The following is a 104247-nucleotide window of genomic DNA, read 5'->3' on the forward strand; positions in this document are numbered from 1 at the left end:
CTGGGTTATCTTTGGGCCAAATGAGCAGACAAAGGAGGAGCGGGATGCGCTGGATAAGAGCTTTGCGGATCTGATTGAATGGCTTTTGTTTGGCATGATTGACTTTGACTATATTGCGGAGAGCCTGCTTCCGGAATTGTGGGAAGAAAATCGTGTAGGCGAGATGGAATATGATACCATAGTGGTTCCAAACTGTAAGATATTGAGGAAGACAACGCTGGACTTCCTGAAGGCTATGGAGAAAAAGGGCAAGAAAATTATTTTTACAGGAGAGATTCCCACATTGATCGATGCCCCAAAAGACGATTCCGTAAAGCAGTTCGCAGCTGAATGCACCTACGTAGACTTCTCCAAAGATACCCTCTTACGCGCTTTGGATGAGGACCGCATTCTGGATATCCATTTTGAGGGGAATAAATTCCTGAAAAAACCCTGGCATAAGAAAAACTGGGACGGTGAGAGGACCGAAAAATATATTTACCAGTGCAGAAAGACGGGAAAGGCGGAGTATTTCTTTATCGCCAACGGCAGGGCTATGGACAATCCGGATTCTGCCAAAGAGGATAAGATCCGGGTTACGCTTAAGGGCCTAAGAGACATTACTCTGCTGAATCCTCTGGACGGAACAAAGGAAACATTACCTTGCTGGCATGAAAATGGAAACACAAATTTTATCTATACACTGTATGAGCAGGACAGCCTGCTCTTAGAGACAGAACCCGCTAAGGAGGTCAATACGGACCGGCCCGGGAAAGAGGATGCGAAGTGTGCGGCCCGCAGATTGGATCTTTTTGAGGAAGTTGTGAACCTTGTAAGGGAAGAGAAAAATGTTATGGTGCTGGATATAGCACAAGTATCTATCGATGGGGAAGAGTATATGCCAAAAGAAGAAATCCTCAGGATTGATGAAAAGCTCAGAGAGCGATTCGGGTATCCGCTGCGCACCGCGTCCGTGCCACAGCCATGGGTATTGCGGGAAAAGGCAGGGGACCACTGGCATGAGATTAAATTAAAATATGAGGTGAACGCCTGTGATGATATGACGGACTTAAAGTTTGCGGGTGAAGATTTGAATCAGAGCAGGATATGGTTTGATGGAGAGTTGTTAGGTGCAGTGGAAAAAGGATATTTTGTGGATGAGGACATTACTGCCGTCCGGTTCCCGGATGTGAAGGCAGGAAAGCATGAGCTGGTAGTGGAATTACCCTTTGACAAGAATACGAATCTGGAGTCGTACTACATTCTGGGAGACTTTGATGTGGAGGTCACGGGCGCTGAGGGCAGATTACAGACCAAACGCACAGAATACGGCTGGGGTGATATTGTAAACCAGGGTATGCCCTTTTATGGCGGAAATGTGGTTTATGAATTTGAAAAGTTTCTTGACAAAGGCGTCTATGAAATTCAGGTCTCCAAATACCGTGCAGCACTGCTCGATATTGAGATTGATGGAAAGGCCGTTGGCTCTGTCTTCTACTCTCCGTATCGGCAGAAATTTGAGATTGAAACCAGCGGGATTCACAAGATTGGTATCAAGGCCTACGGAAACCGGATAAATACATTCGGCAGTCTGCATGACTGCGACGAAAATGAGATTTTCTTTTATCCCAATTCCTGGAGGACCAGAGACGAAGACTGGTCCTATGAATACCAGTTCCGCAGATGCGGAGTTTTGAAAGCACCTGTATTATATAAATATTGAAAAAAGAAGGTGGAAGAATGAAGGCATTAGTCAAATATGAAGAAGGCCCGGGCAACATGGAAATCAGGGAGGTCCCGGAGCCTGAGGCCGCCAAGGGTATGGTGAAAATCAAGGTGGTAGAGGCAGGGATATGCGGGTCGGATCTGCATATATACCACAGCGACATCGCCATTCCGGTCAGACCTCCTGTTACTACGGGACATGAATTTTCCGGGATTGTCGCGGAAGTGGGCGAAGGGGTTACGGCTTTTAAGCCCGGCGACAGAGTGGTGTCGGAAACGGCATTCTATTACTGTGGGAAATGTGATTACTGCAGGGAAGGGTTTTACAACCTGTGTGTTGAGAGAAAGACATTGGGGTACTGGTTCAACGGCATTTTTGGCAGCTACACCGTTGTGCCTGAGGACCGCGTTCACAAAATTGCGGACCACGTAGACTTTACATCCGCGGCCATGACGGAGCCTCTGGCGTGTGTATGCCATGCGGTTTATGACCAGTGCAGGATAGAGGGGGGCGATGTGGTGCTGGTGATTGGCTGCGGAGCCATCGGCATCATGTCTGCGCAGGTTGCAAAGGCCAATGGGGCAAAAGTCATTTTGTCCGGCATGAGCGCTGACAGGGAGAGACTTAAGCTGGCAGAGGAAATAGGTGCCTGCGATTATACAGTCGATGTACAGAGAGAGGATATGAAGAAACTGGTCAATGACCTGACTGGCGGGTATGGTGTGGATGTGGTACTGGAGTGCTCCGGTTCACAGTCAGGCACATGCTCAGGGCTGGATCTGATTAAAAAGAGGGGGTATTTCTGCCAGATTGGGCTTGGAGGGAAAGAGATCCAGTTCCCCATTGAGACCATCTGTTATAAAGAACTGCATTTTTCCGGCTCCATGGGGTCCCGAAGACATAGCTGGACAACGGCCATTAAGCTCATTGAGGACCAAAAGGTGAACTTAAAGCCCCTGGTTACAAAGAAACTGCCACTTACACAGTGGAAAAAAGCGTTTGACATGTTTGAAAACAAGGAAGGCTGCAAGCTGTTCCTGATACCAGAGTAAGCCGTGTATCATAAGAAATAAGACAAGGGAGAAGGTAAAATGAGAGACAGTATACATAAATATTTTAAAGTTGGAACCATTCAGTGGATGAGCTACCCAAATAGCGATCCCATGGATTCTTTAAAAGAGATTTGCAGAGATGATTATTTTGACGCCATTGAGGTCAAAGGATACGGTGAAAAGAATGAGGAGGCCAAAAGACTGCTAAAGCAGAGCCACTTGGCCGTATGCTACGGCGCCCAGCCCAGGCTTCTGGGGCCGAAACTCAACCCCAATGCGATAGAGGAGGAAGAGCGCAAAAAGGCAGAGGAGACTTTACTTCAGGCTGTGGATGAGGCAGAATACCTTGGGGCAAAAGGCATTGCCTTCCTGGCGGGGAAGTGGGAGGAAGCTACAAAGGCAAAGGCCTATGAACAGCTGCTCAAGACTACGAGGAACGTCTGCGACTACGCGGCGGAAAAAGGAATGAACGTGGAGCTGGAGATTTTTGACTTTGATGTAGATAAGGGGGCGCTTATCGGCCCTGCACCGTATGCGGCACAATTTGCTGCGGATATGCGGACTACAAACAGCAATTTCGGGCTGCTGGTGGATCTCTCCCATTTCCCCATCACGTTTGAGGACAGCCGTTTCGTAATCCGTACCTGCCGTCCTTATATCACACATTTCCATTTTGGAAATGCGGTGGCCGAGAAGGGATGTGATGGCTATGGCGACCTTCATCCCCGAATGGGTTATCCCAACAGTGTGAATGACACAGATGAGCTTGTAGACTATCTGAATGTTCTGAAGGAGGAGGGCTTCTTTCAGGCATCCCGGCCATATGTCCTCTCAATGGAGGTAACCCTGCGGCCCGGAGAGGATGAACGCATTGTCCTGGCAAATACCAAGAGAGTGCTGAACCGGGCATGGGCGCTGGTTGAGGATTAATGGTCAAATATAATTAAAAATCAGGAGAGGGGTCTTAGTGTATGAAAATAGTAGTATTAGATGGTTATACAGAAAATCCGGGGGATTTGAGCTGGGAAGGCTTTAAGGAATTTGGTGAGTTTCAGCTTTATGACAGGACACCGGTTACAGATATTCCGGAGATTATCAAAAGAATCGGCGATGCGGAGGCAGTCTATACAAACAAGACGCCAATCACAAGGGAGGTCATGGATGCCTGCCCGAATCTGAAGTTTATCAGCCTCCTGGCAACCGGCTACAATGTTGTGGACTACGAGTATGCCAGAGAAAAAGGGATACCGGTCACCAATGTACCCACCTATGGAACGGCGTCCGTAGGGCAGTTTGCAATCGCTCTGCTGCTTGAGATCTGCCATCACGTAGCGCACCATGACCAGGCGGTCCGCAGCGGACGGTGGGAAAACAATGCGGATTGGTGTTTTTGGGATTACCCTCTTATGGAGCTGGAGGGAAAGACCATGGGCATTCTCGGCTTTGGGCGGATTGGACAGAGAACGGGAAGTATTGCCAGGGCATTGGGGATGAAGGTCCTGGCCAATGATAAATATGAGAGCGACAGCGGAAGAGAGATTGCCACATACGTGGACAGGGATGTTCTCTTTGCCCAATCGGATGTCATTGCCCTTCACTGCCCTTTATTCCCTGACACAGAGGGCATTATCAATAAAGATACCATTGCGAAGATGAAGGATGGAGTTATTATCCTGAATAACAGCCGGGGGCCGCTGATCGTCGAGCAGGATCTGGCGGATGCGCTGAATGCGGGGAAGGTATATGCTGCCGGCCTGGATGTGGTTTCAACAGAACCCATCAGGGGTGACAACCCGCTTTTACAGGCAAAGAATTGTATTATCACGCCACATATCTCTTGGGCACCGAAGGAAAGCCGTCAGAGGATTATGGAGTGCGCGCTGGAGAATCTGAGAGCATATGCACAGGGCAGTCCAATAAATGTAGTGAATTAGAAAGAAGGGGGGATACAGGGTGGATATTGCGGAAGTAAAACAACTGAATGATTTGTGCAGAAAATTTAGGATGGATGTGATTCAAACATTGTACAGCAGGCAGACAGGGCATCCAGGAGGTTCCTTGTCAGTGTGTGAAATCCTGACAACGCTGTACTTTAAACAGATGAATATTGATCCGGGGAATCCGGATGATTACCAACGGGATCGTCTGATTCTCTCAAAGGGCCATGCGGCTCCCATGCTCTACCGGGTACTGGCGGAGAAGGGTTTTTTCCCGGTTGAGGAGATGAAAACACTGCGCACATTAAATACAAGACTGCAAGGGCATCCGTGTGCCTTAGAACTTCCCGGGGTGGATGCCTCAACGGGCCCTCTGGGCTTTGGCCTTTCCTGCGGAACCGGAATGGCATTGGGACTCAAGAAAAACGGTTCCAAAGCCAGAGTGTACGTTGTGCTGGGAGACGGTGAGATCAATGAGGGGACAATCTGGGAAGGATGTATGTCAGCCAGCAAGTTTAAAACCGATAATTTATGTGCAATTCTGGATTGGAATAAAGTACAGTTGGATGGGACAACGGAGGAGATAATGCCTCAGGGCGATATCAAAGCAAAATTTGAGGCATTTGGCTGGGAGACCATTGAATGTGACGGTCACGACGTACTTGAGTTGAATGAAGCTTTTGACAGGGCAAAGACAATCAAAGGAAAGCCAACGATGATCCTGGCTCATACCATAAAGGGCAAGGGGGTGTCCTTTATGGAAGGCGAGAATAAATGGCATGGCAAAGCGATTGACCAGGAAAGCTATAGACAGGCCATGAGGGAACTGGGAGGTGCTGTATAATGGGGAAAGCATTGCGGGAAGCGTATGGAGAAGCACTGGTAAAATACGGGGAGAAGGATGAAAAGGTTGTGGTACTGGATGCAGATGTAAGCGGGTCCACCATGTCTGCAAGGTTCGGGCAGGCAGTTCCGGAACGTTTTTTTAATGTAGGGATCGCGGAAGCAAATATGACGGCAATGGCAGCGGGGTTTGCCGCAACAGGTTATGTACCTTTTGCAAACACATTTGCCGTTTTCCTCTCCTCTATGGGGTTGGCGCCGGCGCGTCTGTTCGGATCATACTCCCATCTGTCCATCAAATTGGCGGGAGCCTACGGAGGGCTGTCCGATTCCTATGACGGACCCAGCCACCACGCTCTGGAGGATATCGCAACCATGAGGGCACTGCCTAATTTCCGGGTATTTGTTCCCTGCGACGCACATCAGGTGGACTGCCTGATTAAACACGAGAAGGATACTCCGGGCCCGGCTTACATAAGGCTCTCAAGGGATGCGTTTCCTGATATCTACAGTGAACAAGAGGAATTCGAATGGGGCAGGGGAAAACAGGTATTGGATGGATCGGATGTGACGGTAATTGCCTGTGGCTTAATGGTAGGCAATGCCATAGATGCAGCGAAAATGCTGAAGGAAGAAGGCATATCGGTCCGGGTCGTGGATATGTTCTGCATTAAACCAATAGACAGGGATCTGATTGTGAAGTGCGCACAGGAGACAGGAGCGATTGTCAGTGCGGAAGAACATAACATTATTGGCGGACTGGGGAGTGCAGTCGCGGAGGTTTTGAGTACCTCCGGAATGGATGTGCCTATGGAGTTTGTCGGAATCAGGGACTGTCATGCGGAGTGCGGTTCCTATGGGGAACTGCAGGAGAAATACCAGATTGACGCACAGGGGATTGCGGGGAAGATCAGGGAGGTATTGGAGAAGAAGTAAAGGGCTGGGTGAGCATAAACTATATATTCAAGAAACAAAGGGGCAGTCGGGATAAAGATCATTCCGACTGCCCCTTACTGACGTATCCGTGTGAGTGTCCATTGAATGAGGCATAAGTCAATGGCTAAGGAACCTGCTCTCCAGTCAAAATATTAAAAAATTACCCGGAATTCAAATATATTACTCTTGTACATTTTATTAAAGAAATGTAAAGTGGTTTTGTAAAGAATAATTTTTTATAAGCGCGTATCAAAAATGTATTAGTAAAAATACTCTAAAATTTAGGGGGTGAAAATAAATAAACTGGTTAAAGTGACAATGCAAGGTTTTGAGAGGGAATACAGTGCGGAGAATTTCATTCTAAATAATTTGGCAGAAGGAGAGAAAGATGAAAAAGAAGTTATGGAATAAACGGGGGTTGGCATTGCTGACGGCAGCGGCATTGGCGCTGTCATCTTTTCAGCCTGTACTGGCAGCGGGAAATGCAGTGAATGTGGAAGCGCGGGCAGAATCAACGGTCATTACCGATTTGAAGACCAATGATCTGAGAAATCCGGTGGGGATTGATACCGTAAACCCATCCTTTAGCTGGAAGATGGAGTCCAACGTTCTCGGCCAGTATCAGAAAGCATACCAGATTGAAGTGGCCAGGGATTCTGAATTTACAGATATGGTATGGGATTCCGGAAAAAAGGAAGATGGAAACTCTGTAGGGATTACATATGCAGGTGAAGAGGCGCTGGAGCCGTCATCGGCATATTTTTGGCGTGTCAAAGTAACGGATAAAGAGGGAAAGGCCATTGTTTCTGAGACCGCACGTTTTGAGTTGGGCCTGAACGGAAATGAAGGGTGGAATCAGTCCCAGTGGATTCAGGTGGGAACTTCAACAAAGCCCCCTGCTCCTGTGGGAAAAGAGATCCATTATGTGATAGAGGCTGACATTGAGATCGTGAACAACAGTGTAAGCCCGCTGATCGAGGCGAAGGATAAGCAGAATTATCTGCTGTGGCAGTTTAATAACAACAGGGCTTCGAAACGCTGGGTATTTAAGCCCCACAGGGTAACGAATGGTCCAAACTATACAACGCTTCGGGAAATTGATGTAAATGACTGGGTCAGAACAGATACCGCTGTGCAGCATATGAAGGTAGAGGTGACGGGTTCTGAGATTACCACCTATTTAAACGATCATGAAATTGTTGCAATTCCGGTTTCTGAGGTGGGAGGAGTCGGAGCAAACGGAGAAATTGGTCTTTTGGGTTTCCGCTCACATGAGATAGACCAGGAAAAGGGATTTATGGATAATATCACCATTACCGATTATTCTTCAGATCCCAATGGCGTGATCGTGAAAAACTACACCTTTGAGGATGGAGAAAATCCATTTGACCTTGGAACCGTTGAGAATGGACGCCTTAACACCAGTTTCATTTCAGGCGAGACGATTGCCCTGGAAAAAACGGCTGAGGATAATCTGACACCGGTACACTATCAGGTCACGGCAGAGGTTACCTGCGAGACCGAGGCCATCAGTCTGCTCTTCAACGGTGTGGATACGTCCAATTTCTATATGTTCCAGCTGAATACAAAGGACACTCCTGGAAAAGTGCTTTTTAAGCCTCATACCTGGAACGATGGCAATATTTCAACGTATACGGAACACACGAAAGATGTTACAGGGGCAGTGGGTTCTGTAGAAGAGTTAAAAACAACCCCCGTATCGGTGCTGATTGATGTGACAGAGAAGGAAATCAAGACTTACCTGAATGAGCAGCTGATAGATACCTTCCCGATTTCAGATTCCAGAGGGATTGCCCCGATAGCGGGAAGTTTAGGGCTCAGAGCAGAGGCAAATGAGAACGGTACGGTAGATAATTTTAAATTGACGGATTATACGGACGATGCAGAGAATGGCAAGGTCATTTATAATTATGACTTTGAAGGTGAAAATCCGTTTACAAAAGGTACGATAAAAGATGGGAAGTTTGTCGCCAGCCAGCTTGGTATCCTGTTTCCGCCTCAGGCATCGGGAGTTCCCACCTTCCGCAAATCGGTAACTCCGAAGGCCGAATTGGTATCTGCGAAGCTCTACACCGCAGGGCTGGGAGTTTATGATGCATTTATTAACGGTGAGCGCGTGGGAACCAGACTGGATGACGGCTCTATGAAATATGACGAGTTGAAGCCAGGCTACACGCATTTCCAAAAACGAACCATTTATCATACGTATGATGTTACACAGATGCTGGAGGCGGGGAAAGAAAATATTCTCTCTGCCCACGTGACCTCAGGCTGGTGGACAGGACGTGTGGCTGGGCCCGGCGGAAAGAAAGAGGCGTTTCGCGCACAGCTTTTGCTCAATTATGCCGACGGAACCAGTGAAGTGATCGGGACGGATAACAGCTGGAAAACTTCTCTGCAGGGCCCCCTGTTAATGGCTGATATCTATGACGGGGAGACCTATGATGCAACCGCGGATGTATCCTTCCGCAAGACAGGCTATGATGATTCTGAGTGGACCTATGCGGAGCAAAACACAGAATTTAGCGGCGAGATCTGTTCTCAGGTGGGACCGTCCATACAGGTAAGAGAGGATCTGGAATTAACCGCCAAGTCTGCTGTGGTATATGACGGTGCAGAGGGTGCGGATGACACGAAGTATGGAAAGATTCATGAAACAGGCCGGTATGCTTCGGGCGAAAGTTTTGTATTAAAGGCCGGTGAAACAGCCGTATTTGATATGGGGCAGAACTTTGCCGGATGGGATGAAATTACAGTGGAAGGCCAGAAGGGTACAAAGCTGACCATGCGTCACGGGGAAATGCTGAATGACAGAGAAGGTCTGAAATCACGGGGAAATGATGGCCCGGAGGGAAGCATTTACACAGAGAACCTGCGCAGCGCACAGGCCACCGGGCGCTATATCATGAGCGGCGAGGGAAGAGAGACTTACCATGCAACGGCTACCTTCTATGGATTCCAGTATGTGGAAGTCACAACAACAGAAGATGTTACCATCCATGGCATGAAGGGAATCGTTGTGACGTCTGTAGCGGAAGATACAGGAAGCGTTTCCACCTCTGATGAGGATGTAAACCAGTTGATCAGCAATATCTTCTGGGGACAGTACAGCAACTACCTGTCTACCGCAACTGACTGCCCGCAGCGCGACGAGAGGAGGGGCTGGACAGCCGATGCTCAGGTATTCTCTACCGCTGCATGCTACAACGCAGATTCCAAAGGATTCCTGAGAAAATACATGGCGGACATGAGAGATTCTCAGATTGACGACCCAAATGACAGATATTACGGTGCATATCCGGATACTGCTCCGTACAATATATACAAGCCCTACGGTGAAATCGGCCAGTTGGGGTGGGGGGATGCAGGTATTATCATCCCTTACAATCTTTACAAAATGTATGGGGACAGTGCAGTCATTGAAGAAAACTATGACTGTATGCAGAAATTTATGGACTACTTCATGGAATCAACCGACAAGTGGGGCGGTGAGCATAATCACGGTGACCACCTGGCTTATGAGGACAATGGAGATGATGTAAAGAATGCATTTGGTATCGCATACTACGCATGGGATGCCCAGATGATGGCTGAGATGGCAGCTGTGCTAGGCAAAACGGAGGATGTGGAAAAGTACCAGAAAGTCTACGAAGAAGAGAAGGCCTTTTTCCAAGAAAACTTTGTACAGAAGGATGGAAGTCTGAGGCGTACAGAGCAGACGGTTTGTCTGATGGCGCTTAAAATGGATTTACTTCCGGACGAAAATTCCAGACAGCTTGCAAAGCAGGCCTTACTGGATAATATTAAACGCAATGGAAATAAGCTCCAGACAGGGTTCCTGGGAACAGCGATCATCATGCAGACTCTGTCGGATATCGGGGCTGCTGACGTGGCCTACCAATTACTGCTGCAGCATGGAAATCCGTCCTGGCTTTACTCTGTAGACCAGGGAGCAACCACTATCTGGGAGCGTTGGAATTCCTACACCCTTGAGGGCGGTTTCGGGCCGGTCAGCATGAACTCCTTTAACCACTATGCCTACGGCGCGGTAGCAGAGTGGATGTATGGCTATATGGCAGGAATTATGTATGATACGGAAAATCCTGGATTCAGGCGGATTGTCCTGCAGCCGTCTCCGGATCAGTCTCTGGAAAAAGTGGACTGCTCCTACGAGTCTGCATACGGTACGATTGAAAGTAACTGGAAATATGAGAAGGGCATGTTCTGCTACAATGCAACCGTTCCGGCAAATACGACGGCTGCCATTTACGTTCCGGTGGAAGAAAACAGATCACTGACAGTCAATGGAAAAGCACCGGATAAAGTGACCAAAGAGACAGACGGCATAACGTATGTAAAGACAGAAAACGGAAAAGCGGTCTTTGAAGCGGGTTCCGGTTCCTATGAGTTCAGCACAGCGGTATCCAAATATTACAGTTTGAAACTGGAAAAATCAGACGATGCCGTTTCGGGCGATGTAAGCATTAACGGAGGTTCTGCTCAAAGCCTTCCGTGTGAGATCCGCATTAAAGAAGGTGACACCGTTGCCATTCAGGCATTGCCGCCGAAAAATGATGTGGATTATACCTTTGCAGGATGGAGCGGAGACGCCATCAGCGATGATTTTGAAGTGAAAGTCACAGCTGAGAAGGACATTGCGCTGACCGCAAACTATAAGAAGAGTACAAGAAAAAATCTGGCCCTGAATAAACCGGTAAGCAGCAACAACGGAATGGAGATTGAGAACTGGCGCTTGGTCAACTTGGTAGACGGCATCCTGACCAGTGCGCCTGGCAGCCTTGGATTTACCACAAATCCGTATAAGTCGCCTGATATATCAGAACCATGCTGGATTGAAATTGATCTGGGCGAAGACATGGCCTTTGACAGAGTGCAGCTATACCCCAGATCAGATACTCAGAGTTCCAGCCAGATGGCAGCTAACTTCCCAAGAGATTTTACGCTGGAAGTACGCGGTTCCGGGGAAGCAGACTACCGCATCATAGGAACTTATAAGGATCAGAACGTAACTGCTGAGAAACCGGCAGTCTATGAGTTTGACACGGTATATGCAAGGTATGTCAGAATCAATGTCAGCAAATTAGGTGATCTTGCCGCAGCGGACCCGCTCTCCTACTATGTACAGCTGGCGGAGATGGGTGTTTACGCACCAGTTCCCATCATAGAGAAGGTAGTGGTAGCTCCTGCAGCGGCAGAGGTGAAACAGGGAGAAACACAGCAGTTTACCGCAGAGGTGTCAGGACAGTATGATCCGGACCAGGATGTAAGATGGACGGTAGAAGGAAATACCAGTGAAAAGACCGCCATCTCTGCAGAAGGGCTGCTGACGGTAGGCACCGATGAGACAGCGAAGACAATGACGGTAAGAGCAGTATCGGCGCAAGATCATACGAAAGAAGGAACCGCTGAGGTTACGGTTATTGAAAAAGAGATACCGACACCTCCCCAAACAGTCAAAGTCAGCCAAATTACAGTAAAAGCAGATGACAGCCGTATCTTTACCGGCGAAAAAACCTCGGTGAAAGCAACCGTACTTCCTGTAAATGCGGAGAATAAGAAAGTAACCTGGACCTCTTCTGACAGCAGCATTGCGATGGTAGACGGTAACGGGGCGGTTTCCGCAAAGAAAGCAGGAACCGTGACGGTGACGGCAACAGCGGCTGACGGCAGCAGCGTATCCGGAAAATGTACCATTCAGGTCGTAAAGCCAACGGTAAAACTCAACGCTTCCTCCGCGAAACTGCAGAGAGGCACGAGCACAAAAGCGCTGAAAGTGAGCGGTCTGCAGAAGGGGGATAAGATCAAGAGCTGGAGCAGCTCCAACACAAGGGTTGCAACGGTGAACCGGTCAGGAAAGATCACTGCAAAGAAGATAGGTACAGTTAAGATTACAGTTACCACAGTAAAGGGTGCGAAAGCGACCTGCAAACTGAAGGTAATAAAAGGAAAAGTGAAAACCACGAAAATAACTGTAAAGAAAACTAAAATAAGTCTGAAGAAAGGGCAGAGGTATTCCCTGGAGGTTCAGAGAGTGCCTGTCACTGCTACTGAAAGAATTACTTATAAGACTTCCGATAAGAAGGTGGCAGCAGTGAGTAAAAAAGGAATCATTACGGCAAGAAAAAAAGGAAAAGCGAGAATCGTAATAAGGACCAGCAACGGTAAGACAAAGAGAGTTACGGTTACAGTAAAATAATGAAGAATTGGGGGCGCTCAAGCATTAATTTACTCTTTGGATGTAGGGACAAAAATGGATGTGGTTCGTCAGCGTCTAATTGTCGCAAGGGAAGATCTGGATGCGGCTCATCTTACATTTGAAGCATGCCAGAGTAAAATAAAAGCAACTATTCAGAAAGGGCTGTCGCACAAATAATGAAATTATTATAGGTGCCACAGCTCTTTTTGTGTTCTATGAAATTCTCTTTTCTAAACCCGCCGCTACATCATCTTTTCCGTAATCACCTTTGAGGTTTTCTTCTTATTCTCCAGAGCTGTTTCTCCCATCCGTTTATAGACCTCTGCATATAAAATATCTACCAGAAAAAGCTGAGAGGCCTTTACTGCGATGGAACCCCCTTCCATGGGGCCCTCATTAGCGCCGCAGGGAAGAAGGATGTTGCAGTAGGGAGCGGCGGGGGTTTTTAGGAACATGGTTATGAAAACCACCAAAGCCTTGTTTTCGTGGCAGATTTTTGCGATTTCAATGCAATCCTTTGTGATCCCCGAGTTGCAGAAAATCATGGCCAGGTCTTTTTCGCCCAGAAGGGCGGCCTGGGTAAGCTGGGTGTGACTGTCGGAGTTGTAGATGATATTTGAACGGATTTTGATAAACTTGTTTTTGGCCTCATTCGCACTGGTGCCGGAACCGCCGAATCCAAATAGGTTTACGCTTCTGGAAGAGAGGATCAGATCTACTGTCCGAGCGATAGCGTTGAAATTAAAGGCACTGTATGCTTTATCCAGAGCAGTCTTATAAGTCTGCAGTATATTTGTTGCTGTGGTGCTGCAATCGGGGGAATCCAAAATGTTTATGGTATCCTTGGGCTGGGCGGCGTCGGCAGAAGAAGTACTGAGTGCCAGGGAAAGCTTAAAATCCTGATAGCCGTTTAAAGTAAGGGTGCGGCAGAAGCGAAAGACGCTGGTTTCCCCTACGTTACACATTTTTGCCAGATCACTGATGGTCGCCCGCAGCACTTCCTGGGGATTAGATAAAACTATATCAGCTACTTTTTTCTCGGCCTTCGTCATCCGGGAATAGGTGGCTGTTATTTTTGTCATTAAATTATCATTTACCATAAGGAATACCTCCCTGTAAAACCCTCTTTTGTCTTATTGTAACGGATAGCAGTGGAAAAATCAAGAAATCTTGTAAACATAAAGAAAAATAAAAAAATATTTTTTTATTTATGAATAATGTATATGATTAAAGAAAAATATACAAATAAATAAAAAATATACCGATAAAATATAGGCAAAACATGGCAAAAAAATAAAAATAATTTCCAAAATGCACAAAAATATATTGACAAATGAGAAAACGAGTGCTATTCTGACTATAGAAAAAAGAAAAAATTTCCGAAAAGCTGTATGGAGAATGGAGGGCGGTTTATGGAAAGAAAAGCAAACTCGCTTGAACGGAAAAACACAAGGTTTGCATACGCGGTCAACGCTCCGCTGATTATCTACATGGCGTGTGTGCTGTTGGTTCCAATGATTTGGGGAATTTCCTTAAGTTTTACAAACAAGACCATAGGTGGGGGAGCAGATTTTATTGGATTTAAAAATTACATAAAGCTACTTCAGGACAAGGAGTATTTAAATTCCCTGCTCAATACGGTCAAGTTCACATTTTTTTCCATTGGCGGAAAACTTATTTTTGGAACCTTGATGGCATTGGCGCTGAATGTGAAGTTCCGGGGAAGAAATATTGTGAGAGCACTTTTGCTGATTCCCTGGACACTGCCGAATATCGTAGCGGTGCTGAACTGGAGATGGATTTTTTCCGCTACGGGAGGTATTGCCAACTATCTGTTAAAAAGCCTGCACCTGATTGACAAAGATCTGATCTGGTTTGGATCAGCGGGGCTGGCCATGGCAACGATTATTGTGGCGAATGTATGGAGGGGGACACCGTTTTTTGGAATTTCCATTTTGGGAAAGCTTCAGACCATACCGAAGGATTATTATGAAGCGGCCGCTATGGACGGAGCCAATATCTTTCAGCGTTTCTGGTATGTAACTTTACCGGAAATCAAGGATGTGATCTTACTCTCCACACTGATGTCTACTATATGGACCATAAATGAATTTGAATCCGTATGGCTGCTGACAGGAGGAGGGCCAAATGGGTCCACGCAGATTATGAATGTGTTTAGCTACAAGACAGCCATGACAAGTATGCAGTTAGGAAAAGGAATTGCGGTATCTGTACTGGCTATGCCGGTATTTATCATCCTGATTAACATTCTCTCAAAGAAAATGCTGGGGGATGATGTGAAAAAGAGGAGGGGTAAGGCATGAAAACAAAGAAAAGCGTAAAGATACTGAGCCGTCTGTTCATCGCCATTTGCCTGGTGGTATCCATGGCGCCTATTTACTGGATGCTGAATACTTCTTTTAAAGAGCAGGCGGAAATCTACAGCCGGATTCCCACTCTGTTTCCGCAGAACTTCTCATTGGAATCCTATAAGACCCTGATAACAGGAACCGCCTTTTTAACGGGCTTAAAGAACAGCTTGATTGTTGCTTTTGTGGTGTCTGCCTTCTCTCTGTTAGTAGCGTATCCGGCGGCCTACACACTGGCCAGAATTAAGTTTAAAGGGAGGCAGGCATTTTCAAGGGGAATCCTGTTTACCTATTTACTGCCCACCTCAGTGCTCTACATTCCACTTTATATCTTTGTGGCAAAGGCGGGCCTTACGGACAACATCCTTGGACTGATTTTGATTTATCCCACCTTTACCCTGCCTTATGTGGCATGGATACTCATCCCACATATTGCTTCGATTCCCACGGATATCGAAGAGGCAGCTACGGTGGATGGGTGTTCCAAGTTCAGGATTATGTATCAGATTATTTTCCCTTTGGCGTTGCCGGGTATTGTATCGACTACGATCTTTGCTTTTGCAATGTGCTGGGGTGAATATTTATATGCATTGGTTAACGTTACAAAGACTTCTATGCAGACCTTCCCACTGATGATCGCGGGATTGATATTCGGTGATATGTATCCGTGGGGACAGTTGATGGCAGGAGCGATTCTGGCCTGTGTGCCCATTTTGATCATCTATATGTTCGCATCCGGATCAATGGTAGGGGGAGCTACAGAAGGCGGAGTAAAAATGTAGTACAACAAAAAGGAGGAAGGTTTTATGAAGGTAAAAAGATTGTTAGCAGCAGGTATGGCGGCGGTGATGGCTTTGTCACTGGCAGCATGCGGAGGGGAAAAGAAGACAGAAACAAATGATCAGGGGGCAGCGAAGACGGAGGCCGGGAACCAGGAAAATGCAGCAGCTTCGGATAAGGAGCTTACCGTCTGGGTGGAGAAGGTGTTCAGCGACGAGGCCAACTCGGCTATGGAAGAAAGAATCAAAGCCTTTAGCGAGGAAAAGGGCGTGAAAGTCAACTATGAATTTATCGCAGCCACGGACTTTATGACAAAATTAAATGCAGCCATTGAGGCGGGGACGAATGTGCCGGATATTACCACATCCGCGGTAACCAAGGTGCTGAACTACTACCCTGACATTCCCTATAAAGACGTGACAAGCCTGGTGGAAGAGGTGAATCAGGAAAGGCCCTACTTTTCATCTATTTATGAAGGCAGTAAAATTGACGGAAAGAATTACTTTGTTCCCTTTACCAGTTCTTCCTGCATGATGTTTATCCGCAGGGATAAGCTGGCAGAAAAGGGAATCACAGAAATGCCAAAGACCTGGGATGAGGTATTTGCGGCAGCTGAGAAAGTGACAGATCCGGACAATGGATTCTATGGACTGGGAATCGGCTGCGGCCCTACGGATGAAGACGGAGAAAATATGTTCCGGACAATCATGTGGAACTACGGCACTTACCTTTTTGACAAGGAAGGAAACATTACGGTAAACAGCCCCAAGACCATTGAACTGTTGAACAAGTATAAGGAAATGTATGACGGCGGAGTCATACCCCAGGCTGCCAGCACCTGGGACCCGGGCGGAAATAATTCCTCCTATCTGATGGGGGAGTCTGCCATAGTGTTTAACGCGCCAACCCTTTATAACGCGCTGAAGACGGATGAGGCCAACAAAGAACTGTTGGAAAACACCGAAGTGCTGTCCCTGCCGGCCGGACCGGATAATAGTACAACCATGGGATTTGCCACAGGATTTTCCATTATGGAAACCTGCAAGGATGTGGACAGCGCCACCGCATTTATTAAATACATGGTGGATAAGGACTGGTACAATCAGTATGTGGATATAACCGCACCCGTATTTGCTCCCCTGTTTGAGGACATCAAGACAACGGATAACTGGAGCACAGGAATCAATGCGCAGGTAATCAGTTATGCGGAAAACTCTTCCGGCTATTACGGATATCCCATTGAAAATCTGAAAGGGCGTGCAGTAGCGGCGAAACACTATTTCACCTTCCCCATAGCGGAGATGATGAATAAGGTAGTGACGGAAACCATGACTCCGGAGGAGGCTGTGGCAAATGCCCAGAGCAAGATTGAGGAAGTGCAGTCAACAATGAAATAATGTATCATACGGCTTTGGCAGATGCCAAAGCCGTATGGGTAAGGAAAGGATATGGTAACGGTTATGAGTACAACAATCTGGTTGAATCTGGATGAAAAAAAGGTGGATGTAACCTATCTGGACCAGCGTTTTCAAGAGAAAGGATATACTTTCCTGAAAAAGCCCATACCGGCGGGGGATGAAATGGCTGCCGTTGAGATGGGAAAGCAGGCGGACATTGTGATCAGTACCTGGGAACCGTGGAATGCCGCCACGCTGAACGCGGTAAAAGATAAGGTGAGATATATTATCCGCTATGGGGCGGGTCTGGATAACATTGATATACCGGAAGCGACGAAGGCCGGTATCCCCGTGGGAAATGTTCCGGGGGCAAATGCGGCAGCGGTGGCAGAGACGGCCTTGCTTCACATTCTGAATGCGGGACGGAGGTTTGCCCGCTGCACGGAGGGGTGCAGAAAAGGGATCTGGCCCTCCACCGTCACCGGAAATGAACTGGATGGGAAGACGGTAGGTCTGCTGGGATTTGGAAATATCGGAAAACAGCTTGTGCGAATGCTTAAGGGTTTTGAGGTGAAGACTCTGGTATATGATCCTTATCTGGCAGATCCCTCCCCGGAAAAGTATGGGGTGGAATTTACCCAAAATATGGATGACATCTTCCTCAAAAGCGATATCGTAAGCCTTCACATCCCCTTTACAGAGGAGACGGCAGGGAGCATAAACAAAGAAAAATTCGATTTGATGAAACCCACCGCTTATCTGATCAACACCTGCAGAGGCCAGGTGGTGAACGAGGAGGATCTGATCGAAGCCCTCACCCTTGGAAAGATTCAGGGAGCGGGTTTGGACGTGCTGTGTCAGGAGCCTCCTTCACCTGACAATCCGCTGCTTAAAATGGACAATGTATTTATTACATCCCATATGGGGGCGGCTTCCCTGGAATCGGAATACAGATCTCAGGTGATTATTGCCGACTGTATTGATGCATTCGTGGCGGGTCAGATTCCATATAACGTGAAAAATAAAGAAGTGCTATCCAGGTAGGAGGTAATAAAAATGGATCGTTTAGACAAATACAGAGGTATTTTTCCGGCATTTTATGCATGCTACGATGATCATGGGGATGTGAGTCCTGAGAGGACACAGGTATTTACCAGGTATCTGATTGAGAAAGGGGTCCAGGGGCTGTATGTGTGCGGGAGTTCAGGCGAATGCATCTATCAGACGCCGGAAGAGAGGATGCTGATCCTGGAAAATGTAATGAAGGTGGCAAAGGGGAAGATCACAGTGATCGCCCACATTGCGGCGCCCAGCACAAGGGATAGTATCCGGCTGGCAAAACATGCCCAATCGTGCCAGGTGGATGCAGTGGCAGCTATCCCGCCCATTTATTTTGTACTTCCGGAATATGCCATAGAGAAATACTGGATGGACATGGTGGATGCAACGGATCTGGACTTTGTTATCTACAACATTCCCCAGACCACAGGGTACGCCCTTTCCATGAACCTGTTCGATAAAATGCGTCAGAATAAAAAGGTGATCGGGGTAAAAAATTCTTCCATGCCTGTGCAGGATATCCTTAACTTTAAATCCGCGGCTGGAAATGACTTTATCATCTTTAACGGCCCGGATGAACAGTTTGTGGGCGGCCGCCTGATGGGGGCGGATAGCGGGATCGGGGGCACCTATGGAGTGATGCCCGAGCTTTTCCTAAAGGCCAATGCCTATGTGACAGAAGGAGCGTTTCAGAAAGCACAAAAAGTCCAGTTCGCTATTGATGAAATCATAAGGGTTATGTGCAGCTGCAAGGGCAACTTGTATGCTGTGATGAAAGAAATTCTAAAAAGAAACGGTATGAACATTGGCGGGGCCAGGCTGCCTCTCGCGGCGGTAGAGCCGGAGGATATGGAAATGATTGAGAGGGCGGACGCTATGATAAAACAGGCTGTCAAGACGCTGTAGGAAAAATATGAAGAAAAGGATTGTGTGTTTCGGGGATTCTAATACCTGGGGATATGACGCAGTTACCAGGGAGAGGTTTGCGGAGGAAATAAGATGGACCGGTTTATTGCAAAAGGAGCTGGGAGAGGGGTATCAGATTGTGGAGGAAGGGTTATGCGGCAGGACCAGTGTATTCGAGGACCCTTTAAACGAAGGGATGAGCGGGCTGGCCTATCTTTATCCCTGCCTCATGTCCCATGCCCCGGTGGATCTGCTGATCCTCATGCTGGGAACCAATGACTGTAAGCAGAGGTTTGGACTGACTGCAAAAAATATTTCCGACGGCATGAAGCGCCTGGTGGAAAAAGCAAAAAGTATCGGGGCATGGCGGGATCAGCCTCAGATCCTCATTGTGGCGCCGGGGCCGATCAGGAAGGAATGTGAAGCTTCGGAAGCAGGGGCTGAAATGGGCATATGCAGCGTGAAATCCTATGAACTGGCCGGATACTATGAAAAGCTGGCGCAGGAACAGGGGTGTGGCTTTTTGGACGCGGGGGGTATCGTGACCATGAACACCATTGATTATATGCATCTGGATGAGTCAAGCCATGCAAAGCTGGCCGCCCGGCTGGCCGAAATCATACAAAGGGGGTAGGATCTTGAACAAGGCTGTGGAAAATATAAAAGGAAAATTAATTGTATCATGTCAGGCCCTGCCGGAAGAGCCGCTGCATTCTTCATACATCATGGGAAGGATGGCGATTGCTGCAAAGGAAGGCGGAGCGGCGGGAATACGCGCCAATACAAAAGAGGATATTGAGGAGATAAAGAAAAATGTGGACTTGCCAATCATTGGCATTGTAAAGCGTGACTATAAGGACAGTAAAGTGTATATTACCCCCACTATGCGGGAAATAGAGGAACTGATGGAGGTGGAACCGGAGATCATTGCCCTGGACGCCACCGGGGAGCTGCGGCCTGGTCAAAAGACGCTGGAGGAGTTCTACCATGAAATCCGCAGAAAATATCCGGAGCAGCTTTTGATGGCAGACTGTTCCACTGTAGAAGAGGCGCTTGCTGCGGACAGAATGGGTTTTGATTTTATCGGCACCACCATGGTAGGGTATACGCAGCAGAGCAGGAATTTGAAAATAGAACAGGATAATTTTGCAATTGTAAAAGAAATCGTAGAGAAGGTACAGCACAAGGTCATTGCCGAGGGAAATATCAATACGCCCCAAAAGGTGAAGCAGGTGATGGAAATGGGTGTTTACAGTGTGGTGGTTGGATCAGCCATCACCAGGCCGCAGCTGATCACCAAAGCTTTTGTGGAAGCGCTTCAGTAGGCAAAGAGAGAGTGGATGCTATGGAAATATACGTGAGCTTGGATATTGGCGGAACATCAATAAAATATGGAGTGCTGGACAAACAGGGCTGTATTCTGGAGAAAAGTAATAAGGACACACAGGCTTGGCAGGGTGGAACCGGGATCATGGAAAAGGTAGTCCGCATTGTAGAGGATTTTCGGGAAAAGTATGTTCTGACAGGGATCTGCATTTCCACTGCAGGGATGGTGGACGTGGAAAAGGGGGAGGTATTCTATTCTGCGCCGTTGATTCCGAACTATGCGGGGACAAAGTTCAAGTCAGTGCTGGAAGAACACTTTGCCATACCCTGTGAGGTGGAAAATGATGTTAACTGTGCAGGCCTTGCGGAATATATCTCCGGAGCTGCTATGGGCAGCAAGTCGGCGCTATGTTTGACTGTGGGAACGGGAATCGGAGGGTGCATTCTTTTCGATGGCCAAGTGCTTCATGGGGCCGGATACTGTGCGGGGGAAATCGGTTATCTGCACATGGAACACAGTGATTTTCAGACTTTGGGAGCTGCCAGTATCCTGACTGAAAAAGTGGCTGGAAGGAAAGGGCGGCCAAAAGAAGAATGGAGCGGCCAACGGATTTTTAAAGAAGCCGCAGAGGGGGATGCCATCTGCATCCGGGCCATTGATGAGATGACGGAGGTATTGGGAAAAGGGATTGCCGATATCTGCTATGTGATTGATCCGGAGGTGGTGGTGCTGGGAGGCGGGATTATGGCGCAGGAAGAATTTCTGTATCCAAGAATCCGGGATTCCCTTGACCGGCACTTAAAGCCCGTGCTGGCGGAGCATACCAGGATTGCTTTTGCGAAACACCGAAATGATGCGGGTATGCTGGGGGCTTTTTACCATTTCAGGCAGAGGCGGGATACCATGCAAGATAAAAGATAGAATCTGGGCAATCTCACGAATTTGTGATATGCGGCCCTCATATAGGACAATGAAATTTAAAGGTCCTATGTGGGGGTTTTTCTACGTTTTGAAACAGGAGGTGGATCTGTATGCTCAGTATCTTATCTTGTTGAACTCTCTCCTCTTACATGTTAAAATCAATTTATATAGAGCGCGATATTGGATGCAAGCATTTCCGGCATTTTTAGTAAAGATATCAAGGACCACAATGTGGATACTGCCTGCGGAAAGGATACCATAGAGATGGAGAAAAACAAAAATTTATTGATAGGACACAGCGCGGATATTGGGGGGACGGGGCTTGAGCATCTGGTTAATTCCATTCCCGGTGGAATTGCCAGCTACCTGATAAAAGAGGGGCGGTTTATACCTACATATTTCTCCGATGGGGTCCCGGCGCTATCGGGCTATACCAGAGATGAATTTGAGGTAATGACGGGAGATAATGCCCTCGATATCATGTATGAGGCAGACCGGGAGCGGGTAATGGAGGCAGCCGGCACTGCGCTGGACAGAGGAAATATTTTAGACATCTCCTACCGTATACGCCATAAAAATGGAAAACTGATCTGGGTTCATCTAAACGGGCGCAGGATAGAGACAGCTCAGGGAGATATCGGGTTCTATGCAGTGTTTACAGGGATGTCAGCGGAAACCCGCCTCATCCAGAGCATTGCCAATGAGACGGTGGACGGCATCTATGTAATTGACAAAAAAACCTATGAGCTTCTCTATGTGAAGGAGTCAAAAACTCTTTTTAGAGCGGACAAGGACTGTGTGGGAAAAAAATGTTACACAGCTCTTCACGGTAAGGAGTCTCCCTGCGAGTTTTGCACTTTGAAAAGTCATGCCCCGGATGGAAAATCCCACAACATGTCAGTGGGGGGAACGGACCGGTACTACAGTACCCGATTCAGGGACACGGACTGGAACGGCATTCCGGCTTATGTGAAGTATGTTCAGGACGTGACGGAGGAAACGCGGGTACAAAAGGAAAAGGAACGCCTGGAGCAGTATTTTCAGACCCTGGTTAAAAACCTGCCGGGAGGTGTGGCAGTGGTCCGTTATAAAAAAGACGGCAGTTTGGTACCTGAATTTTTATCAGATGGATTTGCGGCCATGACAGGGATGACACCGAAGGAGGCCTGGAGCCTGTACAAAAAGAATGCCTTAAATGGAGTGCACCCGGATGACCAGGAGAGAGTGAATGTCCAGATGGCCCGGTTTGTAGACAGGGGAGAAAACCATTGTGAAATAACCTACCGTGTAAAAAAGGGGGATGGGGGTTACATCTGGGTCAAAAATACCCTCACTATGATTCAGAACGAGGGAGGAGAGAAAAGAGTCTACGCCGGGTTTCATGATATGACGAAGGAGAGGAACCAGCAGGAGCTGCTACGGCAGCAATTTAATGAGCTGATCATGCAGCACTACCGTGAACCGGGGCCAAACGCTTTGATTATAGGCCATTGTAACATCACTCAGAATAAGATTCTCGAAATCATAGATCACACGGATTCTGCACTTTTTCAGACTTTTGGACAAGTGCGGGAAACATTTTTTGCGGGAATCGGCACCCTTGTTGTTGATGAAAAAGAGCGACAGACATTTCTGGATACTTATCTCAATGCCCCCTCTCTGGCAGCCTTTAAGGAGGGGAAAACAGAGCTGATCCAAAAGTGCTTTGTCAAGCTGCCAAAGGATGCCATTGGACGATATGTGCAATTTAAGGTAAATTTAGTGGAGACGCCAGATACAGGTGATATTACCGGGATACTGACTGTGACGGATATTACGGATCAAACCATATCAGACCGGATCATGCATCAGCTGTCAGTGGCCAGCTATGATCTTGTGGTGGATGTGGATATGAGACAGGACCGCTATACAATACTCAGCGGCGACCCTGCGTCCAAAGATGTGCCCCAAAAAGCGGGGCGTCATTCGGACCGCATTGCATATATGATACGGGAGCAGGTGGTTCCAAGGGACAGGGAGCAGATCGCCAGGCTGCTGGATACCGGTTATATGGCTGAGCGCTTAAAAAAGGACAGCTCTTATTCCTTTCCCTACTCTATTGTAGGGAAGAGGGGAGACATTCTGACGAAAAACCTCACCATTTCTGCTACAGACCTTCGGCTGGGGCGTGTGTGTCTCGCGCGGTCGGACATAACGGAGTCCGTGAGGGAGCAGCAGGGAATGCTCAATGTAGTGGCATATACCTTTGAACTCCTGGCATTTATTAAGGTACACAGCAACAGTGTCACCATGTATACCCGGGAAATTGTGCTTAAAAATCTGCCGCCTTATAAAATCGAGAACTATACCGGTTCCGGGAGCTGTCTTGCCGGATTCTTCAATCCGGACGGGGGAGAGGTGGAGGAGCAGTTTTGTCTGGAAACCATGAGAAAGCGGCTGGATGAAAAGCCCTCCGGTTATGATTTTGTTTTCCCATACCAGTCTGATGAAGGATTGAGGTTTAAGCAGGTCAATGTGCTTTGGGGTGACAGAAGTCATAAGACAGTGTGTCTGGTGCGTGCAGATGTAACGGATATGCTGGCAGCGGAACGCCGTACCAAAGAAGCCCTGGAGAAAGCCCTGGCCCTGGCGGAGGAGGCGAACAGGGCAAAGAGCGATTTCCTCTCCTCCATGAGTCATGATATCCGTACTCCTATGAATGCGATTATGGGAATGACTGCTCTGGCAGAGGCACATTTGGATGATGGGGAACGGGTTCGGGAATGTCTTCGAAAAATTTCCCTCTCCTCCAGGCATCTGTTGAGTCTGGTCAACGACATTCTGGATATGAGCAAGATCGAACGCTCCAAGATTACGCTGAACCGCATGAGGATATCACTCTTTGAACTGGTGGAGCAGTTGGCTGATATGATGGCGCCCCAGGCGAGAGAGGCAGGGCTGCAGTTTATGGTACGCACAGAAGATATTCGTCACCAGTATTTTTATGGGGATTCTCTGCGCATTAACCAGATTCTGATCAATATTCTGAGCAATGCCATCAAGTTTACGCCGGAGGGCGGAAAAGTGAAGTTTGCGGTGGAAGAGATTATGCCTGTGCAAAATGCGGACCGCATTCGTTATAGATTTGAGATCAGTGACACGGGAATTGGGATGCCGGATGAGTTTCTGGCACATATCTTTGAACCCTTTACCCGCAACCGCAGCACAGCCCGAGTGGAGGGGACCGGTTTAGGGCTCAGTATTACCAAGGGGCTGGTGGATCTGATGGAGGGTATGATTTCTGTAAAGAGCAACCCGCACAAGGGAACTGCATTCTGTGTTGAGCTGGAGTGTGAAAGGGCATCTGACGTGCACGGGGATGACCTGGGTGGGGACGCCGTGGGAGCAGACCATGCAAATGAGATTATGCTGTCGGGACGCTGTTTTTTGGTGGCGGAGGACAATGCCATCAACGCGGAGATTCTGTGCGAGCTGCTTCAGATGCAAGGAGCCAGGTATGTCTTGAAAACGGACGGAGACCAAGCGGTGAAGGCATTCCAGAGTGCAGAGCCAGGAACCTTTGACGCAATATTAATGGACATTCAGATGCCGGGAATGAATGGCTATCAGGCCACACGCATGATCCGCGGGCTGGAGCGGGAGGATGCCGGTAAGATCCCTATTATAGCCATGACTGCCAACGCATTTGCGGAGGATATACTATTATCCCGTGAGGCGGGTATGGACGCGCATGTGGCAAAGCCTATTGATATGCAGGTGCTCTGGACAACCCTGAGCAGGCTGCTGGGGAGCTAAAATAGCGGTCTGTCTCAGTCAAACTGCTTTCTGTACTGCTCCGGTGACAGCTTGGCATATTTTTTGAACACCCGGAAAAAGTATTTTACATTTTCATACCCCACAGATCTGGAAATTTGGTACATTTTCTTGTCGGTGTGTTTGAGCAGTTCCTTGGCCCGGTCAATGCGCACTTGATTGATATAGTTGATCAGCGTGTCACCTGTTTTATCTTTAAAGACTGTGCTGCAGTAATTGCGGTTCAGATTAAACAGAGAGGCGATGAACTCCACGGAAAGGTCCTTCTGGTAATTACGGTCCACATAGTTCTTGATATTCTCTGCCACATTCTCGGAGGTGTAGATGCTGGCCGGGAAGATGGCATTGGATATATTCATGAAAAACTGCAGGTAATAGCTGTGCAGCTCGTCCAGCGTAAACAGGGTGTTCAATGTATTTTGTGTATTGGCATTCACGTCCCCGCCTTTAATCTGGTCAAAATAGAGGGCTGCCATGAGCTTTATTTTATTTGTCAGATAATAGCAGTATTGTTTCACATCAAAAAGGGTATACTCCCCACTTCCAGCCAGGTGTGAAAAGAGATTCTGCAGCAGATCACGGATGCGTCCAGACATCCCGGCCTCAATGGCAAAGAGGAGTTCCTCCTCCTTGTCCCAGGTGACCGGGAGGGCGAGCGCCTCCTGACCGGAGATATAACACTGGCTGCGCTCCATGGGGTGGCGCTGGTTAAGGGCATTTACGGACTCCAGGAATGCCTCGTGCAGCTTTAGCAGGGTAGTGTGGAGTCCACTGATTCCATAGGAGACCTCCTGCACTCTGGAGGAGTGGAGCCTCTGCAGACTGGAGACTACCTGACGGCAAAGATCCATAGCCGGAAGCGCTGACTTGCTGGGCAGGAAAAGGATCAAAAAGCCCAGGTTCTGTGTCTGCACGTGCTGAAGATAGAGGGCCAGGTCACCGAACCCGTTCTCCTCCAAAAAATGCGCCAGCTGTCCTGCGGGCAGTGGCTGCGGGGAGTGCAGTGTAATCAAAACCAGCTGGTGCAGCTTTTCCGTAAACTTCAGCTTTTCGGAGGTGAGCTGTACATCGACTGTGTGGTAGCCCAGCACCAGGTTAGTGAGCATCTGGATATCGTGCTCGTAACATGAGCGTTCCTGCTCCTCCCGGCTGTGGGTAATCTCCTGAATCACCATGGTCTTCTCCTCCAGCATCTGGAGCGCGTTTCTCATGGAGGCCACCAGTTCCTCCTCGCGGACAGGTTTTAAGAGATAATCTACAGCATTGGCACGAATGGCATAGCGGGTGTACTCGAAATCCTTGTAGCCGCTGATTACAATCAAGTATTTACTTGGATAGCGTTCGCTGAGCAGGGGGAGCAGTGTGGTTCCGTCCATGACCGGCATCTTCATATCTGTAATAATCACTTCCGGATTTTTCTGTTCAATCAGATCCAGAGCGGCTTTTCCGTTGGCGGCCTCCCCGCAGCAGGTGATCTTACCTTCCAGGGATTCCAGCTTCTTTTTGATTCCGCGCCGGATTAAAGGTTCATCATCGACAATGATATAGCTGTACATTTTACCTTGACCTCCAAAGTTTTCAGTTCATCAGTTGCGGTTCCCCTCCAGAATGGGAAGAGTAAGTGTAAAGGTGGTTCCCACACCCTCCTGGCTGGAGATATGGATACCATATTCGCTGCCATAGTAGAGGGAAATGCGGGAATGGATGTTTTTGATTCCAATACTCTGCTTGTTGCGGTACCCCAGTTCCTGGAAATCCACCTCATCTTTCAGGCTCTCCTCCAGTCCATGGAGAATATCCTGGGACATCCCGGTACCGTCATCCCTGACGGAGAGGGAGAGCGTCAGGTCGTTTCTTTCAGCGCTGATCTCAATACAGCTGCCGCAGCTGCAGGACTGCAGTCCGTGATAGAGCGCATTCTCCACCAGAGGCTGCAGGATCAGCTTTAGCACCTGTAGGGAATAAAATTCTTTCGGTACATCATAAACCATATGAAAACCATTGTCAAAACGGATCTGTTGGATAGCCACATAATTCCTGACATGGTCCAGCTCCTCACGCAGTGTAACCAGTTCACTTTTTGTCTTAATGCTGTAGCGGAACATGGAGCTTAAGGATTCCGCCATTGTAGAGATGTCCTTCACTCCCTCAATGGCAGCCAGGCTGCTGATAGCCTCCAGGGTATTGTAGAGAAAGTGGGCGTTAATCTGTGCTTCTAAGGAGCGCATCTGGGAATTCAGAGTGAGGAGCTTGTTTTGGAGTTCGTTTTTAATATAGTGGTCCAGCTCTTCAATCATGTTTTCGTATTCGTTGTAGAGGATTCCAATCTCATCCGAACGGTTCATATAGGGCTCATTTGCCACCCGGTGGCTGGTGTCATGGCTGGCCATGCGGTCGCTGAGCAGCCGGATGGGTTTGGTGATATTTCCGGATAGCAGGAAGGAGAGGACTACAAAGAACATGACACAGATCACGCACATAAAGATGAGGAGCCAGAGAGTGGGACTGGACTCCCGGTTTAAATCCGTGTGGTTGAAGATCCCTGTCAGGGTCAGGCCTTCCAGGTCCAGATCTTCTGTGTACCGTACGATCTGGGAGTGTTTGGTGTTGTCTGAGAGCGGAGTTCCATTTTCGTATAGATTTTGGTCCCCTTTGGAGATAGTCAGGTAAGTCATCTCAGGCATGGTATTGACTCGGGATAAATCAAACAGGTCAGGGGAGCAGTCAATGTAGAGAACCCCCAAAAAGGTTTTGGAAAACACATCGTAGATGGCATTGGAAAAAGAGATGGATTCCGCGCTGTCGATGAGAAAGTCTTTGGCGGAGATCCCGTCTATGTAGGTTTTGCCTTTCAGAGCCAGGGTTTTTTGGTACCACTCGTCCTGATCCGGAAAATAGCCGTAGTCTATGTCCGTCCTATTTCCCACACCCAGGATTTCACCGCTGGGCGTAAATATATAGATACCTTTCAGGTATGGATATGACTGGAACAGATTTTGACAGATGGTCTGCATCAGGAGGTTTGTCTGGTAAACATCGTAGGCGGTATAGTCTGTATCCTGGGAGACATAATTGTGCAGATCCTCCAAAATAGAATTTTGATTGGAAGAGTCATAATTTACCGCCTCCTGAATGCGCCGTATATCGGCCAGAGTCCGGTTGGTTTCTTCTACAGCCCTCACCATCAGATTTTCCGAGATCTGTTCTGTCTGGTTATCCATCAGCTTGGTATATCTGCTGTAGGTAAACAGGGTGAAAATCAACACCGGTACAATGGAGATAATTAAGAAAATGAACAGCAATTTATTCCTCAGACTCATGGCCCTGACCTCCTGAATAATTGTAACAGGTCAGATACCTGAACCGTTACCGGAAACTTACAGAAAGTATACTATAATTCCCCTGGAAAGTACACAAAATTGTAGAAACATGGTATGATATTTAAAAAAGAAAGCGGATTGGATTAAATGAAATATCATAGAAATATGTTCTTAACACTGCTCCTGTTATGTATGCTTTTTTTATACGGCTGCAGCCAGGAACAAAAAGAGACTGGAACTGCGAAACAAAAGACAAAAATATCCATCATGATGTCCGGGTACGACAGCGAGAATAATTTTGGGGAACGGCTTAAGGAATATATAAAAGAAAAGAGGAATGATGTAGAACTGGAAGTCTCCGTTTTGCCGGATGACCAGTACTATGCCTCCCTGAAACTGATGCTGGCTTCCGGAGAAGGGCCCGACATCATAGCTGTGCAGGCAAAGTACGGGGGTGAGAACTCCGTCTATCAGCTGGCAGGGGCCGGATACCTGGAACCGATGTCTGACTTGAAGGGCAAGGTGGTTGAATCGGACGCAGTAAAGAAAGGGCTCAGCCTGAATGGGGTGCCCTATGCCCTTGGACACGGAAGCTTTTTTGTTTTGGGTACTTTTTACAACAAGACCATCTTTGAAGAGTGTGGTCTTCAGGTGCCGGATGACTGGGAAGATTTTCTGAATTGCTGTGAGGTGTTGAAAAGAAAGGGATACACCCCGATTACCATGGGGGATAAGGAGTGCTATGTCACTCAGTTTGGACTTTACCAATTGGCGGCAAATGTGATCTACCCTGAGAATCCGTATTATGACAGGAAATTGTGGACAGGGGAGAGCAAGTTTACAGATGAGGGAACCTGGGATCAGGTGATCTCCATGTATGAGTCCCTGTATGACAAGGAGTATATGGACCCGGATTCCATCAAGATGGGATACCAGACAGCGGTCCGAAAGTTCGAAAAAGGCGGGGCTGCCATGACTTTCGGTGGTTACAACATTCTCTACGGCATAGATGAGGGGCAGAGGGAGAACTTTGGATATTTTCCGCTTCCGGGAAATAAAAAGGGAGATCCGGTCAGGGTGATTGTAACTACGGAAAAGGGTGGATACGCGGTTAATGCCAATTCAAAGAACAAAGAACTGTGCAAGGAACTTCTCAATTCCTATTTCAAGGAATTGCAGGAAAGCAGTTCCCATATTGATGAGCTGTCTTGCTACTATGAGGCCATGGAGAACGGATACGCTGTCGATGTCTGCAACAGCAACTGGCCTTCCGGCACAGAAAACGAGCTGGAACAGCTTTTTATCCAACTGATAGGATCTGATACATTGAACGTGGAGGATGTGACGGAGGGAACACAGACCCGTCTGGAAGAACTGATTGAACGCTATGGGGATGTAAAGAAGGAAACGTATTCTGACTAGATCGTATGACTTCCGGAAGAGATCGGTTCTACAGGGGGACTGTCCGGAAAAGGCAATCCGGAGGTACTCCCCCTGACCATGTCCCATGCAAAGAACCGTACACACAAATTTTTTCTCTTTCCAATTACTACTATATATAATTTTTTGTTGGATGAAAAGAGTAAAAAATTGCGATATCGAGTAAAATATTTATGAATTTTGACATTATGTGCAGGGGTTGCCTGGGAATGTGTATGTATACATTGCATAAACGGAAAAAGAGGTCAACTCTGAATAGGAGATCCCGCGCTGTTTCTTAAATACCTTATAAAAATAGGCTGGATTGCAAAACCCTGTGATCTCCAGCACTTGTTCAAAGGGCAAAGAGGTTTGCTCCAGGTAAAAGCAAGCGTTTTCAACCTTGCACGCCTGTACCAGCTCGGTGAAAGTGTTTGTCTATACGGCAAGCGCCCTCTTTTCCTTTGCCGATTTTTTCCGGTAATCGCTGGGGGAGATGTGGTATTTCTTTCGAAACAATCTGCTGAAGTAGGGGTAGTTGGTAAAGCCAACGGAATAAATAATGCTTTTTAAGGGCATATTGCTGTCAGAAATCAGTTCTCTGGCATGTTCCAGACGTATCTGATTAAGGTATTCGATCACCCCTACTCCCACCTCTTCCTTAAAACGGGAACTTAAATAGGCTGGTGACAGCCCGGCGTACTCGGAAATCTCGGAGAGGTTATCTATTTGGTCATAGTGCTGCTCTAAATATGCAACAGTCCGGTTAATATGTCTGGAGTAAGTGGGGGAAGAGAGCCAACCGGGATCTTCTAGATCAGTGAGCACTCCCATGCGGTAATGAACGTGCATTTGCAGGTTATTTTGTATAGCCTCCCCCACTGCTTTAAGAGCGAGGACTGCCGCGCTTTCACAGTGTTCGTAGAATACGGTCAAAAAACGGTTCCCATCCAGATGGGTGCAGACTCCCTTGGAAATCTTTTTAATAACGGTGTTTGCTGTATAACAAACGGATTTTTCCAAAATTGTTCGCCCTCTGTCCTCCTTTTGGGGAGTTACGGCTTGGATGTCTTCTAGGAATAACATCGAGACAAATACACTGCGCTCATTTGGTCTGTTTTGCATATGGCGGGCCTCCCTGCAAATATACTTTGAGTTTTCCTTTATTATAAAGACATGGGAAGTAAAAGCATATGCAATATATTTGCAGTTTTGGTAATTTATTCGCTGTCTATAGGTTCTTCCGGTATTTGCTTGGGGAGATCCCGTGGCTTTTTTTAAACACTTTTGTAAAGTAAAAATAGTCGTGATATCCTACCGCTTCAGCGATGGATTCAATGGAGAGCTGTTCATCCTTTAGCAGCTCTCTGGCCTTCTGCATTCTTTTGGCAGTGATATACTCAGAGAAGGAAAGCCCCAGCTCCCTTTTTATGAGGGCGCTCAGATGGCTGGAGCTGATACTGTACTTTTCAGAGAGGAGCGCAAGGCTGATATCCTGCGTGTACCCTTCCTGGATATCGGCGATGATTCTGCTCATCACCGTATTGCTCACCGGGAAAATGTCCTCCTCAGTAGAGGGGATAGACTCCTTTGACAGCTCCCTGAAAAGGCGTGCCAGGATTCCGTTTAACTCCTCCTCTTGAATGGGCTTTAGAATATAGTCAAAAGCCCCATACCGGAGCGCAGCCTTAGCATACCTAAACTCTGCGTAACCGCTGATCAGAACGGTCTGAACCGGGATTTTTTCCTCTGAAATCCTGCGCACCAGGTCAATGCCGGAAAGACCAGGCATCCTGATGTCGGAGAAAAGGATATCCGGGCGCAGCCTTTTGATCTCTTCCAGGGCTGTGATCCCGTCTGCAGCCTCCCCAATGACCCGGAAGGGAAGACCGGATTTTTGGATGAGCTTTTTCAGACCCAGGATAATCCACATCTCATCATCAGCCAGAAATACTTTGAGCATCTTCCGTTCCTCCTTCCTCCACGCTACAGGGGATCACAATGGTGACGCGTGTCCCCACATCCGGGGTACTCTCTATCTCAAAGTTAAACCGATCTCCATAAAAAAGGGTTAAGCGATGGTAGATATTGGCTATCCCAACGCCGCTTTGATCTGTGCCCTGTTTTAGGGACATGAGCAGGGAATTCAGCTTTTTGGCCGGGATACCACAGCCATTGTCCTCTATGGTAAAGCGGATATGGTCAGTGCTGTCCCAGCAGGCACAAATCTCCACGAGACCCTCTGACACCTTCTGCTCCAAACCGTGGAATACCGCATTTTCGACTAACGGCTGCAGCAGGAGCTTTATCACATTTACCTGACGGAGGGATTCCTCCAACTCGATATCCACACTGATTTTCCCCATAAAACGGTATTCTATAATCTTTGCGTATTTCTCTATGTAATCCATTTCCTCTGCTATGGTAGTGATATTTCCGCCCTTTACCGCATACCGGAACAGATGGGAGAGGGACATGGTGATCTCTGCAATATCTTCTACATCATAGTACAGGGCCATATCGCGGATGCACTCCAGGGTGTTGTACAGAAAGTGGGGATTGATCTGATTCCGGTAGGCCAGGACCTGAGCCTGTTTTTTGGCCAGCTCGGACTCATACATTTTTTTCTGTGAGAGACGGTTTTCCTCTTCCATCTGTTCACGCACATCCAGCATGTGGTTGAGGCTGGTTGCCACAGTGCCGATCTCATCACTGCGCATCAGAGATATGCGCTGTCCCGGATAAGCCATATCTGTTTTAATAAACACATCAATCAGGCGTATGGGGCGAACCACACTGAAGTAGAAAAAGCAGATCAGAACCAGCAGGAGGAGAAAGGAGGCTGTGTAGGGCAGCAATACAATCCAGCTCCCTGCGTCCTGGCGGTTTAGTTCTCCCTCAGGCAGACGGCTGACCAGGCGCCAGCTGCTGGAAGCGGAATCCTGGATCTGAACGCAGTAGTCTTTTGTGCTTTTGAGCATTTCTGTATTCAGAGTCTGCGGCGGAGCCAAGTCTGTGGAGGCTAGGATGAGATTGTTCTGATCCACCAGATACACCTGGGAATGATCCGTGGAGCGTGCATCTGTCAGCAGACGGCCCAGAGAATCCGGTGAGATCACCAGCACACACATACCCAACTGCTTTGCATACTGTGGGCTATCCAGGTCAAACATCGGAAAGCGGACGGAGTAATAGAGATGTCCGGTATCCTCTGCCTTAAATCCGGCCCCAATCTGCAAATCTTCCACGAGCTGACCCGATAAGCCCGGGATGTGTAATGCTTTTCCCAAACTTGCGATCCGGTCCATTTCCTGATTGTAGAGATAAATGCCTTGGATGTCATCCTCCAGCAGCAACGTGTTGGAAAACACAGTGGAAAGATCCTCCATGCTCTGAACTCTGCTCATTGTATCTTGAGTGAGATACTGGCTGGTAGTGGGGGAGTAGGAGAAGGAGGCAGCCACATTGTAAAGATTGTCAAAAAAATCCTCCAACTGGTTTTCCACCTGGGCAAGGAGCTTGCGGTTTAATTCCAGAGTGTTTTGGCGCACCTTTTTTGCGGCGTACTGATTGGTAAACACAAAGGCGAGCAGTAAGAACAGAGAGATGCACAGGACCAGCACAGACAGTTTTACTGCCAGTTTATTTCTGAATATATTTATCCATTTCATGATTCAGACACCTCTTGTTGATTTACCTTTTCAATCCTTTCCCCATAAAATTTAAAGTTTTTCTGGACCTGACGGTCGATTTTGCTATCCAGCTGCTCAATGCCCAGGGCCTTTAGCCGGGACAAAAAGTATTCGTATTGCTCTTCGAATTCAGCGTCACTCCTGGAAGCGATGATTTTGGATATCTGCTGTTGTTTGAAGTCCGTGATGTCAGTCTGTATCCGGCCCATACTGCTGTCCGCAGGTATATAGTCATTTGGCAGGGCAAGCAGGGTATTGTCAAAAATATACGTATCTTTATATTTCCCCAGTGCACATTCAATCTCCTTGGTGTGGGCTTCGCTGCTGTCCGGACGCGGCGTCGGCAGGATACTTCGCTCCCAGGCAATGTTTCCGAAGTTCCACCATGCGCTGTAACCGGTTTTAACAGAATCCCTGCGCTTTTGCCTGCCCGCCTCTGTGAGGGTGATGGTCCCATCCCCATTCAAGGTGTAGTCAATGCCTTCAAACCCATAATTATTCTTAAGCATTCCCTCATCATCGGACATATAGTCCAGCCAGCGGGCGATCTGTTCCGGGTGCCGGCAGTCTTTGGAGATTAGAGTCTCTATCCAGCCGTTTACCATACGGATATCCCTTCCCAGAACAGGACGCTCTCCGGTATCGGAGAGGATGGGGCCGGATGATACCCACTGCTTAGGATCCATTCCGGTATTTGCAGTATTGCCGATGAAACAGAAGACAGCGCCGCTGGCGATGTAAGACTTGACCTGGGAGTTGCTGATTGCCAGATGCTGGGAGTAAGCATACCCTCTGCGCAGAGCTCTGTTGACAAACTTCAGGCTCTTTTTGGCCTCAGGCTGAAGCCAGCGTTCCTTGTAGTTACCATTTTCATCTACCACTTCAGCTCCGAATGAATTGTTAAGAAAAGCCAGAGTCCACTGTTGGTAGGAGGCTCCATCCATCAGGAGTGGGATTACTTCCTGACCGTCAACGGTCAAATCCATGTCCTTTACCTTTTGAAAAGCCTTGAGAACCTGGGACTCTGTTTGAACATCTTCAAGGTCTAAGCCTGCTTTCTCTAGCAGATCCCGGTTCCATATGACTGCCACGGTTGTACCGTATTGGTCGTAATCCTCGTAATAGCTGGTATTTGTCTTCCAGATTTTCTTTGCGTCCAGGGAGTTGATGTGGGAGGGATAGGAATACCATGCCCCATTTCTGCGAATCAAAGCCTGCTTCATATCCTCAGGGAAATCTGTGAGCAGATCGGAGTCCGGGCAATAACGCTTTAGAAATTCTTCCAGATTCCATACTTTACCGGAGGAGATCAACTGCTGTATGGCAGACGCATCGGTAAGCGCCATGATATCCGGCAGTTCATTTTTTAGAAGGAGGAGGGAGAGCGCCCGGTCGGCGTCCTGTGGCGGAATGATTGTTTCCAGCATAAGCCCGGTCTGCTCTGAAATCTCCGCGCTCAGAGTGCCCGCATCCAGGGACCAGTCCGGAACCTCCCAAAAATCCACATCAGAAAACAGAGTCGCTGTCACAAAAGCGGGATTCAAGTCAGTTTTTCCGGTATCCGGGCCGTGGTTCTCTGCACTGCATCCCCACAGAGAGCAAAGTATTATACATAAGAAGGGAATATATTTCTTTAGACAACACACTGTGAAATCTCCTTTCAGGGCCTGATGTCCTTTTACCAAAGTATGGGGTCAGGTTTCACCAGGGGATATAAACATAATATACAAAAAAAGGACAATGTTCAACATGAAAACCGGGGCATACACATTCGTTTATGTAAGAATTTCCAAATAGCCGCCTAAAAATAGGGCAAAATCTAAAAATCAGACAACAAGAATGAATAAATTTACCCGGAAATCAAAAATAATCCTCTTGGAATCGGGAAAGTCTGCTGAGATAATAAAAATATATATAGAAAAAAGGAGCGGATAGAGATGAAAAAGTTGAATGGAAAGAGGCTGGCTGCCGCTGTCATGGCAGGATGTCTGGCCTTTGGATCAATCCCTGTGTATGCCGCAAATACCACCGGGAACTATGCACAGGCCAGGACTCAGATCACAGATCTGACCACAGAGTACGTGACAAACCCCATGGGAATTGACCCGGATTCTATCCATTTTGGATGGAAGATGCAGAGCAATGTAATTGGGTCAGAACAGACAGCCTATCAGATACGTGTCAGCAAGGGCGGGTCTCAGGTTTGGGACAGCGGGAGGGTAGAGAGCAGAGCTTCCGTTGGGATTGCCTATGGGGGAGATGCCCTGGAGGAAGGAACCGTTTATACATGGAAGGTATCTGTGTGGAATGGAGACGGAAAGAAGACAGAGTCTGAGTCTGCCGTTTTCGAGACGGGAGTGACAAACCAGAAGGACTGGGCAGAGACCGAATTCATCCGCATGAACCGGAGTGCCAGGGCTCCCATCTTCCGCACAGAGCAGGAGCTTTTAGAGGGCAGTGAGGTGGCATCTGCCAGGCTCTATATCACTGCTATGGGAGTCTATCAGGCTTACGTAAACGGAAACCAGGTAGTCGTAAAAAACGGGGATGAGACGGAATACCATCACATGAACCCTGGATATGGAAACGGACAGGTGAGCCTGGGATATCAGACCTACGATGTGACTCCTTACCTGAAGGATCAGGGAAGCGCCGCTGTATCCATACTGGCGGGGACAGGCTGGTACAACGGAATGGGCTCCACTGCCTCCCAGCCGGCGGTGAAGGCTATGATGAAAATCACCTATGAGGACGGTGAGGTTCAGACGATCAAAACCAATACGGCTGACTGGAAGGGAACCCTGGACGGCCCAATTACCGGAAACGGTGTTTACTACGGTGAGGACTACAATGCCCAGATGGCTGAGGCGCTGGGGGACTTTACCCAGGCCGGCTACGATGACAGCCAGTGGGCGGACGGGGAAGAAAAAGTTCAGATACCAGTCATTGAGAGCAACTTTGCTGTGCAGAGTGCCAAACATGTGAGACTGCTGGTAAAAGAGACAGGGCCTGCCGTAAAGGAGGACAAGGAAAACCGTCTGCAGATCATGGAACTGGAGCTCTTGGATGAGAACGGGAAAAATGTGGCGGTAAATGGCTCTGCAGACGCCTCTGACAAGGCGGTAAACAATACGCAGTGGAACCCGGGCAATCTGGTGGATGGGGATACGGGAATGGACTCTGACAGGGGTTACACCTCAGACATGCTTGGAAGCGGTCAGAGCGCGCTAAAGCTTCAGACTCCCCTCTCCATTACCCTGGATTTTGAGGAAGCGGTTTCCTTTCAGACTCTGAAAATGTACCCCAGGCTGGGCAAGGAGCCTATCTCTGGCAAGGAGTGTGTCAATTATCCCAAGACGTACTGTCTTCAGGTATCGGAGAATGGCACAGACTGGACGGATGTGGATATCCCCGGATCGGCGCCCTCCCAGACAGAAGGGGAGAGCTGGTATACGGTTCAAAGCCTGCCCAACACCATTGCCTACCCCGCAGATGCAGAGACGGCTATCCATACAGGATTTAACACACCGGTCACTGCAAAGGATCTGAGAATCCGTGTCTCTGAGATCGGACCCGCAGGGCAGGACAGCGAGACACTTCTGCAGATCATGGAGCTGGAGCTTCTGGATGCAGCCGGGAACAACTTGGCTGCGGGCCTGGTGCCCACAGCGTCCAATCACTGGGAGCCCGCCGACCAGTGGAATGTGGCCCGTCTCACCGATGGGGATCTGGGGACCGTTTCGGATGCTGGCTATACATCTCAGGTGCTGGACCGCAGCGGTCTTGGCTCCTTTAAGCTGGATACACCTATTACAATTGATTTTAAGTTTGACAAGGCTGTGGAGATCTCTTCCATGAAAATATATCCCCGCACCAAGCAGGATTCCATTGTATCCGGAATTTGCTCCAATTATCCAAAGGTTTTCAGTGTACAGACTTCTGAGGATGGTGGGGAGACCTGGACAGACGTACTCACAGATGTAGATACCGGGCAGGTAAAGAACACCTCCATGTTCGGTGCGCAGCGGTTGTCGACTGCCTCCTTTGCAGGGGAGATCCGTGCGCAGGAGGGGATGCCGGGAAGGATTTTGGATAAGTATTCAAAGACTCCGGTTTCTGCTGTTCTGTATACAGGACAGGCAGAAGAGTCTTCCTATGCAGGCGGCGAGATTGCGGTAGACCGATATATTGCGAATGAAAATTCAGAGGACCCCTTATACTCCGGAAAGTTTGAGAAAGTGCAGGGGGATAACATTTTTGGAGAGAATGGAATCACTCTGAAGAAGGGCCAGACAATGATTTTAAATCTGGGCCAGAATATGACAGCGATTCCTGAGGCAGAGTTTTCCGGTAAGGAAGGCACTGTACTGACTATGCAGTTTGCGGAGATGTTAAATGACGGCAGTTCAGCCGGAAACGGGGCAACCCAGGCGGACGGCCCGAAAGGTTCCCTGTACCAAAAGAGCCTGCGCTCTGCCCGCTCCGCAGTGAGGTATACCTTTGCGGGGAGGGAGAAGGAGCACTATCAGACAGCAACCTCCTTCTTCGGCTATCAGTATGTGGGCATCACAGCAACCGATGATGTGACGATTTATTCCCTGAGGTCCAGGGCGCTGTCCTCTGTGAGTGACCAGACAGGATACATTGAGACAAACAATGAAAATGTAAATAAGCTGTTTTCCAACACCCTTTACGGGCAGCTGAGCAATTATTTTACCACCTCCACAGACTGCCCCCAGAGAAATGAGCGTCTGCTCTGGACAGGGGACACACAGGCATTTGCCCAGACGGCAGTGTACAACTTTGACTCCGTTCCATTTCTAAACGGACTGCAGGAAATCTTTAGTGAAAATGCCTGGATCAAGGGATATGCACCTGCTGTTGCAGATGATCTGGGAGGCTTTTTCAGCAACTGGGCTGCCGGATGGAGCGATGTCCTGGTGATTGATCCCTGGACGCTTTATCTGCAGACAGGGGACAAGGGGATTCTGGAGAAAAACTGGGACGTGATGGTTCATTATATGGATTATCTCCAGAACAACGAGCGTGGTGCAGATCAGGCGCCGATTCCAAATAATGCAAGGAACTTTGGGGACTGGCTCTCCTTCCAGGGAACCAGCGTGGAAGTGATCTATGACTATTATTATGGGTATATGGCCCAGCTGATGGGAAAAATGGCAAAGATAGTGGGTGATCAGGAGAAAGAGGCAGTCTACGGACAGAAATTTAAGGCAATCAAAGAAAAATTCTTAAAAACCCATGTTACCTTTACAAATGGCAGCCTGACCATAAAGTCGGGTGAGGGAAATAAGGACTTCCAGTTTATGTACAGCGCCGGAAAAGGCGGAGTTTGGGAGAACAATTCCCAGACCTCTCTTCTGTGGATGCTGAAGCTGGGCTTCTATGACAGTGAGGCCATGCGGAAGGCAGCGGCAGACCTTCTGGTCAAGAACATTCGTAACGAAAACCCGGATGCGGGAAGTGTCCGTAGCCAGTACGGCAAAAACACATTAGCAACAGGATTTTTAGGGTCGAATGTAATTACACCTGTGCTGTCGGATATCGGAAACTCCGATGTGTCCTATGATCTGCTGCTTCAGGACAGTCAGCCCTCCTGGCTGTTTGAGGTAAAAGCGGGGGCCACCACCATCTGGGAGCGCTGGAATTCCTACACACCGGGCGTGGGCTTTGGGGACAGTGAGATGAATTCCTTCAACCACTACGCTTACGGCTCTGTGGTTGAGTGGATGTACCGCTATATGGCTGGTATTGCGTCAGACGAAAATGCCCCTGGATTTAAGAATACAGTGCTTCAGCCCACTCTGGATAAGGGAGAGAAGTATAATGAGGAACAGCGGATCAACTCTGTGGACGCCTCCTACGAATCCTACTATGGCAAGGTTGAGTCCTCCTGGAGAAGCCAGGATGGAACGCTTGCATCCTATCATACCATTGTGCCGGCAAATACCACAGCCACTCTCTACCTTCCCGTGGAAGAAAGTGCAGTGAGCAAGTTTAAGAATATGACAGGTGTAGAATACAAGGGAATGACAGAGCATAACGGATTACGCACAGCTGAGTTTTCACTGGCATCCGGAGGATATGACTTTACCGTAAAGGACGGCAGACTTTCGGCAGCTTATTCAGAAGGCTATACAGGAGGCGATGAGCCGCAGCCCACGGTTAGTGACGTTAAGGTAAGCCCCTTAGAAGCAATGGTGGAGAAGGGAAAAACACAGCAGTTTGAAGCGGAGGTAACCGGAGAAAACAGCCCATCTCAGACAGTAACCTGGAGTGTAAAGGGAGCGGAAAGCAAAGACACAGGTATTACCCAGGAAGGGCTTCTGACAGTAGGGGAAGATGAGACAGCTAAGGAATTGACAGTGACAGCAGTATCCGTGATGGATACCAGCAGGGCAGGAACTGCGAAAGTAACCGTAACCGGTGGAACTGCAGTGATCCCTCCGGAAGAAGTAAAAGTATCCTCCATTACAGTCAAAGCCAGTGACAACAGAATTTTTGTAAACGATACTGCAGTCGTACAGGCGGCCGTACTCCCGGCAGATGCGGCCAATAAGCAGGTGGTTTGGACAAGCTCGGATGCTTCCGTTGCGTCGGTGGATGCCAGAGGCGTTGTGACCGGTAAAAAAGCAGGAAGCGTAACGATTATCGCTGCTGCGGCTGATGGAAGCCAGGTGAAAGGCTCCTGTAACATCAAGGTTGTCAGGCCCACAGTGAAGCTAAATGCGAAATCTGCAAAGCTGCAGGTGAAAAAGTCCACAAAGGCCGTCAAAGCATCCGGGCTTCAGGCAGGAGACCGCATAGAAAAGTGGACAAGTTCCAAAAAATCAGTGGCGGCTGTGGATAATAAAGGTAAGATCCGTGCCAGAAAGACGGGTACTACAAAGATCACGGTTTACACCAAAAAAGGTGCAAAAGCGGTCATGAGACTGACGGTGACAAAGAAGCCGGTGAAGACCACAAGCATAAAGGCAAATGTTAAGAAACTGACCCTCAAAAAGGGAGGCAGCTATCAGCTGGAGGTGACCAGAAAGCCGGTCACTGCCCTGGACAAAATCACTTACAAGTCTTCGAAAAAGTCTGTGGCAGCCGTGAGCGGCAAAGGTAAAATACAGGCGAAAAAGAAGGGGAAGGCAGTCATTACCATTCGGACAGCGAATGGGAAGAAATACAGGGTAAAAGTGACAGTCAGATAGTGAAACGAAGCTTGAAATTGAAGTAAAAAGAAAATAAAGATGAGAGCGGGGGTTCTACGCGGCACCTTCCGCTCTCATCTCTATTTAGGTGAGAATTCTTCTTACGTGATTGACAAGAAAAGAAAGCAGTGATATAGTTAAGCTGATTTATATAAATATGCTTAACTATATGGAGGCTGACATGAATATAAGAGACATCTTAAATCAATACTATTATGATACAACCGTCTGTGACCTCCGCCAGCTTGGCAGGACCGGAGGCGGAGAGTTGTCCTACAACAGCATCATGTACCTGGATGTGATTTCTTATCAGCAGAACGATAAGGGATGTACAGTGAGCAGTTTAGCCAAAACACTGCATATCTCCAATTCAGCAGCCACCTTAAAGGTCAATGAGCTGGTGAAAATGAATCTGGTCAGGAAAACACGCAGCGAGACAGACCGGCGGGTGGTTTATTTGAGCGTAACCGATGTGGTTGCCGACCATCTGAAGAGCTATGACAGTCCTTTCGAACGGGCAGTCCAAGCTGTAGAGCAAAAATTCAGTGCCCAGGAGATCAGAATTTTTTGCTCGGTGCTAATGATGTTTACCGAAGAGTATAAAAAGGAAATTTGATATGACACAACAGAATCAGATATTTGAAACCATGTCCCCTAACCGTCTTTTTATGCGCTGTGCCATTCCCAGTATGGTCAGTATGGCAGTGAGCTCTCTGTACACCATTGCGGACGGTATTTTTGTGGGGCGCTTTGTGGGATCAGCCGCACTGGCTGCCATCAATCTTGTCATGCCGGTTATCACCATCAGTTTCGCCTTTGCGGACATGATTGCTGTGGGTTCCGCCGTACAGATTGCCATTCGTCTGGGAGAGAAGAGAAATCAGGAGGCCAGCCGTATCTTTACCGTGTGCTCACTTTTGATTGTGGCAATGGCATGTATTATCGGGCTGGCGGGATATTTTGGAGCGGAACCGCTTCTGAATCTCATGGGAGCAGACACTGAGGTCACGGCTCTGGCGGTGGAATATACCAAGGTGTTCGCAGCCTTTGCACCGTTTATCATGGTGTTTTTTGCGGTTGATAACTATTTGAGGATATGCGGATGTACACGCTACAGCATGATGCTAAATATTATTACAGCCCTTCTAAACATTATACTGGACTTTGTTTTTTTAGGTGTACTGCACCTGAGTGTGGGTGCGGCGGCGCTGGCATCCTGCCTGAGCCTGACACTGGGAACGGTGCTGGGATACTGGCCGTTTTTGAGGAAAAGGCTGCCACTGCAGTTTATACGGGGAAAAATCCAGTACAGAATGATCGGAAACATCCTCTACAATGGTTCTTCCGAGTTTTTTTCCAATGTGGCGGGTTCCATTTTGATGATCATTATGAACAGCATCCTGCTCTATCTGTCGGGCTCTATGGCCGTGGCGGCATTCTCAATTGTTCTGTATGTGGACAGTATCGTCACATCCCTGTTGTATGGGATGACAGACTCCATGCAGCCAGCCATCAGCTATTGCTATGGAGCCAGGCTGCGCCGCCGAATGTTTGTCTTAGAGAAAAGGGTTCTGATAGCCGGAGCTGTGATCTCTGCGGTGACCTTAGCAGGAATGCGCATGGGTGGGGATCTGATTATTTCCCTATTTATCCAGGAGAATGATCCGGCTTTGCTGGAGATGAGTCTGCGTGCAATCAAGCTCTTTTCCTTCACCTATCTGACAAGCTGGATCGGGGTGGGGCTTGGCGCCTTTTTTACAGCGGTAAACAAACCTGGGATATCCCTTGGCATATCTATGGGACGGGCGCTGGTTTTCCCGGTTTTGGCTCTTGCTGTTCTTACCCCTGTCCTGGGTATGGACGGTGTGTGGGTTACGCCTGCGGTCAGCGGAGGACTGGCGGCGATTGTGGCAGTTTGTTTTTTGGTGAGGTTTCTGCACAGAGAAAAATAATGCACAAAAGAGAGCGCTGGAAATAGCAGCGCTCCTTAAGATATTTATGAAATTACTTTATTGCTGGTCTTTTCATACAAGAACTTTTCGGGCAAACTGATATGGAAGCCAACCGCCAGGCTCCGGAAGTTGTCCGGTGTGATGGTCTGGGTCTTAAGGGGACTCATGGAGAGCACCTTGATCAGAATTTCGGCAGATTTTTCGATGGTGTGCATGAGGCCAAAGGTCAGGTCAAAATCCTCACCGGAACAGAACATTCCATGGTGTGCCCAGATTGCTGCATTGTAGGTCTCCATCATCCTGCTGGTGGCTACTGCGATATCCCTTCCGCCAGGCACCATCCAGCCGATGACGCCAACACCCTCCGGAAAGACAACCGGACACTCTGTAGCCATTTCCCAAAGTTCCCTGGTAAACACTTCGTCATTTAAAGGAAGAACAAAGGTCAGTGCAATGGTATTGGTGGTATGTGCGTGGTAGATGACTCTGTGCGTTCCGCCGCTGGTGCGCTTTTTCACCTCATGGTTCATCAGGTGGGTGGGCAGCTCGCTGGTGGGACGCCCGCCCTCCACAAGACCCCAGCGGATGCGGTAGTTCTCACCGGCTTTGTCCAGTTCGATAATAGCCAGGCAGGCCTCGGGATCTACGATGATGTTTCGGAAATATTTACCGCTTCCTGTCACCAGAAAGAACTCTCCGCCAAGCCCCGGCACCTTGGCACCGATAGGCAGCCAATCCTCGGAGGTATTCAGCCTTGGCCGGATGTCCTCCACTTCCGCTGGTTTTAAACGGTAGGAGAGGTTGCCGCCGTTTCTCTCATGCCAGCCTTGCTGGTATCCGTCATCCGCCATCTTAATAAAACCCTTCATAAACTTAGAATCTAAAATCCTCATAAAAATCCCCTTCCCTGTATAAAAACTTGATTTGTGTTTAGTGTTGACAATAATAATGTTTGATTGTGTTGAATATATTTGTTTTATGTTGATTTCATTATAACTCAAATTTAGAAAAATGCAAGTAAAATAGTTGACAAATAAAAGAGAAGGCTTTAATTTTTTCTATACCATTTGTCTATAAGGGAAATATAACCCTGCTGAAATCTATTTACAGTAAAATTTCCCCCTTAAAAAAACAATATTACCATGTACAAATGCGCTGATTTTTGATATTATGTATAGTAAACTGGAATATTTATAAGAACTTGAAGACTTGTTTACCTAAAAGGAGCAGCGCGATACATATGAAATTGGGGAAGTTAAATAAAATAATGGCGGCGGCAATCGTCCTGTCCCTGATCTCGTCCGCATCTGTCCAGGCAGCACCGCAAAAAGAAACGGCGGCAACGGAGACAGAGACAACAGCCTCAGAAAAGCATGAGACCGAGCGGCAGACAGAGACCAAACAGACAGAACCTCAGACTTCGGCCACGGAGCCTGTTACAGAGCCAATAACAGAGCCTGTCACGGAGCCCTCCACAGGGACTTCCGATAAGGATAAGAAGAAAGATAAGAACAAAAATATTGTTGAAGAAATCCTTTCAGATACCGGCGAGTTGCTGGTGGGAAATGACCATACAGGGGAGGTGGTTGAGCAGGTTCTCTCTGAAGAAGAGACAGAGGAGACAGAGGAAACTGAGGGGACAAAGCCTACTACCAACGAACAGCTGTTGGAATCACAGGTAATCGTAGATCCCCCTACAGTGGAGGAAACATTTCGTTTTATGACTGTGGAGGCCAAGTATGCGATTTCCAGGAGAGCTGGAGTGCGCTTCTACAAGGAAGCGGACAGTAAAGCGGACAGGGTTGGAAGCATTGGAAGAAAAGGAATTATCTATCTTCTCTCTGAGAAAGAAAATGGATGGTATTTTGCTGAGTCAGGGTCTGTTCGTGGCTTCGTACAGAAAAAAGACTTAATTTTCGGAACAGAGGCAAAGGAGTATGTTAAGAAAATAGGTGAGAGCAAAATGATCACAGCTTTCCCGCTGGTGGAGAGAATGAAGAATCCGGCTCTGACTTATACGAAGACTACAGCCTATGAAACCGTAGTGGAAAAGAATTATGGCATTGCAAGAGATGACCTGAATATTCTGGACGATATACCTGAGGAGACCGAGAAGAGCCGCAAAGACACAGATGAAAAAGAGGATGACGGTAAGAAGGATCTGAAGGAACTGGAAGTATCCGGGGAAGATGAGAGCGAGACCGATAAAGAGCTGGAGGAAACAGAGACAGAACTTGAAGCGGATCAGGAAACAGAGTCCAAAAGCCAGGTGGAGTCTGAGGTGAAAAACGGTGAGGAGAACCAGGAATCTGAAGTCAAAGAACAGGTGATTACAGATGAGACCGAGAATCCGGCCAGGGAGGTCGTGCTGGACGGACAGGCCCAGGAGGAAGGTTCGGCAGAAAGCGAATCCGAATCTGAAAGTGAGAGCAGCGAGAAACCGCCAAAGGAGGAAGAGGCCTCAGATCAGGACAACTTAAAGGACGATAAGGACAATAAGGAAAGCAAGGATAAAAAGAAAAAGAAGGCACGCAAGCCCAGGACAGTTGGTACCCTGGCAGAGGATGGACTTTGCTATATCCTGGAGGATGCAGGGAACGGATGGGTCTTTGTGGAGTCCGGTGATGTGCGGGGATTTGTGAAAAAAACTGCGCTCGTCAGAGGGAACAGGGCTAAGAAACAGGTGAAAAGGGACGGGGAGGAGAAATTGGCCCTGGCCAAAGAAATCATTGCGCCGGAGGAGAACCGGGCCTGCTATTACACGCTTACTTCTATCCAGGAGGCATCTGTTTCCGGTTTGATCCGCTCTTCAATGATCGATTTTGCCGGACAGTTTGTGGGCAACCCATACGTATGGGGCGGCACCAGCTTGACCAACGGAGCGGACTGCTCGGGATTTGTACAGAGCATTTATGCAAAGTTCGGCTACTCCCTTCCGCGTGTGGCGGAGGATCAGGCACAGGTGGGGATGAAGATCCCTGTGGAGAGCGCCCAGCCCGGAGACTTAATTTTCTATGCGAGGAATGGTTATATCTACCACGTGGTTATGAGCATGGGCGGGAATCAGACTGTGGAAGCCCAGAGCAGCGCCACAGGTATTGTATATGGAACAGTGAACTACACCAACGCGGTTTGGGCAGTGAGACTTATCTCCGACGAGGATACAGATGTTCTGGAGAAGATCCGCGCCAACGGAACGGGGGGACAGTACTATAACAACGAGTATACTACCACAGAGGGTTACACCTATGGGAAGTACTTGGGCAACTTTAAGCTTACGGCCTACTGCGCATGTCCGATCTGCTGCGGTGTATGGTCAGGCGGACCTACGGCCAGCGGCCTTATGCCGGTAGAGGGGCGTACAGTTGCCATGGCAGGTGTTCCCTTTGGGACAAAGCTGATCATCGGCGATATGGTCTATACGGTTGAGGACAGGGGAACGCCTTACGGTCATGTAGATGTTTTCATGAACAATCATCAGGATGCAGTGGTATTTGGCGTACAGCATTCAGATGTGTATTTAGCGGATGAGTAAGAAACAGACAGAGATAGAAGAAATAAAGGAGCTGCTATTCTATGGCGGGAATTCGGTATGGAGAGGCAGCATGTAAAAAGGTAAGAGTGAGGCTCCTGTCACAATGACAGGAGTCTCTTTGACTGCCGGGACCAATACAGACCCTTATGAACATCCTCATATTTTCATCGTTTTTTACTGGTATAATCTGTAAGCGGAAACTATAGTATAGCAGTTGCCGCATTTGGGAGTATGCGGCACTGCTGTAGGAAAAGCAAATGTGCTTAAAACACAGAATTAAGGAGGGTAAAATTTGAGAAGAAAAAGATGGATCTCAGGAATATTGGCTGGCGTGATGGTGATGTCCAGTGTATTTACAGGGACGGGCCTGCCGGCGCTGGCAGAGGGGACAGAACAGCAGGTATCCAATGTAACGGTAGTGACAGATGATTTAGCCGGAACGGAAAATAACGTTGACACAGAGAAAGAAATCACAGATGCAAAGATCGTATTTGACTCAGAGGGGGATGTGCTGAAGGAAGGCGAGAGCGTCACAGCCTCCCTGGTTGCCACTCAGAAAAACGGTCAGTCCGTAGAACTGAGTGATGTAGTGTACTCTGTAAAAGGCGGTACTGCCATAGAGGTGGAAGGAAACCAGATAAAAGGGCTTGTGAAAGAACAGACAGCGATTCTGGAGGCCTCCACATCCGCGGGGCTGGATCAACTGGCAGTCGACTTTGACAGCTCCAGGCTGAGGGGGGATCTTGTGTTTAGCGATTCCTTTGATACTTCGGAGAACCCTCTTTTGGAGGGACTTACCATTGAGGAGGGAAGAGTAAAGGCGGTCAAGGAGAGCCGGGTGATCAATACAAGCCATATAGATGAATTTAAGGGATTGAACGGATATGTGGTGAGCGGAAGATTTGCGATTGAAGAGAATGCGGCGAATATTGCGTTTGCAGCCTCGGATGATTCCAACTTCTATTTCTGGCAGTTTCGCTCAGACACCAATGTTCTGAAACGCCACACAAATATAAACGGAGTGGCTGCCCAGTATGGTACTGAGACAGCCCTGACCAATCTGAAGGGACCCGGCGAGGAAAACTCTTTTGCCATTGCTTTTGTGGGGAACAAGATCTTTACCTATCTGAACGGAGTCCGTGTGGATGTGTGCGACGCAAGCCCTGATCTTGCCGCAGCCGGATCTGTGGGTGTGAGAAATGGCCTGCAGGAATCATTCTACTTAAACGAGATCTCTGTAGGAGAGAATTTTGGCCTGAAGGTAGACCGGGAGGTGACTGTTGAGAAACCGGATCTGCAGGAAATTGTGCAGGTGGAGGTAATTTCGGATAGGACAGTGGATGTGGGCACCTCCTACGAGGATCTTGCCCTTCCAGAGACAGTGGCTGTAAAGCTGGAGTCCCAAGATACACTGGAACTGCCAGTTGCCTGGAATGGTGTCTATGATTCCCAGACAGAGGGAACCTATGAGCTCTATGGCATTGTGGATGTGCAGGACCTGTGCCTCAATACCCAGGGGTTGAAAGCAGGTATCAGGATCAATGTGAGCAGCGCAGCTGAGATAGACACGGCAGAAGCTCCCGCAAGTGTGCAGGTGAATTACGGAACAACAGATGCCCAGGCCAAAGAGGCTCTGGCGAAAAGTATTCTGGTCCACTATACAAACGGAAGAATAGGCTATGTACCTGTGATCTGGACAGCTCCTGAAACCTATGATGGGACAGCAGCAGGTGACTATATTTTTACAGGGGTGCTGGATACCCAGGAAATACTGGAAGATGAGGGAGCACAAGCGCTCCAGGCAACGGTTACGGTGCTTCCCCAGGATCAGACAGCGGGGATACAAACTACAGAACTTAACCAGGCGGTACAGCTTGCAGATGAGATTGACACAGCGGGCTTTACCAAGGAAACAGCTGATGCATTGAGCAGCGCACTGGAAGGCGCCAAGAGCGCACTGGAGACACAGGAGAGCCAGGAGAGCGTAAATACAGCACTGGATGCCCTCAAGGCAGCCGTAAACGGACTGGCAAAAGAAGTCTGTGAACACGGCAATGTTAAGGAGGTTACTGTAAAAGAGCCGTCATGTACGGAAGAGGGAAGCATACACTTTGTGTGCGAGCTATGCAATAAGACCATAAAGACAAAGACGATTGACATGACGGAGCATGAGCTGGGGCAGTGGACCATTGTGAAAGACCCTACCATGGATGAGGAAGGCCTCATTGAGCGTAAATGTAAGAACTGTACTTACACAGAGCAGGAGCCTGTTGCTAAACTGATTGCCCGCGAGGTTACCTTCCTGGATGCAGACGGCATCCGCATCGGGGACGTGGTTAGGGTTCCCGACGGTACCGCGGCCCAGGCACCGGCAGCTCCAGAGAGAAAGGGTTATCAGTTTGCCGGATGGAGCGAGTCCATTGAGAAGGTCACAAAGGATATGACCGTAACCGCCCAGTACACCCCTATCGCTTACAAGATTATCTACGAGGGGCTTGAGGGCGCCCAGAATCCCAATCCGGCGGAATATACCATAGAGGATACTGTGGAGCTGAAGGACCCAACCCGTGAGGCCTACACCTTTGAGGGATGGTACCAGGGTGAGACGCGTATTACACAGATCAGCAAAGGGAGCACAGAGGACCAAACCATCACAGCCAAGTGGAGGGCCAATGTCCAGAAAGATATCAAGAATACAACGGTCAGCGGTCTTAGCACTAAGACGGATACCGGCGCTGCCATTACCCAGAAGCCTGTGATCAAAGACGGAGAGGTCACTTTGGTGGAGGGCAAGGATTATACCCTGGCTTTCACAGATAACAACAAACCTGGGACCGCCAAAATAACCATAACGGGAATCGGGGACTATACGGGCACCACAGAGGCCGCCTTTGTGATCAAGGCTAAAAAAGGCAAGGTGTACACAGTTGGCAAGTACAAATATAAGGTGACAAAGGTACATTCCAAGTACGGTACCGTTACACTGACCAAACCCTTAAAAACAACGATCAAACACGCTAAGATACCGGATGCGGTACAGATCGGAAGCTACACCTACAAGGTGACGGTGATTGGATCAAAGGCATTCCAGAATAACCAGAAACTGAAGCTGGTGACTGTTGGCAAGAATGTGAAGACCATCGGCGCATTTGCATTCCGCAATTCCAATCTCCTCCGAAAGATTACAATGACCGGAACAGCGCTCACCTCCGTGGGCAGACAGTCTCTGTCAGGTATCCGGGCCAAAGCGTTGATAAAGGTTCCTTCATCAAGAAAGAAACTGTACTCCAGACTATTCAGCGGAAAGGGACAGACTATCAGGATTTCATAAACGAACTAAGTCTCTGACAAGGAGTACAAAAATACCCGTGCACTATATTGGTGTAAGGGTATTTTTGTACTCTTTTTGCGCTTCTGATTTATCCTAGATTTAATAACCTAAAAATCCCAATATATTACAATTTTTAGAAAAATAAATTACAAAACCAAAAAAATTACCCCGAATCGAAAAATCTTACTCTATTCAAAATATATAAGGATTGATATTCTGGGTGTGGATCGTTTGTGAATAATTTATGTCATAGTATTCATAAAACGTTAAGAATTGGGTAAAAGGCAGCTTGCACAAAGAGACAGACAGGTCCTCATTGTGCAAAAAGAAGAGGAGGTTAAAAGATTTGAGAAAGAAGAAAATCATTTCCGGGATGATGGCAGCTGTGATGGCGGCGGTCAGTGTGTTGACAGGAACCGGTTTTTCCGCTCAGGCGGCTGGTGGAAATACGCCCCCAGATCAGCCTGCGGAACTGAAAGTGGAAATGCTGAGGGAGGCTTATGGACTCAACACAAAAGATCCGGCGCTTTCCTGGGTGGTGAACGATCAGGATCAGAATGAGGTGCAGACAGCTTACCAGATACAGGTGGAAAAGAGATTGGGCGATTTTGATTTGGAAAAGGAGCGGCTGATCGATACCGGATGGGTGGAGTCCAACGAAAATACATATGTACATTTGAGTGACACCGTAGAAAATGCGGCCGATCTTTTCGAAGATAATGAATTGTACTTCTGGCGGGTGAGGACAAAGGACAAGGCAGGCGCAGAGGGTGCCTGGTCTGAGCCAAATTCGTTTATGACAGATATAGCTGCTGAGTGGCAGGATACAACAGGAATCTGGGCAGATCCGAACGCAAATGCGGAAAAAACCCTGTGGACCAACTATACGGCCACATTTGACATGAAGATTACGTCAGGAAACGCTCTGGCAGTTCTGGCGCGGACAGAGCAGTCCACCAAGACCGGATACATGCTTCAGTTCCGGGACAAGGATAATATGATTAAGGCACACAAGATCGACAGTGGAACAGTGAACTCCACACCATTTAAGGAGCTTTCACTAAGCGATGCTGGGGTTACGCTTCCGGAGGGAGAGGAGTTTGGCGTAAAGATCCAGGCGGATGGTTCTCTGCTGAATATCAGCATAAGAACCGGGGAGAGCGATGCGTATGTGGAAGTGGGGACGATCGATATCTCCAAAGCGGGAAATATTCTGGACGGGACCATAGGTTTCCGTACAGGAAGATCGGAAGCCGGAACGATCCGCAACATGAAGGTGACGGCTGAGGATGGTACGGTGCTCTATGAATCCACATTTGGCCAGGACGACAAGATGTTCGCTGGCTGTGGTGTAAGCGACGGAAGCCTTCAGGTTGGCAACAGTGTCTTTGCAGTCTATGGGGGGGATCTGACGAAGGTGGGCTTTGACTGGACCAATTACACGGTGGAAGAGACACTTCAGACCACGGGTAATGTCTACACCTTATTCCGCTTTGCCGCAGGCAAAGAGGCGGCATATATGTACATGGTGAATCCTGCAGAAAATGTGATGGCATTCTACACAAGAGCCAATGTCAGCAGTCCGCCTGCGCATGTTACGGACATTGACCTGACAGACATGGTAGCTCTGGATGCGCAAAAGCCTTTTAAAATCAAGATCACTTCGGAGGGAAGTGCTGTCAATACCTGGCTGGATGCGGATGCCGCAGACGGTAAGGATGAATGGGTGCTGGTAGATGAAAACAGAGATGTGAGCAGCTTCGGCTACGGAGCGGGATATGTAGGCTTCCGCACGGATACAGATTCTGAGGTGATTGTGAGCAATGTAACTGTAACGGATAAAAATGGGAACGTACAGTACCAGAGCAATTTCGCCGAGGAGAATCCATTCTCCGACAGCAGTGTGAAAGACGGAGTCCTGGTCATTCCGGGCAATCTAAAATCCTGCTCCATTTTCAGCCCCATAGGAAGCAAGCTTAAGAATCAGGGGAGATATACCTTCCTGCGCAGCCCCAAGCTCAACTTTGAGGATGAGGGTAAGGAGATTGAGAAAGTCATCGTAAGCGCAGCCTGCCGGGGAACCGGTACGGACAGGGGCATCATCTATGATCTCTATATGAACGGAACCTGTCTGGGAGCCGGTTCAGCCAGGGAACTGAACAATGTATCAAGCTTTGGATACAACAGCGGATACCGCCAGGTATACTATAACTCCTATGATGTGACAGAGCTGCTGGGAGCAGCAGATGCCAATGTAATCAGTGCGGTGGGCAACTCAAGGGATGGCGCACGCAGTATTCTCATCCAGGCTACCGCCTTCTATAAAGACGGTACAAAGGAGATTATCTGCAACAGCGGCAGGGACAAAGACCAGTGGAAAACCCTTGATGGAACCAATGCTTTCGGGGATGACGGAAGCGGTATTGGAACAGGATATGTGCAGGTACTCCACGACAATTACAATGCAAAATTTTATCCCTTCGGATGGCAGAATGTGGACTATGATGATACAGAATGGTCTACCAGCCACAAAACATTTACATTGGCAGACAATACAACAGGGACAACAGGAGCTGTGCTGTATCCCTTCTCCTCAGAAAATGCGCTTCGCTTTGAGACAAGAGAAGAGACAGAACGCATCTATGAGAACGGAACCAGCCTGATTGTAGATCTGGGTAAGGAGATCATCGGCGGTCTGAAGGTTAACATTGACAGTGCGTCAGCACAGACAGTGACAGTCCGCATGGGCGAAGAGTTAAACAGCGACGGCAGTGTAAGAAACAATATGCGGGCTCTCCAGGGTGGGGCTTATGAGGACAAGTGGACCTTGGCAAAGGGAATAAATCCCTTTGAGACCGTGACCATGAGGAACTTCCGCTATGTAGAATTGATCGGCCTGGATGATGAGACGAAAGCAAAGATGATGGAAGATTTAGACTGCGTCAACGGCTGGGCCATACAGCAGACCTTTGATGAGGATGAGTCATCCTTTAAGGCTACGGACAAAACAGAGGCGGCGACTTTGATGAACCGTTTGTACGAGTTGTCGAAATACACTATTAAGGCCACCAACCAGGATCTGTTTGTAGACTCACAGGCAAGGGAGCGCGCAGCCTACGAGGGAGACCTTCTGGTGAACTCCAATACCAGTTACGCCATGAGCGGCAACTATTCACTGGCCCGCCATTCTAATGAGTGGCTGATTGACAATCCCACATGGCCCAATGACTACAGCCTGTTCTCTGTGGAGATGGCATATTGGGACTATATTTACACAGGAAATACGGATTCTATCAGCGAACAGTATGAGGCTCTGAAAAAGAAACTGACGGTTAAAATGGACGGGGCAGCTGATGAATCCGGTCTGATCAGAGTAAAGGGATCTCAGGCAGGAGGCACTTCCCTCATTGACTGGCCCACCTCAGAGAGGGACGGGTATGTGGGCAGCACTTACGATGTTGTAATCAACAGCGAATATGTTGGCATTTACAACCGGATGGCCCAGATCAGCGAAGCGCTTGGAAATACGGAGGATGCGGCAGCTTACATGGAAAAGGCTGATCAATTAAAGAGTACGCTGATTCAGTACGCATATGATGAGGAAAACGGATGTTTCTACGACTCTTTGGATGGAAACAAGAACCCAACCAAGCATTCCTCCATGCATGCAACTGCCTATGCGCTGAACTATGGAGTCTATACAGACCAGGATATGGCAGACCGCATGGCTAAGTTTGTATATGGCAAGTGCGAGGAACAGTTTACCGGAAGTGTCTATGTCACTTACTTTATTCTCAACGGACTTTACCAGTCGGGGAACGGAGATTTGGCGGAGAGACTTTTGACCAACCCCAAGACGGGTGATGGGGTAAAGACATATGCCAATCTGCTGGACAACCTAAACTGCACCATTACACCGGAAGCATGGGGACCGACTTATAAGTCCAACATGACCTTCTCCCATCCATGGGGAGCTGCGCCGGGGTGCGCAATTGTACAGGGGATGTTCGGCATTCTGCCCACAGATGCAGGTTTTGATTCATTTACCATTAAGATTCAGCCGGGGGATCTTGCTTCCGCAGAGGTAAAGACACCTACGGTAAAGGGAAGCGTGCTCGCCTCCTATGATACAAGCATAAACGGAACCGCCATCCAGGCAAAGGTAACCATTCCGGTTAACACAACCGCAGCGGTATCTGTTCCCACGATGGGGCAGGAGCACAATCTTCTTCTGGCAGACGGGAAACTGACAGCCGCTGAAGCAAAGGACGGTTTCCTGACGGTAGAGTTGGGGTCAGGAAATCATACCTTGGAGGTGCCCAGCGTAGGTACGGTTACCATGGAGATTAAGGGCAGCGATGAAATAAACTATGTGGGCGGCAAGGCGTCTGCATCCTTCACATACACAGATGTGGAAGGAAATACTGCAGCAGCCAAGGAATCAGGTGTAGTTTCCTACACAACAGATGATGCGTCAGTTGCGGCAGTAAACCAAAAGACAGGGGCAATTGTTTACAAAGGCGAGGGTTCTGCAGTGATTACAGCTACGCTGAAGCTAGAAAATGTATCTGTTGCCGGCCAGGAGCTTGGCGATATTACACTGACAGCCCAGCAGACAGTAAAAGTAATTACTCCAGACATCAGCGATATGTACATTGACACAGAAGGTATCTTGACCATAGGTGATAAAGTGAATGTCAGCTTTGTAAATCAGTATGAAAACGGCAAGAAAGATACGGACATCACCCAGGTAATCACCTCTGACAATCCGGAGGTTGCTGACATTGATGATCAGGGAGTACTGACTGCAAAATCTGAGGGAAGTGCGACACTGACTGCTGAGATTGACGGAAAGAGTAAGGTATCAGATGATTTTGTTTACAACTATCAGAAGACAGAGGAACTCTATTCCGATAACTTTGACAATGGAGACCAAACCTTTGGCGGCTTGAGCGTGCAGGACGGGGCAGTGCTTGTGGGCAAATCAAGCAAAGTCTTCTATGACAGTGAGGATGCCAGGAAATGGGATAACTATGTGTATTCCGGCAAGTTTAAGATTGACAGCAACTGCGGAAACCTGACCTTCCGGGTTCAGGATAAAGATACCTTCTATCTGTGGCAGTTCCGGGCAGATAACCATACGCTTAAGAAGCACGTGTTTAAAAAGGGACTTGGAATGGAAGGATATCTGATCCTGGGAGAAATCCAGTTATCTGACAACTTAAGGGAAAACGAATTCAATGATTTTGAGGTTATTCTGGATGGAAGCAGAATCGTAACCTACCTGAATGGTACCCTGGTGGATATCACAGAAGAAGATACACTGGCAAACGGAAGCGTTGGTGTGCGCAATGGTATGACTGAGTCCTGCTACATAGATGATCTTACAATCAGCTCCTTTAAGAGAGTGGTTACCAAAGAGGTTACTGTGGAAGCCGCTGCTGATATAAAAGAGGCAGATGCCATCGTAAAACGTTTGGAAGGTATCGACCGCACACTCTACAGCCCTGAGGATCTGGCGAAGACAGATACCTTAAAAGCAGAGCTGAAGGCCCTTACTGAGGGAAATCCGGGAACCTCAAGTCAAAAGGCAATTGACCAGAAGGCACAGGAGCTTAAAACACTGCTGGATACTCTTCAGGAGCTGCCCGCTGACACTGGGAACTTAAATATCATTCTTTCAAATGTGCAGAAGATTGAAAAGGGTAAATATACGGATGACTCCTTCAGTGAACTGGAGGCAGCTATCAAAAAGACAGAGGACCTTTTGAAGGAAAACCCAACCATCAGCAGACAGGCTGAGGTTGATGCTCAGATCCAGAGCCTGGTAGAGGCGGTAGCCGGCCTGACTGTAGCTGAGACACCTGTTGAATACGCGGATCTGACAGAACTCAATGACGCTATTGCTAAAGCGGAAAAGGTGAATCCGGAAGGCTATACCAGTGAGTCCTTAGCGTCCATGAACAACCTGTTAAAGGCAGCCAGAGAACTGGCAGCATCCAAGCCAGAGAAGAGTCTGGAAAGCACTGTGTCCACCGTAAAAAATGCACTGCTTGCAGCCATGTCCGGCCTTGTAAAGGTGGAAGTTCCAAGCGAGAAACAATACGCGGATCTCACTGCCCTCAATAAAGAGATCGGAAAAGCGAAAGCAGTTCGCACAGACAGTTACACAGAGAAATCAGTAAACGCTATGAAGACTGTGCTGACAGCAGCTCAGGAACTGGCGGCATCCAAGCCGGAGAAGAGTCTTCAGAGCACGGTTGACACGACCACAAAGGCACTGCGTGCAGCTATAAATGGTCTGTCCAAGATAAAGGTGAACAGGACGGTAATTCGTAAAGCTTCCCGTAAAGGTAAAGGGAAGATTCGTGTAACCTGGAAAAAGAATACCACAGCGGATGGATACTACGTACAGTACAGCACAAGCAAGAACTTTAAAAAGTCTGTGAAGTTAAAAAGGATCAACAGTGCAAAAGCCACAAGCACAGTGATCGGCAAGCTGAAATCCAAGAAGGTATATTATGTTCGCATCAGAGGATATAAGAAGGGCAATGGAGCCAGAATTCTGGGCGCGTACAGCAAGGCAGTAAAAGTTAGAGTAAAATAAAATACGTAACTGAAACAGGCACTCTGCAGATATAAAAAACTGCAGAGTGCCTGTTTAAAATTAAGGTTAGCTCTTTTGTTATTCTACAACAAATTCATGCAATACTTCACAAGCTAAATCGCTATTTCCGGTTTCCAAATCCGGAAAGCACCCTTTTAGTCTTACTCGATATTTTCCGGGAAATAGTATGATTGCCAGATTTGGCATCCCTTCTATTGCGTCACCATCTTTTGAACATTGTTTACCATCATACGTTTCAATAAAATCGGCATCTTGAAAAATATCTGCACTTAATCTGTAGTCAAGCTGTACGGTTTCTTTCGCTAAAGCGCCGACCGCACCCTCCAGGCCATTTCCACATTTACCCCAAAAGTACCAGTTCCCCTCCAAGAAACGATCGATGGTCATTTCATTTGCCGGAATATCAAAGCTATTCTGACTCAAATTTTCCACTTCTAATGAAATATCTTTTGTCTCTGTAGTAATAGTGGATTTTGCGAGACGAATCTCCACTTCATTGCACAAAGCATCCGGTGAACTTGCCAACTTTAAAGTATCTGTGTTCTGCACATCCATCCCTTCGGAAACACTGTGGAAACGCCGTAAAATAAATATCAGGATAATAATGATACAACATCCAGCTAAAATGTAATACAATCTTTTTTTCTTATAAATCATAGACACCTCATTTTTCGCACTATCTAAAGCATTCAGCCAATCAAATCTTTGCTTGTTATCCATACATTAAAGTTATTACTAATAAAAATAATATAAATTGTTATGCTGAAATTGTCAAATGTATTCTTGAAAAAATAGTACAAATATACCGTTTTAAAACAAATTTTAAACTTTTTGTAAAAATAAGAAATTATTATAGAAGTTCCAATCGCGATGCGTTATAATTAAAATACTATAATTATCAGCAGGCCTGTGTATGCACTGTACAGACCGTGAGAAGATAAATATTAATTATAAGGGGAAGTGCTCGATGGACGGGTTGTTCTTTCCAACAGAATCTATGGAAAAAAGACGAAATCATGATAAGAAAGGCGCGGGGGAATAGAAAGACATGAAGAAAAGAAAATGGAAGATTTGTGGCATCATAGGAATGGTGTTGGCATTGACGCTTTCCAATACAGCGTTTGCCCAGGAGGTGATTCTCACACCTGGTACAGAGAGCGGTAAAGAGGTGGTGCTCGACACAGAGGCAGAACAACAGCAGGATAATGGACTGGAAGCCCTTCTTTTTACTTTGACAAGCAAAAAGACGGAGACTGCGGGTGTACATACGAACGGGACAACAAGCGGACTGACGACAGGTAAAGCGGCAGTTGGGAAGGAAAAGACCGTTGCGCAGGTGACGGAGGAAGACCTGGAGACTCTGATAGAGGAAAAGGAGCTTCCGGAGACAACAGTGATTGTATTCCAGAAAAAGGCCGAAGACATTGGAGAAGAAGTGTTGCCTGAGTCTGAGACAGGACATGCCTCCAGGGAACTGGCAGCGGAGGAGACAGAGAGTATCACCGGGCAGACTGAAAAACATACAGAAGCAGAGACTGCAGCCGGCAGGCAGGCCAAGGCTGCGGAGACGGTACAGAAGGAACTTCCCAGGATAGAGCTTACAAAGGATCAGGTTACCCAGGTAGAGAAGATTGCCAGGATGATGCAGAGAACCATTGTGGTAACCAACGGGTGTGTGCTGGAGGATGAGCTGATGTTCCAGAACCTGACCCAGGTGAATGCCGTACTCTCCCTCAATGAGAAGGATCAGGAGGCTTTGACAAAGGCCCTGGAAAAGCTGGATGTGGCAGTCAGCATAAAGGACTACCAAAAGAAGATGCAGGAGGCAAAGGAACAGAAAGCAGCTGAGCAGACTTCCACAGACAAGACCGGAAAGTCATCCGGATCAGAGAGTGCCACCACACCGTTCACGATTGCAGCACCGGGTACAATATCAGGTGCGGGAAACCCGGGCGGGCTTTCCCTCTCCGGTACCTCACCTCAGTCGAATAAACAGACCAATGGCCAGACAAATAAACAGACCAACGGACAAACCAACAGCGAGGAGGAATCCCAGTCAAATACAAGTTCATTAAATCAGGCTACCACTGGCAAGGATGTCACATTCACCTTAGTTCCGGATGAAACGCTGGAGGGGGATACTGTATTAACTGCCACCTATGACATTGAATGCGAAAAGGAAATCACGGAGTGCCAGGTAACCATCACCTTTGACAAGAACAAGATGTCTTTAAACTCTGCATCTGCTAGCGATGCTCTGGAAGAGCTTGTGGATCAGAATTCCGATAATGTAAAGGAGCCGGATGAAAACGGAACAGATGCCAAGGACGGCAGAGTTGTATTTTATTTTAAATCCAATACTCCAACAAAGTTTAACGGGAGCTTGATAGACCTGTGGTTTGATTTAAAGGAACCTGCCGAGAAGAGTGACATCTATAGTCTTAAAATGTCAGTGGATACCTTGAAGAATGGAACCAGCGATGTGACCTACACCGTGAAGGAGACAGCGCCGTTTAAAATTGTGGGGGAAGATGACGACGAGGATGAGTCACAGACTCATACAAATACCAACGCAAACACAAACTCCACCTCAAATACAAACTCTACGTCCGACAATAATACAAAGACAAATACAGCGGCTAAGACAGGGGATGAGACCAACATGGCTGTCTGGTTTGCAGTGATGGCAGCCGCCATAGCGGCAGGTGCCTGCGGCGTTTGGGGAAAGAAGAGAAAAAGAATCTGAAGATAAGAAAAGCTTTGCCGATAGCTGATCACTATCGGCAGAGCTTTTCTTTATCTTATTTCACCCGTACGCTCTTCTTTGTGCTGTACGAGGTATATACTTTCTTACCGTTAAAGGTCTTGTAAGCTCTCAGTCTTACAAAGTACTTTTTACCGCTCTTCAGCTTCTTTAGGACTTTGGATGCAGTGGTTCCCTTTTTGATGGTGACTGTCTTTTTGCCCTTAAAGTTAGACTTTGTAGAGTACTGGATCACATATCCGTCTGCCTTTGAGACCTTTTTCCAGGTCATTTTTACCGTGTGTTTCTTCGTGCTCTTCAGGCTCTTTATGCTTGGTTTGCCGGAGGAGAACTTGGCCTTCTCTACCTCAGCCTGTGCAGCTTTGGCAGCATTTTTTGTCTCCTCAATGTCTTTTTTCATCTCTGTGTTATCCAAAGCCAGCGCATTGGCGGCTTTGATCAGAGCGGTTGTGGCCTCGGTCAGATCCTTTGCGGATGCATTCTTGCCGGCCAGCAGAGTGTTTGCGTCTGCCAATGCCTTCTGGAATGCAGCTCTGCTTTCTGCTGTGTAGCTGTCCAGTTTCAGACTGCTGTAGATATCCGCCACGGTTTTTAAAAGAGAGGCTTCCTTGGAGAGCTGTACGCTGCTTTGATCCAGGGCTGATTCCGCATAGGGGATCAGTTTTACGGAGGACAGGCCGTTGGAGAAGTAACCGCAGTAGTAATCATTGTATCCTGCTGAGCGCTCTGACAGTCTTCCCATGGCGATCAGGCGGTTGGTCAGGGTAGAGGTCACTGTGATATCCAGTTCGTTTTCCCCATTCCTTAGCAGGCCAGAGATGTCGACCACTGCGTTCATCACGTTTACCGGATCTGCGCTCTTTCCGTTTACTGTAACGACTGCGCTCTGGGGGAACTCACCCAAGTCCAGGTAAGCTCCGTTTGCAGAGCTTGAATCCCAGTCAAAGGTGGTGTGGTAATAGCCGATACCGGAGACAGATTTGCCGATCTGAGGGATCTTGTCCCAGGTGGCCAAACGCTTGCGGCTCACAGAGATTTTATCCTTGTTAGTCTGGTACTTGGCTTCCACGGTTTCTACAACCTGGGGTACTCTTGTGTCCGTTTCAGGATCGTAGACGGTTGTATTTCTCTTCTCGCTGCGGTAGATTTTATCTCCCTGTGTCCAATCCTCCACGGTGATGTCCCAGTCAGTCAGTTCCCTTGCCTTGGGTACGCTTATCTGGCAGGAGTAAGTGCTGCCGTCGCTGAGTGTTGCTGTGTATGTGCCGCTCTCTGTGGCTCTTGCCACCAGGCTTCCGTTAGCGCTGCGTACTTCCTGAGCATCGGTGGATACCACATGGAGCTCCTCACTGTCTGCTGGTTCAAACGCATAGAGGGCCACATCGTTGTAGTCAAGGCTGATGGGAAAGATGGTTCTGCCGTTGTCATAGCGGTAGTTTGCAACCTTCTCCACCGCCCCTGTCCAGGAGTTGATGGAGTAAGGAATGAAGAGACCGTCCATGCTGATCTCAGTGGCTGCGTTTAAACCGTGATTCAGACCGCAGTATTTGTCATTGCAGTAATTATAGGCATAGAGGTACAGGTTGTCACCGTCTTTTCTCGTCTGTGTCAAAATCTGTGCGTTGGACTCTGTAAACTCAGCTCTGGGTCTTACATCCAGAGACTGCAGGGCGGCATAGGCATCTGATTCCGTGGAAACAACAATCACATTGTCCTGTGACTTCAGTTCAGCCATGACTTTTGCCAGCTCAGCCTCTTTTCCGTCATTATAAGGGGTAATGGTACCGGCCCCGTCCACCACGATCACCTTCAGGCCCTGTTTCGCAAAACCTAAAAGCGTCTTGGCGTACTCTACCGGGAGCTCTGCCTGATTCAGAAGGATCGCTTGGTAATTCACCGTGTCGCCTAAGGTACCGCTGGCGGGATCATACTCCATCTTGTCCAGGAAGGCCGGGGAAAAGTAATCATAGGTGTAGCCCGCATCCTGGAGGGTGATGTCCTTCCATTTGATTCCTGTGTGCTCGCTCATGGGATCATACTTGGACTGTCCGGTGGGCATACCCTCGCCGTATTTCAGGTAGAGGATTCCCAGGTCAGTCTGGGAGATACCGGTTCTCAGCAGCTGCTGTACGCGTCCCATATGATCATTCATTTCAGCGTAGTCCTTGGAATTAGGCTCGCGCACATCCAGACGTCCTGCAATGAAGGAGAACATTCCCTCATATCCTGGCCAGGATATGCTGGACTCCGGTCCCCAGGAGGAGGAGTGTCCGTGCCAGATGATGCGGTTGACACCGGCTGCGTACTGGATGTAGGACATTCTCAGGAGGTCCTGCTCGGAGAGCGCATAGTTCATGCTTCCGATCGCGCCTGTCTCAGAGGAGAGGGTCTGGTTCTGGATATGGGTCAGGCCGCTCCAAAGGCGGAAGATGTCAATCTGGTCCTTTTGATTTAAGGTCTCTGTCTCCGGATAATCCACGCTCATTCCCATCTCAGAGATCTCCAGCCAGCTTCCGTACGAAATCTGCGCGCGCAGCTCCATGCCGTAGTTCTCCTGTGCCCACTTTCTGAGGGGCTGCATCATTTCCTCCTGGATGAGCTGTGTGTACACATCATAGAGGTCATTCCGGATCTTTCTGGTGAGTTCCATGCCATCCGTATCTGCTGTATCGCTCAGGCAGTATTTGCCCATAGCATCCGCATACTCCACGCTCCAGCGGTTGGTAGTGCCGATAAACAGAGGAAGGTAGGGGCGGATATCATAACCCTTTCTGGCCTGGAATTCCTCTGCCATGTCATGTGCCCAGAACATGGAGTCCCCCTGGCTGGTTCCGATCTCCAGGGAGTCCATGAAGAACTGTACATCAGACTTGCGGATGGTTTCCACCAGGTCTTTGTCAGCAAAAATATAATTTGAGAGAAAGTCCTTGATCCCTTCCACCCCTGCAATGTCAAAGTAATTGATGGTGTAAGCCGGCTTCTGGGAGGGACTTGCGCTCTGGAAGCTTCCCTGCTGCCACAGGGAGTAGAGAATGTAGTCTCCGTCATCCGGTGCGGTCCAGTCTAGGGTCTCCTCCTTGGTTGTGGGATCTGTGGCGACCTGTTTGGTCAGGTCAATGCAGTTGTCCGGGTCAATCAGAGTGGGATCACTGTAGGTGGCAGAGCCCTCTTTTGTCACCCGGTAGGCATAGACGCCGATCAGGCTGCGCTTTACTGTGGAGGCATCCACACCTCTTCTCACAGCGGGAGCTTTTAATGCGCCGCTCTTGGAGGCTCCTGCGGCGAGGGTTTCCATAGAGTAGCCTACTTCCTGCTCTGCGGCCTCGCTGTTGGGGTCCAATCCAGCTATGTTTGCGGTGGACCAGTTGGTTCCGCTGGTGAGGCTGACGGACATTCCCAGCTTCGTAGCCGTCTCAATGGCCAGCTTTACGTCATGACTCCACTCCTCAGAGCCGTAGGCGTATATGTTAGAGTCCAGTTTGGACTCATTGAGCATACACAGCTCAAAGCCGGTGAATCCCTGCTCGTGCATGGTTTCGATTTCCTCAATGATGGTTTCGTCCGTGTGGGACCCCTCAGCCAGCCACCAGCGGGCCTCTGACTGAAATTTTTGAGCCGGGTCCTTGTAGTCAGCACTCAGGGACTCCATAAAACTGCTCTGTGACTCCTGGGGGGCGGCTGCAAGAGCGGCCAGACTTCCCGGGGAAAGGACCATAGCCGGAATGAGCGCCGTGGCCAGAGTTTTCTTGAAATGGTTTGTTTTTCGCTTCATAAAATACTCTTCCTCCTCTAAAATATTCCATTTTTTGCACTTCTGAATCATTTTATTACGGTCAGCGCAGTAAATGTGCAGACCTGTTGAACAGGTGCCATAGCTTCCCATAAAATTCCGCTTCTTTCCTTTATTCCCGCGGGCAACGAGCCAAACAGCCGTGCTTGCACGGCTAGTTGGCGACTGCCGCGGGGGTGTTGACTTGCCTAGACCACTTTTTTGCCAGATGCAGGTACCTCCTTTCCACTTTTTGATAGGAAATGCAATATACGGAATTTTAATCCATTTCATTATAGCAAGAGGTTAAATGAAATATCTGCTCAATATCCAACTCGTTTTTATCAATATCCAACTTTTTTAGATAGTTTGAACCTGTTCAGCTCGGTAAATGCGCAGACCTGTTGAATAGTTACGATCATTCATTGATTCAGGAATTATGCTCCGGGCTCTGAGTCCTCCTGTGAGGCCACAATGGGGAAGAGGAGTTCCACACAGGCCCCGCCCTGGTTGGAGAATTTCCAGCTGATATCTTTATAGAGGTAGCGCATTTGTTCCAGGTAGCTGCAGATGCCGAACCTGCTGCCATCCGCTGCCTTCACAGCAGTTCCGCTGTTGAGATCCGTGAGGACATGCTGGGGAAATCCGGGACCATTGTCGCGTATCGTGATTCTAATAAAAGGGTCCAGAGAGATTTCCTGGTACTGGGCAGTCACCTCCACCACCAGAGTTTGTTCGGAGGAAAGTCCATATTTTATGGAATTCTCCACAAATTGGTGGATCAACAAGGGGGGTATCAGGGTGTCTCTGGTCAGGGGATCGATGGTTTGGTGAAAGTCCAGATTTTCCTGATAGCGAAGGGTCTGAATCTGAATGTAGGAGGAGATGTGGTCCAGCTCGTCGGAGAGGGTCACAAAATGTTCCCCCACCTTCATCATAAAACGGAAGTACTCGATGGTATAGAGGATCAGGGAACGGGCAGCCTCCAGGTGCCCTGTCATGATCTGGCTGTAGACCATGTTCAGGGAGTTGATCAGAAAGTGCGGCTTGATCTGGAGCCTGAGCAGGTTTAACTGGAACTTTTGGGCTTTTAGGTGCTCCTCGTACACATCAATTTTCAAATACCGGATCTCATCCATGGTGTCGTTGAAGGTCTGGTTCAGCATTCGAAACTCCGTGGCAGCGGATACAGGGGGAATCCGGTAATCAAGATTTCCGCTTTGGATTTCCTCCATTGCCCGGGAAAGTCTGGATATAGGGCGGGCAATGAGAACGTGGACCAGAAGAAGAAGACCCAGGCAGGAAAAGATAAGCAGGATACTGATCGCTGCCGTGTGCTTGCTGACAAAGGGGAGGCCCGAGAGCAGCTTTTTCTGCTCAATATAGTAACCCAGGGAGAAATTATGGGAGGAGGGCACGGATACAAAGAGCTCCTCCCTTTTTGCGGACTTTCTCTTTTCCTCCGTGCGGTCTGTGGGATAAATATCCAGTCTTCCCGGGGAATCCCCGTTGACAGCAAGGCTGGCGCGCAGCACATCCAGGGGAATGAAGCTGCCGGCCAGGACAGAGTTGTTGCGGGTCATATGAAATAGGCAGGGTATTCCATCTACGGATGCGATCTCCCAGTTTACCGCCATGGAGAGAAGGGAGGAGGCATCCATGCGCTCCTTCACATACTGTTCCATACCCTCTGTGTAATCCTGGCCCTCTGTATTTCTGGTGTAGCTGGTAAAGATCTCCTTGTCAGGAAAGTACAAAAACAGGGTACCCAGGCAGGTGTAGCGCAAGGATTCCTCGGACAGGTTCTGGTAAATACGGTTCAGAGCATAGACAGAGTCCGGAGATTCCTGGGCGTAGGCCACAATCTTAGGATCTGACTGGTTAAAGACTGCGTTTTCAGAGAAATACTGGATTTGTGTCAGTTGGCCCTCCAATTCCGTCAGGGTATTCTGAAGCAGAGTATCATAGGCTGTGGTAACCGCTTCAATGGCTTGACTGCGGGACTGAGACATGGTGATCAAAAGAAAGATCACCATGGGTGTCAACAGCAGAAACAGAGCGATGAAGAGCCAGACCACAGCAGAGTGCAGTTTTTCGGCAAGTTTACTTCTCATAAGGGGCTCCTCCCATTAGTTGTTGTTTATATTCCTTTGGGGACATACCCACAATTTTGGAGAAGGCCCGGCTGAAGCTTACATAACTCTGATAGCCTAAGTCCAGGGCGATCTCACCGATGGACTGAGGGGAGGCGGCCAGCCTTTGCTTGGCCAGGTGAATCTTCTGCTCCTGGATATAGTGATGAATGGAATAACCGGTGTCTCTTTTAAAGATTCTGGTCAGATAGCTGCTGTTCATATGTACCTGGTCTGCGATGGCAATAACCGTCAGGTTTTCGCAGAGATGGTCCGCGATATACTCTTTTACCTTCTGGACGGGTGTGGAGGCGGCGGGGCTTAAAAAATAGTCCTCCATGGCCTGTGTACTGTAATTGATCCACGAGAGCATCCCCTTTAAGGAACGCACCGCCTCCGCGGAGAGGGAGATACAGCGCTCCGGGGGCAGTATCTCTGTCAGAAGCAGCTGACGCCTGCAGGTAAAGGCCACCAGCATCTGGTAGTATTCCAGGTAAAACTGCTGCAAAAAGGCAGGACCCATCTGACGTTTTATATGGGGCTGACTGAGATAGCGGATGATCTCAGAGTGTAGTCCCAGAAAGTTTTGTTCTTCCAGGAGCGCCTGCCATCTGTCCAGATTCGTGTTGAAGGTGGGAACTGTAAGTCTCTCATAGCAGTGGGATCTGAGTATCTGATGGTCCAGCACTACATTCTGATAGGACAGGGTCTGCAGACTCTCCACCTCCTCCGGCAGGCGAGTGATTGCACAGGGACTTCCCAGATAGCAGTAGTTTTTCGCATCCTCCGTCTCTTTTTCCTGGGCCAGAAAGCGTTCGCACAGAGCCTCCGCCTCCGATACCGCTAAGGAGGCTTTGGAGGGAGGGATCTCCTGAATGATAAGCAGGGTCCCGTCGCTTTGGGAAATGGGGTAGCATGGGGACACTGCCTGCGCAAATACAGACTTTGCCATAGTGTGAAAGACATGAATCCGTTTTCTGCGCAGCCCGTGGTCCGGCGAGGCATCGCGAAATACGGTGGTGATCAGCACCGGGAAATACAGAAGCGTCAGATCCAGGGTCAGGTTTCTGCCCTCCAGATCTGCCGAGAGGGTCTCCTCCACAGGCTCTATGCTGCCGGAAATCAGATCAGTCCAGAACTGCCGGTAGAGGTAGGATCTGTTTTTCTGCCAGGATCTGCTCTGGGCCGCCAGAGTGGAGGTCTCTGTGTGCTTTTTCACTGCCTTGCGGATGGCAGCCTCCACCTCACAGGCCTGGATGGGTTTTAAGATGTACTCAATACTGCCTAGCTTCAGAGCCTCCTGGGCATAGGAAAAGTCCGCGTGGCAGGTCAAAAAGATGCACTCCACCGCTAAATTTTCCTGCCGAATCCACTCCAAAAGAGCAAAGCCGGAGGCCATGGGCATCTCAATATCGCAGAGCAGGATTTCTATTTTGTTTTCAGACAAAAGCTGTTTGGCCTTCGCAGCGCTGGAGGCCGTATAGATATAATCAAAGGAAAACGAATCCCATGCGATGGTACTCATAAGCAATTCAATGGTGATTGCCTCATCGTCTACCAGGAGAATATTCATATAATCACTCCCTTATTTTTTTGCCTTAACCATATCACAGAAGAACTATTTTCTCAATTCCCGCAGGCAAGAAAGTCAGAAAGTGTTATAAATATCACGGAAAAAGCATTGTAATAGGAAAAGAGGGGGGATATAATGAAGAAAAATGGGAAGAGACTGGGATTACACAAGAGATGAAGAAAGTTTTCATGACACAGCTATTGGCAGTATGCATCGCAGGGTGTGTGGGATGCGCAGGCACAGGAAAAGCGGATATGGACCGGGTTGAGACAGAGACACAATATGAGACACTTCACTTGGTCATGGCGGACACCTCGGTTCCAAAGGATGAGGAACTGGTGGAGGAGGCCATCAGCCGGATCACCAGGGAGAAGCTGCAGGTGAATGTGGATCTGCACACCATCACCAGCGGAACCAACTACAGTCTGTATCTGGGAAGCAGCGAACCTGTGGATCTGATTGCAGTCTCAGGGGCGGCGGGTACGATACGGACTCTCATCGATGCACAGCAGCTTGTTCCCATGGATGCCCTTTTGGAGCAGTATGGGCAGGGGGTCCGTGAAGTCTTGGGGGAGACCTTGCGCATAGGGGAGTATGACCAAAAACTTTATGGGGTTTCTTCTAACAGGCAGTCAGGAGATTTGGTGGGAATCAAGCTCTTAAAGAATATTGTGGAAAAATATGACATAGACATCTCAAGGATAAAGAGTTGGGATGATTTGGATGAAGTTTTTGAGATCGTTCGTAAAAATGAACCGGACATACAGGTGGTGGACAGTGTCAGCAGGAGTCTGGCCAGCTCTATGCTGAATGTGGACGGGCTAAATGACAGTTCCAGCGGTATCTTAGATCCGGAGGTCCCAGATTCCTTGAAAGTGGTCAATCTCTTTGAGACGGACGCGTGGACCCAGGCGGTTTACCGGGTGCGCAGATGGTATGAGAAGGGATATATCAGAAAAGAAGTACTCACCTCCCAGGAGAGCGGAACAGACCTGCAGAATCAGGGGAAGGTCTTTGCGTGTGTGACGATGCTGAACCTGGATGACCATTTGGAGGCTGGAGAGCTGGAAAAAGTGGTGATCCCCATGACAGAGTGTCTGGCAACCTCCTCGGTGGCTCAGCGGATTGAGTGGGTGATACCGGCAAAGAGCAATGTGCCCCAGAAAGCCATGCAGATGCTCAACCTGATGTACACGGATGCAGAGATCGTAAACCTCCTGCAGTACGGTATCGAGGGAGTGCACTACGAGATCCAAAAGGATGGAACTATGCTCCACCAGCACGATGTCACTGGGAAAAGCACCTATTACAGAGAGTATGGGCAGTCAGGAAACCAGAGCCTGCTGGTGGCGGCATCCAAGCTGGGGACAGATTATGAAGAGAAGCGGAGAAAGAGAGAGGATTCCACCGTCTACTCCAAGGCCTATGGTTTTATATTTGATAAGAGGGGGATTTCCGGGGAGTTGGAAGCCATAAGGACTGTAATCCAGGAGTACCGGGTTCCCCTGGAGCTGGGGATGGTTGACCCTGACACAGAGCTCTCCGTTTTCCGGGAGAAACTGTGGGAGGCTGGAATAGATAACGCCATCGGAGAAAAGCAGAGGCAGTTGGATAAGTGGGCAGAAAATAGCAGAAAAAAAGATTAAATGAAACCAGGCGAGGATGTCTTAACTTGACATTCGCGCCTGGTTTCTTTTAAACCGATAAGGCAATCATCAACCACAGTGCCGCGTTACAGGAACTGCTTTCGGTACTCCTCCGGTGAAATGTGGAATTTCTTGCGGAAGAGCGAAAAGAAGCATTCCGGGTCCTGATATCCGCAGGCAGCAGCTACATCATAGATATTCATACTGGGATTTTCCAGCAGCTTCATAGCCAAATTCAGCTTTGTCTCATCCACAATGTCCTCAATCCTCCGGCCCGTATGCTTTTTCATATAGGCGGACAGGGACTGGGGAGATTCATATATATCTGAGGCTATCTTTGTAATACTCTCATCAATACAGTGCTTTCTCACATACTGGAGAAGTTCTGCGGTCTGACGGTTGGGGCCGTAGTAGCTGTATTCTTTGGAGGCCTCCAGGTGTTCAAAGATCAGCATCAGCAGACTTCCGGTTTTTTCATTGTGATGAAAGTCTGCAGCAGAATACTCCTGGATCAGGGAGGAAAACAGGGTCTGCATCCGCACATTGTGCCCCATAGGAAAATAGATAAAGTTGGTCCTGGGCCTGGATTCCCCGTGCAGAAAGCGCGCCAGTGGGGACTCCGCGTCATAAAACTCCTTCAGGGAGGAGTTGAACAGCTCTGGCCACAGGGCTAAATTGATCAGAAGAGAATCCGGTTCATCCTTCTTGACCGCCTGAACTGCGTTTGGATTCAGCAGATAGAGATCCCCCGCGGCCTGAATCAAATCCTCTCCGTCAATGCGGTTGATCACAGAACCCTGGCAGCAGTAGCTCATCTCAAAGTAACTGTGGGTGTGCGCGGGGAAATCCTCCGTCACATTGTGAGTTAGAATATACAGAGGCTCCTTTGCAGGCAGTTTGTCTGATATCTGGTGGATGTTGTGAAGCACATAGGTGTTGTCAGGATTCTTAACATTTGTCTCCAACAGGGCCTGTGGCCTGACTGGGGAGCTGAGCAAATCGGTTGGAATGGTTTTGCCGGACACCTGTATGATAGTGCTGTGGCGGAGATCATCCGCTTTTTTCTTTGCAGGCAGATGTATGGAGACGTCCGTCCCCTTACCCGGAGTACTCTGGTAGGAGAGGCCGTAGTCTTTTCCGTAGAGCACCTGCAGCCGGTGGTGGGTATTGTAGATGGCGATGTTGCTGCCCTTCTTGCTCTGCCCCGCCCCGGTCAGCAGGCTGTCCAGCTTTTCCTGGGGGATTCCGATACCGTCGTCAGATACCAGCAGTTCCACGGCATCCCCGGCGACCCACCCGGTGAGTACAATGCACCCGGCCTTGTCCTCCTTCTCCATAATGCCATGAAGAATGGCATTTTCCACCACAGGCTGGAGGGTGAGCTTGGGAATCTGGTATTCCAGCAGTTCATCCGGGATATCTACCACAAGGTCAATATTGTCATGAAAGCGCATGTTCTGCAGACGGATATAGATGGTTACGTGCTCAATCTCCTGCTCAATGGTACTGATGGTTTCCCTTTTGCTCAAAGTAAGCTTGTAAAACCGGGAAAGGTTCTGCACTGCATCCATGATCTCATTGGTGCGGCCCTGACTGGCCATCCAGTTGATCATATCCATGGTATTGTACAAAAAGTGTGGATTAATCTGAGCCTGAAGGGAGTTGAACTCTGCAATGCGCAGCTCCTCAGCGGCCAGAGCCCTCTCCTTGAGCAGTTGGTTCATCTCTGTACTCATATAGTTGTAGGTGTCGATCAGATCTCCGATCTCATCGTGCACATCCGACTCCTTCAGGGGAATAGGTGGCCCGGTGCGCACTTTCGCCATCTGTCCCGTCACCATAGAGAGTCGTTTTGTGATGGACTTTGACAGGGAGATTGCGATCATCAGCGCACTGATGATACAGAACACAAACAGAAGCAGATACTGCATCATCAGCAGGTTGCTCTTGCGGATCAGCGGATTAGAGGGGATTACCACCACCATATACCACTGAGGCTGCTTGATATTATACATACCCGCATAGATGTTCTTATCCACCACCGTCTTCTCCAAAAAATTGTTGGAGGACATGAAGGAATCCTGGATGGTTGCATAGTTCAGATAATAAGTTCCGGAGAGCGCCGGGTTCGTAGTTGTGATGGTTGCATCCCGGTCATTGATGATATAAGCCACGCTGCCCTCGGAGGGAAGGCTGCTGTTCAGGATATCCAGCAAAATTTGTGAGGAATAGTAGATGGCTGTGTAACAGTTATAGTTTTTGCCGCCGATGAGCACCGATTTTTTTGAGATATAGGCCATGTCCCCATAATTCGCTATCTCTGAGTCACTCAGATAAAAGGAGGGGCAGTGCAGGGCAGATACCCCCGATCCGGCAAAGATTCCCTTCCAATAGGTATTGTTGATGCTGGAGAGAGAATCAAAGATGCCATGGGTGGCGCTTTTCAGCTCTTTCACCTTGTTGGCCGGCAGATCCAGATAAATCCGTACTGCCTGTATCGTACCGTTTCTGACCACGGATTCCGTCTGGCTGGTAAAGGTGGAGAGCAGGGGGGAATTTTCCAGATCCTTTAGAGTTAAGGTACTTTTTACATCCACCAGCTGCTCATAAAAGGGCAGGTTTTGAATCGTATCGTTGTTGGCGAGCACCTTATCCAGCTCCGCCTCCAGAGCTGGCGCGGTCTTTGATGACTCCTGCTGTTCATTTCGGATCGTATCCGCCACGATCATATCGTAGACCTTTCCGTAGAGGAAAACGGCAATCAAAATCATAGGAATACTGATAATGATCAGATAGGTGAGCAGCAGTTTGGTCTGCAGATGCAAATTTAAGTAGAAGGTTTTGATGTTCTGAATCAGTTTTTTCATTTTATCATCTTCTCCCGATATTCAGAGGGGGAAAGGCCCACAGCCTTTTTAAAACTCTTGCCAAAATAATTTCCATCGCTGTAGCCTACCTTGGAGGAGATGTCAGCAATCTTATATCTGGGGTCCTGAAGCAGGAGTTTTGCCTTCTCCATGCGATATTCTGTAATGTACTGGTTGAGGGTCTTGCCCGTCTCGGACTTAAAGAGCGTACACACATAGGAGGCCGAAAGGTACACATATTCGCTGATGTCCTTCACTGAGAGGCTCTCATGCTGGAAGTTTTTGCTGATGTACTCTTTAATAAGAAACACGGTGGAATTTTCTTCCACCTGGTTGTCCAGTTGGGAGAAATAGTAGTCCACCTTGGATATCAGGGCCTGATGCAGCTCCCCATAAGAATGAAACTGTTCCAGGTAGCTGATGAGCGTGGCCGGGCCTTTTGCGTCTGATGGTTCATCCGCCACCTTCATCTTCTTGCGCATATCCTGGAGCACGGTAAAGAGCTTATAATAAATATCCCGGGCCTGGTCTGACAGCACCTCAGCGTTCTTATAGAAAAAGCAGTACAGCTCTTTTAGTATCTGATCACACTTTTCTTTGTCCTTAAAGGCCAGGGCATCGGAGAGGTCCACGGCGTAGTCATGGGAGAAGAAAGAAGTAATCTCCTCCGAAGGTTTCTTTCTGCCCAATATCTCACAGCAGAGCAGGGTACAGGGGTCAAAGAAAAAGCTGCTCTGCATTAAAATGACAGCGCTTTCATAGGACTGATAAGCCCTGGAAATGCCATTGGCGCGCTCTCCTCTGCAGATAAAGTAGTTTCCATATTTGGACAGTTGATTCTGGAGAAAGGAGGAGATCTCATTCAAAACTCTTGTGGAAGGCTCCGCACTGCCGTACACGTGGAATACAATGTAGAGCTGGTGTCGCTCCACCATGAGAGAGGAAAGGTGGTAGGCAGCCAGAAAAACATCCAGAGCCATGGAAAGATTATGGTGGCTCTCCTCGTCTATCTGGCCACTCTGAGGAATTTTTATCAGGAAAGTAGTGAACACAGCGCTCTCCGCCTCCTGGAGGGAGAGGGTATCACACAGCTGGCTGATGATGGCAGAGTTCTTTTCATATGGAAGTGTCAGCTGCATAGCCAGCTTGGAGGAATTTTCCAGCTGCTGCCAGGTTTCACTGCGCAGGTTCTTCTGCTTTTGGTTATAATTTTGAATCCCCTCCAGAACCGCATCCCGGATCTCCTGTAGGTTTAATGGCTTTTCAACATAATTGATGGCTTTCAGTTTAATGGCTGCTTTCAGATATTCCTTGTCAGAGTAGCCACTCATAAACACCACCACCGTATCCGGCAGAAGTTCCTGTAAGCTCTCAACCATTTTGATCCCATCCATGCGGGGCATACGCACATCACAGAGAATAATCTCCGGCCTGTTTTTCAGGGCGCAGGACAGCCCGTGCTGTCCATCATCCGCCTGAAAAATTTCTGTAATGCCCAGTTCAGACCAGTTGATGGATTCAATGAGACCGATTCTGGTCAGTTCTTCATCATCTACAATCAGTAATTTCATTATATAAACTCCTGTAAGATCTATGTCATTTAGGGGGTTTTTTTGTACTCTAAACCCCATTCTAGCAAACCTGTGGGTAAAAAGCAATTGCATCAAAATGTAAATTGAAAAATATTTTACCCTGTTTCCAAATATTTTACTGTTTTCAGATTATTCATAAAATGTTAAGATTTCATTAGAAATAAACAAGGAGGAGAAAAGCCGTGTCCGAGTATGTACTTGAACTTAGAGGTATCACAAAGATCTTTCCTGGTGTAAAGGCACTTAACAATGTACAGTTTCAGTTAAAGCCCGGCGAGATTCATGCGCTCATGGGTGAGAATGGCGCAGGAAAGTCTACATTTATTAAAGTAATTACCGGTGTACATAAAGCAGAAGAAGGCGAAATGTACCTGGATGGCAAGAAGGTTGATTTCAAAGGACCTAAGGATGCACAGGCAGTAGGTATTGCTGCAATTTACCAGCATGTAACTGCTTATCCTGACCTGACCGTAGCAGAAAATATTTTCATGGGTCATGAGATTAAGAAGAATGGTATGATTCAGTGGAAAAAGATGAATGAGGAGGCAAACAAGCTTCTGGAGCAGTTGGATGCGGACTTCAAGGCAAACGCTGAGATGGGTACCCTGAGTGTGGCCCAGCAGCAGATGGTTGAGATCGCAAAGGCACTCTCCATGAAGGCCAGAATCATCATCATGGATGAGCCCACCGCAGCCCTTACAAAGAATGAGTCAGAAAAGCTGTACAGGATTGCAGAGAAATTGAGAGACGAGGGAGCTTCCATTATCTTTATCTCCCACCGTTTTGAAGATATGTACCGTCTGGCAACCAGAGTTACCGTATTCCGTGACTCCCAGTACATCGGCACTTACAATGTGGATGAGATCACCAATGCGGATCTGATCAAGGCCATGGTTGGACGTGAGATCAAAGACTTGTTCCCCAAGCCGGATGTAAAGATTGGCCAGGAGGTTCTGAGAGTAGAAAAACTCAACAGAGTAGGTTATTTCAAGGATGTATCCTTTAATGTACATAAAGGTGAGATCGTAGGACTCACCGGTCTGGTTGGAGCCGGACGTACCGAGGTAGTGGAAGCCATGTTTGGTATCACCAAGCTGGAATCCGGCAAGGTATACCTGGAGGGCAAGGAAGTGAAGATCAAACAGCCTTCCGATGCCATGGACTTAGGGATAGGCCTTCTTCCGGAGGACCGTCAAAAGTCAGGTCTGATCATGACCTGGGGACTGGGAAGAAACGTAACACTATCCACGCTGAAGAATTACGCAAAGCACGGATGGCTGGATGAGAAGAAAGAGCGCGAGACCGCTAAGAAGTATCTGGAAGAGGTGGACACAAAGGCAGTTACCATCTTTGACCCCGGAAGTTCACTTTCCGGAGGTAACCAGCAGAAGGTAGTGGTTGCCAAGACGCTGGTGCAGGATCTGAAGGTAATTATCATGGATGAGCCCACCAAGGGTGTTGACGTTGGCGCAAAGGCTGAGATCTATGATATCATGGGCCAGCTGGCACAGAAGGGATACGGAGTTATCCTGATCTCCTCCGAAATGCCGGAGATCCTGGGCATGAGCGATCGTATCGTGGTAATGTGCAACGGTAAAGTGACCGGAGAGCTTTCCAGAGAAGAGGCTACACAGGAGAGAATCCTGGAATTCGCAATGGAAAAGACAAAAACCAATTTAGCAAAAGGTGTAAAGGAGGCAGGTAAATAATGCAGCAGAAAGAATCCATTATTAAAAAAATTACCAGCTCCCGTGAGGCGATCCTGGCAATTGTGCTGATTGTTTTGAGCATTTTGATTCAGATCAAGAGCCCGTCCTTCTTAACACCCACATCCATCATGGATATGCTGAAGAACAACGCGGTTATTATGATACTGGCACTTGGTATGCTGAACGTACTGCTGATCGGCGGTATTGATATTTCAATTGCATCCACCTGTGCGTTTACGGGTATGACAGTTGGACTTCTCCTGAAATACGGCAAGGTAACAAACACCTTTTTACTGTTTTTAATCGCCATTGGCATCGGTCTGGTGTGCGGACTGATCATTGGCTTGATTATTGCAAAAGGAAACGTGATTCCGATCATTGCCACCATGGGCTTCATGTACATCTACAGAGGTCTGGCATATGTGATTTCCAATAACCAGTGGGCAAGTGCAGCGGATCTGGGTGATTTCAAGAACTTCGCACTGGAAAAATATCTGGGATTTGGAATTTTGAACAATGTAATTATGATCGCTCTTGTGATCTACATAATATTCTTTATTGTCATGAAGTGGACCACCATCGGACGCAAGGTCTATGCGGTAGGTTCCAACATTGAGGCTGCGTCCGTATCCGGTATCAACACCAGCCGTATCAAACTGGGAGTATACACGGTAATGGGAACCCTCTGTGGTCTCTGCGGAGCGCTGGCAACAGCCGTTTACTCCTCCGCACAGCCAAACATGATGTACGGACAGGAAATGGATGTTATCGCTGCCTGCGTAATCGGCGGTGTCAGCATGAGCGGTGGCCGCGGGTCAGTAGTAGGTGTATTCCTTGGTGCGTTGACCATGGCCATTATCAACAAGGCTCTGCCTCTGGTTGGTATTGATTCCATCGCACAGAATACCGTACAGGGTGTCATTATCATGGTAGTTATCATCATGAACGTAATGATGCAGCGTTCGGTTGACAAGAACAATCTGAAGAGGAGGGAGATGTAATTATGGCTGGAAAATCTGGAAGATCAATATCCGCTACACCGCAGAATGCTTTTAAGAGTTCGGTGCTTAGCTGGGAAGGATTTTTAGTAGTCCTGTTTATCGCGGTGAATATTTTCTGCGTATTCCTTTCTCCGAACTATAAGGTTACAAATGTACTTCGTGAGATGCCTAAATATTTGGCTGAAGTGTTTATTATGTTCCCCATGGCTTATATTCTGATCATGGGTGAGATCGATATCTCCGTAGGTTCCATTGTCTGCCTGTCAGCTACCTTAACCTGTCTGGCATCCAATGCAGGGGTACCATTAGGACTTGCAATTATCCTTTGCATCATAATTGGAATCGTATGCGGATTTATCAATGGTCTGGTGAAGACGAGTTTCCCGGAACTGCCTACTATGATCATTACCCTGGCTACACAGATCATCTTCCGCGGTATCGCTGAGATTGCTCTTGGAAACGGTGGCTCCGTATCCCTGAAGGATACAAAGGGATTCAAGGTTCTGGCTGGAAAGATCGGCCCTGTTCCATATGTGTTTATACTGGTACTCATCGCAGCCATCATCTTTGCGATTGTGCTGCATAAGACTACCTTTGGCAGAAAGCTCTACGCAATCGGAAGCAACCGTGTAACTGCACAGTACTCCGGTATCCATGTAAATAAGATCATTCTGATCTGCTACACACTGGCCGGTCTGATGGCTGGTATATGTGCACTGTTCCTGACAAGCGTACTTTACGGAGCGAATACCACAACCGGAAACGGCTTTGAGATGGATGTTATCGCAATGGCAGTGTTCGGCGGTGTCTCCACCCTGGGCGGAAAGGGTAAGATGCCCGGAGCAATCATTTCCGCATTTATTATCATGTGCCTGCGTATCGGACTTGGTCTGATCAACATGAATCCGCAGATCATCCTGATCATCCTGGGCGCACTGTTGATTATCGCAGTTCTGCTCCCGAACATCATAGCGATGATCGGAAATGCACGAAAAGTTGCAGAAAAAAGGTAAGTAAATATTCTAAAAACAATATAGATGTGATATAATACAATTTGTTGACGAAAACGTCAAGATACAACATTATCTGATACAAACATCGTAAGGTGTTTAGTATAAAACTATCAATTCATGTAGAGGAGGAAAATAACATGAAAAAGAAAGTGATTAGTGCGTTACTTTGCACAGCTATGGTATCCAGCATGATCGTTGGATGTGGAAGCAGCAATACCGCAGCAACAGAGGCAACAACACCCGCAGCAACAGAGGCGGCTACAACAGCACCTGAGACAGAGGCAACAGAAGCTCAGGAGGCAGCTGACACAGAAGCAACAGAGGCCGGTGAAACAGCAGCAACAGAGGCAGTTGAGGCAGCAGGCGGGGACATCTCTGGAAAAACTTTCGCAATTGTAACAAAGGCAGCAGGTAACCCATACAACGAGAGAGAAGCAGCAGGCTTCCAGGAAGTAATCGAAGCTTTAGGCGGAACTTGCATCGTAAAACATCCGGAGCAGGCAACAGCTGACGCTCAGGTATCCGTTATCCAGTCTCTGATTTCTCAGGGTGTAGATTCTATCTGTATCGCTGGTAATGACGAGAACGCTCTCCAGGCAGCTCTGGAAGAGGCTATGGACGCTGGTATCAAAGTATCCTGCCTTGACGCTAAAGTAAATGCTGAGAGCCGTCAGACATTCGTAAACCAGGCTGGTGTTCAGGAAATCGGCCAGGCTCTGATGGATGCTGTACTGGATATCGCAGGCGGCGAGGGACAGTTCGCTATCCTTTCCGCAACATCACAGGCTACAAACCAGAACGCTTGGATCGAGGCTATGAAGTCCGTTATGGAAGGCGACGAGAAATACTCCAAACTGGAGTTAGTAGAAGTTGCTTACGGTGATGACGAGCCCCAGAAATCTACAGACCAGACTCAGGCTCTGCTTGAGAAATATCCGGATCTGAAAGTAATCTGCGCACCCACAACGGTAGGTATCAACGCAGCAGCTAAGGTTCTTCAGGACAAAGCTTCATCTGTTAAGCTGACAGGTCTTGGACTTCCTTCTGAGATGAAAGAGTACATCGGCGATGACGACGCTCATTCCTGCCCGTATATGTATCTGTGGAACCCGATCGATGTAGGAAGACTTGGCGCTTACACATCCATCGCACTGGTAGACGGAACCATCACAGGCGCAGCTGGTGAGACCTTCGAAGCTGGCGACATGGAGAACAGCCCTTACACAATCGTTGAGGCTTCCGATGGCGGCACAGAGATCATCCTGGGTGCACCGTTCAAGTTTGATTCTACAAACATCGAAGAGTGGGCATCTGTATACTAAAATATACGGACTCAATGCATACGGACATAATAAAACCAACACTTATAATAACATAGTAAAAGAGTCCTTCGCTGAAGACAACTTCGGCGGAGGGCTTTTTGGAATAAGGAGGGAATACAAGTGGTAAAGGGATTTAAAATGAAGCTCTACCCAGGACAGGAGGCGGAGTATGAGAAACGCCACAACGAGCTGTGGCCTGAGATGCAGGACATGATCCACGAGCACGGCGGAAAAAATTACACCATCTTTCTGGACAGAGAGACTCTCACGCTCTTTGGATACATAGAGATTGAGGATGAGGCGCTGTGGGCAAAAGGCGCTGACACAGCCATCAACCGGAAATGGTGGGATTTTATGGCAGATATCATGGAGACCAATCCGGACAACAGCCCGGTTAGTGTGGATTTAAAGACGGTATTTCACCTGGATTAAAGATATTCATTAAAAATTGTCTTTCTGTTTGAAGTGAAATACAAAAACGCCAGCTGTCACAAGGCGGGAATCCTGTATGGAGAATTCCATACGGTTTCCCGCTTTTTCTTATATCATAGACTAACTATGTCAAGTGTTTTTTTGAAAGTTAGTTAAATATGTTTTTTTGAACCTTGATAATTGCATGACAAATAAAGCACCTATACAGCTGCTTTGAGAAGTATGTTATAAGAAAAAAATTACTTGCTGTATGCAGTATGATGTATTTCCATACTGTATAGAGTTCTGACCAGCTTCTTGGCTACATGAGATACTGCCACATTGTAGTGCTTTCCCTCAGAGAGTTTTTTCTGAAGAAACTCCTTGAACGTATTGTCCCATTTGCCAACATTTTTAGCGGCAGTAAAGAGTGCATACCGCAGGTATTTGGAACCTCGTTTTCACCATTTTTGCATGAGTCGAAGTATATTGGCCTGATTGATAAATGGAGGGCTCCATTCCAGCAAAGGCAAGTATTTTTTCGGCCGATGAAAAATTAGAGAAATCACCAACTTCAGCATGGATCATAGCCGCAGTAATGTAGGAAATGCCAGGTATTGTAATGAATGGAGAATCACTTTCCTTGATGATATCCTTGATTCTTACTTCAACAATGCTGATTTGCTCTCGGAGGAGTCTGATACGGGCAATCGTCTGCTGCATTTCAAGCTTGAGTATTCCATCACTGGTTCCAATGGACTGCATTGCGGCATTGCGTATTTCAATAGCTTTCTCCCGGCCATAGTGTCCTTTGGAGTATTTCCGGAGAAGATTTGTAAGATGTGTCAGATTAGCATTTGAAACAGCAGCAGCATCAGGATATGCAGACATAAGCTGATACACAGAATTCACCTGTAATTGGTGAACAATCTTTTCTAACTCAGGAAAGATAATATTCATAAGTCTTGAAAAAGAGACTTTTAAGACAGAACAATCCTGCACCAGATTGAAACGGTATCTGGTTAGTGACTTGAGTTCTTTTCTATGGTATGATACAGGTACGTAGGGCGTAAGCTTCTGCGTCATAAGCATTGATACGATAGAGTGAACATCGGCCTTATCCGTCTTAGTCTTTCTAAAGCTTAGACTTTTTCTGTAAAGACTGGTATGTAACGGATTGATAATGAAAATAGGAAGATTTTTGTTAACGAGAAACTCTGTAATGTTGTTGCTATAATGACCGGTTGCTTCCAGCCCTATTTTCATTTGGGAGAAATTGTCAGAGCAGGATTGGATACGAGAAAAAAGTAATTCAAATCCCTCCAGAGAGTTAGAAAAGGTAAAGTTATCAAATAGAATATCACCATCAGAATTAGAGATAAGGCAGTCATGCTTATCTTTGGAAATATCGATACCAATGCAGATCATAGTAATGCTCCTTTGCAATGTATTGACACTGTATGGAGAACCCACAGAACTGCCTGCTATGTAGCCTCGTGCGAAATAAAACGTCATGCGTTATCTAACTGATTAACATTAAAGCAGACAACCGTGGTTAGAGCCTATGCTCAAACGTCAAAGCGTTAGGAAAGTTCAACTAATCCACAGTGTCTATAAACAGTATACTCATTCAAGAACAGAATGGGGAACTAATAATAATTTAACATACGAGGAAAGTCCTTCGGAATTCCCTATGATATAAAAAGCCCTCCGGGCGGGATCGCACTGCGGCGGAGTGGAAGATGGCTGCCGGGGCAGCCCCGCCGCAGGCGGAGAATCCTGCGCGCAGGATTCTTTTTTATGCCCTCGATCAAGTGAAGGAGCTTCGAAAAAATAATATCGAAAGTGTATAAAGAATAAAACGAAAGCAATGACATAGAAAAACAGGACTTTTACTTAAAAAAGCTACATGCAGTCAAAAAGCAATAGAAAAACGAAAGAAAATAATGTTACGAATTAAAAATAATGCACAAAAATATTAAAATATAATTTTAAAAAATATACAAAATTACTTGACAAATGATTAAAACTTATATATGATATAAAAAACGAAGGAAAACGAAATGAAATAAAAGAATATAAAAGGAAACGAAGAGGAAATAAAGTCATGTTTATTGAAGAACGAAAAGAAAAGATACTGCGGTTTGTGGAGGAAAAGAATTCAGTGACCGTTGATGAACTGTGTGAGCTGTTCAGCGTTTCAGAAGTTACCATCCGGAAAGATTTGAATGAACTGAGCAACGCCGGGGCGCTGATCAGAACCCATGGGGGTGCTGTGAAGGTTAAGGAGACTGCCTTTGAGCAGAGTCAGGAGTCGAAGGAAAAGGAGAGAATAGCCGAAAAGCGTGCCATCGCCAGGAGAGCTTATGAGGAGATCAGAGACAATGAGACCATGATCCTGGACGCTGGCACGACAACCCAGGAGCTGGCGAAGCGGATTCGCACCGGCAGCAAGAGAAACCTAACGGTAATCACAAACGCATTTAATGTGGCCAGGGAGCTGATCGGGTGTGACAAGGCGGAGATCATCTTTGTGGGTGGAAGCGTCCGATCTAATATTTTATCCTGCGTAGGCATGTTTGGTGAGGATATGGTAAAAAACATGTGTGTGGACCGGGCCTTTCTGGGCACCAACAATCTGAGTGTGGAACACGGGCTGACCACGCCCAATATGCAGGAGTGCAGGATGAAGCAATGCATGATGAGCGCTGGGAGAAAGAACTATGTACTGGCGGACAGCAGCAAGTTTAGGACAAATTCCTTATACTGTGTGTGTAAACTGAAAGATCTGCACCTGATCATCACAGATGATGGGGTTGGAGAATCTTATAAATCCAAAATTATTGAGAGAGGAGGGCATGTGGAAGCGGTTGGGGTAGAGCAGTAGACAGAACAAAACATATAATGTACAGATGGAGGAGAAGAAGATGAAGTTAAGAAGAATCGGCGGTTTTATAGCTGCAGCAGCTTTGGCATTGGCAAGCTTTACTGGGTGTCAGAGTGCAGGGGAAGGGGAAACAAAGGATACTAAGACGCAGACAGCAGGAACGCAGAGCGCTGGCGAAACTGTGGAGGCGGCAGTGAGTGAAGCGGGAGAGGACAAGGTGAATGAGGACATTACCCTGGGAATCTCCATTTTTACCAGGACCCATGTGTTTTACAACCGGGTGGAAGAGGCCATGCAGAAAAAGTGTGACGAATTGGGGGTGAAGGGCATCTTTGTGGACGCTGACACAGACAGTGACAAGCAGCTGTCCCAGGTGCAGGACTTTATCACCCAGAAGGTGGATGCCATCATCATCTGCCCGGTTTCAACTGCCGGGAGCAACAGCTGCCTGGAGCTGGCAAATAAGGCGGGCATCCCTCTGCTCACAGCTTTTACCAAGTCAGACGGAGATTCTCTGTGCCATTTCGGGACGGATGAAAATGTAGGCGGCAGGCTGGCCGGGGAGTATATTGCCAAGGCATTGCCGCAGGGCGGACAGGCAGCAATCATCACTTACGATGATGTGGAAAATTGCGTGCTGCGCGCCGAGGGCTGTAAGGAATATCTGGAGGCGAATACAGATAATATCGAGGTGGTTGATGAGCAGAACTACCAGGGAGATGCGGAAAAGGCCTCCGCGATTACCCAGGACTTCTTGCTGAAATATCCGGATTTGGATTTGATTTTCGCAGTGGGTGATCCGGCGGCAATGAGTGCCTACACAATCATAAACGGCGCGGGGAAGGATATTAAGGTTATAGGATACGATGGAAACCCGGAGGCGGTCAATGAGATAGCAAAGGGGGGGACCTGGATTGCGGACGTGGCTCAAGACCCTGAGGGAATCGGCCAGGCCATGATTGAGAGCGCTGTGAAAGCCATAAAAGGCGAAGAGATCCCGAAAGAGAAATACATAGAGCCGTACATTATCGATGGGGAAAATGCGGAAGAGTTTTTAAATTAGATACAAGATAGCAAAGGGGTGGGCCAAATGGAGAAGCAGCCAATTATACAGTTGAAACAGGTCAGCAAAGAGTTTCCGGGAGTTAAGGCTTTGACGGATATCAATCTGGAGTTTTATCCCGGTGAGGTACATGCGCTGCTGGGGGAAAACGGGGCGGGGAAGTCAACGCTTATTAAGATTATTAGCGGTGTCTATCAAAGAAATAACGGCAGTATGCTTTATAACGGTGAAGAGTGCAGTTTTGAAAATGCAAGACAGGCCATAGACAAGGGAATCAGTGTCATCCATCAGGAGCTGAGTGTGATCCCTGATTTGACCGTAGCTGAAAATATTTATTTGGGAAGAGAGATTAAGAAGAAAAGCGGTATTTTAGATAAGGCAGAAATGAAAAAAAGGGCCCAGGAAATCCTGGACATGCTGGATTTAAAAATAAAGCCCGGGGATATGGTGAAAAAGCTAAGCGCTGCCCAAAAGCAGATGGTAGAGATTGCGAGAGCCGTTTCCTCCAATGCCAAAGTGGTGATCATGGACGAGCCAACTTCGTCTATCTCAGAACATGAAGTAGAGTCCTTGTTTCTCATAATTCGAAAACTGAAGAAAGACAATGTTTCGGTCATCTACATCTCTCACAGGTTAAAGGAGCTGTTTGCCATAGGGGATAAGGTTTCGATTTTAAGAGATGGAAGATTTATCAAAACCCTGCCCCTAAAATCCATTGATGAGAGAGGGCTGGTTGCCCTAATGGTGGGAAGAGAAATCAGAACCTACATAGACTGCTCCCATAAAAAGCTGGGACCGCCTGTCCTGGAGCTAAAAAAGGTATCCCGCAGGGGCAGCTTTCGCGATGTGGATATTCAGGTGAAAAAGGGCGAAATTGTGGGGATTGCAGGCCTGATCGGGGCCGGAAGGACCGAAGTGCTAAGAGGGATCTTTGGCGCCGAGCCCTTTGATGGAGGGAGCATGTGCTTATACGGTGAGGAGATTCGGATCACCTGTCCCGGAAAGGCAATTCGCAGGGGAATCGGTTTCGTACCTGAGGATCGAAGAACCCAGGGGGTAATGCTGAAAAAGTCAGTAAAAGACAACATCACCCTCCCCAGTGTGAAACGCCATGCCAGAAAAGGGTTTGTAAACATGCAGTGGGAAAAGGACAGCAGTGAGTCTTACATACGCAAGCTGTCCATCAAAACCCCGGGTAGCGAGGCAGTGACCAAAAATTTGAGCGGAGGCAACCAACAGAAGATTGTGCTGGCTAAATGGTTTTTGGCCGAGTCAAAGATTCTGCTGCTGGACGAGCCCACAAGGGGGATTGATATTGGAGCTAAATTTGAGATTTATGAGTTGATGAATCAGTTTACAAAAGACGGCGGCAGCATTCTGGTAGTCTCGTCTGAGCTACCGGAGCTTCTTGGGGTATGTGACAGAATCTATGTAATGGCAGAGGGAAAAGTAACAGGGTGTCTGGATAATCATGAGCTGACAGAAGAAGTGATCATGCATTTGGCCAGTATGAACTGAGCATAGGGGTGGAAAATGGCAATGGACAAAAGCAAAGTAGAGAAAATAATAAAAGAATATGCCTTAATCGGATTTTTAGTTATCTTATGTATTTTTATTTATATCGTAGAGCCCAGGTTTATCTCCAGGGAAAATCTGATCAATGTGTTGATTCAGATCGCCATCAATGCGTTTATCGCCACAGGGATGACCTTTGTGCTGCTGACAGGCGGAATAGATCTTTCCGTAGGCCCCGTCTGTGCTCTGAACGGTATTTTAGGAGCATTGCTCTGCAAGCAGCTTCCTGCCATGAATGTGGGAATGACGCTCCTTGTGGGACTTCTGCTCTCCATCGCAATTGCTCTGGTGATTGGCGGGATATCCGCCTTTATCATATGCAGATTCAATGTGGCGCCCTTTATTGCAACCCTGGCCATGATGAATGTGGCCAGAGGCGTCTGCTACCTGCTTACGAACAGTAAGCCGGTGTATGAACTGCCGGAGAGTTTTTTATGGATTGGCCAGGGGTATATCGGCCCCATACCGTTTATTGTGATACTGACGATTGTGGTCTTACTGATTTCACACATCATTCTGAGTAAGACTGCATATGGAAGACATATCTATGCGGTGGGCAGCAATGAAGAGGTGGCAAAGCTCAGTGGAATCCGTGTGAATAAGATCAAAACCTCTGTCTATATGATTTGCGCGGGCCTCTCCGCTTTTGCGGGGATATGCCAGTCGGCTAAGATCGGTACGGGACAGCCGGGGGCGGCCGAAGGGTATGAGCAGTATGCAATTGCGGCAGCAGTCATGGGCGGCACCAGCCTCGCGGGAGGAACAGGAGGGATTCCAAATACGATCATTGGCATTATTGCAATTGGAATTATCAACAATGGTCTGAGCCTGATGCAGGTCAACTCGTATTGGCAGAAGGTGGCCATGGGTGTTATTATCGCGTTTGCGGTGATCATGGACAGACTCAAGGTAAAGGCTGAATAGGGGAGGGCAGTATGGAAACCATTCACAATAAAACAGACAGCATGGTAACTGATATGATTGATGGATATGTGGGGGCCAATTCAGCACTGCTTGAGAGGCTGGACGGGACCAAGAGTATCCTGGTCAGGAATGCAGGGGAGCGGGTTATGGTTCTGGCCGGAGGGGGAGCGGGATGTGAGCCGTTGTATATCGGCTGTGCAGGGATCAAAATGGCAGATGCAGTAGTCAGTGGCAACATTTTTGCCGCCCCTGCGGCAACCGCGCTTCTGAAGACCATAAAGCAGATGTACCATGAAAAGGGAATCCTTATGGTGACCGGAAACTATGTGGGGGATGTGCTCAACTACGAGCTGGCGGCAGAGCTTTGCAGTTATGAAGGGATTGAGGCCAGGACGATTTTTGTACGGGATGATATTCTGCATATGCCAAAGGAAAGAGCAATGGACCGAAGAGGGATCGGGGGAATCCTGCCGGTTATAAAGACTGCGGCGGGTGCAGCGGCGGAGGGACTGGATCTGGACGAAGTGGAACGCATTGCCCGAAAGGCGGAGCGCTCCCTTGGAACCATCTCCGTAACCTTTGGACCGGGCTACCGGCCGGAAACGGGTGAGTCCATGTACGAAATGCAGAGCGGATACATTGAGTTCGGTATGGGATTTAATGGAGAGCCGGGGATTAGAAGGGTGAAGATGCCCTCCGCTGATCAGCTGGCTGAGATCATTTTAAAAGACATCATAGAAGATATGAGCTTGAGGGAAGGTATGGAGGTGGCACTGATGGTCAATGGAAAGGGGGCTACCTCCAATATGGAATTGTACATTTTAACCCGCAGTCTCACAGACTGCCTGGAGAACAAAAAAATAAGAACGTTTAACACTGAGACCGGAAATTTCTTTACAGCGCCCGGTATGCAGGGAGTGAGTGTCACAGTCATGAGGCTGGATGAGGAGCTAAAGCACTATTATCACCAGGACAGCTACACACCCATGTATGCATACAGTACGCGCAGCGGTATGGGAGCGGTGAAATGAATGAGTTGAATATCACACAAGTGAAAGAAATGTTTGCCTTTATGGCAGACGAGATTATGAAAAATGAGACTCTGCTGACGGAAATGGATAACAAGATCGGGGACGGGGATCATGGGATCGGAATGTCCCTGGGGTTTCGTGCGGTCAAAGAAAATCTGCCTAACATGAAGGCAGACTCGGTAAATGAGCTGTTTAAGGAAGTGGGGATGACTATGCTGGATGCCATGGGGGGAGCCTCGGGGGTTATCTTTGGAACCATGTTTATCAGCGGCTTTGGCGCAGTGCCTCCTGCAGAGAAGTTGACCCTGGAAACTCTGGGGTTTATGATGAAGCGTTCTCTCGATAATATTAAAAAGAGAGGTAAGGCAAAGCTGGGGGACAAGACCATGATCGACAGCTACGAACCCGCTGTCCGGGGAATGCTGGAAAGCGCCGAAAGAGGGGACAGCCTGCTTAAAGGGCTGCAGAACGCATGGACAGAGGCAGTAAAAGGGGCTGAAAAGACGAAAACATATTCTGCCCGAAAGGGGAGGGCAGAGTCCTATGGACAGAAGTCCCTGGGGGTTCCTGATCCTGGAGCCGTTTCGGTGAGCATCCTGTTTAGGGCAATGTATGAATATGTAAAGGGACATGAGGAAGGAGGGAAGGTATGACATCCAGAGAGCGGGTGAGAGCTGCCATAAATCACAGGGAGCCGGACAGGGTGCCCATTGATATCGGCGGGACAAAGGTTACCGGGATTCATGTGGACGAATACATAAAGATAGGCAGGTATCTTGGTATTGATGTGGAACCCCCAAAATGCTACGAGCAGTTCCAGATGCTTGCAAGAGTGGAGGAGCCGGTTTTGAGATGGCTTCACGGAGATGTGATACAGCTGGAAAATGTATACGAGACCTGGGGATACAAGAACGCGGACTGGAAACCCTGGGTGAATACAGCCGGAAACACCATCCTGATGCCAGGAACGTTTCAATGCAAAGTGAAAGAGAATGGGGACATTGCCCTTTTTGACTCAGGCGGAAAGCATGCAGCGGATATGGCGGCCAACGGAGGATATTTTGAGCGCCTTCCCAATCCGCCGCTGGATCTGATGAAAGAGATTTCGTTTATGGATGTACAAAAATTTCGGAAAACCATCCCCATGTATTCGGATGAGGAGTTGGGCATCCTGGAAAAAAGGGCCAAATTTCTGTACGAAAATACAGACTACTCCATTCACGGAGGGGCCTTGAAGGGAAAATTGGGAACGACCGGGATTTTTGCGGGACACCCCTTCACAGAATGGCTGTGCATCCTGGCGGGAGAGCCGGAGTATGCAGGGGAACTCCTGGAAGCAGCAGGCGATGCGGCAGTTGAAAATATGAGAAGGTATCTTCAGGCAGTGGGGCCGTATATTGATACCATTCTGATCTCCACCACCGATTTTGGGACCCAGACAGGTGAACTTTTCAGTCCGGAGACATTTAGAGAGCTTTATATGCCCAATTATAAAAAGATGTGCAGCTTTGTCCATAAGAACGCACAGGCAAAAACCATGTTTCACAGTTGCGGGTCTATTCGAAATATTATTCCCTTCTTTATTGAGGCCGGCTGTGACATCTTGAATCCCATTCAGGCCAATTCCTACAGAATGGAACCGGGGGAACTGAAAAGAGCATATGGAGACCAGCTTGTTTTCTGGGGGGCGGGGGTGGACAGCCAGACGGTATATCCATTGGGGACGCCCCAGGAGGTACGCAGCCAGGTAAAAACACGTCTGAGAGAGCTGATGCCTGGGGGAGGGTGTGTGTTTTCGCCCATCCACAATACACAGTATGATGTGCCAGTTGAAAATGTACAGGCATTTGTGGATACAGTGCTGGAGTTTGGAATCTACGGGAAACAGGGGGGAGTATATGATTACGACAGTAAATCTGAATCCATGTATTGACAAGAGTGTCATGGTTTCTGGTTTTAAATATGGTGAATTGAACAGAGTGATAAGTACCCGCATTGACGTGTCCGGAAAAGCCATTAACGTGGGGATTGCCATCAAGAAATTGGGGGCGGATGTAGAGTGTCTGGGATTTAATTACAGTGAAAACGGAAAGGAATTGGAAAAAACTCTGCAAAATTATGGGATCTCCTACGAATTTGTCACAGTAAATGGAAAACTGAGGACGAACACAAAGATCTTGGATATGGAGACCCGGATACTGACCGAACTCAACGAGAGCGGAGGAAAAGTCACAGACAGAGATATTCAGAATCTCAAGGAGGTTGTGAAACATCATGGGGCAAAGAGTACCACTGTTGTGATTGGAGGGAGCGTTCCTGTGGGTGTGGGTAAGAATATCTACAGGGAATTGATTGAGGAGCTATCCAGTTATCCTGCAAAGATCATTTTAGATGCTGAGAAAGACCTTCTTTTAGAGGGGGTAAAAGCCAGGCCCTATCTGATCAAACCAAACTTATATGAGCTGCAGACTGCTTTTGGAAAAGATTGCAACACAAAAGAAGAGGTATACGAAGTGGCAAAGGGCATTATTAAAAAGGGCGTCTCCCTGGTGTGTGTTTCCCTGGGGAAGGAAGGGGCCATACTTTGCAGCGGGGAGGAGGCGTACTTTTCCCCGGGGCTTGAGTTGGATATCAGAGGTGTCCAGGGGGCCGGGGACTCTATGGTTGCAGGGATCTGCATTGCCATTGAGAGAGGACTCCCAATGCGGGAGCTGTTGCGATATGGCATGGCTGCCTCGGCGGGATCATTAGTGCTGGAAGGAACACAGATGTGTGGGAAAGAACATTTTGAGACTTATTTACAACAGATAAAAGTAGAAAGAATGGGTTGACTTATGGGGCTGATAACAACAAAAGAATTGTTAAGGGACGCGCAGGCTTCTCACTACGCAGTGCCAGCGTTCAATGTAGAGAATATGGAGTGTATCCAGGGAGTCGTCTGGGCGGCCAAGGAGATGAATGTGCCGGTGATCATTCAGACCACACCCTCCAGTGTACGCTATGCAGGGGTGGAATTTTTTGCGGCAGGGGTGGAGGCTATTTTGAGGGAAACCGGAGTGATGGCAGCACTGCATTTGGACCACGGCTCATCCTATGAACTGGCAGCCCGGGCAATGAAGGCCGGATATACATCCGTGATGTTTGACGGATCTAAGCTGCCTATGGAGGAAAACATTGCCTGGACGAAAAAGGTGGTGGAGCTGGGCCATATCTTTGGAGTTTCGGTGGAAGCGGAGCTGGGATGTATCGGTGGAAAAGAGGATGATACGCAGGCCTCGGGGATGTTCACAGAGGCCTGTGATGCCGAGCAGTTTGTACGAAAGACAGGGGTTGATTCATTGGCAGTAGCCATCGGAACTGCCCATGGTGTCTACAAAGGAATCCCCCATATTGATATAGGAAGGCTTAAGGAAATCCGCAGACAGGTGGAAATACCGCTGGTTCTGCATGGAACCTCAGGCGTTCCTGAGGAAACCGTCAGGGAGTGCATACAAAATGGAATGTGCAAGGTCAATTACGCTACAGACCTCCGCTGTGCGTTTACGGAAGCGGTGCGAATCGCGCTGGGAGAAGAACCTCTTGCGGTGGATCCCAAGCGTTATCTGGGGACTGCCAGGGAAGCGGTGAAAGAGGTGGCGAAGGAGAGGATCAGACTTGTTATGACCCGGACAGTAACAGCGTTATCCTAGCGGCCAAAGGTTGTATAGAAACGGACTTCTGTTCTCCTTAAAAGTATGGTAGTATGAAATACAGGAAATTGCGTATGGATAACCTTACACTTATACAAGGAGGAGATAGGATGGGAATAGAAAATAAGATTGACCACACAATGCTCAAAGCAGAAGCCACAAGTGAAACGATTAAGAGATACTGTGAGGAGGCTGTGAAGTACGGATTTGCCTCTGTGTGTACCAATTCCTGCTGGGTACCCTTGACGGCAGATTTACTGGCCGGAAGTGGGGTGAAAGCCTGCTGTGTAGTGGGATTCCCTCTGGGGGCCATGCTGCCGGAGGCCAAGGCGGCGGAGACGCGTCTGTCTGTGGAGGCGGGTGCGCAGGAGATTGATATGGTATTGAATGTGGGCAGCCTGAAGGAGAAGAATTATGATTATGTGCTGGAAGATATCCTGGCAGTGCGCCAAGCGGCGGGGGAAGATACAGTGCTGAAAGTCATTATTGAGACATGTCTGTTAACGGATGAGGAGAAGAGAAAGGCATGTGAGCTGTCTGTGGAGGCAGGGGCTGATTATGTAAAGACTTCCACAGGTTTCAGTACCGGAGGAGCCACTGTGGATGACGTGAGGTTAATGAAGGAGACAGTGGGGGCCAGGGCCAAGGTGAAGGCCAGCGGGGGAATCCGGACTGGGCAACAGGCCCGAGAGTTGATAGCAGCCGGGGCGGACCGGATTGGCACCGGAAACGGAGTGCTCCTCATGGAGGACCCTGCCTGGGGATGTTAAGTGATGTAACGGGGATTCACCGCAGAGAGCGGGCGCTTCAGATTCTCCACTCTTTTCGGTAAGCCAGGGGCGTCACCCCCTCCCGGGCTTTAAACAAGTTAATAAAGTGGCTGACATTGTTCATTCCTATGGCGTAGGTGATGTCGCTGACGGACTGATCCGAGTACTTCAGCAGTTCCTTGGCGTAGGACAAACGCGTGGTGATGATGTATTCATTGACAGTCACACCCATATATTTTTTAAATTCTCTTGAGAGATAAAACTTGCTCACTCCATGGGATTGAGCCAAGGTATCCAGAGTCAGATTGGTTTTAAAATTTTGGTCAATCTCCCTTAAGATTCCCTTTAAGTAGTCCGGAATAAAAATAGTCTGGGAGTCCAAAAGCATGGTCTGCATGGTGAGCTCTGTGAGCAGACTGCCCAACAGATTGGAGGACAGCAGCTCTGTGGAGGCATTGCGCTTCTGATTCAGGGAGACGATCCTGCGCAGGGTGCTCTCCATAAAGAACTTGTCCTGACATTCCTGAACTTGAAATCCGCTTTTGGAAAACTCTTGAAAATAGCCCAGGGCATTGTTGCCGTTAAAGTGTACCCAGAGAAATTCCCAGTTCTGCCCATGGGCAGTCTCGTAGTAATGGTGCTCCAGGCAGTTGATCCAGAAACAGCAGCCGGAAACCTGGGGATAGGAATGATCCCGGTATTTCAAAATTCCCTTTCCGGACAGAGTGTATACGATCAAAAAAGAATTCAGGTTTTTCCGCTCTGTAAAGTAAGTGTCATCTGTTTTAAAATATCCCGCCTCCTGGACATAAAAATAAATGGACTTTGCCAGAGCGCTGGGCGTCATGATCAGCCTTATAGAGTCCTCTGACCAGGTATATGCGGCCCGTTCCTGGTAGGGATGTTCGTTTTTAGCCATGTGTATTCTCCTGCAAGAAACTGTTATTTTTGGGCAACAAACTTTCTTGTTATTTTTATCATAAACCATTAAAATGTGGATGTAAACAAAATTTCGGAGACAAGCGCAATATTGGGGCTTACGAGGAGGAAAGCAAATGGCTAAATTAAAAGATACAAAGAAAGCGCGTATTGGCATCTATACTATGGGTTTAAAACATTACTGGGGACAATTTCCGGGTCTGCGTGAGCGGATGATCACGTACGGACAGTTTATTGCAGACAGGATTCAGAGGATGGGAAGTGCAGAGGTATATTTCTATGGACTGGTGGATTGTGAGCAGCAGGGGCTAAAAGCAGGAGAGTACTTTAATGAGAAAAATGTGGATCTGATCTTTGCCCACGCCGGAACTTATGTGACAAGCGCATCCGTATTGCCGGTACATCAGATCTGCAAGGCTCCGGCTGTGATCTTAAATCTGCAGCCTACCGCCAGGATTAACTATCCCAAGACCACAACCGGAGAGTGGCTGGCCCACTGCGGTGCATGTCCTGTGCCGGAAATCTCCAACGCATTTCACCGCGCAGGCATCAAGTACCGGGTGGTAAACGGTCTGCTGGGACTTGATTACACGCCGGAGATTTCTATGACAGAGGAGAACACGGCTTTCAGACCGGAGGCTGTGAGGGCTTGGAAACAGATTGAGGAGTGGGTTCTGGCTGCCAGTGTAAAGAGCGGACTCTCAGGAGCCAGATTCGGATTCCTGGGAAATACCTACAGCGGTATGCTGGACATGTACAGTGATTTCACTATGTTTCAGGCACAGACCGGGGCCCATGTGGAGGTTCTGGAAATGTGTGACCTGAACCGGATGCTGGAGACGGTAACGGAGGAGGAGGCTGCCCGGAAACGTGAGGAGATCGCGGAGTTTTTCACCATCAGTGAGACGGACGCCGCGGACCCCCTGGCGCAGAAACCCACAGAGGAGCAGCTTGACTGGTCCGCAAGAGTAGCTGTGGCACAGGAAAAGCTGGTGAAGGAGTATGACCTGGATGCACTCACCTACTATTATCACGGTGCTCCCGGAGGAGAGTATGAGAAGCTGCAGGGTGGGTTCATAGTGGGGCATTCCCTGCTGACTGCAAAAGGCATTCCGTGTGCCGGTGAGGGGGATTTAAAGACCTGCCTTGCCATGAAGATATGCGACATTGTAAATAAGGGCGGCTCCTTCTGTGAGATAGTGGTAACGGATTATGAGGATGGGACGATTCTCCTGGGACACGACGGACCGTTCCATCTGGCTATAGCCAAGGGCAAACCAATTCTGAGAGGAATGGGGCTGTACCACGGAAAGCAGGGAACCGGGGTTTCTGTGGAGGCGAAGGTGCGAACAGGTGAGATCACCAATCTGGGATGTACCCAGACAATAGACGGGCAGTTAAAATTCATTATAACAGAGGCAAAGTCCACAGATGGAACCATCATGACCATAGGAAACACTCAGACTCCTGTGAAGTTTAAAAAGGACCCGGACAGCTATATGGATGAGTGGTTTGCAGAGGCGCCTACCCACCACTTTGCGATGAGTGTGGGACACAACGGATCACTGTTTGAGAAGATAGCGGATATCCTTGAGATACCGTCCGTAACGTTGGATAAATAGCAGAAAATTGAACAATACAGCGGTCAGGCGGCTGCGTAAAATCAGCCTCTATGCAGTTGGAATAAATGCATAGAGGCTGATTTTAGCTTCTTTTTTTGCGAGTCAACATGATAGATAGAGTAAGGGCAGAAAATGCCAGGAGACAATATGGAACCAGGGGCGAAGAGTCACCTGTCTTAGCAGCCTTCGCTTTTGGTGAAAGAGGTGTGTTTTTGATCTGTACTTTAATGGTTTCCCCGTCAGACTTTACTTTAAATGGATAAGAGGTACTGTCCAGCTGGTAACCGTCCGGCGCCTTGATTTCCTTGAGATAGTAATCTGTTTGATACAGAGGGCCGCTTTTAGCAATCCCTTTGCTGTCAGTGACGAAGGTGCCTGCCTTTTGACCATCGGAAGTATAGAGTGTAAATTCGGCACCTGCCAGCTTCTTAGAGGAATCGGAGGATACTTTTGTAATCTGCACATACCCGCAGAAAATATCTATCTCGTCTTCGTCCCTGTCATCCTCATCCGTTGGTATGGCAGAGGGAGTGGAGGAACCGGGCTTTTCGTAAGTGCCGGATACCTCTACCAAGTTGCTCAGAGACTTCAGTGTGCGAATACTGTCCTTTTTGAGGGAAACGGTGAACTGAAATGTTACGCTGTCTCCGGGCCCAAGCAGGTTAATAACGGCATCTTTCCCCTTAATGTCAATGTTTACCGGATTTTTCTGTTCTGTGAGAAGATTAGAAGGAATCTGATATTCGGAACCGTCTGAGATCGCCGCTGCTTTTAATTCTTTGCTCATCCGGTCAGCGACATGGAGGTCTTTGAGTGTGACATTGCCGTAATTGCGGACAATGATCGTGTAAGCCACTTTTTCGCCGGCATAGTAAATACCTGCCTCCTTTTTGCCCTGATAGCGTCCGTCCACCAGTTTTACCCCTTCTGTCCGGTCTGCCAGTTTGGAGATAGAGACCTTTGGATCTGCCACATTGATCTTATCCTCGTCCTCATCGTCTTCGTCAACCGGGATGGGGGACGGGTGGGCGGGATCATCTGGCTTTACATAAACCCCGGTGACAACAATGATATTCTGCAGCTCCTCCAAAACAGGAATGTGTTTTTTATTAAGTGTAACCGTAAAGTCAAAGGCAACGCTGTCCTCCGGTTCCAATTGATCTATGACCAGTTCAGTACTGGAGACAGTTGTGACAGAGATGTCCTTCTCAAGTTCTGTCTTCAGGAAGGCGGGAACTACAAAGCTGGTTTTGGAGTAGTCCACACCATGTTTCAGATCGTCTGTCATAAGGTCGGCTACCTTCAGATTCTTTGCTGTGACATTGCCATAGTTGCGGACAATAATCCGGTAAGTAACCCTATCCCCATAATCGTACCATCCGGGCTGCTTTTCACCCTCATAGCGTCCATTCACCAGAGTTACCCCTACTGTCCGGTTAGCCAGCTTGGAGATGGAGATCCTGGGGGAGGCAATATTAATCTTATCTTCATCCTCATCGTCTTCATCTGCGGGGACGGGCTTAATAGATTCGGGGTCATGCGGCAAGGCGTAATCTCCGGTGACGGTAACTATATTCTGCAGGCTCGTAAGAACGGGTATGGCATCAGTCTTGATAGTCAGCACAAAATCAAAAGCTACGCTGTCCCCTGATTCCAACTGGTGGATGGTAAGTTCTGTATCTTTATCCTTTGTGATTGTCACAGGATTTCCCAGGTTGGTTCGGATGTCCTCCGGTATGGAGAAACTGGCTGAGGACAGCTTCACAGCCTGTTCTAGGTCAGGGGTCAGCAGATCAGAGACTTTCAAATTTTTCAGCATCACGTTGCCATAGTTGCGGACAATGATGCGGTAAGTGACCTGCTCCCCATAATCATACCACCCTGGCTGCTTTTCACCCTCATAGCGTCCATCCACCAGGGTAACACCCGAGGTGCGGCTGGCCAGCTTGGACACAGAAAGTCTTGGGGAAGCAATGTTGATGCAGTCCTCGTCCTCATCATCCTCATCCGTGGGGATGGGCAGGGTATCCGGACCATTGATGTAAAAACCAGTGACTTTCACGATGTTTTTCAGCTTTTCCAAAACAGGGATGTCTGCGGACTTGACAGTCACCACAAAATCAAAGGCTACACTGTCCCCAGCTGCCAGTTCATCTATTGTCAAATAGGTTTCGGCCTTTTGAATGATAGAGACAGGACGCCCAAGGCTTGTCTTTATCCCTTCGAGAACCAGAAAATGTGCATCCTGGACGTTCACAGCATTTTTTAAATCCTCTGTCATAGTATCCACCACCTGCAGATTTTTTGCAGTAGCGTTTCCATAATTGCGTACAATGATCTTGAATGAAACCTTTTCGCCTAAATCGTACCAGCCCGGCTTTTTTTCTCCCACATATCTTCCGTCCACCAATGTTACACCAGTTGTTTTACCGGCTAACTTGGAAATGGAGATTTTAGGGTATACCTTGGTATTATCAACCGTATAGGTGAAGTCACGGGTTCCGTTCTCCTTCTCGTCCACCGTAAATTCCCTGCTCCAGGAAGGTGTTTGATACAGGTAGCCCAAGGGAGGCTTTGTCTCCGTTACCCGGTATTTTCCTGGGTCAAGTCCCGCTCTGGTGTAGGCTCCATCCCGGTATTCCAGCATCCCAAGCTCTGAGTAGGAGTTTCCGTTCCATCGGTCAAGCCTAAACTGTGCACCCGGTAAAACAGCCCCGCTGTCTTTATCCTTTTTAATGACCTTAACAGAGCCGTTGGGAGGCGTATATGAGGAGCGGGCATAGGCAGTTACACTTTTATCTTTTTCGGATTCCCCAAACATCATAGCAATAACAGGCTGCTTGGTGGAGACATTGGGTTTAAAGGTGGTACCCGATAAGCTATGGGCCACGACGGTGCTGATAATCCTCAGGGTTGTGCCGCTTTTTCCCATACTTTTATAGGACTCGTCCGTAGCCTTCACATAAAAGCCAGAATGGACATCATCTGTATTGTAGATGAGGGATACGCCGGTTACAAGCTTGCCGGTAGTATCATCCACCACAGTGCCTTTACGGTCCGAAACAGCATATACATCGCTTACCGAAACGGTAAACTTGCTGGAATTCCAAGTTCCGTCACTCTGCTTTGACCAGGAATCCGTTGTGTTTGACGAGGTCAGGAGATAATCGGGGGTTGAGATTTCACCGGAACTGTTAGTACCCTCAGCGGTTTTGGCGTCTGTGTACAACTTTTTAATCAGTTTCCAGGTGTCCTTTGCGCCGTCCACATTGGAAGCGTTTACACTTGCCTCTAAGGTGGAGAGTGACACCTTTGTCTCGTTTCCCAGGTCCATGTTTGTCAGATGGACAGCTACAGCGGTGATATAGTAATCCTTCTCCCAGGACCCTGAGCGGTAGGAACTGTTATAGGCATTGTGTCCAATTCTTCTGACTCCGTTGTACAGGACATAGTTTAAACGTTTATTGATGATAAACTTGTCTGATGGGGAAACAGCACCCGCGGGGTCTGCCAGGACGCTGGCCATACAATAGCAGGCCTTTTTAGACATGCCGTCATAGAAGGCATCTGATCCGTTGTACTGAAGATAGCGTATCTGTGTACCCGGTTCATAAACGGTCTTTCCATCCACCACGATAGCATTTGGAAAGAGGTAGTTTAGCTGATACATGGTGACCACCTTGTAGGAGGCAGAAGCTCTGGCTGTTCTGCCAGTGCCGGATATGATCTGCGGCGACACTGCGTACTCGTCATAATAGTCATAGCTGATGGCAGGGGGGACAGGGGAAACCTTTGTCCCTTCCGCCTGTGATGCCTTTTTTTTGTGTTGCCCGGAAGTCTGTGCATTCGTGTCCTTCTGTTTTGTACCCTGCTGTTGCGTAGGACTCTTCTGAGAATCCTGCTGCTCCGTGTGCTGTGTTTCAGCAGGATCTGGCTGTATGCCCTGCTGTTCAGTATGGTTTGGCTGCAATTTCGGCTTTTTTGTTTGCTGTTGCTCTGTTTGTTTCTTCTGAGAATCCTGTAAATCTGTGCTCTGTTGATTTGTCTGTTTTGTCTGAGCATCCTGTTTATCCGTGGCCTTCTGATCTGTCTTTGCTGGCTGTGAATCTTTTAGGTTCGTGTCTTGTTGATCTGTCTGCGTGGGCTGTGAATCTTGCTGATTCGTGAGCTGTTGTTTTGGCAGCTGGGGCTCCGAATTTTCTTGCTTTACACCTAGTTGATTAAGGCCAATCTGTTTTGCATCATTTGGCTGTCTGCTTTCCCATTTTTTGCCCCCCTGTCTCGCGCTTGAAAGTTTCCTGTCTTGCAGTACCGGTACTGTCTGTCTGTACACAGGCTGTCCGTGGACTTGCTGACCGGATGATATATACTGCTCCGGTTGTCCTGGCGCCTCAGCCATTATATGTTCAGCTGGCACGGTGGAGACACAGAGCATTCCGGTTAAGACAAGGGATAATATTCTGTGTTTTATCATAACTTATTCCTTTCATAGATAGTGATTTGACTGACATCCTATTTCTCACGGACAAAGCTTGTTAAATAGGTATTCCATTTTGCAAAGGGAACCTTTAGGATGACATCTGCCACGTAATCCTTTGTATAATAAAAGCCCCATGCATCCGCAAAATTATACATAGGATAGTCGTCAAATCCATCTGAACCATAGGTAGCGATGACGGATACATGGTAGTCTGTGAAAGCAGTTTTTCCGTCCGATGAATAGGAGGTAGTGACAGCATACATCACTGCAACAGCCAACTCATAATAATCGTCCAGAAGGTTTGAGCGGTGTACAGGGGATTTAGCCCATATGTCAATGGCATTTAGGTTTCCAGTATCAGGATTTTGTCCTGTAAGTTTAAACGGCGATGCATTAGAGCCGAGACCAATCTGTCCCAGACCATGCACTGCCAGATCATCCACCGAACCGGTTGTAAAATAAGTACTCAGACTGTGGCTGGCTCTGAGTATAGAATGGTTGAGAAGGGTTTTCATTCCTCTTTTGACAGGCAGTTTCCCGTTCGCTGTCCGAAAAGCATTGATATCGTTAAAAATTTTTAGGGATAGAGTTTCGTTATAGATATAGGCCCTATCGGCTTCGGGAACAGGGTGGACAACTTCTATATTCGGAGGAGCTGGGGTCTCACTTTCTTCCGATCCGTCAGCAGCAGGTCTAGTTCGGATAACAAAGCCTCGTTTCCCAACATATCGGTTGCCAATCCATTTGTTTTTCTGCATAATGCCTTTTGCGTTGAAATAGTATAGCTTTCCTTTAAACGTCTTCCATCCTTTCCGAATAATCCCATATTTAACAAAGTAGGTCTTTCCTTTAAAAGAAATCAGACCAGAGCCATATCGCTTACCAGATAGGGAAAATAGATATCGCTTTTTACGGATCGTTTTTACACCAGTATAGGCAGCACCGTTTTTTGGGGAAAAATAGTACTTATCCCTGTTCAGAGTTTTCCAGCCTTTTTTAAAAAGCACTCCCCTTGGACTAAAATAGTAGTATTTTCCATGAATTTTCTTTAAACCTGTGGCTCTATGATTTTTATTGTAATAGTAATAGACTTTCCCGGATTTAACTATAAACTTGCCTTTGGCAGCGCTTAGAAACATGGGCAGCATAGCTGTACACAGGACGAACATACATAAAAAGAGAGCTGCAACAATACCTTTTTTGCTTTGTCTGATTGATTTATTCATAGTTTTTAGAAAATTTTTATCCCCCCTTTCTTGGATGGATAGATCTGCGAATGCAGACATATCCGAATAGGATCTATACTCCTTTTGCAAAGCACTAAAAATAATTTAATTTCTTTTGCGAAGCATCCTCATGCCTGCAAATTAGGGAAAACTGTTATTTACGACTACATCTTTCGATGCGTAGATTGGCCTCATATCAGTGGTGGATATCGATTTCTCTACGCCCTCCGCTGACGTTAATCTTGCTTTGAGTGATTCCACTTTCCAACTACTAGAGGTGGGAGAGTCATCACTTATCTAGTTGAATTAAAATCTGAAAAAAGAGATGTTATGATGAATGATTGATAAGTTACAAAAAATGCAAAAAGAGTATAGATAACAATAAAATAATATCACATAAATACATAAAATGCAATATATAATTGTTAAAAGTGCATTGTCATTTGGCTGAGAGGTTACTGTTTACCACCCGGACGTTGGCATCCTTCAAGCAAACAAGTGCAGCGCTCTGGGCAACTGACCGTTAACTTCAACTACAGAAATCTTGCCACTGGCAGCTTTTCCGTATACTTAGAGAGTTACAAATGCCCGAGTGATTGCGCCCTGTAACCTAAAACTTCCCCAAAGCTTATTTAAAAATCGCCTTCGTGATACGACCTTCCGCCTAAAAGAAACAGCTTCCTCCGGCGCAGGGCTATGCTTCGGGGACAATTGGTGTGCGTTTTTAATGAAGATGGAATCCTCTGCTTACGGAAACTTAGGGAGGAAGGTTCTCCTGAGTCCCTTAGTTGTAGTTAGCAGATAGTTCATCGGAATGTTACACGCGTCCCCGAAGCATAGCCCTGCGCCGGAGGAAGCGTCCGCCTCGGCCTATAAAGGACCTATTGTTATGTTAAAATTGCCTTTTTAGGTTTTGACCAAGCCCCTAATAAGTTTTTATTACCATTCTTTTTATATGCTCTTACCTTTACATACCATTTTTTCTTCCCTTTCATCTTCCCTATTTTAATTTGTTTTTTCCCGCCTCCTTTTACCGTCTTTTTCAGTTTATATTTTCCGGATTTTTTTTCTGCCACATAAACTTTATAACCTTTCGCATACTTTACCTTAGTCCACGTCACGAGCAGCTTTCTATCTGAAGTAACCTTTACCTTCACCTTAGGAGTACCTAATACGTCAACTTTAGCATTCTTACTCATATCACTTTCTAAGCCAATTGTTTTTTTAGCAGCGGCTATTTTATAATACCATCTTTTACCGCATGTGGCTTTATTATCCGTATACGAAAGCTTTGTCGTTTCGCCTATCTGCTTATAACCGCTGTTTGATTTGTTGGAACGATAAATCAAGTATTTTTCGGCCCGTGTTACGGCTTCCCAAGTGATTTTTACCTTAGATGCACTGGTTTGGACCGCTTTTACTTTTGCAGGAACTTGTAGCTTAACTGTGGGAGGTATCTTCTGCAAATTTTTTAATGCTATTTGAAGGTCCGATATTATTCTGTTAAGATCAGCCAACTTTGTCCTATCAACACGCTTCGCCGCTTCAATAGCATCTGCAACCCGCTTATATGACTCTGCAGTATAGTCACCCCGGACAAGTGTTTCTGTCTGTTTGATCAAAGAATTCATCTGGTCAACTTTTTTTCGCAACGCTTCCTCGTCATCACCATTTTTTACCTGCAATTGGTCGATTGCCATCTTCAGGTTATCCAACGCCTCTTGGACAGCTTGTAAATCGTTACGGTTTACACTGTCCACTTGCGCTATGGCTGATTTCAGTCTTTGATAGGTCTCGGCAGTATACTCTGTTTCTGACAATGCGAGCGCTGTTTCCTTTAATCTATCCAATTCTTTTAGCAACGTTACCAGAGGATCTTCACTTGCCTCTTCAAACTCAAAGTAGTCAATACTGATTCCTTTGTTAACTTTAATATACACATCGTGCACACCAGTAACTTTTCTTAAAACCTCCGATGCCGCTGTCAGGGGAACTGCATCATAGTTACCGTTGGTCGGAATAGTAACTGTTCCAAACGGCTGCAGGTTAAGTGAATCAATATAAAACTGCAGCGATGCACCACCGCCATCCGCAACAGACCCTGCTGCCGTTACTTTTTTCGCTCCATTTTCCCCAAAATCAACATCGGGATACCGCATCCAAGATCCATTGTCCAGATAGCCCACATTCTTCCGATTACTAAAATTGTCTCTTTCCTGTACTCTTGGGTGAAGCGTTCCCTGGATACCCACATCAAATATTTCGGCTTCTATACGGCCGAATGCGGAGACCTTATGTGAAAACTGGATATAGTCGAGACCGATTCCCTTTTCGCCGCCAAAGCTCAGGTAAATGTCATGCTTACCGGTCACAGATTTCGTGATCTTTGATGTCCCTATCTGTAGATTACTCATGAAACTACCGCCATTGCCCAGTGGTATTGTTGCGATTACCGGTCCATCCTTGGAATCCAGATGAATTTTCACTGTCGCTTCAGCCTCAGTTCCGGCCACTGCTGTCACCGTTGTGGGCATCTTAGAACTGAAATCTACGTTTTTAAACACCGCCCAATCAGTCTGTGGGTCATTGAACCAACCCAAACTGGCAAATTGGCTAAAGTGTTCAAGACCACTTCCTGTCTGAGGCCTGCCGCTGCTGTTATCAGCTGATTCGGCTTCAATACGCAGGAACCCGTCTCTTAAATTAATGTATTCCGGCACCTCATTGTCAAACTCCAAAACTATGAGGTATGGTAAGTCCGAACCATTACCATTAGGATTTACATCGGGTAATGTTACATCAAGCCCATCCGCTCCCTGAGAGTACGTAATTTGTTCATTGCTGCCCTCCAGCCTGATCCCTTTTAACCCTGATAAATCGACTGCACCTGTTCTCAAACTGTTAACCGAAATATGTTTTGTATTTTGTGGCCATTTCATACCATAAAGGTAGAGTGTATCCCGCTGCTTATTCGTAGTAAAGCGGAAATCCTCCACTGTGTAAGACAGGTCGTCAGAACCAATACCCCCGCCTACTTTGGTCGGACCTTCTCCGTAGATATCCCAGGGTCTGGAGCTGTATATACCCTCTCCGTTCATGCGCAGCCATTCTCCCATCAAAGCAAATGTTTTTCTGGCGGCTTCGGGGATACGTCCTTCCTTATCAGGTCCCACATTCAAGAGCAGATTACCATTCTTGCTTACCGTATCCAGTAACAAGCCCAATAAATCTACCGGTCTTTTAAAGTCATCATTTTCGATATATCCCCAGGATCTCCTGCTGATCGTCGTATCCGTCTGCCATGGAATCTCTAAAATATCAGATGTTTGTCCTCTTTCAATATCATATACTGCCGTTTCCGGCTCCAAATTCCATTTGTAATTTACAACCACTCCGTCCTTATTATTTTCCTGTGCATAATTATAGTAATAGGATAAAAATTGTGCTGTTGTATTTGTTTTGTCCAGAGAGAAATCAAACCAGAATAAATCCGGATTATATTTGTCGATAATTTCTCTGTTTCGGTTGTACCACATCTGATTATGGCGCACACTGTATTCGGTTTTGTCTTCCCGGGTCGGTATATCACCAATATTATACAAATCGTTAAACTTGGGATCATAGCTATCACGTTTCATCATTTTTCCAACAAACTGGGGATTTTCAAGAAAGTGACTCGATACACCAAACTTAAGACCTGCAGCTCTTGTCGCCTCCATCAGAGGTTGAATTAAATCTGCTCTGGGACCGACATTTTTCATATTCCATCTCGTCTCCTCGGAAGCATACATAGCTATTCCGTCATGGTGCTCTGCCACTGGAACAACATATTTAGCTCCCGCATCTTTAAAAATGTCAACCCAATCTTCCGGTGTATTACCGCTGCCCTCTCTTAGATATTCCGAAGCCGTAAACAATGGCAGAAAGTCCTTATAGCCCCAATTCAAAAATCCTCCGCCATTGGGATCATCATGCCAATTTTGTACCGGACTCTGCCACCCATAATCATATAAGTGATTCAAATACCACTCATTACTATTAGCCGGTACCGCGTAAGTACCCCAATGAATAAAGATGCCTAGCTTCGCATCCCTAAACCACTCCGGTACTTCATAGTTATCAGCCATATTCGTCCATCTGTCTTCTTCTGCCTCCGATACCTTTCTGCGCTTGTCCCAATCCGGTTTGAATTTGGCATCCGCAGCAGCTATATCAACCAGTTGAGAACCTTTTTTTAAAACTCCATCAATGTTCCCTTCAACAGAAACCGTAACAGTACCTGCTTTTTTGGCTGTCAGTAACCCATTTTGTGTGATTTCTGCCGTTTGCGGATTATCCACTTTCCAGGTCAAACCACTCGTGATTACATTATAATTAGGCTGCTCAATCACCTGCATCTGCAGCTTACCGCCATTGGGATTATCGATATAGGTAACCGATTTTTGGTGATTATCTACCGACAAACCCACAATTTGTAATTCGTTATAGACCGACGTGTCATTCAAAAAATCAATCCATTCCTGATCTTGTAGAAGACCTTTTGCCCGGGAAAAGCCAAGTTGATCAATACAAATGGGACCATCTACTTTTAAATAGAGACTATGTACACCATCCATAGAATGTACACCTGCCTTAGACGCCTGACTAAGCTTGTTTAAACCTCCGGTATTTTGAAATTTGACGTTAGCCATTAATGTTCCGGTATCTATTGCGTCAGCCCAGATTTCTACATTCACTTCCGAGTTTGTGGCTCCGGTAATAATGACATTATGCTGTCCCCAACTATTGGGATCATTCAGCCTGAATTCTTTAAAATCAACATCGTTATATTTAACCCACCCGGAACCGCTAAAATCCACACTTCCGCCAGTCCATAAATCACCTTTATCTGCTGATTTCGTTACTATGCTGTTATCACTGACTTCATCAAAAAGCTCTCCCTGGATTTTTGTATAGGGATCTTTGGGTTGAGCTGCTTTAGCATAAGCAGGCATGAACCCGGACAGCGTTGATAAAGCCAAAACAGAAGACAATAATCCTGCCACGATGTTTTTTACTTTTCTTCTCATTCTTTTCCCTCCTGGATGTTCATGGTAATAAAATAGGTTTTTTCTTTGAACACATGCCATCAGATGCAGTAGTCAAAATGTATTTTGACCCTGGCATCTCTATATACGTAAAGTATAAAATATCATTAGATAAGAAAAAACACGTATTCTTCTATAATTATATTAAAATTTTACTTTTCCCGGATTGAATTTTATCCTATGTGGTAGATAATTCCGGTCATTGGCGTACACTGGAAATCCATTAAATTTAGGTAAGGGTGGCTGGCGTAAAATGACTGTGATATGATGAGATGAAAATTGTAGAAAAGGAATTGACCACAGCACAATTGTGGGCTACACTTATCTGGGAATAACAAAAAGCCGATGCACTGTGGTATTTCACTAAAATTCGATAACACTATGCTAAGGGTTATACCCATGTGGCAGATTGCAGAGCCGGATAAAAAATGAGAATAAGATGGAGGATATATGCAGTATGAGAACAATTCATGTGGATAGATTGACGGAAAACATAAAGGAGATGTGCATAGAAGCGAACCATTACCTTTCAAAAGATATGGAGAGAGTGATGCTTCAGTCAGCAGAGCAGGAGGAGTCTCCAGTTGGGAAACAGATCCTGAAGCAACTGAAGGAAAATCTAGAGATTGCTGGCAGAGATATGATTCCAATATGCCAGGACACTGGAATGGCAGTGATTTTTCTGGAGGTAGGACAAGGGGTGCACTTTGAGGGCGGAAGCGTAGAGGACTCAGTCAACGAAGGAGTACGCAGAGGTTATACGGAAGGGTTTTTGAGA

General features: G+C 47.7%; 61 protein-coding genes and 1 pseudogene (2 of these 62 cut by a window edge). 42 read left to right on the forward strand and 20 right to left on the reverse strand.

Going from position 1 to position 104247, the window contains the following annotated elements:
• The 7 genes from AC0THY_RS03875 to AC0THY_RS03905 all read left to right on the forward strand — a co-directional run.
• A protein-coding gene (locus AC0THY_RS03875; protein WP_489993158.1) for a glycosyl hydrolase crosses the window boundary here: on the forward strand, nt 1–1702 show its 3' portion. Its footprint begins 1430 nt before the window's first position; the window shows 1702 of its 3132 coding nt (coding positions 1431–3132); its start codon lies beyond the left edge, outside the window; the stop codon is at nt 1700–1702.
• 17 nt (nt 1703–1719) lie between these two features.
• Nucleotides 1720–2757: a zinc-dependent alcohol dehydrogenase gene (locus tag AC0THY_RS03880; protein ID WP_489993159.1), complete on the forward strand. Its 1038-nt coding sequence runs from the start codon at nt 1720–1722 to the stop codon at nt 2755–2757.
• A gap of 39 nt (nt 2758–2796) precedes the next feature.
• Entirely contained in the window at nt 2797–3687 is an 891-nt protein-coding gene (locus tag AC0THY_RS03885) for a sugar phosphate isomerase/epimerase family protein (protein ID WP_489993160.1), read from the forward strand.
• 41 nt (nt 3688–3728) lie between these two features.
• Nucleotides 3729–4691: a D-2-hydroxyacid dehydrogenase gene (locus AC0THY_RS03890; protein WP_489993161.1), complete on the forward strand. Its 963-nt coding sequence runs from the start codon at nt 3729–3731 to the stop codon at nt 4689–4691.
• A 19-nt stretch (nt 4692–4710) separates the two neighbouring features.
• On the forward strand, nt 4711–5538 hold the full coding sequence (locus tag AC0THY_RS03895; RefSeq protein ID WP_489993162.1) for a transketolase: 828 nt from the start codon (nt 4711–4713) through the stop codon (nt 5536–5538).
• Nucleotides 5538–6473: a transketolase family protein gene (locus tag AC0THY_RS03900; RefSeq protein ID WP_489993163.1), complete on the forward strand. Its 936-nt coding sequence runs from the start codon at nt 5538–5540 to the stop codon at nt 6471–6473. Before AC0THY_RS03895 ends, AC0THY_RS03900 begins: the two co-directional genes overlap by 1 nt.
• Before the next feature lie 388 nt (nt 6474–6861).
• Nucleotides 6862–12711 carry a family 78 glycoside hydrolase catalytic domain gene (locus AC0THY_RS03905; protein ID WP_489993164.1) on the forward strand — a complete coding sequence of 1950 codons (5850 nt, stop codon included), beginning with the start codon at nt 6862–6864 and terminating at the stop codon, nt 12709–12711.
• A 242-nt stretch (nt 12712–12953) separates the two neighbouring features.
• Here the strand turns inward: AC0THY_RS03905 and AC0THY_RS03910 are convergent, their stop codons facing one another.
• Entirely contained in the window at nt 12954–13811 is an 858-nt protein-coding gene (locus AC0THY_RS03910; RefSeq protein ID WP_489993165.1) for a MurR/RpiR family transcriptional regulator, read from the reverse strand.
• A 312-nt stretch (nt 13812–14123) separates the two neighbouring features.
• Here AC0THY_RS03910 and AC0THY_RS03915 point away from each other — a divergent pair, with 312 nt between their 5' ends.
• The 9 genes from AC0THY_RS03915 to AC0THY_RS03955 all read left to right on the forward strand — a co-directional run bounded on the left by AC0THY_RS03915 (nt 14124) and on the right by AC0THY_RS03955 (nt 25265).
• On the forward strand, nt 14124–15035 hold the full coding sequence (locus AC0THY_RS03915; RefSeq protein WP_489993166.1) for a carbohydrate ABC transporter permease: 912 nt from the start codon (nt 14124–14126) through the stop codon (nt 15033–15035).
• Nucleotides 15032–15862: a carbohydrate ABC transporter permease gene (locus AC0THY_RS03920; RefSeq protein ID WP_489993167.1), complete on the forward strand. Its 831-nt coding sequence runs from the start codon at nt 15032–15034 to the stop codon at nt 15860–15862. Before AC0THY_RS03915 ends, AC0THY_RS03920 begins: the two co-directional genes overlap by 4 nt.
• 24 nt (nt 15863–15886) lie before the next feature.
• Nucleotides 15887–17257: an ABC transporter substrate-binding protein gene (locus AC0THY_RS03925; protein WP_489993168.1), complete on the forward strand. Its 1371-nt coding sequence runs from the start codon at nt 15887–15889 to the stop codon at nt 17255–17257.
• Between the two features lie 63 nt (nt 17258–17320).
• Nucleotides 17321–18301 carry an NAD(P)-dependent oxidoreductase gene (locus AC0THY_RS03930; protein WP_489993169.1) on the forward strand — a complete coding sequence of 327 codons (981 nt, stop codon included), beginning with the start codon at nt 17321–17323 and terminating at the stop codon, nt 18299–18301.
• 12 nt (nt 18302–18313) lie between these two features.
• Nucleotides 18314–19222: a dihydrodipicolinate synthase family protein gene (locus AC0THY_RS03935; protein WP_489993170.1), complete on the forward strand. Its 909-nt coding sequence runs from the start codon at nt 18314–18316 to the stop codon at nt 19220–19222.
• Between the two features lie 7 nt (nt 19223–19229).
• Nucleotides 19230–19856 (forward strand): SGNH/GDSL hydrolase family protein, encoded by a 627-nt coding sequence (locus AC0THY_RS03940; protein WP_489993171.1) that lies wholly within the window; start codon nt 19230–19232, stop codon nt 19854–19856.
• Between the two features lie 4 nt (nt 19857–19860).
• Nucleotides 19861–20547 carry an N-acetylmannosamine-6-phosphate 2-epimerase gene (locus AC0THY_RS03945; protein WP_489993172.1) on the forward strand — a complete coding sequence of 229 codons (687 nt, stop codon included), beginning with the start codon at nt 19861–19863 and terminating at the stop codon, nt 20545–20547.
• A 20-nt stretch (nt 20548–20567) separates the two neighbouring features.
• The gene (locus AC0THY_RS03950; RefSeq protein WP_489993173.1) at nt 20568–21470 is read left to right on the forward strand and encodes an ROK family protein; all 903 of its coding nucleotides are present in this window, start codon (nt 20568–20570) and stop codon (nt 21468–21470) included.
• A 180-nt stretch (nt 21471–21650) separates the two neighbouring features.
• On the forward strand, nt 21651–25265 hold the full coding sequence (locus tag AC0THY_RS03955; RefSeq protein WP_489993174.1) for a PAS domain-containing protein: 3615 nt from the start codon (nt 21651–21653) through the stop codon (nt 25263–25265).
• A 14-nt stretch (nt 25266–25279) separates the two neighbouring features.
• Here AC0THY_RS03955 and AC0THY_RS03960 read toward each other — a convergent pair whose 3' ends face one another.
• The gene (locus tag AC0THY_RS03960) at nt 25280–26839 is read right to left on the reverse strand and encodes a response regulator transcription factor (RefSeq protein ID WP_489993175.1); all 1560 of its coding nucleotides are present in this window, start codon (nt 26837–26839) and stop codon (nt 25280–25282) included.
• 30 nt (nt 26840–26869) lie between these two features.
• Nucleotides 26870–28603 carry a cache domain-containing sensor histidine kinase gene (locus AC0THY_RS03965; protein ID WP_489993176.1) on the reverse strand — a complete coding sequence of 578 codons (1734 nt, stop codon included), beginning with the start codon at nt 28601–28603 and terminating at the stop codon, nt 26870–26872.
• Nucleotides 28604–28750: 147 nt separating this feature from the next.
• On the opposite strand from AC0THY_RS03965, the gene AC0THY_RS03970 reads away from it, so the two are divergent.
• Nucleotides 28751–30025, forward strand: coding sequence for an ABC transporter substrate-binding protein (locus AC0THY_RS03970; protein WP_489993177.1), 1275 nt, complete (start codon nt 28751–28753; stop codon nt 30023–30025).
• Between the two features lie 204 nt (nt 30026–30229).
• Here the strand turns inward: AC0THY_RS03970 and AC0THY_RS03975 are convergent, their stop codons facing one another.
• The 5 genes from AC0THY_RS03975 to AC0THY_RS03995 all read right to left on the reverse strand — a co-directional run bounded on the left by AC0THY_RS03975 (nt 30230) and on the right by AC0THY_RS03995 (nt 35360).
• Nucleotides 30230–30442: an AraC family transcriptional regulator gene (locus AC0THY_RS03975; RefSeq protein ID WP_489994141.1), complete on the reverse strand. Its 213-nt coding sequence runs from the start codon at nt 30440–30442 to the stop codon at nt 30230–30232.
• Nucleotides 30443–30460: 18 nt separating this feature from the next.
• A complete protein-coding gene (locus AC0THY_RS03980; protein WP_489993178.1) occupies nt 30461–31147 on the reverse strand; it encodes a helix-turn-helix domain-containing protein in 687 nt (228 codons plus the stop codon).
• Nucleotides 31148–31253: 106 nt separating this feature from the next.
• Nucleotides 31254–31985: a response regulator transcription factor gene (locus tag AC0THY_RS03985; RefSeq protein WP_489993179.1), complete on the reverse strand. Its 732-nt coding sequence runs from the start codon at nt 31983–31985 to the stop codon at nt 31254–31256.
• Nucleotides 31963–33693, reverse strand: coding sequence for a cache domain-containing sensor histidine kinase (locus AC0THY_RS03990; RefSeq protein WP_489993180.1), 1731 nt, complete (start codon nt 33691–33693; stop codon nt 31963–31965). The genes AC0THY_RS03985 and AC0THY_RS03990 overlap by 23 nt, the downstream gene beginning before the upstream one ends.
• Nucleotides 33690–35360, reverse strand: coding sequence for an extracellular solute-binding protein (locus AC0THY_RS03995; protein WP_489993181.1), 1671 nt, complete (start codon nt 35358–35360; stop codon nt 33690–33692). The genes AC0THY_RS03990 and AC0THY_RS03995 overlap by 4 nt, the downstream gene beginning before the upstream one ends.
• A 291-nt stretch (nt 35361–35651) precedes the next feature.
• Between AC0THY_RS03995 and AC0THY_RS04000 the strand changes: the two genes are divergently transcribed.
• The 3 genes from AC0THY_RS04000 to AC0THY_RS04010 all read left to right on the forward strand — a co-directional run bounded on the left by AC0THY_RS04000 (nt 35652) and on the right by AC0THY_RS04010 (nt 42883).
• Nucleotides 35652–40931: a family 78 glycoside hydrolase catalytic domain gene (locus AC0THY_RS04000; RefSeq protein ID WP_489993182.1), complete on the forward strand. Its 5280-nt coding sequence runs from the start codon at nt 35652–35654 to the stop codon at nt 40929–40931.
• A 181-nt stretch (nt 40932–41112) separates the two neighbouring features.
• Nucleotides 41113–41547, forward strand: a complete 435-nt coding sequence (locus tag AC0THY_RS04005) for a MarR family transcriptional regulator (protein WP_489993183.1) — start codon at nt 41113–41115, stop codon at nt 41545–41547.
• 1 nt (nt 41548) lies between these two features.
• The gene (locus AC0THY_RS04010; protein ID WP_489993184.1) at nt 41549–42883 is read left to right on the forward strand and encodes an MATE family efflux transporter; all 1335 of its coding nucleotides are present in this window, start codon (nt 41549–41551) and stop codon (nt 42881–42883) included.
• A gap of 44 nt (nt 42884–42927) precedes the next feature.
• Here the strand turns inward: AC0THY_RS04010 and rhaD are convergent, their stop codons facing one another.
• Nucleotides 42928–43776 carry a rhamnulose-1-phosphate aldolase gene (gene rhaD, locus AC0THY_RS04015; protein WP_489993185.1) on the reverse strand — a complete coding sequence of 283 codons (849 nt, stop codon included), beginning with the start codon at nt 43774–43776 and terminating at the stop codon, nt 42928–42930.
• A 347-nt stretch (nt 43777–44123) separates the two neighbouring features.
• Here rhaD and AC0THY_RS04020 point away from each other — a divergent pair, with 347 nt between their 5' ends.
• The 3 genes from AC0THY_RS04020 (at nt 44124) to AC0THY_RS04030 (ending at nt 56356) form a co-directional block, all read left to right on the forward strand.
• Complete coding sequence (locus AC0THY_RS04020; protein WP_489993186.1) at nt 44124–46418, forward strand: C40 family peptidase; 2295 nt, start codon at nt 44124–44126, stop codon at nt 46416–46418.
• 292 nt (nt 46419–46710) lie between these two features.
• Nucleotides 46711–49749, forward strand: coding sequence for an Ig-like domain-containing protein (locus AC0THY_RS04025; protein ID WP_489993187.1), 3039 nt, complete (start codon nt 46711–46713; stop codon nt 49747–49749).
• Nucleotides 49750–50095: 346 nt separating this feature from the next.
• Entirely contained in the window at nt 50096–56356 is a 6261-nt protein-coding gene (locus AC0THY_RS04030; protein WP_489993188.1) for a family 78 glycoside hydrolase catalytic domain, read from the forward strand.
• A gap of 78 nt (nt 56357–56434) precedes the next feature.
• Here AC0THY_RS04030 and AC0THY_RS04035 read toward each other — a convergent pair whose 3' ends face one another.
• Nucleotides 56435–57034 (reverse strand): hypothetical protein, encoded by a 600-nt coding sequence (locus AC0THY_RS04035; protein ID WP_489993189.1) that lies wholly within the window; start codon nt 57032–57034, stop codon nt 56435–56437.
• Nucleotides 57035–57425: 391 nt separating this feature from the next.
• Here AC0THY_RS04035 and AC0THY_RS04040 point away from each other — a divergent pair, with 391 nt between their 5' ends.
• Nucleotides 57426–59123 carry a hypothetical protein gene (locus AC0THY_RS04040; RefSeq protein WP_489993190.1) on the forward strand — a complete coding sequence of 566 codons (1698 nt, stop codon included), beginning with the start codon at nt 57426–57428 and terminating at the stop codon, nt 59121–59123.
• 55 nt (nt 59124–59178) lie between these two features.
• Here the strand turns inward: AC0THY_RS04040 and AC0THY_RS04045 are convergent, their stop codons facing one another.
• The 3 genes from AC0THY_RS04045 to AC0THY_RS04055 form a co-directional block, all read right to left on the reverse strand.
• The gene (locus tag AC0THY_RS04045; protein WP_489993191.1) at nt 59179–62913 is read right to left on the reverse strand and encodes a glycosyl hydrolase; all 3735 of its coding nucleotides are present in this window, start codon (nt 62911–62913) and stop codon (nt 59179–59181) included.
• Nucleotides 62914–63347: 434 nt separating this feature from the next.
• Nucleotides 63348–65024: a sensor histidine kinase gene (locus AC0THY_RS04050; RefSeq protein ID WP_489993192.1), complete on the reverse strand. Its 1677-nt coding sequence runs from the start codon at nt 65022–65024 to the stop codon at nt 63348–63350.
• Nucleotides 65014–66615 (reverse strand): response regulator transcription factor, encoded by a 1602-nt coding sequence (locus tag AC0THY_RS04055; RefSeq protein WP_489993193.1) that lies wholly within the window; start codon nt 66613–66615, stop codon nt 65014–65016. Before AC0THY_RS04055 ends, AC0THY_RS04050 begins: the two co-directional genes overlap by 11 nt.
• Before the next feature lie 173 nt (nt 66616–66788).
• Between AC0THY_RS04055 and AC0THY_RS04060 the strand changes: the two genes are divergently transcribed.
• Nucleotides 66789–68261: an ABC transporter substrate-binding protein gene (locus AC0THY_RS04060; RefSeq protein WP_489993194.1), complete on the forward strand. Its 1473-nt coding sequence runs from the start codon at nt 66789–66791 to the stop codon at nt 68259–68261.
• Between the two features lie 86 nt (nt 68262–68347).
• On the opposite strand, the gene AC0THY_RS04065 is transcribed toward AC0THY_RS04060, so the two are convergent.
• Nucleotides 68348–71128: a histidine kinase gene (locus AC0THY_RS04065; RefSeq protein ID WP_489993195.1), complete on the reverse strand. Its 2781-nt coding sequence runs from the start codon at nt 71126–71128 to the stop codon at nt 68348–68350.
• Nucleotides 71125–72699, reverse strand: coding sequence for a response regulator transcription factor (locus AC0THY_RS04070; RefSeq protein ID WP_489993196.1), 1575 nt, complete (start codon nt 72697–72699; stop codon nt 71125–71127). Before AC0THY_RS04070 ends, AC0THY_RS04065 begins: the two co-directional genes overlap by 4 nt.
• A gap of 203 nt (nt 72700–72902) precedes the next feature.
• On the opposite strand from AC0THY_RS04070, the gene AC0THY_RS04075 reads away from it, so the two are divergent.
• The 5 genes from AC0THY_RS04075 (at nt 72903) to rhaM (ending at nt 78197) form a co-directional block, all read left to right on the forward strand.
• Entirely contained in the window at nt 72903–74429 is a 1527-nt protein-coding gene (locus AC0THY_RS04075; RefSeq protein WP_489993197.1) for a sugar ABC transporter ATP-binding protein, read from the forward strand.
• Nucleotides 74429–75430, forward strand: a complete 1002-nt coding sequence (locus tag AC0THY_RS04080) for an ABC transporter permease (protein WP_489993198.1) — start codon at nt 74429–74431, stop codon at nt 75428–75430. Before AC0THY_RS04075 ends, AC0THY_RS04080 begins: the two co-directional genes overlap by 1 nt.
• Nucleotides 75431–75432: 2 nt before the next feature.
• On the forward strand, nt 75433–76443 hold the full coding sequence (locus AC0THY_RS04085) for an ABC transporter permease (RefSeq protein WP_489993199.1): 1011 nt from the start codon (nt 75433–75435) through the stop codon (nt 76441–76443).
• Nucleotides 76444–76580: 137 nt separating this feature from the next.
• Nucleotides 76581–77765, forward strand: coding sequence for a rhamnose ABC transporter substrate-binding protein (locus tag AC0THY_RS04090; RefSeq protein WP_489993200.1), 1185 nt, complete (start codon nt 76581–76583; stop codon nt 77763–77765).
• 120 nt (nt 77766–77885) lie between these two features.
• Complete coding sequence (gene rhaM, locus AC0THY_RS04095) at nt 77886–78197, forward strand: L-rhamnose mutarotase (RefSeq protein ID WP_489993201.1); 312 nt, start codon at nt 77886–77888, stop codon at nt 78195–78197.
• Between the two features lie 239 nt (nt 78198–78436).
• On the opposite strand, the pseudogene AC0THY_RS04100 reads toward rhaM, so the two are convergent.
• Nucleotides 78437–79604: pseudogene (locus AC0THY_RS04100) on the reverse strand (IS110 family RNA-guided transposase).
• A gap of 679 nt (nt 79605–80283) precedes the next feature.
• Between AC0THY_RS04100 and AC0THY_RS04105 the strand changes: the two are divergent.
• The 10 genes from AC0THY_RS04105 (at nt 80284) to deoC (ending at nt 90115) form a co-directional block, all read left to right on the forward strand.
• Nucleotides 80284–81063, forward strand: coding sequence for a DeoR/GlpR family DNA-binding transcription regulator (locus AC0THY_RS04105; protein WP_489993202.1), 780 nt, complete (start codon nt 80284–80286; stop codon nt 81061–81063).
• 40 nt (nt 81064–81103) lie between these two features.
• Entirely contained in the window at nt 81104–82126 is a 1023-nt protein-coding gene (locus AC0THY_RS04110; RefSeq protein ID WP_489993203.1) for a substrate-binding domain-containing protein, read from the forward strand.
• A 27-nt stretch (nt 82127–82153) separates the two neighbouring features.
• Nucleotides 82154–83644 carry a sugar ABC transporter ATP-binding protein gene (locus AC0THY_RS04115; protein ID WP_489993204.1) on the forward strand — a complete coding sequence of 497 codons (1491 nt, stop codon included), beginning with the start codon at nt 82154–82156 and terminating at the stop codon, nt 83642–83644.
• Nucleotides 83645–83659: 15 nt separating this feature from the next.
• Nucleotides 83660–84625 carry an ABC transporter permease gene (locus AC0THY_RS04120; protein WP_489993205.1) on the forward strand — a complete coding sequence of 322 codons (966 nt, stop codon included), beginning with the start codon at nt 83660–83662 and terminating at the stop codon, nt 84623–84625.
• Nucleotides 84626–84636: 11 nt separating this feature from the next.
• The gene (locus AC0THY_RS04125) at nt 84637–85656 is read left to right on the forward strand and encodes a dihydroxyacetone kinase subunit DhaK (protein WP_489993206.1); all 1020 of its coding nucleotides are present in this window, start codon (nt 84637–84639) and stop codon (nt 85654–85656) included.
• Nucleotides 85653–86309, forward strand: a complete 657-nt coding sequence (gene dhaL, locus AC0THY_RS04130) for a dihydroxyacetone kinase subunit DhaL (RefSeq protein WP_489993207.1) — start codon at nt 85653–85655, stop codon at nt 86307–86309. The genes AC0THY_RS04125 and dhaL overlap by 4 nt, the downstream gene beginning before the upstream one ends.
• Nucleotides 86306–87589, forward strand: a complete 1284-nt coding sequence (locus AC0THY_RS04135; protein ID WP_489993208.1) for a uroporphyrinogen decarboxylase family protein — start codon at nt 86306–86308, stop codon at nt 87587–87589. Before dhaL ends, AC0THY_RS04135 begins: the two co-directional genes overlap by 4 nt.
• The gene (locus tag AC0THY_RS04140; protein WP_489993209.1) at nt 87555–88487 is read left to right on the forward strand and encodes a 1-phosphofructokinase family hexose kinase; all 933 of its coding nucleotides are present in this window, start codon (nt 87555–87557) and stop codon (nt 88485–88487) included. Before AC0THY_RS04135 ends, AC0THY_RS04140 begins: the two co-directional genes overlap by 35 nt.
• Before the next feature lie 3 nt (nt 88488–88490).
• The gene (locus AC0THY_RS04145; RefSeq protein WP_489993210.1) at nt 88491–89345 is read left to right on the forward strand and encodes a class II fructose-bisphosphate aldolase; all 855 of its coding nucleotides are present in this window, start codon (nt 88491–88493) and stop codon (nt 89343–89345) included.
• Between the two features lie 110 nt (nt 89346–89455).
• Nucleotides 89456–90115, forward strand: coding sequence for a deoxyribose-phosphate aldolase (gene deoC, locus AC0THY_RS04150; protein ID WP_489993211.1), 660 nt, complete (start codon nt 89456–89458; stop codon nt 90113–90115).
• Between the two features lie 37 nt (nt 90116–90152).
• Here deoC and AC0THY_RS04155 read toward each other — a convergent pair whose 3' ends face one another.
• Nucleotides 90153–91034 carry a helix-turn-helix domain-containing protein gene (locus AC0THY_RS04155; RefSeq protein ID WP_489993212.1) on the reverse strand — a complete coding sequence of 294 codons (882 nt, stop codon included), beginning with the start codon at nt 91032–91034 and terminating at the stop codon, nt 90153–90155.
• A 136-nt stretch (nt 91035–91170) separates the two neighbouring features.
• Here AC0THY_RS04155 and AC0THY_RS04160 point away from each other — a divergent pair, with 136 nt between their 5' ends.
• Entirely contained in the window at nt 91171–92676 is a 1506-nt protein-coding gene (locus tag AC0THY_RS04160) for an L-arabinose isomerase family protein (RefSeq protein WP_489993213.1), read from the forward strand.
• Between the two features lie 82 nt (nt 92677–92758).
• On the opposite strand, the gene AC0THY_RS04165 is transcribed toward AC0THY_RS04160, so the two are convergent.
• The 3 genes from AC0THY_RS04165 to AC0THY_RS04175 form a co-directional block, all read right to left on the reverse strand.
• Nucleotides 92759–97150 carry a SpaA isopeptide-forming pilin-related protein gene (locus tag AC0THY_RS04165; RefSeq protein ID WP_489993214.1) on the reverse strand — a complete coding sequence of 1464 codons (4392 nt, stop codon included), beginning with the start codon at nt 97148–97150 and terminating at the stop codon, nt 92759–92761.
• 38 nt (nt 97151–97188) lie between these two features.
• Nucleotides 97189–98442: a hypothetical protein gene (locus tag AC0THY_RS04170; protein WP_489993215.1), complete on the reverse strand. Its 1254-nt coding sequence runs from the start codon at nt 98440–98442 to the stop codon at nt 97189–97191.
• Nucleotides 98443–99269: 827 nt separating this feature from the next.
• Complete coding sequence (locus AC0THY_RS04175; protein ID WP_489993216.1) at nt 99270–103451, reverse strand: alpha-L-fucosidase; 4182 nt, start codon at nt 103449–103451, stop codon at nt 99270–99272.
• A 475-nt stretch (nt 103452–103926) separates the two neighbouring features.
• On the opposite strand from AC0THY_RS04175, the gene AC0THY_RS04180 reads away from it, so the two are divergent.
• Nucleotides 103927–104247 carry the beginning of a fumarate hydratase gene (locus AC0THY_RS04180; RefSeq protein WP_489993217.1) on the forward strand. It continues 522 nt past the right edge of the window, so only the first 321 of its 843 coding nucleotides appear in the window; it begins with the start codon at nt 103927–103929; its stop codon lies off the right edge, out of view.

The sequence above is a fragment of the Ruminococcus sp. 8Y-12 genome (assembly GCF_058119865.1).

Coding starts and splice junctions, on each gene's coding strand:
- AC0THY_RS03880 (WP_489993159.1), top strand. CDS start 1,720: ATGAAGGCATTAGTCAAATATGAAGAAGGCCCGGGCAACATGGAAATC.
- AC0THY_RS03885 (WP_489993160.1), top strand. CDS start 2,797: ATGAGAGACAGTATACATAAATATTTTAAAGTTGGAACCATTCAGTGG.
- AC0THY_RS03890 (WP_489993161.1), top strand. CDS start 3,729: ATGAAAATAGTAGTATTAGATGGTTATACAGAAAATCCGGGGGATTTG.
- AC0THY_RS03900 (WP_489993163.1), top strand. CDS start 5,538: ATGGGGAAAGCATTGCGGGAAGCGTATGGAGAAGCACTGGTAAAATAC.
- AC0THY_RS03905 (WP_489993164.1), top strand. CDS start 6,862: ATGAAAAAGAAGTTATGGAATAAACGGGGGTTGGCATTGCTGACGGCA.
- AC0THY_RS03910 (WP_489993165.1), bottom strand. CDS start 13,811: ATGGTAAATGATAATTTAATGACAAAAATAACAGCCACCTATTCCCGG.
- AC0THY_RS03915 (WP_489993166.1), top strand. CDS start 14,124: ATGGAAAGAAAAGCAAACTCGCTTGAACGGAAAAACACAAGGTTTGCA.
- AC0THY_RS03920 (WP_489993167.1), top strand. CDS start 15,032: ATGAAAACAAAGAAAAGCGTAAAGATACTGAGCCGTCTGTTCATCGCC.
- AC0THY_RS03925 (WP_489993168.1), top strand. CDS start 15,887: ATGAAGGTAAAAAGATTGTTAGCAGCAGGTATGGCGGCGGTGATGGCT.
- AC0THY_RS03930 (WP_489993169.1), top strand. CDS start 17,321: ATGAGTACAACAATCTGGTTGAATCTGGATGAAAAAAAGGTGGATGTA.
- AC0THY_RS03935 (WP_489993170.1), top strand. CDS start 18,314: ATGGATCGTTTAGACAAATACAGAGGTATTTTTCCGGCATTTTATGCA.
- AC0THY_RS03940 (WP_489993171.1), top strand. CDS start 19,230: ATGAAGAAAAGGATTGTGTGTTTCGGGGATTCTAATACCTGGGGATAT.
- AC0THY_RS03950 (WP_489993173.1), top strand. CDS start 20,568: ATGGAAATATACGTGAGCTTGGATATTGGCGGAACATCAATAAAATAT.
- AC0THY_RS03960 (WP_489993175.1), bottom strand. CDS start 26,839: ATGTACAGCTATATCATTGTCGATGATGAACCTTTAATCCGGCGCGGA.
- AC0THY_RS03965 (WP_489993176.1), bottom strand. CDS start 28,603: ATGAGTCTGAGGAATAAATTGCTGTTCATTTTCTTAATTATCTCCATT.
- AC0THY_RS03970 (WP_489993177.1), top strand. CDS start 28,751: ATGAAATATCATAGAAATATGTTCTTAACACTGCTCCTGTTATGTATG.
- AC0THY_RS03980 (WP_489993178.1), bottom strand. CDS start 31,147: ATGCAAAACAGACCAAATGAGCGCAGTGTATTTGTCTCGATGTTATTC.
- AC0THY_RS03985 (WP_489993179.1), bottom strand. CDS start 31,985: ATGCTCAAAGTATTTCTGGCTGATGATGAGATGTGGATTATCCTGGGT.
- AC0THY_RS03990 (WP_489993180.1), bottom strand. CDS start 33,693: ATGAAATGGATAAATATATTCAGAAATAAACTGGCAGTAAAACTGTCT.
- AC0THY_RS04000 (WP_489993182.1), top strand. CDS start 35,652: ATGAAAAAGTTGAATGGAAAGAGGCTGGCTGCCGCTGTCATGGCAGGA.
- AC0THY_RS04005 (WP_489993183.1), top strand. CDS start 41,113: ATGAATATAAGAGACATCTTAAATCAATACTATTATGATACAACCGTC.
- AC0THY_RS04010 (WP_489993184.1), top strand. CDS start 41,549: ATGACACAACAGAATCAGATATTTGAAACCATGTCCCCTAACCGTCTT.
- rhaD (WP_489993185.1), bottom strand. CDS start 43,776: ATGAGGATTTTAGATTCTAAGTTTATGAAGGGTTTTATTAAGATGGCG.
- AC0THY_RS04020 (WP_489993186.1), top strand. CDS start 44,124: ATGAAATTGGGGAAGTTAAATAAAATAATGGCGGCGGCAATCGTCCTG.
- AC0THY_RS04035 (WP_489993189.1), bottom strand. CDS start 57,034: ATGATTTATAAGAAAAAAAGATTGTATTACATTTTAGCTGGATGTTGT.
- AC0THY_RS04040 (WP_489993190.1), top strand. CDS start 57,426: ATGAAGAAAAGAAAATGGAAGATTTGTGGCATCATAGGAATGGTGTTG.
- AC0THY_RS04045 (WP_489993191.1), bottom strand. CDS start 62,913: ATGAAGCGAAAAACAAACCATTTCAAGAAAACTCTGGCCACGGCGCTC.
- AC0THY_RS04050 (WP_489993192.1), bottom strand. CDS start 65,024: ATGAGAAGTAAACTTGCCGAAAAACTGCACTCTGCTGTGGTCTGGCTC.
- AC0THY_RS04055 (WP_489993193.1), bottom strand. CDS start 66,615: ATGAATATTCTCCTGGTAGACGATGAGGCAATCACCATTGAATTGCTT.
- AC0THY_RS04060 (WP_489993194.1), top strand. CDS start 66,789: ATGAAGAAAGTTTTCATGACACAGCTATTGGCAGTATGCATCGCAGGG.
- AC0THY_RS04065 (WP_489993195.1), bottom strand. CDS start 71,128: ATGAAAAAACTGATTCAGAACATCAAAACCTTCTACTTAAATTTGCAT.
- AC0THY_RS04070 (WP_489993196.1), bottom strand. CDS start 72,699: ATGAAATTACTGATTGTAGATGATGAAGAACTGACCAGAATCGGTCTC.
- AC0THY_RS04080 (WP_489993198.1), top strand. CDS start 74,429: ATGCAGCAGAAAGAATCCATTATTAAAAAAATTACCAGCTCCCGTGAG.
- AC0THY_RS04085 (WP_489993199.1), top strand. CDS start 75,433: ATGGCTGGAAAATCTGGAAGATCAATATCCGCTACACCGCAGAATGCT.
- AC0THY_RS04090 (WP_489993200.1), top strand. CDS start 76,581: ATGAAAAAGAAAGTGATTAGTGCGTTACTTTGCACAGCTATGGTATCC.
- AC0THY_RS04105 (WP_489993202.1), top strand. CDS start 80,284: ATGTTTATTGAAGAACGAAAAGAAAAGATACTGCGGTTTGTGGAGGAA.
- AC0THY_RS04110 (WP_489993203.1), top strand. CDS start 81,104: ATGAAGTTAAGAAGAATCGGCGGTTTTATAGCTGCAGCAGCTTTGGCA.
- AC0THY_RS04115 (WP_489993204.1), top strand. CDS start 82,154: ATGGAGAAGCAGCCAATTATACAGTTGAAACAGGTCAGCAAAGAGTTT.
- AC0THY_RS04120 (WP_489993205.1), top strand. CDS start 83,660: ATGGCAATGGACAAAAGCAAAGTAGAGAAAATAATAAAAGAATATGCC.
- AC0THY_RS04125 (WP_489993206.1), top strand. CDS start 84,637: ATGGAAACCATTCACAATAAAACAGACAGCATGGTAACTGATATGATT.
- dhaL (WP_489993207.1), top strand. CDS start 85,653: ATGAATGAGTTGAATATCACACAAGTGAAAGAAATGTTTGCCTTTATG.
- AC0THY_RS04135 (WP_489993208.1), top strand. CDS start 86,306: ATGACATCCAGAGAGCGGGTGAGAGCTGCCATAAATCACAGGGAGCCG.
- AC0THY_RS04140 (WP_489993209.1), top strand. CDS start 87,555: ATGATTACGACAGTAAATCTGAATCCATGTATTGACAAGAGTGTCATG.
- AC0THY_RS04145 (WP_489993210.1), top strand. CDS start 88,491: ATGGGGCTGATAACAACAAAAGAATTGTTAAGGGACGCGCAGGCTTCT.
- deoC (WP_489993211.1), top strand. CDS start 89,456: ATGGGAATAGAAAATAAGATTGACCACACAATGCTCAAAGCAGAAGCC.
- AC0THY_RS04155 (WP_489993212.1), bottom strand. CDS start 91,034: ATGGCTAAAAACGAACATCCCTACCAGGAACGGGCCGCATATACCTGG.
- AC0THY_RS04160 (WP_489993213.1), top strand. CDS start 91,171: ATGGCTAAATTAAAAGATACAAAGAAAGCGCGTATTGGCATCTATACT.
- AC0THY_RS04165 (WP_489993214.1), bottom strand. CDS start 97,150: ATGATAAAACACAGAATATTATCCCTTGTCTTAACCGGAATGCTCTGT.
- AC0THY_RS04170 (WP_489993215.1), bottom strand. CDS start 98,442: ATGTCTGCATTCGCAGATCTATCCATCCAAGAAAGGGGGGATAAAAAT.
- AC0THY_RS04175 (WP_489993216.1), bottom strand. CDS start 103,451: ATGAGAAGAAAAGTAAAAAACATCGTGGCAGGATTATTGTCTTCTGTT.